The 113,196-nt window shown below is 66.9% G+C and carries 103 protein-coding genes and 1 tRNA gene (2 of these 104 only partly in view); 53 read left to right on the top strand and 51 right to left on the bottom strand.

The window, feature by feature from the left end:
- Together pseC and pseB are read right to left on the bottom strand one after the other, a co-directional pair.
- On the bottom strand, positions 1–340 hold the 5' portion of the coding sequence (gene pseC / locus BLU08_RS10345; RefSeq protein WP_090199246.1) for a UDP-4-amino-4,6-dideoxy-N-acetyl-beta-L-altrosamine transaminase. 848 nt of this gene lie to the left of the window's left edge; the window shows 340 of its 1,188 coding nt (coding positions 1–340); its start codon is at positions 338–340; its stop codon lies off the left edge, out of view.
- A 53-nt stretch (positions 341–393) separates the two neighbouring features.
- Positions 394–1,404 carry a UDP-N-acetylglucosamine 4,6-dehydratase (inverting) gene (pseB, locus tag BLU08_RS10340; RefSeq protein WP_090199244.1) on the bottom strand — a complete coding sequence of 337 codons (1,011 nt, stop codon included), beginning with the start codon at positions 1,402–1,404 and terminating at the stop codon, positions 394–396.
- 122 nt (positions 1,405–1,526) lie between these two features.
- Between pseB and BLU08_RS15240 the strand changes: the two genes are divergently transcribed.
- Both BLU08_RS15240 and BLU08_RS10335 read left to right on the top strand, forming a co-directional pair.
- Complete coding sequence (locus BLU08_RS15240) at positions 1,527–1,742, top strand: hypothetical protein (protein ID WP_157674525.1); 216 nt, start codon at positions 1,527–1,529, stop codon at positions 1,740–1,742.
- An 89-nt stretch (positions 1,743–1,831) separates the two neighbouring features.
- Positions 1,832–3,127, top strand: a complete 1,296-nt coding sequence (locus BLU08_RS10335; protein ID WP_157674524.1) for a sugar transferase — start codon at positions 1,832–1,834, stop codon at positions 3,125–3,127.
- Positions 3,128–3,373: 246 nt separating this feature from the next.
- On the opposite strand, the gene fabI is transcribed toward BLU08_RS10335, so the two are convergent.
- The 4 genes from fabI to BLU08_RS10315 form a co-directional block, all read right to left on the bottom strand.
- Complete coding sequence (gene fabI, locus BLU08_RS10330) at positions 3,374–4,198, bottom strand: enoyl-ACP reductase FabI (protein WP_090199239.1); 825 nt, start codon at positions 4,196–4,198, stop codon at positions 3,374–3,376.
- 37 nt (positions 4,199–4,235) lie between these two features.
- Positions 4,236–5,291, bottom strand: a complete 1,056-nt coding sequence (locus BLU08_RS10325) for a YihY/virulence factor BrkB family protein (RefSeq protein WP_090199237.1) — start codon at positions 5,289–5,291, stop codon at positions 4,236–4,238.
- Positions 5,292–5,295: 4 nt separating this feature from the next.
- Positions 5,296–6,291 carry a DnaJ C-terminal domain-containing protein gene (locus BLU08_RS10320; protein ID WP_090199235.1) on the bottom strand — a complete coding sequence of 332 codons (996 nt, stop codon included), beginning with the start codon at positions 6,289–6,291 and terminating at the stop codon, positions 5,296–5,298.
- 71 nt (positions 6,292–6,362) lie between these two features.
- Positions 6,363–6,806, bottom strand: a complete 444-nt coding sequence (locus BLU08_RS10315; RefSeq protein ID WP_157674523.1) for a hypothetical protein — start codon at positions 6,804–6,806, stop codon at positions 6,363–6,365.
- Positions 6,807–6,824: 18 nt separating this feature from the next.
- Here BLU08_RS10315 and pdxH point away from each other — a divergent pair, with 18 nt between their 5' ends.
- Positions 6,825–7,517, top strand: coding sequence for a pyridoxamine 5'-phosphate oxidase (pdxH, locus tag BLU08_RS10310; protein WP_090199231.1), 693 nt, complete (start codon positions 6,825–6,827; stop codon positions 7,515–7,517).
- Between the two features lie 9 nt (positions 7,518–7,526).
- Positions 7,527–8,357 (top strand): PhzF family phenazine biosynthesis protein, encoded by an 831-nt coding sequence (locus BLU08_RS10305; protein ID WP_090199229.1) that lies wholly within the window; start codon positions 7,527–7,529, stop codon positions 8,355–8,357.
- Positions 8,358–8,464: 107 nt separating this feature from the next.
- Here the strand turns inward: BLU08_RS10305 and BLU08_RS10300 are convergent, their stop codons facing one another.
- On the bottom strand, positions 8,465–9,625 hold the full coding sequence (locus BLU08_RS10300; RefSeq protein ID WP_090201257.1) for a serine hydrolase: 1,161 nt from the start codon (positions 9,623–9,625) through the stop codon (positions 8,465–8,467).
- A 35-nt stretch (positions 9,626–9,660) separates the two neighbouring features.
- Between BLU08_RS10300 and BLU08_RS10295 the strand changes: the two genes are divergently transcribed.
- Positions 9,661–10,032 carry a hypothetical protein gene (locus BLU08_RS10295; RefSeq protein WP_369816779.1) on the top strand — a complete coding sequence of 124 codons (372 nt, stop codon included), beginning with the start codon at positions 9,661–9,663 and terminating at the stop codon, positions 10,030–10,032.
- A 3-nt stretch (positions 10,033–10,035) separates the two neighbouring features.
- On the opposite strand, the gene mnmA is transcribed toward BLU08_RS10295, so the two are convergent.
- A complete protein-coding gene (gene mnmA / locus BLU08_RS10290) occupies positions 10,036–11,205 on the bottom strand; it encodes a tRNA 2-thiouridine(34) synthase MnmA (protein ID WP_090199227.1) in 1,170 nt (389 codons plus the stop codon).
- A gap of 157 nt (positions 11,206–11,362) precedes the next feature.
- On the opposite strand from mnmA, the gene BLU08_RS10285 reads away from it, so the two are divergent.
- The 6 genes from BLU08_RS10285 (at position 11,363) to BLU08_RS10260 (ending at position 18,905) form a co-directional block, all read left to right on the top strand.
- Positions 11,363–11,794: a hypothetical protein gene (locus BLU08_RS10285; protein WP_090199225.1), complete on the top strand. Its 432-nt coding sequence runs from the start codon at positions 11,363–11,365 to the stop codon at positions 11,792–11,794.
- Positions 11,794–12,093, top strand: a complete 300-nt coding sequence (locus BLU08_RS10280; protein WP_090199223.1) for a DUF1153 domain-containing protein — start codon at positions 11,794–11,796, stop codon at positions 12,091–12,093. The genes BLU08_RS10285 and BLU08_RS10280 overlap by 1 nt, the downstream gene beginning before the upstream one ends.
- Before the next feature lie 133 nt (positions 12,094–12,226).
- Positions 12,227–12,490 (top strand): GlsB/YeaQ/YmgE family stress response membrane protein, encoded by a 264-nt coding sequence (locus tag BLU08_RS10275; RefSeq protein WP_090199221.1) that lies wholly within the window; start codon positions 12,227–12,229, stop codon positions 12,488–12,490.
- 251 nt (positions 12,491–12,741) lie between these two features.
- Complete coding sequence (locus BLU08_RS10270) at positions 12,742–13,968, top strand: efflux RND transporter periplasmic adaptor subunit (RefSeq protein ID WP_090199218.1); 1,227 nt, start codon at positions 12,742–12,744, stop codon at positions 13,966–13,968.
- Positions 13,969–14,024: 56 nt separating this feature from the next.
- Positions 14,025–17,567: an efflux RND transporter permease subunit gene (locus BLU08_RS10265; protein ID WP_090199216.1), complete on the top strand. Its 3,543-nt coding sequence runs from the start codon at positions 14,025–14,027 to the stop codon at positions 17,565–17,567.
- A gap of 117 nt (positions 17,568–17,684) precedes the next feature.
- Positions 17,685–18,905: a DUF445 domain-containing protein gene (locus BLU08_RS10260; protein ID WP_090199213.1), complete on the top strand. Its 1,221-nt coding sequence runs from the start codon at positions 17,685–17,687 to the stop codon at positions 18,903–18,905.
- 17 nt (positions 18,906–18,922) lie between these two features.
- On the opposite strand, the gene BLU08_RS15235 is transcribed toward BLU08_RS10260, so the two are convergent.
- From BLU08_RS15235 to sucC, 5 genes are all read right to left on the bottom strand, one after another.
- A complete protein-coding gene (locus BLU08_RS15235) occupies positions 18,923–19,663 on the bottom strand; it encodes a hypothetical protein (protein WP_157674522.1) in 741 nt (246 codons plus the stop codon).
- Positions 19,660–20,163 carry a hypothetical protein gene (locus tag BLU08_RS10250; RefSeq protein ID WP_090199207.1) on the bottom strand — a complete coding sequence of 168 codons (504 nt, stop codon included), beginning with the start codon at positions 20,161–20,163 and terminating at the stop codon, positions 19,660–19,662. The genes BLU08_RS15235 and BLU08_RS10250 overlap by 4 nt, the downstream gene beginning before the upstream one ends.
- A gap of 122 nt (positions 20,164–20,285) precedes the next feature.
- Complete coding sequence (locus BLU08_RS10245; protein WP_090199205.1) at positions 20,286–21,215, bottom strand: electron transfer flavoprotein subunit alpha/FixB family protein; 930 nt, start codon at positions 21,213–21,215, stop codon at positions 20,286–20,288.
- A gap of 33 nt (positions 21,216–21,248) precedes the next feature.
- Entirely contained in the window at positions 21,249–21,995 is a 747-nt protein-coding gene (locus BLU08_RS10240) for an electron transfer flavoprotein subunit beta/FixA family protein (RefSeq protein WP_090199202.1), read from the bottom strand.
- Positions 21,996–22,355: 360 nt separating this feature from the next.
- Positions 22,356–23,555, bottom strand: coding sequence for an ADP-forming succinate--CoA ligase subunit beta (gene sucC, locus BLU08_RS10235; protein WP_090199200.1), 1,200 nt, complete (start codon positions 23,553–23,555; stop codon positions 22,356–22,358).
- Positions 23,556–23,699: 144 nt separating this feature from the next.
- Here sucC and BLU08_RS10230 point away from each other — a divergent pair, with 144 nt between their 5' ends.
- Positions 23,700–24,476, top strand: coding sequence for a 3'(2'),5'-bisphosphate nucleotidase CysQ (locus tag BLU08_RS10230; protein ID WP_090199198.1), 777 nt, complete (start codon positions 23,700–23,702; stop codon positions 24,474–24,476).
- A 73-nt stretch (positions 24,477–24,549) separates the two neighbouring features.
- On the opposite strand, the gene BLU08_RS10225 is transcribed toward BLU08_RS10230, so the two are convergent.
- Complete coding sequence (locus tag BLU08_RS10225; protein ID WP_090199194.1) at positions 24,550–25,245, bottom strand: OmpA family protein; 696 nt, start codon at positions 25,243–25,245, stop codon at positions 24,550–24,552.
- 238 nt (positions 25,246–25,483) lie between these two features.
- On the opposite strand from BLU08_RS10225, the gene BLU08_RS10220 reads away from it, so the two are divergent.
- Positions 25,484–26,800: a hemolysin family protein gene (locus BLU08_RS10220; protein ID WP_090199190.1), complete on the top strand. Its 1,317-nt coding sequence runs from the start codon at positions 25,484–25,486 to the stop codon at positions 26,798–26,800.
- Between the two features lie 127 nt (positions 26,801–26,927).
- Here the strand turns inward: BLU08_RS10220 and BLU08_RS10215 are convergent, their stop codons facing one another.
- The 9 genes from BLU08_RS10215 to BLU08_RS15230 all read right to left on the bottom strand — a co-directional run bounded on the left by BLU08_RS10215 (position 26,928) and on the right by BLU08_RS15230 (position 35,137).
- Positions 26,928–27,338 carry a DUF3035 domain-containing protein gene (locus tag BLU08_RS10215; protein WP_090201253.1) on the bottom strand — a complete coding sequence of 137 codons (411 nt, stop codon included), beginning with the start codon at positions 27,336–27,338 and terminating at the stop codon, positions 26,928–26,930.
- A 2-nt stretch (positions 27,339–27,340) separates the two neighbouring features.
- Positions 27,341–27,880, bottom strand: coding sequence for a signal peptidase II (gene lspA, locus BLU08_RS10210; protein WP_090199186.1), 540 nt, complete (start codon positions 27,878–27,880; stop codon positions 27,341–27,343).
- Positions 27,877–30,897: an isoleucine--tRNA ligase gene (gene ileS, locus BLU08_RS10205; RefSeq protein ID WP_090199182.1), complete on the bottom strand. Its 3,021-nt coding sequence runs from the start codon at positions 30,895–30,897 to the stop codon at positions 27,877–27,879. The genes lspA and ileS overlap by 4 nt, the downstream gene beginning before the upstream one ends.
- Positions 30,898–31,100: 203 nt before the next feature.
- Entirely contained in the window at positions 31,101–32,024 is a 924-nt protein-coding gene (locus BLU08_RS10200; RefSeq protein WP_090199178.1) for a bifunctional riboflavin kinase/FAD synthetase, read from the bottom strand.
- The gene (locus tag BLU08_RS10195) at positions 32,024–32,545 is read right to left on the bottom strand and encodes a dihydrofolate reductase (protein ID WP_090199174.1); all 522 of its coding nucleotides are present in this window, start codon (positions 32,543–32,545) and stop codon (positions 32,024–32,026) included. The genes BLU08_RS10200 and BLU08_RS10195 overlap by 1 nt, the downstream gene beginning before the upstream one ends.
- Entirely contained in the window at positions 32,542–33,618 is a 1,077-nt protein-coding gene (locus BLU08_RS10190) for a 5-(carboxyamino)imidazole ribonucleotide synthase (RefSeq protein ID WP_255361261.1), read from the bottom strand. The genes BLU08_RS10195 and BLU08_RS10190 overlap by 4 nt, the downstream gene beginning before the upstream one ends.
- Positions 33,619–33,623: 5 nt before the next feature.
- Positions 33,624–34,118 carry a 5-(carboxyamino)imidazole ribonucleotide mutase gene (purE, locus tag BLU08_RS10185; RefSeq protein ID WP_090199165.1) on the bottom strand — a complete coding sequence of 165 codons (495 nt, stop codon included), beginning with the start codon at positions 34,116–34,118 and terminating at the stop codon, positions 33,624–33,626.
- Positions 34,118–34,804: a 2,3-diphosphoglycerate-dependent phosphoglycerate mutase gene (gene gpmA / locus BLU08_RS10180; RefSeq protein WP_090199159.1), complete on the bottom strand. Its 687-nt coding sequence runs from the start codon at positions 34,802–34,804 to the stop codon at positions 34,118–34,120. The genes purE and gpmA overlap by 1 nt, the downstream gene beginning before the upstream one ends.
- A gap of 39 nt (positions 34,805–34,843) precedes the next feature.
- Entirely contained in the window at positions 34,844–35,137 is a 294-nt protein-coding gene (locus tag BLU08_RS15230; RefSeq protein WP_157674520.1) for a hypothetical protein, read from the bottom strand.
- Between BLU08_RS15230 and BLU08_RS10175 the strand changes: the two genes are divergently transcribed.
- The 5 genes from BLU08_RS10175 to BLU08_RS10155 all read left to right on the top strand — a co-directional run bounded on the left by BLU08_RS10175 (position 35,138) and on the right by BLU08_RS10155 (position 38,468).
- A tRNA-Thr gene (locus BLU08_RS10175) sits at positions 35,138–35,212 on the top strand.
- Positions 35,213–35,438: 226 nt separating this feature from the next.
- Entirely contained in the window at positions 35,439–36,203 is a 765-nt protein-coding gene (locus tag BLU08_RS10170; protein WP_090199155.1) for an SDR family NAD(P)-dependent oxidoreductase, read from the top strand.
- A 49-nt stretch (positions 36,204–36,252) separates the two neighbouring features.
- Positions 36,253–37,221: a thiamine pyrophosphate-dependent dehydrogenase E1 component subunit alpha gene (locus BLU08_RS10165; RefSeq protein ID WP_090199152.1), complete on the top strand. Its 969-nt coding sequence runs from the start codon at positions 36,253–36,255 to the stop codon at positions 37,219–37,221.
- Between the two features lies 1 nt (position 37,222).
- Positions 37,223–38,221, top strand: coding sequence for an alpha-ketoacid dehydrogenase subunit beta (locus BLU08_RS10160; protein WP_090199147.1), 999 nt, complete (start codon positions 37,223–37,225; stop codon positions 38,219–38,221).
- A gap of 16 nt (positions 38,222–38,237) precedes the next feature.
- Entirely contained in the window at positions 38,238–38,468 is a 231-nt protein-coding gene (locus tag BLU08_RS10155; protein WP_090199143.1) for a biotin/lipoyl-containing protein, read from the top strand.
- Between the two features lie 197 nt (positions 38,469–38,665).
- Here the strand turns inward: BLU08_RS10155 and BLU08_RS10150 are convergent, their stop codons facing one another.
- Together BLU08_RS10150 and BLU08_RS10145 are read right to left on the bottom strand one after the other, a co-directional pair.
- A complete protein-coding gene (locus tag BLU08_RS10150) occupies positions 38,666–39,418 on the bottom strand; it encodes an SDR family NAD(P)-dependent oxidoreductase (protein ID WP_090199138.1) in 753 nt (250 codons plus the stop codon).
- An 8-nt stretch (positions 39,419–39,426) separates the two neighbouring features.
- Positions 39,427–40,851, bottom strand: a complete 1,425-nt coding sequence (locus tag BLU08_RS10145; RefSeq protein WP_090199134.1) for an SRPBCC family protein — start codon at positions 40,849–40,851, stop codon at positions 39,427–39,429.
- Positions 40,852–40,989: 138 nt separating this feature from the next.
- Here BLU08_RS10145 and BLU08_RS10140 point away from each other — a divergent pair, with 138 nt between their 5' ends.
- Positions 40,990–41,541, top strand: a complete 552-nt coding sequence (locus tag BLU08_RS10140) for a VOC family protein (RefSeq protein ID WP_172801025.1) — start codon at positions 40,990–40,992, stop codon at positions 41,539–41,541.
- A gap of 67 nt (positions 41,542–41,608) precedes the next feature.
- Here BLU08_RS10140 and BLU08_RS10135 read toward each other — a convergent pair whose 3' ends face one another.
- Complete coding sequence (locus BLU08_RS10135) at positions 41,609–42,418, bottom strand: LuxR C-terminal-related transcriptional regulator (protein WP_172801024.1); 810 nt, start codon at positions 42,416–42,418, stop codon at positions 41,609–41,611.
- Between the two features lie 154 nt (positions 42,419–42,572).
- On the opposite strand from BLU08_RS10135, the gene BLU08_RS10130 reads away from it, so the two are divergent.
- From BLU08_RS10130 to BLU08_RS10110, 5 genes are all read left to right on the top strand, one after another.
- On the top strand, positions 42,573–44,189 hold the full coding sequence (locus BLU08_RS10130; protein WP_172801023.1) for an AMP-binding protein: 1,617 nt from the start codon (positions 42,573–42,575) through the stop codon (positions 44,187–44,189).
- 92 nt (positions 44,190–44,281) lie between these two features.
- Positions 44,282–44,755, top strand: coding sequence for a hypothetical protein (locus BLU08_RS10125; RefSeq protein WP_090199124.1), 474 nt, complete (start codon positions 44,282–44,284; stop codon positions 44,753–44,755).
- 133 nt (positions 44,756–44,888) lie between these two features.
- Positions 44,889–47,018, top strand: coding sequence for a TonB-dependent receptor domain-containing protein (locus BLU08_RS10120; RefSeq protein WP_090199120.1), 2,130 nt, complete (start codon positions 44,889–44,891; stop codon positions 47,016–47,018).
- 14 nt (positions 47,019–47,032) lie between these two features.
- Entirely contained in the window at positions 47,033–48,706 is a 1,674-nt protein-coding gene (locus BLU08_RS10115) for a PepSY-associated TM helix domain-containing protein (protein ID WP_090199117.1), read from the top strand.
- 207 nt (positions 48,707–48,913) lie between these two features.
- Entirely contained in the window at positions 48,914–51,553 is a 2,640-nt protein-coding gene (locus BLU08_RS10110) for a M14 family metallopeptidase (RefSeq protein WP_090199112.1), read from the top strand.
- A 27-nt stretch (positions 51,554–51,580) separates the two neighbouring features.
- Here BLU08_RS10110 and BLU08_RS10105 read toward each other — a convergent pair whose 3' ends face one another.
- The 10 genes from BLU08_RS10105 to BLU08_RS10060 form a co-directional block, all read right to left on the bottom strand.
- Positions 51,581–52,483 carry an SDR family oxidoreductase gene (locus BLU08_RS10105; protein WP_090199108.1) on the bottom strand — a complete coding sequence of 301 codons (903 nt, stop codon included), beginning with the start codon at positions 52,481–52,483 and terminating at the stop codon, positions 51,581–51,583.
- 40 nt (positions 52,484–52,523) lie between these two features.
- Positions 52,524–53,744 (bottom strand): acyl-CoA dehydrogenase family protein, encoded by a 1,221-nt coding sequence (locus BLU08_RS10100; protein WP_090199105.1) that lies wholly within the window; start codon positions 53,742–53,744, stop codon positions 52,524–52,526.
- Between the two features lie 40 nt (positions 53,745–53,784).
- Positions 53,785–54,537 carry a ThuA domain-containing protein gene (locus BLU08_RS10095; RefSeq protein ID WP_172801022.1) on the bottom strand — a complete coding sequence of 251 codons (753 nt, stop codon included), beginning with the start codon at positions 54,535–54,537 and terminating at the stop codon, positions 53,785–53,787.
- Position 54,538: 1 nt separating this feature from the next.
- Complete coding sequence (locus BLU08_RS10090; RefSeq protein ID WP_090199101.1) at positions 54,539–55,300, bottom strand: SDR family NAD(P)-dependent oxidoreductase; 762 nt, start codon at positions 55,298–55,300, stop codon at positions 54,539–54,541.
- A gap of 12 nt (positions 55,301–55,312) precedes the next feature.
- Complete coding sequence (locus tag BLU08_RS10085; RefSeq protein ID WP_090199099.1) at positions 55,313–56,461, bottom strand: thiolase family protein; 1,149 nt, start codon at positions 56,459–56,461, stop codon at positions 55,313–55,315.
- Between the two features lie 10 nt (positions 56,462–56,471).
- The gene (locus BLU08_RS10080; protein ID WP_090199096.1) at positions 56,472–56,897 is read right to left on the bottom strand and encodes a Zn-ribbon domain-containing OB-fold protein; all 426 of its coding nucleotides are present in this window, start codon (positions 56,895–56,897) and stop codon (positions 56,472–56,474) included.
- A gap of 16 nt (positions 56,898–56,913) precedes the next feature.
- Positions 56,914–57,999, bottom strand: a complete 1,086-nt coding sequence (locus BLU08_RS10075) for an acyl-CoA dehydrogenase family protein (protein ID WP_090199093.1) — start codon at positions 57,997–57,999, stop codon at positions 56,914–56,916.
- A 4-nt stretch (positions 58,000–58,003) separates the two neighbouring features.
- Complete coding sequence (locus tag BLU08_RS10070) at positions 58,004–59,245, bottom strand: cytochrome P450 (protein ID WP_090199090.1); 1,242 nt, start codon at positions 59,243–59,245, stop codon at positions 58,004–58,006.
- Between the two features lie 93 nt (positions 59,246–59,338).
- Positions 59,339–59,716, bottom strand: coding sequence for a limonene-1,2-epoxide hydrolase family protein (locus tag BLU08_RS10065; protein WP_090199087.1), 378 nt, complete (start codon positions 59,714–59,716; stop codon positions 59,339–59,341).
- 11 nt (positions 59,717–59,727) lie between these two features.
- The gene (locus BLU08_RS10060; RefSeq protein ID WP_090199082.1) at positions 59,728–60,738 is read right to left on the bottom strand and encodes an NADP-dependent oxidoreductase; all 1,011 of its coding nucleotides are present in this window, start codon (positions 60,736–60,738) and stop codon (positions 59,728–59,730) included.
- 126 nt (positions 60,739–60,864) lie between these two features.
- On the opposite strand from BLU08_RS10060, the gene BLU08_RS10055 reads away from it, so the two are divergent.
- On the top strand, positions 60,865–61,866 hold the full coding sequence (locus tag BLU08_RS10055) for an NADP-dependent oxidoreductase (protein ID WP_090199079.1): 1,002 nt from the start codon (positions 60,865–60,867) through the stop codon (positions 61,864–61,866).
- An 83-nt stretch (positions 61,867–61,949) separates the two neighbouring features.
- Here the strand turns inward: BLU08_RS10055 and BLU08_RS10050 are convergent, their stop codons facing one another.
- Both BLU08_RS10050 and BLU08_RS10045 read right to left on the bottom strand, forming a co-directional pair.
- Positions 61,950–62,738, bottom strand: coding sequence for an SDR family NAD(P)-dependent oxidoreductase (locus tag BLU08_RS10050; RefSeq protein ID WP_090199071.1), 789 nt, complete (start codon positions 62,736–62,738; stop codon positions 61,950–61,952).
- 42 nt (positions 62,739–62,780) lie between these two features.
- Positions 62,781–64,397: a fatty acid--CoA ligase gene (locus tag BLU08_RS10045; protein ID WP_090199066.1), complete on the bottom strand. Its 1,617-nt coding sequence runs from the start codon at positions 64,395–64,397 to the stop codon at positions 62,781–62,783.
- 110 nt (positions 64,398–64,507) lie between these two features.
- Between BLU08_RS10045 and BLU08_RS10040 the strand changes: the two genes are divergently transcribed.
- Positions 64,508–64,948, top strand: coding sequence for a PaaI family thioesterase (locus BLU08_RS10040; RefSeq protein ID WP_157674519.1), 441 nt, complete (start codon positions 64,508–64,510; stop codon positions 64,946–64,948).
- Between the two features lie 73 nt (positions 64,949–65,021).
- On the opposite strand, the gene BLU08_RS10035 is transcribed toward BLU08_RS10040, so the two are convergent.
- The 3 genes from BLU08_RS10035 to BLU08_RS10025 form a co-directional block, all read right to left on the bottom strand.
- Positions 65,022–67,538 carry a TonB-dependent receptor gene (locus BLU08_RS10035; protein ID WP_090199057.1) on the bottom strand — a complete coding sequence of 839 codons (2,517 nt, stop codon included), beginning with the start codon at positions 67,536–67,538 and terminating at the stop codon, positions 65,022–65,024.
- A gap of 243 nt (positions 67,539–67,781) precedes the next feature.
- A complete protein-coding gene (locus BLU08_RS10030; protein WP_157674518.1) occupies positions 67,782–68,549 on the bottom strand; it encodes an SDR family NAD(P)-dependent oxidoreductase in 768 nt (255 codons plus the stop codon).
- Positions 68,549–69,193, bottom strand: coding sequence for a glutathione S-transferase family protein (locus BLU08_RS10025; RefSeq protein WP_090199049.1), 645 nt, complete (start codon positions 69,191–69,193; stop codon positions 68,549–68,551). The genes BLU08_RS10030 and BLU08_RS10025 overlap by 1 nt, the downstream gene beginning before the upstream one ends.
- A 114-nt stretch (positions 69,194–69,307) precedes the next feature.
- On the opposite strand from BLU08_RS10025, the gene BLU08_RS10020 reads away from it, so the two are divergent.
- From BLU08_RS10020 to BLU08_RS10010, 3 genes are all read left to right on the top strand, one after another.
- Positions 69,308–70,477 (top strand): acyl-CoA dehydrogenase family protein, encoded by a 1,170-nt coding sequence (locus BLU08_RS10020; RefSeq protein WP_090199043.1) that lies wholly within the window; start codon positions 69,308–69,310, stop codon positions 70,475–70,477.
- Positions 70,478–70,546: 69 nt separating this feature from the next.
- Positions 70,547–71,107, top strand: a complete 561-nt coding sequence (locus BLU08_RS10015) for a PH domain-containing protein (protein WP_090199038.1) — start codon at positions 70,547–70,549, stop codon at positions 71,105–71,107.
- Positions 71,104–72,750, top strand: a complete 1,647-nt coding sequence (locus BLU08_RS10010) for a PH domain-containing protein (protein WP_233995934.1) — start codon at positions 71,104–71,106, stop codon at positions 72,748–72,750. Before BLU08_RS10015 ends, BLU08_RS10010 begins: the two co-directional genes overlap by 4 nt.
- Here BLU08_RS10010 and BLU08_RS10005 read toward each other — a convergent pair.
- A complete protein-coding gene (locus tag BLU08_RS10005; protein ID WP_090199032.1) occupies positions 72,747–73,061 on the bottom strand; it encodes a GNAT family N-acetyltransferase in 315 nt (104 codons plus the stop codon). The two genes, BLU08_RS10010 and BLU08_RS10005, sit on opposite strands and share 4 nt — an antisense overlap.
- 52 nt (positions 73,062–73,113) lie before the next feature.
- Between BLU08_RS10005 and BLU08_RS10000 the strand changes: the two genes are divergently transcribed.
- Positions 73,114–74,133, top strand: a complete 1,020-nt coding sequence (locus BLU08_RS10000) for a low specificity L-threonine aldolase (RefSeq protein WP_090199027.1) — start codon at positions 73,114–73,116, stop codon at positions 74,131–74,133.
- A gap of 17 nt (positions 74,134–74,150) precedes the next feature.
- Positions 74,151–75,086, top strand: a complete 936-nt coding sequence (locus BLU08_RS09995) for a DMT family transporter (protein WP_090201244.1) — start codon at positions 74,151–74,153, stop codon at positions 75,084–75,086.
- Positions 75,087–75,112: 26 nt separating this feature from the next.
- Here the strand turns inward: BLU08_RS09995 and BLU08_RS09990 are convergent, their stop codons facing one another.
- A complete protein-coding gene (locus BLU08_RS09990) occupies positions 75,113–75,907 on the bottom strand; it encodes an SDR family oxidoreductase (RefSeq protein ID WP_090201241.1) in 795 nt (264 codons plus the stop codon).
- A 52-nt stretch (positions 75,908–75,959) separates the two neighbouring features.
- On the opposite strand from BLU08_RS09990, the gene pepN reads away from it, so the two are divergent.
- The 8 genes from pepN (at position 75,960) to BLU08_RS09950 (ending at position 86,074) form a co-directional block, all read left to right on the top strand.
- Complete coding sequence (pepN, locus tag BLU08_RS09985; RefSeq protein WP_090199024.1) at positions 75,960–78,653, top strand: aminopeptidase N; 2,694 nt, start codon at positions 75,960–75,962, stop codon at positions 78,651–78,653.
- Positions 78,654–78,655: 2 nt separating this feature from the next.
- Positions 78,656–79,408, top strand: coding sequence for a peptidoglycan editing factor PgeF (gene pgeF, locus BLU08_RS09980; protein WP_233995932.1), 753 nt, complete (start codon positions 78,656–78,658; stop codon positions 79,406–79,408).
- Between the two features lie 316 nt (positions 79,409–79,724).
- A complete protein-coding gene (petA, locus tag BLU08_RS09975) occupies positions 79,725–80,273 on the top strand; it encodes a ubiquinol-cytochrome c reductase iron-sulfur subunit (protein ID WP_090199021.1) in 549 nt (182 codons plus the stop codon).
- A 101-nt stretch (positions 80,274–80,374) separates the two neighbouring features.
- Positions 80,375–81,742 (top strand): cytochrome b/b6, encoded by a 1,368-nt coding sequence (locus tag BLU08_RS09970; RefSeq protein WP_090199016.1) that lies wholly within the window; start codon positions 80,375–80,377, stop codon positions 81,740–81,742.
- A 67-nt stretch (positions 81,743–81,809) separates the two neighbouring features.
- Positions 81,810–82,655: a cytochrome c1 gene (locus BLU08_RS09965; RefSeq protein ID WP_090199013.1), complete on the top strand. Its 846-nt coding sequence runs from the start codon at positions 81,810–81,812 to the stop codon at positions 82,653–82,655.
- A gap of 177 nt (positions 82,656–82,832) precedes the next feature.
- Positions 82,833–83,384, top strand: coding sequence for an adenine phosphoribosyltransferase (locus BLU08_RS09960; protein ID WP_090201236.1), 552 nt, complete (start codon positions 82,833–82,835; stop codon positions 83,382–83,384).
- An 89-nt stretch (positions 83,385–83,473) separates the two neighbouring features.
- Positions 83,474–85,408 (top strand): sodium:proton antiporter, encoded by a 1,935-nt coding sequence (locus tag BLU08_RS09955; protein WP_090199009.1) that lies wholly within the window; start codon positions 83,474–83,476, stop codon positions 85,406–85,408.
- A gap of 42 nt (positions 85,409–85,450) precedes the next feature.
- Positions 85,451–86,074 carry an OmpA family protein gene (locus BLU08_RS09950; protein WP_172801021.1) on the top strand — a complete coding sequence of 208 codons (624 nt, stop codon included), beginning with the start codon at positions 85,451–85,453 and terminating at the stop codon, positions 86,072–86,074.
- 4 nt (positions 86,075–86,078) lie between these two features.
- Here the strand turns inward: BLU08_RS09950 and BLU08_RS09945 are convergent, their stop codons facing one another.
- Genes BLU08_RS09945 through cysD form a run of 3 tightly spaced genes read right to left on the bottom strand, consistent with a single transcriptional unit; the run spans position 86,079 to position 89,697 of the window.
- On the bottom strand, positions 86,079–86,828 hold the full coding sequence (locus BLU08_RS09945; RefSeq protein WP_090199003.1) for a 3'(2'),5'-bisphosphate nucleotidase CysQ: 750 nt from the start codon (positions 86,826–86,828) through the stop codon (positions 86,079–86,081).
- Positions 86,829–86,860: 32 nt separating this feature from the next.
- Positions 86,861–88,792 carry a sulfate adenylyltransferase subunit CysN gene (cysN, locus tag BLU08_RS09940; RefSeq protein WP_090199000.1) on the bottom strand — a complete coding sequence of 644 codons (1,932 nt, stop codon included), beginning with the start codon at positions 88,790–88,792 and terminating at the stop codon, positions 86,861–86,863.
- Positions 88,792–89,697, bottom strand: coding sequence for a sulfate adenylyltransferase subunit CysD (gene cysD, locus BLU08_RS09935; protein ID WP_090198997.1), 906 nt, complete (start codon positions 89,695–89,697; stop codon positions 88,792–88,794). The genes cysN and cysD overlap by 1 nt, the downstream gene beginning before the upstream one ends.
- Positions 89,698–89,993: 296 nt before the next feature.
- On the opposite strand from cysD, the gene gmd reads away from it, so the two are divergent.
- Both gmd and BLU08_RS09925 read left to right on the top strand, forming a co-directional pair.
- Positions 89,994–91,115, top strand: a complete 1,122-nt coding sequence (gene gmd / locus BLU08_RS09930; RefSeq protein ID WP_090198994.1) for a GDP-mannose 4,6-dehydratase — start codon at positions 89,994–89,996, stop codon at positions 91,113–91,115.
- A gap of 12 nt (positions 91,116–91,127) precedes the next feature.
- Entirely contained in the window at positions 91,128–92,096 is a 969-nt protein-coding gene (locus BLU08_RS09925; protein WP_090198991.1) for a GDP-L-fucose synthase, read from the top strand.
- A 28-nt stretch (positions 92,097–92,124) separates the two neighbouring features.
- Here the strand turns inward: BLU08_RS09925 and BLU08_RS09920 are convergent, their stop codons facing one another.
- Positions 92,125–94,479, bottom strand: coding sequence for a S8 family serine peptidase (locus tag BLU08_RS09920; protein ID WP_090198988.1), 2,355 nt, complete (start codon positions 94,477–94,479; stop codon positions 92,125–92,127).
- A gap of 540 nt (positions 94,480–95,019) precedes the next feature.
- On the opposite strand from BLU08_RS09920, the gene BLU08_RS09915 reads away from it, so the two are divergent.
- The 5 genes from BLU08_RS09915 to BLU08_RS09900 all read left to right on the top strand — a co-directional run bounded on the left by BLU08_RS09915 (position 95,020) and on the right by BLU08_RS09900 (position 101,043).
- Positions 95,020–95,376, top strand: a complete 357-nt coding sequence (locus BLU08_RS09915; RefSeq protein WP_090198985.1) for a hypothetical protein — start codon at positions 95,020–95,022, stop codon at positions 95,374–95,376.
- Positions 95,377–95,551: 175 nt separating this feature from the next.
- The gene (locus BLU08_RS09910) at positions 95,552–96,235 is read left to right on the top strand and encodes a polysaccharide biosynthesis/export family protein (RefSeq protein ID WP_090198982.1); all 684 of its coding nucleotides are present in this window, start codon (positions 95,552–95,554) and stop codon (positions 96,233–96,235) included.
- A gap of 11 nt (positions 96,236–96,246) precedes the next feature.
- On the top strand, positions 96,247–98,481 hold the full coding sequence (locus BLU08_RS09905; protein WP_090198979.1) for a polysaccharide biosynthesis tyrosine autokinase: 2,235 nt from the start codon (positions 96,247–96,249) through the stop codon (positions 98,479–98,481).
- Positions 98,482–98,497: 16 nt separating this feature from the next.
- The gene (locus BLU08_RS15220; protein ID WP_157674516.1) at positions 98,498–99,655 is read left to right on the top strand and encodes a hypothetical protein; all 1,158 of its coding nucleotides are present in this window, start codon (positions 98,498–98,500) and stop codon (positions 99,653–99,655) included.
- Positions 99,652–101,043 (top strand): O-antigen ligase, encoded by a 1,392-nt coding sequence (locus BLU08_RS09900; protein ID WP_157674515.1) that lies wholly within the window; start codon positions 99,652–99,654, stop codon positions 101,041–101,043. Before BLU08_RS15220 ends, BLU08_RS09900 begins: the two co-directional genes overlap by 4 nt.
- A gap of 50 nt (positions 101,044–101,093) precedes the next feature.
- On the opposite strand, the gene BLU08_RS09895 is transcribed toward BLU08_RS09900, so the two are convergent.
- From BLU08_RS09895 to BLU08_RS09885, 3 genes are all read right to left on the bottom strand, one after another.
- Positions 101,094–102,425, bottom strand: a complete 1,332-nt coding sequence (locus BLU08_RS09895; protein ID WP_090198976.1) for a glycosyltransferase family 4 protein — start codon at positions 102,423–102,425, stop codon at positions 101,094–101,096.
- A gap of 151 nt (positions 102,426–102,576) precedes the next feature.
- On the bottom strand, positions 102,577–104,064 hold the full coding sequence (locus BLU08_RS09890; protein WP_233995931.1) for an exopolysaccharide biosynthesis polyprenyl glycosylphosphotransferase: 1,488 nt from the start codon (positions 104,062–104,064) through the stop codon (positions 102,577–102,579).
- Positions 104,061–104,588, bottom strand: coding sequence for a transcription termination/antitermination protein NusG (locus tag BLU08_RS09885; protein WP_157674514.1), 528 nt, complete (start codon positions 104,586–104,588; stop codon positions 104,061–104,063). The genes BLU08_RS09890 and BLU08_RS09885 overlap by 4 nt, the downstream gene beginning before the upstream one ends.
- 709 nt (positions 104,589–105,297) lie before the next feature.
- Here BLU08_RS09885 and BLU08_RS09880 point away from each other — a divergent pair.
- Positions 105,298–105,648, top strand: coding sequence for a MarR family EPS-associated transcriptional regulator (locus BLU08_RS09880; RefSeq protein ID WP_090198971.1), 351 nt, complete (start codon positions 105,298–105,300; stop codon positions 105,646–105,648).
- Between the two features lie 223 nt (positions 105,649–105,871).
- Here BLU08_RS09880 and BLU08_RS15635 read toward each other — a convergent pair whose 3' ends face one another.
- Positions 105,872–106,045 carry a transposase gene (locus BLU08_RS15635; protein ID WP_090198967.1) on the bottom strand — a complete coding sequence of 58 codons (174 nt, stop codon included), beginning with the start codon at positions 106,043–106,045 and terminating at the stop codon, positions 105,872–105,874.
- 1,064 nt (positions 106,046–107,109) lie between these two features.
- Between BLU08_RS15635 and BLU08_RS09870 the strand changes: the two genes are divergently transcribed.
- The 6 genes from BLU08_RS09870 to BLU08_RS15210 all read left to right on the top strand — a co-directional run.
- Positions 107,110–109,005: an ABC transporter ATP-binding protein gene (locus BLU08_RS09870; RefSeq protein WP_197676860.1), complete on the top strand. Its 1,896-nt coding sequence runs from the start codon at positions 107,110–107,112 to the stop codon at positions 109,003–109,005.
- 192 nt (positions 109,006–109,197) lie between these two features.
- Positions 109,198–109,968: an FkbM family methyltransferase gene (locus BLU08_RS09865; protein ID WP_172801020.1), complete on the top strand. Its 771-nt coding sequence runs from the start codon at positions 109,198–109,200 to the stop codon at positions 109,966–109,968.
- A 138-nt stretch (positions 109,969–110,106) separates the two neighbouring features.
- Positions 110,107–110,799, top strand: a complete 693-nt coding sequence (locus BLU08_RS09860; protein ID WP_090198955.1) for an FkbM family methyltransferase — start codon at positions 110,107–110,109, stop codon at positions 110,797–110,799.
- Positions 110,800–110,802: 3 nt separating this feature from the next.
- Positions 110,803–111,963 carry a glycosyltransferase family 1 protein gene (locus tag BLU08_RS09855; protein WP_157674511.1) on the top strand — a complete coding sequence of 387 codons (1,161 nt, stop codon included), beginning with the start codon at positions 110,803–110,805 and terminating at the stop codon, positions 111,961–111,963.
- 132 nt (positions 111,964–112,095) lie between these two features.
- Complete coding sequence (locus BLU08_RS15215; protein ID WP_157674510.1) at positions 112,096–112,902, top strand: hypothetical protein; 807 nt, start codon at positions 112,096–112,098, stop codon at positions 112,900–112,902.
- Positions 112,903–112,911: 9 nt separating this feature from the next.
- Positions 112,912–113,196: the 5' portion of a glycosyltransferase family 1 protein gene (locus BLU08_RS15210; protein ID WP_157674509.1), read on the top strand. Its footprint extends 744 nt past the window's final position; 285 of the gene's 1,029 nt are visible here — the first part of the coding sequence; it begins with the start codon at positions 112,912–112,914; its stop codon lies off the right edge, out of view.

Genomic DNA, 113,196 nt, shown 5'->3' with positions numbered 1-113,196 from the left:
CCATGTTGCGGGTGATCGGATCGATGTCGACGAAATCGACCGTGGCGCCGCAGAAAACCGCGCAGTTCGCGCTCGAGACGAAGCTGTTGGGGCTGGTCCAGACGCGGCTTCCCGGCCCGATGCCGAGCGCGAGGCACCCGATGTGGAGCGCCGCGGTCGCGTTCGAGACGGCGATCGCATGACCGACCCCGTGGCGCTCGGCGAAGGCCGCCTCGAACGCCGGGCCGGCCGGGCCCTGGGTCAGGAAATCGGAGCGCAGCAGCGCGCCGACGGCGGCGATGTCCTCTTCGGATATCTCCTGCCGGCTGTAGGGAATGAACCCGTCCGCAGCGCTCGCCATCGCTCGTCCCTTTCGTTGCGCCCCAACCGACACCGCGCCCGCTCCCGCGCCGCTCAGTCGATCACCTGGCCGGCGACGTGTTCATCGATCAGTTCGCGCAACCGTTCGACCGAGAGGAAATCGGGATTGGTGCCCGAGGAATAGGCAAAGCCCGGCTCGACCGGCGTTCCGCCGTGCTTCGCGCAGTAATCCTCGATCGTGTATTCCGCGCTGACCGGCAGGATGGCGAAATAATCGCCCATGTCGACCGTGTTGAAGCTGTCGGATGCGGTGATCATCTCCTCGTGGATCTTCTCGCCCGGGCGAATGCCGACGATCCGGTGTTCGCATTCGGGCGCGATCGCCATCGCGACGTCGCCGATCCGGTAGGACGGGATCTTGGGCACCAGCACCTCGCCCCCGCTCGCGTGTTCGATCGACCACAGCACCATCTCGACCCCTTCGCGCAGCGAGATGTTGAAGCGTGTCATGCGCGGATCGGTGATCGGCAGCACGCCTTCCGCCTTCTTCGCCAGGAAGAAGGGGATGACCGACCCGCGCGAGCCCATCACGTTGCCGTAGCGCACGACGGAAAAGCGCACGTCGCGCGTGCCCTTGATGTTGTTGGCCGCGACGAACAGCTTGTCCGAACACAGCTTGGTCGCGCCGTAGAGGTTGATCGGTGCCGCCGCCTTGTCGGTCGAGAGCGCGACCACCCGGGCGACCCCCGCATCGAGGCAGCCCTCGATCAGGTTCTGCGCGCCGAGCACGTTGGTCTTGATGCATTCGAACGGGTTGTATTCGGCCGCCGGCACCTGTTTCAGCGCGGCGGCGTGGACCACGACGTCGATCCCTTCGAGCGCGCGCCGCAGCCGCGCCTCGTCCCGCACGTCGCCGAGGAAATAGCGCAGCGCGGGATGTTCCGAACGAGGGAAGACCTGCGCCATCTCGAACTGCTTCAGTTCGTCGCGCGAATAGATCACGAGCCGGCGGATGTCCGGATAGCGTTCGAGCACGGTGCGGACGAACGCCTTGCCGAAGGAGCCTGTGCCCCCGGTGACCAGGACGGACTTGTCGTTGAGCATGTCGGGCTAGCTACTCGCGTTGGAGGAACGGGGCGGGCATTCGACGGACCAGGCGCCGGCACCCTTCGCCGATCCGGCGGGAGCGCGCACCGTGCGCCCGTTGCCGCGGAGAAGGGGTGCCCATGTGCCTGAACACCGGCGGATTTCCATGGCCGGTCACTACAGGCGGCCATTCCGGCAAGGCAACCGCAATTTGCCTCCACGTCGCGCCCGATGCCTCCAGTGTGGTGCCATTGCGCGGCCGGGTCCCGATCGCCTCCGATGTGGAGCCGATCCACCCGGCAAGCCGCCAAAGCGGAGGATTCATCGCCTTGCCGCGTTTTCGCAGCATCGCCTAGGTTTCGGCACGTCCCGCCGCACGGGACCCGGTCCTTTTGCCGAAACGCGGCGGCGAAGAAATGCGAGGCGTGCTCCAGGCACTCATGCAATGCTGATCCAACCCGTCTCCCAGGTCGCCCCCGCGCGCAGGACGAACACGCCGCTGGGCGCGGTCATCCGCCATGCCGGCGCCTGGGTGCTGGTCGTGCTCGCCCCGCTCCTCGCGTTCGAGCTTGCCGGTATCACCGAAGCCTTCGCCGACCCGACGACGATCAACACCGCCATCGCGGCGAGTGCGGCGCTGTTTCTCGGCATGCAGCTCGCCGGGCGGGTGCTGGTCCTGCCGGGCACGCGCGGGGCGGTGCACGGCGTCCCGATCATGGTGATGAGCTTCGTGCTGGTCGTGCTCGTGATGTTCGCCCTGCGCGTCGAATACAGCCGCCTGATGCTGTTCTATTCGGCCGCCGCCGCGACCGTGATCGCGACCCGGCTGTGCTGGAGCAGCCGGGCGATGCGGCTGCGACCCTTCTACCTCGTGCCCTGCGGCCAGGTGGCGGCGATGGAGGAGATCGAGGGCATTCCGGTGCGCCGGCTGGTCCGGGCCGAGATTCCGCGCGACCGGGCGGCCTGCATCGTCGCGGACTTCCGGGCCGAACTGCCGCCGAAATGGGAACGCCTCCTGGCGCAGGCCTCGCTCGCGGGGGTTCCGGTCTATCATTACAAGCAGCTCACCGAATCCCTGACCGGGCAGGTCAAGATCGAACACCTGTCGGAAAACTCTCTCGGATCGCTCATGCCCAATCGCTCCTACACGCCGATCAAGCGGCTGATCGATCTCGTCGGGAGCGTGCTCCTGATCACGCTGGCCGTGCCCTTCATGGCCCTGCTGGCGGCCGCGATCTGGTTCGAGGACCGGGAAAGCCCGTTCTACACCCAGACCCGCACCGGGTTCGGCGGGCGGCCGTTCCGGATGTACAAGTTCCGCTCGATGACCAGCCGCCCCGAAACGAACGGGGATGCGACGCGCGAGGACGCGATCACGCGCCGTGACGACCCGCGGATCACCCGCATCGGCCGCTCGATCCGGCGCTACCGGCTCGACGAGCTGCCGCAGCTGTTCAACGTGCTGAAGGGCGAGATGAGCCTGATCGGCCCGCGGCCCGAAGCGAACGCGCTGGCCGAATGGTACGAGGCGCACCTGCCCTTCTATTCCTATCGCAACATCGTGAGGCCGGGGCTGATGGGCTGGGCGCAGGTCAACAAGGGCCATGTCGCCACGCTCGAGGATATCGACATCAAGCTCCAGTACGATTTCTACTACATCAAGTATTTCTCGTTCTGGCTCGACGTGCTGATCGTGATGCGGACGTTCCACACGATCCTGACGGGGTACGGCTCGAAATGAACGGGGCGCCGGCGCCATCGCGGCGTCGGCCATGCGGCGGAGCATGAGGGTGGCCCCGCCGGGGAAGGACGCGCGGCGACGCCTCGTGTCATGCGGGTGCGGACGCGCTCTTGCCGAATGTCGCCCCGCCTCCCGTCCCGAGGAACGGCCAGGCCTCCTGCCGCCCCGCGCCTCGGCGAGGGGCGCTGTCCTGGAACCATGCCTCCGGCGCGGCGCGCGAAATCCGGCGAGCGCCGGGCCAAAGCCTCAGCTCAGCGCGATGTCGGGCGCGTCTTCCTGTTTCATGCCGACCACGTGGTAGCCGCCATCGACATGGTGCACCTCGCCAGTCACGCCCGAGGCGAGATCGGACAGGAGATAGAGCCCGGCCCCGCCGACATCCTCGATCGTGACATTGCGGCGCAGCGGCGCGTTCAGCTCGTTCCACTTGAGGATGTAGCGGAAATCGCCGATCCCGCTCGCCGCCAGCGTCTTGATCGGCCCCGCGCTGATCGCGTTCACGCGGATGCCCGCCGGGCCGAGATCATTGGCGAGATACTTGACGCTCGTCTCCAGCGCGGCCTTGGCGACGCCCATCACGTTGTAGTGCGGCACGACCTTTTCCGCGCCGTAATAGGTGAGCGTCAGGATGCTGCCGCCGCCGCTGCCGTCCTCGGCGAGGGGCGGCATCATCGCGATCGCGCGCTTCGTCACCGCGACCAGCGAGTAGGCCGATATGTTCATCGTCATCAGGAAGTTTTCGAGGCTGGTGTCGACATACTTGCCGCGCAGCTCGTTCTTGTCCGAGAACCCGATCGCGTGGACCACGAAATCGAGCGTGTCCCACCGTTCCTTGAGTCTGGCGAACGCGGCATCGAGCGAATCCATGTCGGCGACGTCGCATTCGAAGGTGAAATCGCTCCCCAGCTTTGCGGCCAGCGGATTGACCCGCTTCGCCAGCGCCTCGCCCTGGTACGAGAAGGCGAGCTCGGCGCCGTGTTCGGCCAGCTTGCTCGCAATGCCCCACGCCAGCGACTTGTCATTGGCGAGCCCCATGATCAGCCCGCGTTTCCCCCGCATCAGATCGCCCATGTCGGTCTTGCTCCTTCGTCTCGCTCCGCCGCGCGCCTCAGGCCCCGTCGCCCTTCCCTGCGCCTGCGCCTGCGCCTTCGCCGCCGCCCTGTTCCTCGCCATCATGGGCCGCCTCGGGCTCGGCCAGCGCCGCGTTCAGTTCCGCCCCGATAACCAGCCCCAGCCCGACGAGCCAGAAAAAGAACAGCGCGATGATGATCCCGGCAAGGCTGCCATAGGTGAGATCGTAGGCGAAGAAGCTCGACAGGATCGGCGGCAGCGCCGTCGTCACCCCCAGCCACCACGCCGCGGTGAACAGCGCGCCCGGCCACTTGGGATAGGCCTTCGCGCGGTACTGGTGCGGGGTGAGGCTGTAGAACAGCATGTAGAGCGACAGGGCCAGCCCGAGCGCGGGCGCGATCCGCGACAGGCGCAGCGTTCCGATCGCTTCCGAAAGCTGCGGCAGGCTCGCATCGATCACCGCCTGCGCCGCCCCGATCACGACCTGCGCGAACAGGGAGATCAGGAGCAGCACCACCGCGCCAAGAATGATCCCGGCGGAAAACAGGCGGTATTTCCAGAATGCGTGAGCGGCTTTCGTGCCATAGGCACGCCGCAGGATGTCGCGGATCGTCTCGACCAGGCTGGAGACCGTCCACAGCGCGACCGCAGCGCCCAGCCACAGCAGCCAGCCCGAACGCGCCTCGACGATATTGGCCGCGACCGGCTCGATCACCTCGGTCACGTCCGGCGGCAGCGTCACCAGGACGGAGGCGATCATCTGCGAGGTGCGCTCCTCCCCGCCGACCAGCTGGAACACCGCCGCGCCGAAAATGAAGAAGGGAAAGATCGCCAGCATCGACAGATAGGCGAGGTTGCCGGCATGGATGAAGCCGTCCTGGTAGGTGCCCACCAGCGTCCGCTTCATCACCTCGAAGGCGCGCGTGCCCGGCCCGACCTTCTGCACCAGCGCGCTGCGCAGGCCGCTGGCGTGCTCGGCCTCGCTTTGCTCGCGCGCGGCATGGCGCCGCGCCTCGGGCGAAAGCGAGCGGACCTCGCGGTCCTCGATTGCCGGGGGCTGCGAGGAGCGCAGGGGGGAAGCCCGCTCCGCCATCCGTTCAGAGGCCGAACTTCTTGCGCGGCTGCGAAGTGTCGACCCAGTCTCCAAGCCTTTCCTCGAGCGACGAAAGGTCCGCCGGCAGGTGGATCTCGAGGGTCACGAACTGGTCGCCGCGGGCCGGCTTGTCGCCGACCTTCTCGCCCTTCCTGGTCCAGCCCTTGCCCTTGAGCCGCATCACGGTCCCGCCCTGCGTGCCCGGCCTGACCGTCAGCATCACCGGGCCGTCGACGGTCGGGCACTTGATCTTGCCGCCGCGCACCGCCTCGTCGAGCGTGATCGGCAGGTCCATGCGGATATCGTCCCCGTCGCGGCGGAAGAAGGGGTGCGGGCCGACCTCGACCGTGACGATCCCGTCGCCATTGCCGCCCGGCCCGGCATGGCCCTTGTCCTTGAGGCGCATCTGCGTGCCGGTCTCGACCCCGGCGGGGAGTTTCAGGTTGATCGCCTTGCCGTCGGCCAGCGTGATGCGCTGGTCGCGGCCCGATGCGGCATCGGTGAAGGGCACGGCAAGGCGGTAGTGGATGTCCGCCCCGCGCCGCGGCGGGGGTGGCGGCGGGCGTTGGCCGAATCCGCGCGGCCCCGCGCTTCCGGCGCGCGCGCGGCCGCCGCCGAACAGGCCTTCGAAAAGGTCGCTGAGATCGAGGTCCTCCGGCCCCATGCCGCCCATTCCCGCGCCGTCCTGCTCGCGATAGCCGCTGCGCGGGCCGCCCGCGCCGTATCCGCCGCGAAACCCGCGACCGCCGCCGCCCATGCCGGCGAAGGGGTTGAGCGGGTTGCCCTCGGCATCGATCTCGCCCCGGTCGAACCGCGCGCGCTTGTCCTTGTCGGAGAGGAGATCATAGGCCTTGGTCACGTCCGAAAACTTCTCCGCAGCTTGCGGATTGTCCTTGTTGCGGTCGGGATGAAGCTCCTTGGCGAGCTTGCGATAGGCGCTCTTGATCTCCTTTTCGGAGGCGGTGCGCGCCACGCCAAGGGTGCGGTAAGGGTCGGACATGGCGTGTTAGCTAGGTGCAACAGCGCAGCCGCGCAAGCTTGGGGCGACCTCGGCGAACAGCTTGTTTCGGCTCAGGACGCGCGCCCCTCGCCCCGCACGCGCCCCCACATGCCGCAAAGGCGGCCGCAGCCATAGGCGAGATAGGGCCCGCAAAGAAGCACAAGGCAAAAGGGAAGGGCGAAGGCGAGGGCCGTGGCAAAATCCTCGCGGATCGCCCATGCGTGCACCTGGAGGACCGCGAGGACCAGCAGGAAGAACCCCGCCCGGTTGGCATCCCGCCAGATCCACACGCGGTCCTTCCATCCTCGCAGGAAGAGCTTCGCGACCCGCCACGCGCAATAGGCCAGGGCCGCCAGCAGGAGCGCGAAGAGAAGGACAATCATCGTCGGCGTCACGCGTCCGGGGCTAGCCCCGGGCCGCATGCAACGCAATAGCGCGCGCTCGCTGGAACCCGCGCACCCGGCGCGGATTTCCTTTTGCGGACCGTGTGATATGCGCTCGGCCCAGATCACCATGCCCTCCGGAGCCGCTCCATGACCTCCCCCGACAGCCTCGCATCAACCGGCCTCGATTCCGCCCAGCTCGCCGACAGCGAGATTCCGGCAGGCGCCGATCCCTTCGTGCTCTTCGCGCAATGGCTCGCCGAGGCGCAGCAAAGCGAGATCAACGATCCCAACGCCATGGCGCTGGCGACCGCAACGCCCGACGGCGCACCCTCGGTGCGGATGGTCCTGCTCAAGGGCCACGGGGCCGAAGAAGGCGCGGATTACGGCGTGATCGGCGGCGGCTTCACCTTCTTCACCAATGCCGGCAGCCGCAAGGGCGGGGAAATCCGCGCGAACATGCAGGCCAGCCTCCTGTTCCACTGGAAGAGCCTGCGCCGCCAGGTCCGCATCGAAGGGCCGCTGACCGAAGTCTCGCCCGCGCGCGCCGATGCCTATTTCCACTCGCGCCCTTACAAGAGCCAGGTCGGCTCCGCTGCGAGCGACCAGTCGCGCCCGCTCGACACGCGGCAGACCTATATCGACCGGGTCAAGGCGATCTGGGCAAAGCACCAGGAGGAGGGCAGGGTCCCGCGCCCGAGCGAATGGACCGGCTTCACCCTGTCGCCGCAGCGGATCGAGTTCTGGCGCGACCGCGACAACCGCCTCCACGACCGCCGCCTGTTCACGCTCACCGGCGCGGGCGACGCGCTCGGCTGGAGCGACACGCTGCTTTATCCCTGAGGTTCTTCGATGACCGGGACGATACCCTATTGGCACGTCGATGCCTTCGCCGCCGCCCCCTTCCGCGGCAACCAGGCGGCCGTGATGGTGCTCGGGGAATGGCTGCCCGACGAAGTGCTCCAGCGAATCGGCGAGGAGAACAATTTCGCCGAGACCGCCTTCCTCGTGCGCGATGAAACGGGCGAGGCGGACTGGGAACTGCGCTGGTTCACGCCGACCTCCGAGGTCGCGCTGTGCGGCCATGCGACGCTTGCGAGCGGGCACGTGGTCCTGTCCGATGCGGAGCGTTTCGGCGAGGGAACCCGAGTCACCTTCCGCACCCGCAAGGCGGGCGTGCTCGAAGTCGTGAAAGCGGGCGAGGGCTACGAACTCGCGCTTCCCGTCACGCTGGTCGAGCGCGATTCGCATCCCGATCTCCTCGCCGCGATCGGCTTTCGCGGGGAGGTCTTCGTGTCGTGGTACGGGGCCGAGCAGACCGCGATCGTCGCGCTCCAGTCCGAAGCCGAGGTTAGCGGCCTCGCCCCCGACATGGCGGCGCTGCGGAACATCGACCTCATGGCGATCTGCACCGCCCCGGCGGACGAGGAGAGCGATTACGACGTGGTCAGCCGCGTGTTCGTCCCCGCCTGGGGGGTGGACGAGGACAGCGTGACCGGCAGCGCCCACGCCGCGCTCGCCCCGTTCTGGGCGGAGCGGCTCGGCCGGCGGGAACTGCGCGCGCACCAGGCATCGCAGCGCGGCGGGGAGCTCACCATGCGGCTGGAGGGCGAGGGCAAGGACCAGCGCGCCTGGCTCGGCGGTCCCTGCGTGACGGTGGTCGAGGGGACTTTCCGGCTTTAGCCCCTCCTGCGAGTCCCCGCGGAGGCGGGGACCTCCAGCCTATCCGCCGCCAAGCTCAACGAGGCCCCCGCCTGCGCGGGGGCTCCGCGCCGAGTGCCTGGAGGCACTCAGCGCTCCGGATAGAGCTCGATCACGTCGGCCGCCTGCTGGAGCATGGCGCGCCGCTCCTCCCCGTTGGAATGGCCGAGCCGCACCATGGTCAGCCGCCGGTCGGGTGCGACGAGGACATATTGCCCCATGTGGCCGATCAGCGCGAACAGGTCCTGCGACGCGCGGTCGGGGAACAGCGGGTGCGGGAATTCGAGCCCCTCGACCGGCCGGTTGAGCCAGGTCTGGAGGCCGTAATGCGGCGATGCCGGGCTCGGCGTCACCATTTCCTCGACCCAGCGGCTGGGGACGAGCTGTTCGCCCCCCGGCGCGCGGCCCTTGCGGCGCAGGAATTCGCCGAAACGCGCCCAGTCGCGCGCGGTCGCGTGCATCAGGCTGCCGCCGATCAGCGTGCCCGAGGCGTCGAATTCGGGGACCATCGAAGCCATTTCCAGCGGTGCGAACAGGCGCGCTTCAAGGAAATCGGCGACGGCCTTGCGCCGCGTTTCCGGATCGTCGCTCCCGGTCAGCGCATCGGCCGCGATGTCGGCGAGGATGACGGTGGTGTTCGAGGAGTATTCGAAATACTCGCCCGGCTCCGCCTCGAGCGGTTGTTCCTCGGCCCATTTCGCCATGTCGTCGCGCCCGTCGAGGAACAGCATCCGCACCTCGCTGCTTTCGTAGGGCGGATCGCCGCTTTCGGTATGGCGCAGGCCCGAACGCATCTGGAGAAGGTGGCGCAGCGTGATCGCGGAGCGCGGATCGCCGGGGCGCTGCCACAGCTCGACCGGGGCGGGCGCGTCGAGGCCGAGCAACCCGTCGGCGACCAGCATCCCGATCATGACCGCGGTCACGGTCTTGGCCATCGACCAGCTGACGAAACGCGTGTCGGCATCGTAACCTTCGCCATACCGTTCCGCGGCGAGTTCGCCGTTCGCCATCACCACGACGGCGCGCGTCTCGCCGAGACCTTCCAGCGCGAACAGGTCGTCGACTTCGCGGGCGAGCTGTTCCCTGGGGGCGCCGGCCTTGTCGGTAACGGCGGCGCGCGCCTCTTCGGTCAGGGGCGCGGGTTCGGCCGGGCCGGACGCGCCGCAGGCGGCGAGCAGGGCAAGGGCGGGCAGAAGAGGGGCTGGCGCGAGCGGGTGGGCGCGCCTAATAGACAGGGAGCGATGCGTCATCGCGCTCCCAATCCCCGAACCCTTCAGGCTTGGCAATGGCAATTTCGAACAGGACAAGCTCGAACAGGGCAAACCCGAAACGCTCCCCCGGATCGCGCCTTGGCGTGTGGTTCCTGCTGCTGGTGGTCGGCACCATCGCGGCCGCCGCGATCGCCTGGCGCGAACCGATCGGGGGCTATGCCGATGTCGGCACCTCCTACGCCGCGCGAGTCGCCTGTTCGTGCCGCTTCGTCGCCGGACGCAGCCTCGAGGATTGCGCGAAGGACAGGCTTGCCGGGATGGAACTGGTCACCCTGGCCGACGACGAGCAGGCGAAGAGCGTCACCGCGCGGTTTCCCTTCGTCACCGATACGACCGCGACCTACCGCGAAGGCTATGGCTGCGTGCTCGAACCCTGGAAGGGCTAGGCCTCAGGCGCGGACGGCCTCGGTCGAATCGATCCAGCCGCCGCCGACCACGCGTTCCCCGGCATAGATCACCGCCGCCTGCCCGGGTGCGACGCCGTATTCCGGTTCGACGAAGCGGATGCGCGTGCTCGCCCCGCCGCCGAGCGGGCCGTCCAGCGTCACCGGCACCGGCTTCGCCATCGAGCGGACCTTGGCGGTGAGCCCTTCGCCGGGAACATCGCCGATCGCGTTGGTCTCGATCACCATGGCGCTCGTCACGGCGAGCAGGCGCCGCGGCCCGGCCCGGACCTCGCGGGTTTCGGCATCGACGCCGATCACGTAAAGCGGTTCGGGCTGCCCGCCGATCGCGAGGCCCTTGCGCTGGCCGACGGTGAAATGGACGATACCCGGGTGCTCGCCCAGCTTTTCGCCCGTGACGGCGTGCACGATGTCACCCGGCGCGGCGCCTTCGGGGCGAAGCCTGGTGACGATCTTCGCGTAATCGCCGTCGGGCACGAAGCAGATGTCCTGGCTGTCGGGCTTCGCCGCGTTCCGCAGGCCCGCCGATTCGGCAAGGGCGCGCACCTCGCGCTTGGGCAGGCCGCCCAGCGGAAAGCGGATGAAATCGAGCTGCGCCTGAGTCGTCGCGTAGAGGAAATAGGACTGGTCGCGCGCGGGATCGACCGCACGGTAGAGGTGCGGGCCGCCTTTCGCTGGGACGCGCCGGACATAATGCCCGGTCGCGAGGCAATCCGCGCCCAGTTCGCGCGCCATGCGGAACAGGTCGGTGAATTTCGGCCCCATGTTGCAGCGGATGCAGGGCACCGGCGTGCGCCCGGCGAGATATTCGTCGGCGAAGCGGTCGACCACGTCCTCGCGAAAGGCGCTTTCGTGGTCGAAGACGTAATGCGCGATGCCGAGTCGGTCCGCCACCGCGCGCGCGTCGGAAATGTCGTCGCCCGCGCAGCACGCACCCTTGCGCCCGGTCGCCGCGCCATAGTCGTAGAGCTGGAGGGTGATGCCGATCACTTCCGCCCCGCTCGCCGCGGCGAGCGCGGCGACCACCGACGAATCGACCCCGCCGCTCATGGCGACGACGATCCGGCATTCGGCCGCCGGGCGCGGGAGGTCGAACAGCGAAGCGGCTTCGTGACCCGGGATCGGGCCGGCCTCGAGGCGGGTGGCGGTGTGCATGGGACGTGCGCGCATATAGGGAAGGACGCGCGCGGGTTCCAGCCTGCCGCGAACCGGCGCTTTCCGGCGTGGTTCACGGTTTGCCAAGCGGTATTCCTAAGCGCTGGTAAATTCGGGTTTTACCACATCTTGAGAACCGCGCCCTAGAACGCCCCACATGTTCGAAAAGGTCAATTCCATCCTTCCGCAGGCGCCCGACCTCGGCGCCGGTGGCGAAGCGCGCTCCGGCCCGGTGCGCGAAGTCGCGATCGCCCGCGCTCGTCCCGAGCGCGCCGGGCACGAAGACGTGCAAGGCGCCGGCCTTGGCTCGGGCCGCGGCGGCAACGCCCTGCGCGCGATCGACTGGGGCGAGCTCAACGCCCGGCTCGGCGCGGCGCGCGACCTGCGCGTGCTGCTGCGCCGCGACGCCAAGCTCAACATCGAAGCCACCGCAGCGAGCTTCGGGGATGCGGCTGCGCGTTACTTTGCCGCTCTCGAACATGGGGAACGGCCTGTTAACCCCGATGATTTAGAGGCTCGCAAAGCCTCGCACGGCATCCTTCGGTCAAAGGAAAGGGATGCGGCAACAGGCGATGCGAGAGAAGATTAATGATTGAGAACCAGGACATCCGCCCCGCCCAGGTGATCGGCCCGCTAGGCGAGCCGCTCACGCTCGACGATCTGCCCTCGCCCCAGACGAAGCGGTGGGTCGTGCGCCGCAAGGCCGAGGTGGTCGCGGCGGTCAATGGCGGACTGCTGACGCTGGACGAGGCGCTCGAGCGCTATGGCCTGACGCTGGAGGAGTTCGCTTCGTGGCAGCGCGCGGTCGACCGGGTCGGCATGCACGGGCTGCGCGTCACCAAGATCCAGTATTACCGCGACAAGTACGAGCGCCAGCTCAATTTCTGATTGCGCCGTTCCCGGCGTCCCATCGCAAATGACCGCGCGCCGGGTTCAGGCCCGGCGCGCGATGCGCTATAGGCGTCGGGCGGGGCGGAATCGCGCGGCAGGGCGGCGCGAACCCCGGCTGGAGGGTGAGCGCATGGGATTCATCGTCTTCATCGTCATGGGCGGCGTGATCGGCTGGCTTGCCAGCCTCGTCATGAACCGCGATGCACAGATGGGCATTTTCTGGAACATCGTGGTCGGGATCGTCGGTTCCTTCATCGGGAATGGCGTGTTCTCCTTCTTCGGCGGCGGCAGCATCGGCGACGTCACCGACGTGGGCGCGCTTCTCGCCGCCTTCGTGGGGGCGGTCATCCTGCTCGGGGTGCTCAACTTCATCCAGCGCGGCCGGCTGCGCTGACGCCCGGCAGCGGTGCGGGCCGGCGCGGGCGGAACCGATGCGCTCGACCTTCGTCTAGGACCCAAGTCATCAGTCGAACCGCGCATTGCCGCCGCGCGGCCCGGTGCCTATGTATGTTGCCCAAAGTGCCTTAGGCATATAATACACTATGTCATGAAGCGGGCGCCCGATCCGGGCGGCCGGGACCGGTGCCGACCCGCGATCGCCGAACGCGATCGACGAAGAGGTCGGCCGGTCATGAGGGAACGGCGATGAATTACGAGACCACCATCACGGCAGAGGCGGCCGACCGCGTCCCGGCGGATGTCGCCGCGGGCGAGGGCACGCGCCCGTCCCCGGTGCTGCGCTGGCTGCTGATCGGTGGCGCGGGCCTGCTCGCCCTGCTGCTGGCGATCGCCGCCTATTTCGCGCTTGCCGGCGGAGAGCCCGCGCCGACCGCCGACGACACGTCGCAGGCCCCGGTGGTGAGCGTGGTGGTCCCCGGCCGCACCACGATCGACGGCACGCTCGAAGTGCCCGGCACGGTCGCCGCGCGCCGGCCGATGCCGGTCGGGATCGCGGGTGAGGGCGGGCAGGTGATGGACGTGCGCGTCGATGCCGGCGACTGGGTCCGCGCGGGCGAGGTGCTCGCGGTGATCGACCGTTCGGTCCAGAGCCGCCAGGCCGACGCGCTGGCCGCGCAGGTCGAGGTGGCGCGCGCCGATGCGGACCTTGCCGAAGCCAATCTCGATCGCGCGCTGCAACTGGTGGAGCGCGGGTTCGTCTCCAAGGCCGATGTCGACCGCCTGCGCGCGACCCGCGATTCGGCGGTTGCCCGGGTGCGCGTCGCCGAGGCCCAGCTCGAGGAATTGCAGGCCCGCAACGCCCGGCTCAACGTCATCGCGCCCGCTTCGGGCTACGTGCTCGAACGCAATGTCGAGCCCGGCCAGACGGTCGGCGCGGGCAGTTCCGCCCTGTTCCGGATCGCGCGCGGCGGCGAGATGGAAGTGCTGGCCCAGGTCAGCGAGGACCAGTTGGCGAGTCTTTCGGTCGGCGTCCCGGCCACGGTCGTGCCGAGCGGTTCGGACAAGCAGTTCGCCGGGCAGGTGTGGCAGCTGTCTCCGGTGATCGACTCCCAGACGCGTCAGGGCACGGCGCGCATCGCCCTTCCCTTCGCGCCCGAACTGCGTCCCGGCGGCTTTGCCACGGCCCGGATCAGCTCGGGCACGGTGATCGCCACCGTCCTTCCCGAAAGCGCGGTGCTGGCCGATGACGACGGCGCCTTCGTCTTCGTCGTCGACGAGGAGAACAAGGCCCGGCGGGTCGGCGTTCGCACCGGGATGGTGACCGCGGACGGCATCGCGATCCTAGAGGGCCTGAGCGGGGAGGAGGAAATCGTCCTCAAGGCGGGCGGCTTCCTCAACCCGGGCGAGACGGTCAATCCGCGCCGCGCCGGGCCGCAGGAACGCCGCGCGTCGCTCGACACCGTGCGGCAATGACGATCCGGCCCACCTCCCCCTGGTGCAGGCCGCGACAGACATAGAGTGAGCTTCGAATGAGCCTTCGCAACATCTCCGCCTGGTCGATCCGCAACCCGGTCATTCCGCTGGTGCTGTTCACCGCGCTGCTGTTCGCGGGGGTCGTCAGCTTCCTGCGGATGGACGTGACCAACAACCCCGACGTCGATTTCCCCGCGGTCACGGTCAACATCGCCCAGCCCGGCGCCTCCCCGGTGGAGATCGAGAACCAGATCACGCAGCGGGTCGAAGCCGCCGTTCGTTCGATCAACGGGGTCAACTCGATCCAGTCGACCGCGGCCGAGGGATCGTCCGTCACCTTCGTCGAATTCGAGATCGGCACCGACCTGATCGAGGCCGTGAGCGAGGTCACGACCGCGATCGATTCGATCCGCGGCCAGCTGCCCGACGGGATCCTCGAACCGCGCGTCCAGAAGGTCCAGGTGGTCGGCGAGCCGATCGGCTATTTCGCGGTCGAGGCCGACGACATGACGATCGAGGAACTGAGCTGGTTCATCGACGACACGGTTTCCAAGCGCCTGCTCAAGATCGACGGCATGGCCGAGGTCGAACGGTTCGGCGGGGTCGACCGCGAGATCGAGGTGATCCTCGATCCGCAGCGGATGCAGGCATTGGGCGTCACCGCCTCGCAGGTCAACAACGTGCTGCGCCAGACCAATCTCGACGCGGCGGGCGGCCTCACCGAACTGGGCGGGACGCGCCAGTCGCTGCGCGTGCTCGGCAATGCCGCTACCGCCTACGACCTGTCGCAGCGCCAGATCCAGCTCGGCGGCGGGCGCACGATCCGGCTCTCCGACGTCGCCCGCGTGCGCGACGGCTATTCCGAGCGCACCTCGCTGAGCGAGGTCGAGGGCAAGGAAGTCGTCAATTTCCTGATGAACCGCGCGCGCGGCTCATCCGACCTTGCGGTCTATGACGCGGCGCTCGCCGAAATGGACGCGATGGAACAGGAGTTCGACGGGATCGAGTTCATCCGGCTGGGCACCAGCACCAATTACACGCGCGACCAGTACACCTCCTCGATGTGGGCGCTGGTCGAAGGCGCCCTGCTCGCGGTGGTGATCGTGTTCCTGTTCCTGCGCGACTGGCGCGCGACCTTCATCTCGGCAGTCGCCATTCCGCTTTCGGCGATCCCGACCTTCTGGTTCATGGACCTCCTGGGCTTCAACCTCAATTTCCTCTCGCTGCTCGCGCTCGCGCTGGTGGCGGGCGTGCTGGTCGACGACGCGATCGTGGAGATCGAGAACATCGTGCGCCACATGCGCATGGGCAAATCGGCCTACCAGGCGTCGATCGACGCCGCGGACGAGATCGGCCTGCCGGTGGTCGCGACTTCCTTCTGCATCGTCGCGGTGTTCCTTCCCGTCGGCCTGATGCCGGGCGTGTCGGGCCAGTTCTTCCAGAACTTCGGCCTGACCGTGGTGGTCGCGGTGCTCATGTCGCTCGCCGTCGCGCGCATGGTGACGCCGCTGATGGCGGCCTATTTCCTCAAGGCGCAGGGCCAGGGCGCGCATGGCGAAGGCGTGTGGATGGACCGTTACATGGCGGTGCTCGGCTGGACGCTCGACACCGGCAAGATGGCCGCGCGCCGCGCGGGGATCGAGGGGCCGCGCTCGCGCTGGCTCTACATGATCGCGCTGCTGCTGACGGTCGTGCTGCTGCTCTTGGCGACCGGCCTTGCGATGTTCACCGTGTTCGATCTGCTCACGGGGCTGGGAGTGCCCGAAAAGGTCGCGGGCGCGGTGTCGAGCGACCCCTACGGCACGCTCCACCACATCGTCGCCAAGACTTTCGAGATCGTGATCGTCCTGCTGACTTCGGCGATCGCCTTCCTCGCCGGGTGGGGCGTGTTCAAACTGGTCGAGCTTGCCGGCGGGGCCGGCGGCAGGTTCGGGCAGGGAATGCGTTACCTCACGGCCCGCTTCTACGACCACCGCGTGTGGATGCTGGGCGTGGGCTGGTTCTCGCTGCTGGTGACGATCCTGCTGTTCGGCCAGATCCCGGCCCAGTTCCAGCCGACCATCGACGAAGAGAATTCGCGCGTCGAGATCGAGACCGTGCCCGGCACCACGCTCGCGGAGACCAAGCGGATCGTCAATTCAGTCGCCGAAAGGCTCGAACAGGAACCCGAGGTCGAACGCCAGCTCCAGCGCATCAGGCTGGGCGCGAGTTCGTCGATCTTCGTCAAGCTCACCGACGACCGCGAACGCAGCTCGATCGAGTTCGAGCGCGAGCTGGCCCCGGCCCTCGCGCAGATCCCCGATGCAAGGGTGCGCTTCCAGTCGCAGAGCGCGGGCTTCGGTTCGGGCCGCGACATCACGGTGATGCTGGCCGGGTCCGATCCCGAACTGCTGGAGGAAACCGCGCTCGAACTGGTCGAACAGATGAAGGGGCTCGACACGCTCGTCGCGCCGCGCATCGCCGCCGACCTCAACCGGCCCGAGATCATCATCACCCCGCGCGAGAAGATCGCGGCCGAACTCGGCGTGACCACCGCGGCCCTGTCGCAGACGATCCGCATCGCCACGCTCGGCGAGATCGAGCAGAACGCGGCGCGTTTCTCGCTGGCCGACCGCCAGATCCCGATCACCGTCCGCCTGAGCGACGAGGCGCGCGGGGACCTCACCAACATCCGCAACCTCCCCGTGCAGACCGCGGGCGGCGGTTCGGTGCCGCTTGGCCGCGTCGCGGAGATCGAGTTCGGCTCCGGGCCAACGACGATCCAGCGCTACAACCAGAGCCGCCGCGTCCTCGTCGGCGCGGACCTCGCGAGCGGGGTGCTCAAGGGCGAGGCGCAGGCGCAGGTCGATGCCCTGCCGGTCCTGCAGGACCTGCCCACCGGCGTGATCCGCGACGTCGTGGGCGAGGAGGAATGGCAGGCCGAACTGGTGCAGAACCTGATCATCGCCATCATCTCGGGCCTGCTGCTGGTCTTCGCGGTGCTGGTGCTGCTCTACAAGCGGCTGATGAGCCCGCTGGTCAACATGACCTCGCTCGCGCTCGCGCCGCTGGGCGGGGTGCTGATGATCTGGCTGGTCGGGATGCCCCAGTCGATGCCGGTCTATATCGGCATCCTGCTGCTGCTCGGCATCGTGTCCAAGAACTCGATCCTGCTGATCGATTTCGCGATCGAGGAGATGGACCGCGGCACCTCCAAGCTCGAGGCGATCATGGAGGCCGGGCACAAGCGCGCCCAGCCGATCGTGATGACGACCGTGGCGATGACGGCGGGCATGGTCCCGGTCGCGATCTCGCTCAGCGGCGACGGGGCATGGCGCCAGCCGATGGGGATCGTGGTGATCGGCGGCCTGCTGCTGTCGACCCTGCTCACGCTGCTGATCGTGCCGGCGGGCTTCAGCCTCGCCGACGGCTTCGAGAAGCGGGTCGGCCCGTGGCTGCGCGAACGGATGCTGACCTATCGCCCCGGCGACGACGGCAGGCCCGCGCCGCCCCAGGGCGGCGTGCCGCAGCCGGCGGGGCCGCGGCCCGATGCCCCGGCGCCGGGCGGCGCAGCCGCACCGGCACGGCGCCTTCCGCCCGGGGTCGAACCGGCGGAGTGACCTCTGCGGGCGTGACGCGGACGCTATCCTCCCGCTATCAGGGCCGTCATGGCGAGCATTAGCCCCGGATCCCGTGCCTATGGCGGCCATCCCCTGACCCCGGACCGCGCCCGGCGGATGCGCTGGACCGCGACCGGCATGCTGGCCGCGATGGCGGTGATCTTCTTCACCACCCACGGCCTCGTCGGCGACCACCCGGCCTGGGGCTATGTCAACGCCTTCGCCGAGGCGGCGATGGTGGGCGGGCTGGCCGACTGGTTCGCGGTCACCGCCCTGTTCCGCCACCCGCTCGGCCTGCCGATCCCGCACACCGCGATCATCCCGCAGAACAAGGACCGCATCGCCGACACGATGGCCTCCTTCCTGCGCGAGAACTTCCTCACCCCCGCGGTCGTCGCCCGGCGCATGGCGGGGATGAACGTGGCCCGCGCGATCGGCGACTTCCTCGTCGCCAGTCCGGAGCGCGGCGGAGAGGATGCCCGGTCGCGCATCACGGCAGGCGCGGCGGAGCTCGTCGCCGAACTGCTCGAATCACTGGATCCCGACCGGCTCGGCAACCAGGTGCGCAGGGGGCTTGCCGGCCAGCTCGCCAAGATCGAGGTCTCGCCGCTCGCCGGGCGCATGATCGAGAGCATGATGGCCGGCCGGCGCCACCAGCCGGTGATCGACGGGCTGATCCGCTGGGCGGGCCTGACGCTGGAGGACAACGAGGACACGATCCGCGCGATCATCCACGAACGCGTTTCCGCCGTCCTGCGGTGGGCCGGGCTGGACAAGACGATCTCCGCCAACGTGCTCGACGGGCTCTACAAGCTGTTGGCCGAAGTGCTGGTCGATCCCGACCACCCGCTGCGGCACAAGGTCGAGGAGGGGCTGACGAAGCTCGCGCAGGATCTCCAGCACGACCCCGAAACGCGCGGGCGGGTGGAGGAGCTGAAGCGCGAACTGCTCGCCAATCCGGCGGTGGCGGTGTGGTGGATGGGGGTGTGGGAACGCCTGCGCCGGTCGCTGATCCGCCGCGCGCGCGATGCGGAAAGCGGCATGGGCGAGGAGATGCGCAGCGCGCTTGCCGAACTGGGCGCGGCGCTGAAGCAGGACGAGCGGCTGCAGCTCCAGATCAACCGCTTCGCCCGTCGCACCGCCGTGGGCGTTGCGACCCGCTACGGCGACCAGATCGTGACGCTGGTGTCGGACACGGTGAAGCGCTGGGACGCGACCACGATCACCGGCCGGGTCGAAGGCGCGGTCGGCCGCGACCTCCAGTTCATCCGCATCAACGGCACGCTGGTCGGCGGGCTCGTCGGCATGACGCTGCACTTCATCACGACGGTGATGTGAGGGGGCTAAATGCTCGGCTAGGCTGCCAGCCGCTCAATCTCAGCTTCCGCACGCGAGAATCCGATCAGCGGGCCCCCAAGCGAAAGCAATTGAAGATCTGAAGCCGACCACTCCAAACGATCATCGAATACAATCAATTGCTGGATATTTGGATCGTTCAGCATTTTGACGTCCATGTTGGCGACCAGCCGCGAATTGATCGACGACGAGTCATTAACCACTGGATCAACAAGCAATTTTTTCTCGTTTTGGAGGTAGATCACATGCCCAAATTTATGGGCCTTGTTGCTCTTACCCAAAATCTGCTGATCCTCTTTCAGGTTATCGCGAAAATGTCGCTGCAAGAGATCCGCAAGGTCTCTGCGGAAATTCCGAGGTGCCGTAAAGCGCATGTGCTCCAGCCCCCAGTCTGCAACTGTCTTTGCTGCGTTTGCGACCAGCATCACGGCAAACGGAATCTCCGCTTCGGCAACGGGAGGCGAAAAAATCACTCCCTGTTCAACCTTCAAACCCTGCTTCCCGATTGCTAAGCGAATCTGCCGGTCGGTGGGGCGCTCACTCGCACCAGAACTTGCAATCTCAGAAAGTGCCGCTCCATCATCCGAAACTACGAAGGCGTTCCCGCCGCCACGCACGGAAACAGCAACACTTGAATTTGAGGGGAAAAGACACTGAGTGACTGCGCGTAAGCCGTCCTCGGCCGGAACGGCATACACTGTTTCCCGGATGGCCTGAGCTAGGCTAAGGGCGTCAATCATAGCAGCTTAGTCCTCTGCGGAAGGATTAGCATACGCGAAGGTGGTTGAGCAATTTTTACCTCGCCGCAGAACCACCTAAAGGCCGCTTGGAACTGCCGGATTCTCTCGGGCAACGGGCGGGCGATCAGAAGCTTCTTGGGTAACGCACTGGACGTGCTATACCGCTCATTATCGCTCCATGAATGGTAGTGCGGCTCGCGGAAACTCTTTGGGGTGATCTCGCTCCAGGTATCCAGCGGATTGATGTGTTGCTCGTACTCATTGAAGTCGATCCGCCAAATGCACTTTTCGAGGTTGAGCATTATGCGAAAGCGCTCGACCGGCGCGTTAGGGTACGCGTCAATCTCGACCGTTGCTTGCGTGCTTTGCCCGCCGATGAAAACTGGAAAAAGTAGGCGCATCTCATCGCCATTCCCGACAGCACGCCAGTCGGGCGTGCCCTCAAGTGTCTTATCAGCGGCGAGCAAATTGCTCACCAAGGCCCTGATATTCCCCGCCATGGCTAACAAGTGCCACAAGTCTAGCAGCTGCGCTACGATTTTGGATGTGCGAGCCAAAGAGCGGAAAGGGAAAGGGCCCCGCCACAGCGGAGCCCTAATGGTGTAGTCAGGGCTGACTTCCCTTACAGCGCGTTCGTCAGCTCCGGCACCGCGCTGTACAGGTCCGCGACCAGCCCGATATCCGCGACCTGGAAGATCGGTGCGTCCTCGTCCTTGTTGATCGCGATGATGACCTTGGAGTCCTTCATCCCCGCAAGGTGCTGGATCGCGCCGGAAATGCCAATCGCGATGTAGACTTCCGGGGCGACGATCTTGCCGGTCTGTCCGACCTGGTAATCGTTCGGGACATAGCCAGCATCGACCGCCGCGCGGCTCGCGCCGATCGCCGCGCCGAGCTTGTCGGCAAGCGGGGTGATGAGCTGTTCGAAGGTTTCGCTGTCTTTCAGCGCGCGGCCACCCGAAACGATGACCTTGGCGCTGGTCAGTTCGGGCCGGTCGCTCTTGGCGATCTCGCGGCTGACGAAGCTCGAGAGGCCCGCATCGCCCGGACCCGACACGTCCTCGATCCCCGCCGAGCCGCCTTCGTTCGCCGCCTTTTCGAACGCGGTTCCGCGCACGGTGATGACAAGCTTGGGGTCGCTCGACTGGACCGTCGCGATCGCGTTGCCGGCATAGATCGGCCGGGTGAAGGTCTTGTCGCCTTCGACCGACAGGATGTCGGAAATCTGCATCACGTCGAGCAGCGCCGCGACACGCGGGGCGATGTTCTTGCCCGAAGTCGTGGCGGGCGCGAGGAAGGCGTCGTAGCCTTCCATCACCGCAGCGGCGAGCGGGGCGACGTTTTCGGCGAGGCCATGCTCGTAGGCGGCATCGTCGGCCTTCAGCACCTTGGTGACGCCCGCGATCTTGGCCGCGGCTTCGGCCACCGCGCCGCAATCCTTGCCCGCGACGAGCGCGTGCACTTCGCCCAGCTTCGATGCGGCGGTGACGACCGGCAGGGTCGCGTCGTTCAGCTTGGCATTGTCGTGTTCGACCAGAACCAGAGTGTTCATCCGTCTCTTCCTTTCTAGCGCGTGGCTGCCCGCTTACGCGATGCCGAGCGCCTTGATCTTCTCGACCAGCGCGGCGACGTCCTCGACCTTCTCGCCCGCCTGCCGCACGGGCGGTTCGGCGACGTTGGTGGTCGTGAGGCGCGGCGCGATGTCGACACCGAAATCGCCCGGGGTCTTGGTGTCGAGCGGCTTCTTCTTCGCCTTCATGATGTTGGGCAGGGAGGCATAGCGCGGCTCGTTCAGGCGCAGGTCGGTGGTGACGATCGCCGGGGCCGTCAGCTTCACCGTCTCGAGCCCGCCGTCGATCTCGCGCTTCACCGTGATCGTGTCGCCGTCGACCTCGACCGTGTTGGCGAAGGTGCCCTGCGGACGGCCCATCAGCGCGGCGAGCATCTGGCCGGTCTGGTTCGAATCGTCGCTGATCGACTGCTTGCCGAGCAGGACGAGGCCGGGCTGCTCTTCCTCGGCGATCGCCTTGAGGATCTTGGCCACGGCGAGCGGTTCGACCTCTTCGTCGGTTTCGACGAGGATCGCGCGGTCGGCGCCCATGGCGAGCGCGGTGCGGAGCGTTTCCTGGGCCTTGGCCGGGCCGATCGAGACGGCGACGACTTCCTCGGCCTTGCCCGCTTCCTTGAGGCGGATCGCTTCCTCGACCGCGATCTCGTCGAAGGGGTTCATGCTCATCTTGACGTTGGCGAGGTCGACACCCGAACCGTCGGGCTTGACGCGCGGCTTCACGTTGTAATCGATCACCCGTTTCACGGGGACGAGGATCTTCATGTGCGTTTCCTTTCCCTTTGGCCCGGCCGCGCGGGATAGGGGCCCCAAGCGGTCCAAGGCGAAACTCTCGCGCCGCGCCCTAGCTGGCGTTTACGTAAACGTCAACCGAGGCAAGCGGTTCCGGGCCGGGCGCAAACCCGCGCCAGCGCGCCTGTCCTTGCGCTCGCCCATGCCGAGGTCAAGTGCCGATTTTGCGCGGCGCGGGGCGAATGCTGCAGCCACCGCGCCGCAGCAAAGCGGGGCGAGGGCGGGGAGCGGCGGACAGTGGGACAAGCTCCATGGCCGGCCCGCGCGCGAGCCCGTCCTTCGTTGCGGGAGGCTGCGGGCGGACGGGGACCGGCCCCGCCCGCCCGGCACAGCTCACGCGGCCTGCTTCACCTCGGCCACGATCTTGCGCGCGGCATCGCCCAGGTCGTCGGCGCTGACGATGGCGAGGCCGGAATTGTCGAGGATTTCCTTGCCCTGCTCGACGTTCGTCCCTTCGAGCCGGACCACCAGCGGGACCTGCAGGTTCACGTCCTTCGCCGCCTGCACGATGCCGTTGGCGATCACGTCGCATTTCATGATGCCGCCGAAGATGTTGACGAGGATGCCCTCCACCGCCGGGTCCTTGAGGATGATCTTGAACGCCGCGGTGACCTTTTCGGTCGTCGCGCCGCCGCCCACGTCGAGGAAGTTCGCCGGGAAGGCGCCGTTCAACTTGATGATGTCCATCGTCGCCATGGCCAGCCCTGCGCCGTTGACCATGCAGCCGATGTTCCCGTCGAGCTTGATGTAGGCGAGATCATGTTCGCTCGCCTCGACCTCGGCGGGGTCCTCCTCCGTCTCGTCGCGCATTTCGGCGATGTCGGGATGGCGGAACAGCGCGTTCGAATCGAAGCTCATCTTCGCATCGAGCACGGTCAGGCTGCCGTCCTCGGTTTCGACCAGCGGGTTGATTTCGAGCATCGAGGCGTCGGTCGCCATGAAGGCTTCGTAGAGCTGCTTCGCCAGTTTCTGCGCCTGCTTGTTGAGATCGCCCGAGAGCCTGAGGCCGAAGGCGAGCGCGCGGGCATGGTGCGGCATGAAGCCCTGCGCGGGATCGATCGTGATCGTCGTGATCTTCTCGGGCGTCTCGTGCGCGACCGTCTCGATGTCCATGCCCCCTTCGGTCGAGGCGACCATGGCGACCCGGCCGGTGGCGCGATCGACCAGCAGCGAGAAGTAGTATTCCTTCGCGATGTCGACCCCGTCGGTCACGTAGAGGCGGTTGACCTGCTTGCCCTCCGCGCCGGTCTGGACGGTGACGAGGGTGTTGCCGAGCATTTCCTTCGCATGGGCCTCGACCTCCTCGATCGACTTGGCGAGTCGCACGCCGCCCTTGGCATCCTCGGCCAGCTCCTTGAACTTGCCCTTGCCGCGTCCGCCCGCGTGGATCTGCGCCTTCACGACATAGAGCGGCCCGGGCAGTTTCTTCGCCGCTTCGACCGCTTCCCCGACGCTGAGCGCGGCATGGCCGTCCGGCACGGCGATCCCGTGGGCTTTCAGGAGTTCCTTGGCCTGGTATTCGTGGACGTTCATCAGCTTTCGATCCCTTGTTCGTGTCGCTCGCGGAGTTTGGCGGGGCCTAAGCATGGATCGGGGCGCTTGAAAAGTGTCTCTCGCACGGCCAAGCGTCGGGACCGTCATGCCCCCCGCAGCACACCCCGACCGAAGAACACCGACGTGATCGACAAGGCCCGTTTCACAGAGATCGTCCGCGAGGCGGGCCGCATCGCCCATGCCCGCTGGCCGGGGGCGGGCCATGCCCTGTCGAGCTGGGACAAGACGCCCGGCAACCCGGTGAGCGAGGCCGATCTCGAGGTCGACCGCTTCCTCAGGCGCGAGCTGATGCGGCTGCTTCCCGCGGCTGCCTGGCTGTCGGAGGAAACCGCCGACGACAAGCAGCGCACCGGGAGCGGCCTCATCTGGGAAGTCGATCCGATCGACGGGACCCGCGATTTCGTACGAGGGCGGACCGGCTGGGCGATCTCGGTCGCGCTGGTGAGCGCGGGCCGGCCGCTGATCGGGATGCTGGTCGCGCCCGCGCGAGGCGAGGAATGGTGCGCGGTGGCGGGCCAGGGCGCGACGCTGAACGATGCGCCGCTCAGGGCCAGCGCGCGCGCCGAGTTCGCGGGCGCGCGGGTGCCCGTCGACCGGCTTGCGGAAGAGGATTCGATGCTGGTCGCGGTGGAGAAGCCCAATTCGATCGCGCTCAGGATCGCGATGGTCGCCGACGACCGCGCCGATCTCGTCGCGACGCTGCGCTGGGGCTTCGAATGGGATGTGGCCGCTGCAACCCTGATCGCGCGCGAGGCGGGCGCGCGGGTGAGCGACGCCTTCGGCCGGCCGCTCGACTACAACAAGCACGACCCGCGCGATTTCGGGGTGCTGGTCTGCGCGCCCGGGATCCACGAGGCGACCGTGCGGCACCTTGCCGAAAGGGCGAAGGCGCTGCGCTGACCCGGGTTCAATCGGGCCGGCCTTCGGGGTGCGGGGCGACGATGTTGGGGGCGCCGCGGCGCCCCCACGCACGTCAGTTGCTGCGGGCGGCCTCCACGTCGTCCTGCGAGATCGGGATGATCTTGATCTCGACCCGGCGGTTGAGCGGTTCGTCCACCCCGTCCTCGGTCTTGACCCGCAGGTAGTCGTATTGCTCGCCATAGCCCTGCGTGGCGAGGCGGCTGCGCGCCACGCCGCGCGCCGAAAGGTAATCGGCCACCGCCTGCGCGCGCTGTTCGGACAGGCGCTGGTTGAGCGAATCCGATCCGGTCGTGTCGGTGAAGCCGTAGACGTCGATCAGGCTGTTGGGATAGTTGACGAGATTGTCCGCCACGGAATTGAGCGTGTCGTAGAAGCCGGGATTGATCTGGGCCGAGCCGCTCGCGAAGGTCACGCCGTCGGGCATACGCAGCAGGATCGCCTCCTGGTCGCCGACTTCCTCGACCTCGACCCCGGTGCCTTCGGTGAGTTCGTCGAGTTCGCGGATCTGGTCGTCATACTGCTTGCCGATCACCGCGCCGGCCGAACCGCCAATGCCCGCGCCGATGATGCGCGCCGCATCGCCGCCGATCGCGCCGCCGAGCAGGTAGCCGAGCGTGCCGCCGATCCCGGCGCCGAGCGCGGTGCGCGAAGCCTTGCGATCGCCGGTGTTGGGATCGGTGACGCAGCCGCTCGTCCCGATTAGCGCGAGGGCGGCCGTGCCGCCCAGAAGCATCCGAGAAATCTTCATGTTCTGTCCTCCACTCTCTGTCGTGCCGCGCGGCCAAGCGCGGCGAGTCTTGCCTTACAAGCCGCGGAACCGACCCCTTGTTCCGCCTCGTCGTCCCCGGGATGCACACCCGGTGGTCATGGGCGATCGGTCGCGCGCCACACGTTAGCCCCGCAAATCCGCCGGTGACAGCGCTTTCGCGCGGCCGCCGGTTTTTGCCCGCTGGCATGGCGGCGTAATTGTGCTAGCTCTCCGCGTCGTGACACCCTTTCCCTGGCAAGACCTCCTCGTCATCGCCGCGCTCATCGTGCTGAACGGCGTCTTCGCCATGTCGGAGCTCGCGATCGTTTCGGCCCGGACCTCGACGCTCAAGGCGCGCAAGGACGAGGGATCGGCCAGCGCCGAAGTCGCGATGGCGCTGGCGGCCGAACCGGGCAAGTTCCTGTCGACCGTGCAGATCGGGATCACGCTGATCGGGATCATCGCGGGCGCCTATTCGGGCGCGAGCTTGGGCCTGCCGGTTGCCGAGCGGCTCGTCTTTCTAGGCGTGCCGGGCGACATCGCGGCGGAACTGGGCTTCACCCTGGTGATTGCGCTGACGACCTATTTCACCATCGTCGTGGGCGAGCTCGTGCCCAAACAGCTCGCCCTGCGGGCGGCGGTGCCGATCTCGCTGATCATGGCGCGGCCGATGGACTGGCTCGCCCGCATCGCGGCGCCGCTGGTGTGGGTGCTCGACAAGTCCTCGGCGGCGGTGATGGCGCTGTTCGGGATCACGCCGAAGGGACAGTCGCCCGTCACCTCGGACGAATTGCGCATGATCCTCGCCGAGGCGACCCGCTCGGGCGTGATCGAGGCGGAGCAGCACCAGATCCTCACCGGCGTCGTGCGTCTCGCCGAACGGCCCGTGCGCGAGATGATGACGCCGCGCACCGAAGTCGACTGGATCGACGCCGATGCCGACCGCCGGCATATCCAGGAGACGATCGCGGCGAGCCCCCATTCGGTCCTGCCGGTCGCCGAAGGCTCGCCCGACGCGATCCTCGGCCTCGTCAAGGTGCGCGAGGTGCTGGCCCGGATCGTCGAGGGGGAGGCGGTCTCGATCCGCGACATGATCCGCCGGGCCGAAGTCGTGCCGGACCAGCTCGATGCGATGGATGCCCTGCGCGTGCTGCAATCGGCCGACATCGCGCTCGCGCTGGTCCACGACGAATACGGCCATTTCGAAGGCGTGGTGACGCCGGTCGACCTCCTCACCGCGATCGCGGGCGATTTCGCGAGCGAGCGGGACGAGGGCGAGAGCCCGCAGGTGGTCGAACGGGCGGACGGCTCGCTGCTCGTCTCGGGCGCGCTTTCGGCGGACGCACTCGCCGACCGGCTCGGCCTCGAATATGGCGACCACCGCGAATTCGGCACTGCGGCGGGCTATGTCCTGTCGGTGCTGAAGAAGCTCCCGGTCGAGGGCGAGGCCTTCACCGACCAGGGCTGGCGTTTCGAAGTGGTGGACATGGACCGCCGCCGCATCGACAAGCTCCTGGTGAGCCGCGTGCCCGAGCACGAGCCCGAGGACGCCTGAGAGGCCGCAAACCCGCCGAAGGCGAGGCGCGCGACGCACACCTGCCGGGCTGCGAGCGAGGGCGCGCACGAGCGGGGAGAGGGCGCGCCGGGCGGCGTGCCTCATCCGAAGCAATCGTTCAGGCCGTTCAGCCCGGAATGAGCGTCTGCGCGTTCTGGCCGTCGCCTTCGGGCGCGGCGATGATGTCGCGGGTGACGCGGCCCTTGGCGACCGTGTTGGTCCGCTCGTCCCCGACCAGCGAACGGATGCTGGGCGCCGCGCTGCCCGCGCGATCGAGCGCGCTGCTTTCGATCTGACTGCGCTGCGCGGGGCCGCCGAACAGGGCTTCCAGGGCCTGCTCGCTCGCCGTGCCTTCGGCCGGGCGGGGCGCGCCGGGTTCGGGCGGGGTGAGGCTGAAATCGGGCGGCACCACGAGCGGCGCCTGCCGCTGCACGGCGAATTCGTCCGGCCGGTCGCGATTGAACAGCCCGCCGCCGCCGCACGCGGCGAGCATGGCGCTGGCCGAACCGAGCAGGATGGCGGTTTTCAGGGTGTGCATGATCATTGCTCCGTCTCGCCCGCTTTGAGCGGGCGCGCGTTGTCGCTGTCATCGTCCTTTTCGCGCACCAGCAGGCTGCGGGCAAGGATTATGACGACGCCGATCGTGATCGCGGCGTCGGCGATGTTGAAGATGAGGAAGGGGCGGAAGGTGCCGATGTGGAAATCGGCATAGTCGATGACGTAGCCAAGACTCCAGCGGTCGCGGATGTTGCCGATCGCCCCGCCGAGGATCAGCGCCAGCGCGGCGATGTCGGCGAGCTTCCTCTCGCGCATCATCCACACGAACACCACCGCCGCGATTGCCCCCGTCAGCAGGACCAGAAGAAACCGCATCTCCATGTTGGTCGCCTGCAGCATCCCGAGCGAGACGCCGCGGTTCTCGGTATAGGTGAGGTCGAAGAAGGGCAGGAGCTCGATATGGCGCACCTGCCGCAAGGCGAGCGGTTCGATCACGAGCCACTTCACCGCCTGGTCGACAGCCGCGATGAAGGCGGCGATGCCGAGCCCGATCAGCCGGTTGCGGGTGAACAGTCCGCTCACGCGGCCGCCTCGTCAAGCTGCGCCACCACGTCCGCGCACCGCCCGCACAGCGCACCGTCCTCGGGCACGTCGGGGAGCAGGCGCCAGCAGCGGCCGCACTTGTTGTCGCTGGAACGGGTCACGGTCACCGCCTCGCCCTGCCCGCGGGTCACTGTCGCGCTGATGAACAGTTCGGCGAGCTGTTCCTCCGTCACCCCGGCGGGCACGGCGGAGGCAGGCACGGTCACGGCGGCCTCGTTCGAGGAACGGATCACCTTGTCGCGGCGCAGCGGCTCGATCGCCTCGGTCACGCGTTCGCGCAGGGCGCGCAGGGCATCCCATTTCGCGCGGTCCGCCGTGACGCCGGGCACGCTCGGCCATTCGAGCAGGTGGACGCTGCCGCCCTGTTCGCCGTCCTGCGGGTAGCGGGTCAGCCACACTTCCTCCGCCGTGTGGACCAGCACCGGCGCGGCGTAGCGCACCAGCGAATGGAAAAGGAGGTCGAGCACCGCGCGATAGGCGTTGCGCGTGTCGCTGTCCGGCCCGTCGCAATAGAGCGTGTCCTTGCGGATATCGAAGAAGAAGGCCGAAAGATCCTCGTTGCAGAAATCGACCAGCAGGCGGGTGTAGGCGTTGAAATCGTATTCCTCCGCCGCCTTCCTGAGCTTGCCGTCGAGTTCGGACAGCAGCGAAAGGACGTAGACTTCCAGTTCGGGCAATTCGGCCACGTCGCCGAAATCGCCGACCCACCCGTCGAGTGCGCCCAGCAGGTAACGGAACGTGTTGCGAAGCCGGCGATACTGATCGCCGACGCCTTTGAGGATCTCGTCCCCGATCCGGTGGTCGGCGGTGAAATCGACCGAGAGCGCCCACAGCCGGATGATGTCCGCGCCGTATTCCTCCATCAGCTTCAGCGGGTTGACCGTGTTGCCGAGGCTCTTCGACATCTTCATGCCCTTGGCGTCCATGGTGAAGCCGTGGGTCAGGATCTGGTCATAAGGCGCGCGGCCGCGGGTGGCGCAGCTTTCGAGGAGCGAGGACTGGAACCAGCCGCGATGCTGGTCACTGCCTTCGAGGTAGAGGTCGGCGGGCCATTGGAGGTCCGGCCACTTGCCGCTTTCGAGGACGAAGGCGTGGGTGCAGCCCGAATCGAACCAGACGTCGAGGATGTCGGTGACCATCTCGAAATCGGCCGGGTCGTGGTCGGGTCCGAGGAATTCGGCCTTCCGGCCTTCCTCCCACGCATCGACGCCGTCGGCGCGGACCGCGGCGATGACGCGGGCGTTGACCTCCGGGTCCTGCAGGTAGGTCCCGTCCGGGCGGACGAAGAGCGTGATCGGCACGCCCCAGGCGCGCTGGCGCGAGAGCACCCAGTCGGGCCGCCCTTCGACCATCGAGCCGATCCGGCGGCTGCCGCGTGCGGGGGTGAACTCGACCCGCTCGATTTCGGCGAGGGCGATCTCGCGGAGCGTCGAGGGCTGCACGTGGCCTTCGACAGGCTCAGGCTGAGCGGATGCTGGGTGAGAGGCCATGTCCCCACCCCGCTCATCCTGAGCTTGTCGAAGGATAGCCACCGACGATTCCCCAAGGTCCTTGTCCATCGGCACGAACCATTGCGGCGTGCAGCGGTAGATCACCTTGGCCTTGGAGCGCCAGGAATGGGGGTAGGAGTGCCGGTAGTCGGCGGAGGCGGACAGAAGCGCGCCCGCTTCGCGCAGGTCCGAGCAGATCGGGCCGTCGGGCGCGTTGAAATTGGCGTTGATGACCGCGCGGCGGCGTTCCTTGCCCTCGGCATCGCAATCGCCAGCGCCGAGCCACGGCCAGTCGTCGCGGTAGCGCCCGTCGTCCATCACCGCGAAGACGGGGTGCAGGTCGGCGGTCTTGCACAGCTCGAAATCGTCCTCGCCATGATCGGGCGCCATGTGGACGAGGCCGGTGCCGCTATCAGTGGTGACGAAGTCGCCGGGGAGCAGCGGGCGCGGAGTTGCGTAGAACCCGCCGAGGCGGTGCATCGGGTGGCGGACCTTGGTTCCGGCTAGGTCGGAGCCTTTGAAGCGCTTCACATGGTTCGGCGAAGACTCGCCATACCATTCGAGGCCGGCGTTTTTCGGGCGCGTCCCCTGACCAACCATGCGATCTAGGACATCGAGAATAAGCGGTTCCGCGACCAGAATGCTTTTGATCGAGGCGGAAGGTGATTTCGCGCTCTGGTCGCCGGGATCGTCGCTGAAAGTCCACAGCCGATATGCAACCTCCGGCCCATAAGCCAATGCCTGGTTCACTGGAATCGTCCACGGCGTCGTCGTCCAGATCACCGCGTGCGCGCCGACCAGCTCCTCGATCGGCGACTCCACGATCTCGAACGCAACGTCGATCTGCGTGCTGGTGATGTCCTCGTATTCGACCTCCGCCTCGGCCAGCGCGGTCTTTTCGACCGGGGACCACATCACCGGCTTCGCGCCGCGATAGAGGTTGCCGGCTTCGGCGAACTTCATCAGTTCGGCGACGATGGTCCCTTCGGCCTCGTAATCCATCGTGAGGTAGGGATTGTCCCAGTCGCCCATGAGGCCGAGCCGTTTCAGCTGCCCGCGCTGCACGTCGACCCAGTGCTGCGCATAGGCGCGGCATTCGGCGCGGAATTCGCTGCGCGGGACGTCGTCCTTGTTGAGCTTCTTCTTGCGGTACTGCTCCTCGACCTTCCATTCGATCGGCAGGCCGTGGCAGTCCCAGCCGGGAACATAGGGCGCGTCCTTGCCCATCAGGCTCTGCGAGCGCACCACCATGTCCTTCAGGATATGGTTCAGCGCGTGGCCGATATGCATTTCGCCATTGGCGTAGGGCGGGCCGTCGTGGAGGATGAACTTCTCGCGCCCCCGGCGCGCCTCGCGCAGCCTGGCGTAGAGGTCGATTGCCTCCCAGCGCGCCTGGATGCCCGGTTCCTTCTGCGGAAGGCCGGCTTTCATCGGGAAATCGGTCTTCGGCAGGAAGACCGTGTCCCTGTAATCCCTGGTGGCTTGGTCGCGCTTCTGGTCAGACATAAGGCCGCCCCGTTAGTGCATCGCGCGCCCGCGGGGAACCCTCATTGAAAAGCACGGCGGCCACGATCCGACCGCCCGCGGCCCCCATTCGCGCGACCTGCCTGGGCGTGCCGGCCTGGTAGGGCGCGAGCCAGCTTGCGTTGAGGATGGTCAGGAGCAGGAAGGCGGCGCGAGCGCGAAGCCGGCCCGCAGCATCGGCCGGTTCATCCGAGCAGCCTTCGCGCTTCGGCGCAGTCGCGTTCCATCTGGGCGATCAGCGCATCGAGGCTGTCGAACTTCGCCTCGCCGCGCAGGAAGTGGTGGAAGGCGACCTCGATCTCCTGTCCGTAGAGATCGCCCGAAAAGTCGAAGAAATGGGGCTCGAGCAGTTCCCTGGGCGGTTCGAACTGCGGGCGGATGCCGATATTGGCCGCGCCCTTCAGCACCTCGCCGGTCTGGAGGATGCGCCCGGTCACGGCGTAGATCCCGTATTTCGGGCGCAGGTAGCCCTCGATCGCGAGGTTCGCGGTGGGATAGCCGATCGTGCGCCCGCGCTTGTCGCCGTGTTCGACGATCCCGCGGATCGCGAAGGGGCGGGTGAGGAGATCGGCGGCGAGTTGCGGATCGCCGTTGCGCAGCGCCTCGCGGATGCGGCTCGACGAGACCACCCCGTCCTGCTCGACCGCCTCGACCACGCGCGCCCGCAGGCCGAGTTCGCCGCCGAGCCCGTGCAGCAGCGCGACATTGCCCTTTGCGCCCCTGCCGAAGGTGAAATCGCCTCCGGTGACCACCCCGTGCGCGCCGAGCCGGTCGATCAGGATGGTGCGGATGAAATCCTCCGCGCTGGTCCCGGCGAGATCGGCGTCGAAATGGAACACCAGCATCGCGCTCGCCCCCGCGGCGAGGTAGAGTTCCTGCCGCTGTTCGAGCGTGGTCAGGCGAAACGGCGGCGCGTCGGGCTTGAAGAACCGCACCGGGTGCGGGTCGAAGGTCGCGATGATCGAAGGGCGGCCCTCCGCGTGGGCCCAGCGGATCGCCTCGCCCGCAACGGCCTGGTGGCCGCGGTGGAAACCGTCGAAATTGCCGAGCGCGATCACCGCACCGCGCAGGGGCGCGGGGATGGGATCGCGATGATCGAGCCAGCGCATCAGGAAGTGCCCCTTTCGGCGCGCTCATAGGTGAGGAAGGCATAGCCGGGAAGGCCCCCTTGCGCCGGATGCTCCTCGCGGCGGATCACCTTCCAGCCGGCGCCGGGGGCGGACATGAAGGTGTCGCCGGCATAATCCGCGTGAATCTGGGTGAGTTCGATCCGGTCGGCCACGTCCATGAACAGGTCGTAGATCGCGGCCCCGCCGATCACCGCGATCTCGTCCGGATCGTCCTGCCCGGCGAGCGCCAGCGCGGCCTCGACCGAAGGCGCGACCTCGGCGCCCCGGAGGTCCCGGCGCTCGCTGCGGGTGAGGACGATATGGCGGCGGCCCGGCAGGAGGCCCGGCAGGCTCTCGAAGGTCCGGCGGCCCATGATCATCGGGCGGCCCCTGCCATGCGGCCCCATGGTGAGCGCCTTGAACCGCCTGAGGTCGGCCGGAAGGTGCCAGGGCAGGCCGCCATCCCGGCCGATCGCGCCATTCGCGGCGCGCGCATAGATCAGGACCACCGGAACGCTCACCCGAGACGCGCGCCCACCCGCGTGACATGGCCCATCTTGCGCCCCTCGCGCGCCTCGCGCTTGCCGTAGAGGTGAAGGTGCGGCTCGCCTTCCTCGGCGAGGATGCGGTGCGCGCCCAATGCCTGTTCGCCGACGATGTTTCTCATGTCGATGGTCGCAAAGCGCGTCGCGGTCTCGCCCAGCGGCAGGCCGCAGATCGCGCGGATGTGGTTCTCGAACTGGCTGGTGGCCGCGCCCTCGATCGTCCAGTGGCCCGAATTGTGGACCCGCGGGGCCATTTCGTTGAACACCGGGCCGTCCCCGGTGGCAAAGAATTCGAGCGTCAGCACGCCGACATAGGACAGAGCGTCCGCGACCTTCCCCGCAAGCGCGCGGGCTTCGTCGACCTGCGCCTCGACCCACTCGCCCGCCGGGAGCACCGATTGCACCAGCATCCCGCCCTCGTGCGTGTTGGCGGTCGAATCCCAGAAGCGGATTTCCCCGTCGGCTGCGCGGACGAGGATGACCGAGAATTCCGATTCGAACCCGACCAGCCGTTCGTAGATGCAGCGCCGCCCGGGAAAGCGGATCCCCTGCGCCTCGTGCCGGTCGCGCACGCGCCATTGGCCCTTGCCGTCATAGCCCTCGCGCGCGGTCTTGAGGATGCCCGGCGTGCCGATGCTTTCAAGGGCCCTTGCGAAATCCTCCTCGCTGTCGATCCGCAGGTGCGGTGCGGCGCGGCCGCCGAGGTCCTCGACGAAGCGCTTCTCGCTCAGCCGGTCCTGCGCGACTTCGAGTGCGCGCGCCGAGGTCGGCAGGCGGTCGGCCGGGATCGCCTCCACCGCGGCGACCGGGACGTTCTCGAATTCCCAGGTCACGACGTCGCAGCGCGCGGCGAAGGCCGAAACGGCCTCGCGGTCGTTCCAGTGGTGCTCGAAGAAGCCGGCGCAGGCCTCGGCCGCGACATTGTCGCCCGCGGGCGCGTAGCCGATGCAGCGATAGCCCAGTTGCAGGGCCGACATGGCAAGCATCCGGCCGAGCTGCCCGCCGCCGAATATGCCGATGGTCGAGCCGGGGGGGAGGGGCGCGCGCACGGCCATCAGTCCTGCGGCACCTCGCCGACCGCGGCGCTGCGGGCTGCGCGCCAGTCCTGCAGGCGTTCGGACAGGTCCTCGTCCCCGAGCGCGAGGATCGCGGCCGCCATCAGCCCGGCATTGGTCGCCCCCGCCTCGCCGATGGCGAGCGTGCCGACCGGCACGCCGGCGGGCATCTGCGCGATGGAGAGCAGGCTGTCCATGCCATTGAGCGCGCGCGATTGCACCGGCACGCCGAGCACCGGCAGGTGCGTCATGGCCGCGATCATGCCCGGCAGGTGCGCCGCGCCGCCCGCGCCCGCGATGATGACGTCGAAGCCCTCGCCCTCGGCGCCCTTGGCGAAGGCGGCCATCCGGTCGGGCGTGCGATGCGCCGAGACGATCCGCGCATCATGCGCGACCTCGAGCTCCTCGAGCACCTCGGCGGCGCATTTCATGGTCGGCCAGTCGGACTGGCTGCCCATGACGATCGCGACCTTCCCTGCGGCTTTCGCGCTCATCAGCTGTCCTTCAGGTAATACCGCTCGCCCGGCGCCATGTCCTCGCCGAAATCGTAGACGATCGGCTGGCCGGTCGGAATCTCGAGCCCCGTGATGTCGTCGTCCGAGATGTCCGACAGGTGCTTGACCAATGCGCGCAAGCTGTTGCCGTGCGCCGAGATGATCACCGTCTCCCCGCTCGCCAGGACCGGCAGGATGTCGCTTTCCCAGTAGGGCAGCACCCGCTCGATGGTGAGCTTGAGGCTTTCGGTATAGGGCACGTCGATCCCGGCATAGCGTTCGTCCGCGCCGGGATCGAATTCGCTGCCCGGCTCCATTTCGGGCGGGGGCACGTCGAAGCTGCGGCGCCAGATATGGACCTGCTCGTCCCCGTGCCTGTCGCGCATGGCCTGCTTGTCGAGCCCGGTGAGGCCGCCGTAGTGCCGTTCGTTGAGGCGCCAGTCCTTCACTTCCGGGATCCACAGCCGCCCGGCCTGTTCGAGAGCGAGATGCAGGGTCTTGATCGCGCGTGTCTGGAGGCTGGTGAAGGCGCGGGTCGGGAGCACGCCCTTTTCCTTCATCAGCGCGCCCGCCGCCTTCGCCTCGGCCACGCCCTTGTCGGTGAGGTCGACATCCCACCAGCCGGTGAAGCGGTTTTCGAGGTTCCACTGGCTCTGGCCGTGGCGCACTAGGATCAGCTTGGGCACGGAAACGGGGGCTCCTCTATCGTCGCGGAGCGCGTGTGGTTAGCCCTCGGCGCAGGGCTTGGAAAGCCCATTGTCGCGCGATTCGCCCGCCTCGGCGCCGGACTGCGCGCGGGACAGTTCCCTCCCCTGCGCCTTGCGGCGGCGCAGGTTCTCGCGCAGCTTGGCCGCGAGGCGTTCCTCGCGCGACATATTCTTGCGGGAATTTTCGCTCATGCCTAACGCCTTGGCGCCGGAGCGGCGCCGGTTCAAGCCTTCGCTTGACATTGCGGGCCTGCGCGACAATAGCGCGCGCCTGCCCGCAATCACGGCACCCGCCATCACGGCAAAGGTCACGCTGCTGTAGCTCAGTGGTAGAGCGCACCCTTGGTAAGGGTGAGGCCGGGAGTTCAATCCTCCCCAGCAGCACCATTCCCCGCCCACGACGGGAAATGGACGCCATCCGCGCGGCCCCCGTCAGTCGGGGCGCGCATCCTCAGGGTCATGTTCCTCCCCTTCGTTCCGGGTGCGTGCGCGACCGGTCTTCGGCGCGCGGGCGGTGCCCTTTCGCGTCGTCCCCACACTTTTGACGATACGCGCACGCCGCGCGCTTCGCTATCCCTTTGCCAGTCATTCACCGCATTGGGAGAGGTGCGCGATGGATCTGGGACTTGCAGGCAAGAAGGTCATCATGAACGGCGGCGCGCACGGTCTCGGGCTCGCCTCGCTGAAGCTGTTCGCCGGCGAGGGCGCGGACGTCGCCTTCTTCAGCCGCAAGCAGGACAAGATCGAGGCCGCGAAGTCCGCGATCGACGCCGCCGGGCCGGGCAAGGTCTTTGGCGAGGTGTTCGACATGAATTCGGGCGCGGAAGCCTACAAGGCCTGGCTCGACAAGGCCGCGGGCGAGCTCGGCGGCTGCGACATCTTCGTGCACACCGCCTCGTCCTCGGGCACGGGCGGGACCGGCGACTGGCAGGCCACGCTCGACATGGACATCATGGGCGCGGTCCACGCGGTCGAGACGCTCACGCCGATGCTCGCCGGGAGCGATGCCGGCTCGATCGTCTTCATGAGCTCGACCGCCGCGCTCGAGACCTTCATCGCCCCGCAGGCCTTCAACGCGATGAAGGCCGCGCTCATCACATACGGCTCGCAATTGTCGCAGGCGCTCGCGCCGCAGGGCATCCGGGTCAACACCGTCTCGCCCGGCGCGATCTATTACGAAGGCGGCAACTGGGAAGCGATCAAGGGCATGATGCCCGAGCTTTACGACGCCACCCTGGCAAAGATGCCGATGGGCCGCTTCGGCAATGACGAGGAGGTCGCACGGGCGATCGTCTTCGTCGCCAGCCCTGCCGTCCCCTACATGACCGGCGCGAACGTGGTGGTCGACGGCGGCTTCACCCAGAGAGTCCAGTTCTAGGGCGCGTCCCGTTCGAATTCCCCCGCAATCACAGGAAGGCTCGTCCCCCATGGCCGAAATAGACCGCGAAAAGCTGCTCGACATCTACACCCGCACGATGAAGGTGAACCGCACGGACGAGAAATTCCGCGAACTGCTGATGCAGGGCACGGTCGCGGTGATGTATTACTGCGTGCGCGGGCAGGAGCTCGTCTCCGCCGCCGCCATGGCCGCGCTCGAGGACGACGACTATGTCGTGTGCACCTATCGCGGGCAGGGCGAACAGACCGCCAAGGGCATCCCGATGGAGAAATGGTGGGGCGAATGCCTCGGCAAGGCGACCGGCACCTGCAAGGGCAAGGGCGGCACCATGCACATCACCGATCCCGCAACCGGGATCATGGTGACGACCGGCGTCGTCGGCAGCGGCATCCCCATCGCCAACGGCCTCGCCATGGCCAGCCAGAACAAGGGCGACGGCCGCGTGACGGTCGCGAGCTTCGGCGACGGGGCGGCCAATATCGGCGGCTTCCACGAAGCGATGAACATGGCCCAGCTCTACAGCCTGCCGGTCGTCTTCCTGTGCCAGAACAACCGCTATGGCGAACACACCGCCTACGAGGACCACACCAGGAGCGCCTCCATCGCCGAGCGCGCGCAGGGCTACGGGATGCGCGGCGTGCGGGTCGACGGGAACGACGTCAACCAGATCTACCCGGCGATGAAGGAAGCGGTCGACCGGGCGCGCGCCGGCGAAGGCCCGACGCTGATCGAGGCGATGTGCTACCGCATGATGGGCCACTTCTTCGGGGCGGATTTCAGCTACATGCCGCCCGAACATATCGAGGAGATGAAGCAGGAGGACCCGCTGCCCAAGCTGCGCAAGGTGATGCTCGACCGCCAGTTCACCGAGGAGGAGCTGGACGCGATCGTCGCCGACATCGACGCGCAGATCGAGGCGGCGGTGCGGCACGCGCTCGACGCGCCGCTCCCCGATACCGACGAAATCCACAGGGACGTGTTCGAGGAGGTGAACTGACATGCCGGAATCGTCCAGCACGATCACCATGACCCAGGCCCTGAACCTCGCGATCGACGAGGCGATGGCGGAGGACGAAGGCGTGTTCTGCCTCGGCGAGGATGTCAGCGCCAAGCAGGGCGGCGGGGTGTTCAAGGTCACCCAGGGCCTGACCGAGAAATACGGCGAGCACCGCGTGCGCGCGACCCCGATCTCGGAAACCGCCATCGTCGGCGCGGCGGTGGGCGCGGCGCTCGCCGGGCAGCGGCCGATTGCCGAGATCATGCTGATGAACTTCGTCGGCGTGTGCATGGACCAGATCGTCAACCACGCCGCGAAACTGCGCTTCATGTCGGGCGGGCAGACCCCCTGCCCGATCGTGATCCGCACCACCACGGGCGTCGGCGTCGGCTTCGGCGGGCAGCATTCCGACATGCTCGAAGCCTGGTTCGCGCACGTCGCGGGCATTCATGTCGTCACCCCCTCCAACCCCGCCGACGCGCGGGGTCTGATGCGGGCGAGCATCGACGCCAACGACCCCGTCATCTTCATCGAGAACATCCTTTGCTACGGCCTCAAGGCAGAGGATCCGGGCAAGGGCTACCGCGTCCCGCTCGGCAAGGCGGCGGTGGCGCGCGAGGGCAGTGACATCTCGCTCATCACCTATGGCCGCACCGTCCTCGACGCGCTCGAGGTCGCGGGCGAGCTCGACAAGGAGGGCATCAGCGTCGAGGTGATCGACCTTCGCACCATCGCGCCCTACGACGAGGAGACGGTGCTGGCCTCGGTCAACAAGACCGGCCGCGCGCTCACCCTGCACGAGGCGGTGCGCCCCTTCGGCACCGGCGCGGAGATCGCCGCCAACATCCAGGAAAAATGCTGGGACGCCCTGAAAGGCCCGGTGCGCCGGATCGGAGGGACCTTCTCGGCGGTGCCTTTCGCGAGCCACCTCGAACAGGCATGGATTCCGACCAGGGAAGAGATCGTCGGCCAGATCAAGGCCAGCGTCGGCAAGGCGTGAAGGGGAAGACCGATCAATGGCGACCGAGATTCGCATTCCCAAGCTCGGCATGAGCGCGACCGAGATGACCCTCGTCGAATGGATGTTCGGCGACGGCGAGGAAGTCCAGAAGGGCGAGGTGATCTACACCGTCGAAACCGACAAGAGCACGACCGAGATCGAGGCGCAGGCCTCCGGCACGATCCGCCCGACGGGCGAGGAGGGCAAGGTCTACAAGGTCGGCGATCTTATCGGCACGATCGAATAGGCGCGCCGCCTGCGGGACGCGAAAGCGGACAAAGGTGACACCCCGTCACCTTTGCAGGCCATGTGAAAAGGCTTGTGGTTCAACGCCTTGAGGCGCGATTCGGCAATGATCACACACGGGGCGACGAAGGGGTTTGACGGCGCAGGGGTCGTTAGCGGAAATTTCGCTTTCGGCGCCGCGGCCCGGCGGGCAGCCGTTTACAGCGTCTGCCCGTCGTCCAGCACGAAGTCCGCGCCGGTCACGAACTCCGCCGCGTCCGAGCACAGGAACAGCACCGGCCCGTCGAGGCCGCTTTCCTCCATCAGCCGCTTCCTCGGGAAGCGCGCGATCTGCTTCCTGCCGCCCTCGGTGTCGAACCATTCGTCGTTGATCGCGGTGCGGATGTAGCCGGGCGAGATCGTGTTGACGCAGATGCCGGCTCTCGCCCATTCGCGGGCCATGCTGCGCGCGGCCTGGACCACGCCCGCCTTGCTCGCGGCATAGGCGACAAGGCCGGGGGAGGGCTCGAAGGCGGTGATCGAGGCGACGAGGACGATGCGCCCGTTGGTCACGCCCGCCGCCATCATCCGCCGCGCCCCTTCGCGCGCGGTCAGGATCGCGCCCTTGAGGTTGATCGCCAGCGTGCGCTCGATCTCCGCCTCGCTGATCTCGGTCATGAGGCCCGCCCCGTCGATCCCCGCATTGGCGATCACGGTGTCGACCGTGCCGAAGGCGGCTTCGGCGGCGTCGTAGCCCGCGATCACGTCGGCCTCGTGCGCGACATCCATCGCGATCGCGGCGGCATTCGGTCCGATCTCGGCGGCAAGCGCCTCCAGCCGGTCCCTGCGCCGCGCGCCCAGCGCGACGCGCGCGCCGTTCGCGGCGAGAATGCGTCCGAAACGCGCGCCCAGCCCGGAGGACGCGCCGGTGACGAGGGCGGTGCGCCCCGACAGGTCGACGGTGATGCTCATGGGGCGGCTTACTTAACCGCCGGAAGTTCGCCGTCGATATATTTCTGCAGGGTCATCTGGAAATGGCGCACCCGGCTGTCCTGGTAGTGGCCGAGTTCCATCCTGCCGTCGCGCATCGCCTTCATCCCTTCCTGCACGTAGGGCAGGTTCGCCATGTCCTGGTCGAACACGTTGGCGAGCGCGGGGCCCATCTTGTCCGCCGCCCAGGAAAAGGGCTCGTCGTCGGGGATGTAGGTCATCTCGACCGCGCGCGGGCGCTCCTCGCCCTTCTTCGTGGGGAACAGCAGGCGGATTTCCATGATGCACCAGTCGGGCGTGTCGCCCGGCAGCCAGCGATAGACCAGCGTCGGCAGGAAGCCGATCCACGGGGCGAAATTGGGGAATATGTTGTAGGTGTGGTTGTCGAGGATCTCGGTGTCGGCGGCGTCCGAATAGTCGTAGCCGTATTGCTCGGCGAAACCCTGCCGCCCGGCCTCGGCCAGCACCCGGCGCGCGGCGAGCGGATCGTCCGGGTCGTAGCCCTCTCCGCCCTCGCCCGCGGTGAAGCGGCGATTGGTCTGGGCATCGTCGCCGCCCGAAAACTCGTTCATCTTTTCGAGGACATAGTCCGAATTCTTGCCCTTCACGTGCGGGCTGAGCACGCCCGAAGGGGTGATGGCGCGGTTGAAATGGTCGCCGATCAGATCGTAGCGCGTGTTCGCATCGCCGAGGAAGCCGAGCAGCTGCGGGTGCGTGGTGATCGAATGCCACGCTTCCATGAAGGCCTCTGCGGTCGCCTTCCAGTTCGCCGGGATCTTCTTCTGCACCCACATCCCGGTGTAGCGATTGCCGAAATCGTAGCGTTCGTAATGGGACGCGGCCGGGCCGAGCCAGGTCTTGAAATCGGGCAGGTCGTGGTTCTCGGTCAGCATCACGAAGCCCTCCCACAGCTCCACGCGCGCCTCGGGCAGGGCCATGTCCTTGCCTTCGAGATGCTTGAAATCCCACGCGCAGGGAATCTCCTTCAGCGACCCGTCATTGCGCCAGGTGAAGCCGTGGAAGGGGCAGCGCAGCTGGCTCGAATTGCCGCCGGTGGTGCGAAGCTTGCGGCCGCGGTGGAGGCAGGCGTTGTAGAACGCCTTGACGCTGCCGTCCTTCTGGCGGACGAGCAGGAAGCTCTTGCCCGCGATGTCGAAGACGACGCTGTCGCCGGGTTCCGGCATCTCGTCCTCGCGCGCCGCGAAAAGCCAGACATTGGGCCACATGCGCTCGCGCTCCAGGCGGGCGAAGTCCTCGCAGATGTAGGGTTCGACCGGGATCGGGTCGTCCGGCATCGCGATCGTGGATTCCTCGAACAGGTAATCGGGCGGCGTGCGGGTGTCGCCCTCCAGCATCTCGGTGTAGCTGATGCCCGGGCACCGGTCCTCGCGCGCGACATGCTTGATCTCGTTCATCGGTCCTCTCGATCCGCCGCGAGGCTCCGGGCCGCTCCCCCGCGCCATGGGGAGCCTCGCACTTTGTGGAGTGTCTCTCGCCCGTGATATCTCACAGCTTCGCCCCCCGGTCACACTAGCGGATTGGAGAGGACGGGCATGGTCGTGGCGGGAAAGCCGGACGCGAAGGGGTTGTCGCAGCTCGGCGAGGTGATGCAGATCGCCTTCGTGCCGGAGGATTTCGACGCGGCGGTGCGGCACTGGACCGCAGTCATGGGGGTGGGGCCGTTCCACCTGCTGGAGGACGTCCGCCTCGAAGCGATGCGCTATCGCGGCGCGCCGAGTGCAGCGGCCTTCGACCTCGCTCTCGCCTATTGGGGCGACATGCAGGTCGAGCTGATCCGCCCGCGCGACGGGCATCCGTCGATCTACACGGGCGAATATGCCGACGTGGGCGGGGGGCTGCACCATGTCTGCATCCTCGTCGACGACATCGCGGACGCCCGCCGCGTCTGCGCCGCGCGCGGGGCCGAGGTGGTGCTCGAAGGCGCGCTGGGCGACAGCCGGGTGATCTATGTCGATCCCGGACAGGGGCCGGGCAGCCTCGTCGAGATCCTCCAGCAGGGCGGGGAGGGGCCGCGCCTGTTCGCAGCGATCAAGGCCGCGTGCGCGGAGTGGGACGGGTCGGAGCCCTTGCGAAGGTTGGGATGAGCGGAAGCCCTTTTCGCGGGCCTGAGGACAACCACCCGCCCGCAGGTGACCCGCGCCCGCGTTCGCTTCAATCGGATGCCCCGAGATATCCCAGTTGCCCCGCCTTGAAGATCGTCTGCGCCCGGTTGACGCTATCGAGCTTCTCGCCCGCGCGGTGGATATGGTAGCGGATCGTCGCGTGGCTGCGGTTGAGGATCATGCTGATCTCCTTGTCGGTCTTGCCGATCGCCGCCCAGCGCAGGCATTCCACCTCGCGCTTCGACAGCACGCAGTCCGACGGGATCCGCCGCTTGGTCCGCATCGCCTGGACATAGCCCGCGACGAAGCGCCGCACGACCTGCGCGAAAAGCGTGCCGTGCGCCGCGAATTCCTCCGAAAGGTCTTCCTTGGAACGGTCCATCGAAACGAAGCTCGACGCGGAGATCTGGCCGAAGGGGAGGTGCACCGGGACCACGATCGCCGCCTTGCACAAGGCGCGTTTCTCGAAATCGGTGAGGTCGATTTCCTCAAGGTAGCAATTGCGCCAGCCGGTGTGGAAGCCCCGGGCGTTCACCCAGAACACTTCCGATTCGTAGCGGCACGCGCGCGGCAGCGGGGAATGGAGCGCGAGCCGGTGATCCTCCCACCAGCGCGCCCCGTCGTCGAGCCAGCGGAAGATGTCGGCGTTGAGGACCGTGCCTTCGGCGTCGACCATCGGCTCCTTCGAGGAGATGTCGTCGCACACCGCGACCTGCATTCCGCGCTCCTGCGCGATGCGGGCGAGCGCGACGGCGGCACCGTGAATGTCCTCGGGACAGGTGATGGTGACTTCCTCGAGCAGGTGCTCGAGCGGCTCGCGGCCATGCGGCACGCGCAACTCAGCGAGATTTGTGATCACGGTTTCCTCTCCTCCGGTTGCTCCCGTGCCCCCGCCGGTCCCAACAGCCGCAGGCGGGCGAATTCGTCTCGATTCGCCTCACACTTTACGCAGGGGAATTGCAGCAGGAGGCACTCTAGGCGAACTGTTCGAAAAGGGAAGGAGGCTCGTTCGCATGAATATGTCGGGATCGAACTTCGGTGTTGCGCTTGCTGCAATCGCCGCCGCCGTCGAACCGGAACGGCCGGCGCTCATCCATGGCAAGCGGGTGGTGACCTGGGGCGAGCTGGAGGCCGAGACCGACCGCATCGCCGCCGGGCTTCTCGCGCAGGGCTTCGCGCCGGGCGACATCGCGGGGCAGATGCTTCGCAACACGCCCGATTACCTGCTCGCCTGGTTCGGCTGCGTGAAGGCGGGGGTGGTCCCGGTCAACGTGAACTACCACTACAAGGCGCGCGAACTGGCCGACATCGCCGCGCGGTTCGGGCTGAAGGCACTCTTCACCGAGGGCGATTTCGCCGACCTCGCGCGCGAGGCCGCACCGGGCGGGACGCGGGTGATCGACGTTTCGGCCGGGGAATGGGCGGCCCTGCGGCGCAGCGACCTGCCGGAAGGCTTTGCCATCCATGACGACCCCGAGGCGCTGTTCCTCACCGCGACCGGCGGGACGACCGGAATGCCCAAGGCGGTGATGTGGCCGATGCACGAGGCATGGCAGGCGTTCAGCATCCCGGTGTGGCAGCGCGGCCCCGGCGAGCCGCCCTTCGTTGCCAGCACGCTCGCCGAACAGGCCGCCGAGGCCGCCCGGATCGGCCCCGACCACCCCGCGAGCACCTCGCCGCTCCTCCTGCTCTCGCCGCTGATGCACGGGGCGGGGCAGTTCAGCGCGGTCATCCACCTGCTGAAGGGCGGCACGCTCGCCCTGCTGCCGCATCCGAAATTCGACGCCGACATGGCGCTGGACGAGATCGCCCGGATCGGCGCCAAGGGCGTGTTCATCGTCGGCGACGCCTTCGCGCTGCCGCTGGCCGACCGGCTCGACGCGCGCGGGGACGGAGGCGAGGTTTTGAAGAGCCTGCGCTCGATCACCTCCTCGGGCGCGGTGTTCTCGCCCTCGCTCAAGGCGCGTCTGATCGGACATCACCCTCCGTTGATGATCGTCGATGCGCTGGGTTCGTCCGAAAGTTCGGGCACCGGCATCGTCATCACCACCGCCGCCGGCAGCACCGGCGAGGGCAGGTTCCAGCCGCTGCCGGGGCGAGAGACGAAGCTGTTCGACGAGAACCTCGAGGAAATCCCGCCCGGCTCCGACGGGGTCGGCATCGTCGCGCGCACCGGCCCGCTGCCGCTGGGCTATCTCGGCGAGGACGAGAAGAACCGCCGGACCTTTCCCGAGATCGACGGGCGGCGCTGGCTGATGACCGGCGACCGCGCACGCTGGGCGGCGGACGGCACCCTCGAATTCATCGGCCGCGACAACATGTGCATCAATACCGGCGGCGAGAAGGTCTTTCCCGAGGAGGTCGAGGCGGTGCTGATGGAGCATCCGCGCGTCCACGACTGCCGCGTCGTCTCGGTCCCCGACGAACGCTTCGGCCGCAAGGTCGTCGCCGTGGTCGCACCGCAGGGCGATGCCGAGGGGCTGGAGCACGCGCTCGATGCCCACGCCCGCGAAGGGCTGGCGGGCTACAAGATCCCGCGGCTCTACGTGTTCACCGACGGCTCGCTGCGCCTCAACAACGGCAAGCCGGACTACAAGACCGCGCAGAGGCTGGCGGACGAGGCGGCCTGATCGCGCGGAACCGGGGGCCGAATGTGATGTTGTAACACCGGCCCGCGCGCGCTATCCCGCAAGCCGGCCAACGGAGAAAGACCCGCTTTACCATGCGTCTTGCCGTCCCCCGTCCTGCGCGTGTCCTGCTGCTGCTCGCCGCATTCGCGGCGTGCGTGCAGTGGATGATCCCGCATGGCTGGATGGTCGCTTCGGCGCATGAAGGGGCGGGCGAACCCGCGCTGCTCGTTCCCTGCCCGGCGACCTCGCCCGAACTCGCCGCGCTGGCCGGGCACGCCGCGGGAGCGCATGATGCCCATCGCGCGCACCACGGCGGCATGGACCATTCGGCGACAGGTCACGGCGACGGTGGCGCCGAGGACGGGGATGCGACGCATGGCGCTGCGCAGGCGCAGTGCGATTTCGCCGCGGTGGGCGCACCCGTCCTGCCGCCCGATGCGCCGGCCCTTGTCGCATCCGCGCCGCAGGTCGCAGCGCCGGTCCCCGCCTTTCGCGCGGTCCAGCCCGGTCGCGGCCTCGCCGCGCCGCCGCCTCCCTCCACCGGACCCCCTTCCCCCACGGCATGAGACTGCGAGCCGCCCGCACGCCTGACGACAGGGCGTAGCGGGCTCCGTCCTGCTCCGCCCTGCGCGGCGGAGTTTGCGCCGCCCGTCCTGCCTTCCGGCAGGCCGAAGGCGCTGCCTCCGGGATATCCTGCACATGCACCTTTCCGATTTCGCGCGGCCGCTGTTCGCGATCACGCTCCTGTCCTCGCCCGCCTGCCTCCTCCACGCGCAGGGCATCGGCCAGCGCCAGGACGAGATCATCGTCACCGCCGCCGCCGCCGGTTCGCCCACCTCGCCTTCGGTCGAGGAGGCGCGCGAGGAACTCGAACGCATCCCCGGCGCGATCGGCGTCGTCGAGGACGAGGGCTTCGCCGACATCTTCGCCCAGTCGATCGGCGACACGCTCGAGCTCACGCCCGGCGTCTTCTCCGACACCAGCGCCCAGCGCGAAAGCCGCATCTCGATCCGCGGGTCGGGCCTCAATTCCTCCTTCGAGCGGCGCGGGCTGATGGTGCTGCGCGACGGCGTCCCGATCAGCCGGTCGGCGGGCAACACCGAGTTCCAGGAGATCGACCCGCTCACGATCCGCTACATCGAGGTGTTCAAGGGCGCGAACGGGCTGCGTTACGGCGCGACCCAGCTGGGCGGCGCCGTCAACGTGGTGAGCCCGACGGGCCGCACCGCGCGCTCCCCCGTCGCCCTGCGCGCCGAGGGCGGCAGTTTCGAGACGTTCCGCGCCAACGCGTCCCTTGCCGGCGCGGGCGAGAACACCGATCACTGGATCGGCGTCACCGGGCTTACCAGCGAGGGATACCGCGAGCAGAGCGAGGTCCGGAGCCTCTACGGCCACGGCAATTTCGGCTGGCGGGTCGCCGACAACATCGAGACGCGGTTCTACGTCACCGCCCTGACGGACAATTTCGAGCTGGCGGGAACGCTCACGCTGGAGGATGCGCTCGCCAATCCGCGCGCGGCGGGGCGGACGGTGACGATCGGCCCGTTCTTTCCGGGCGGGCCGGTCACGGTGCTCGATCCCGGTCCGGTTGCGGACGACTGGGACCGCAATCTGGGCGTGATCCGCGTCTCGAACCTGACCGCGATCGACATGGGCGGGGCGGAGCTCGAAATCGGCGCGTGGTATTCGCGCCGCAGTCTCGACCATGCGATCACCCGCTTTGCCGGGATCATCGTGCAGGGCGAGGACGAGGTCGGCGGTTCGGTGCGCCTCTCGGGCGACCTCCCCTTCCTCGCCCCGCAGAGCCGCTGGCAGGTCGGCGCGATCTACGCCTTCGGGAGCAATGATGCGCAGGTGTTCGAGAACCTGTCGGGCGAGCGCGGGGCGCTGACCTCTCGTTCGGACCAGGATTCCTCGATGCTGATGACCTACGGCCAGCTCGACCTCGGCCTGACGGACCGGGTCACCGTCATCGCGGGGGGCCAGTATGCGCGCGCGGTGCGGGACGTGGAGGTTATCCTCGATGCCGTTGCCGGGCGCGGCGAATACGACCAGTTCAACCCGTGCGTCGGCGTGCTGTTCGACGTGGCGCAGGACATCCAGGTCTTCGGCAACGTCAATCGCAGCTTCGAGCCGCCGAGCCTTGCCGACCTCACCTCGGGCGGCGCCTTCCCCTTCGCCCCGCTGGACGAACAGCGCGCCACCGTGTTCGAGATCGGGACGCGCGGGGCGAAGGGCGTGTTCTCGTGGGACATCGCGGCCTACCGGGCGGAGCTCGAGAACGAGTTCCTCGACTTCGCCGTGCCCGGCGCGCGCGGGCTCGTCACCGTCACCGGCAACGGCGACCGGACGATCCACCAGGGGATCGAGGCGGGCGTCGACCTGCGCCCGGCGAAGGACGTGCTCGCGGCCCGCGGGCAGTCGCTGCGCCTCTCGGCTGCCTACACCTTCAACGATTTCGCCTTCGACGATGACGCGATCTACGGCGACAACCGGCTGGCGGGCGTGCCGCGCCATGTGCTGATCGCCGAGACGCGCTTCGACCAGGTCGACGACTGGTATCTCTCGGCCACCTTGCGCTTCATCCCCGAAGGGCCGTGGGCGGACTATGCCAACACCGAAAGGGCGCCGGGATACGAGACGGTGCAGCTGACCGCCGGCGTCACCGTGCTGGACGACTTCATCCTGTTCGGCTCGGTCGAGAACCTGTTCGATCGCGTGTTCATCTCGAACCTCGCCACCGTGGCCGACCAGTCCGCCACCCCTTCCGCCATCTACACTCCAGGCCAGGGCCGCGCCTTCTTCGGCGGCATCCGGGCGCGATTCTGAAAGGAGCCTGCATCATGTCGCTGAAGAACAGGTCCGCCCGCTGGTCCAATTCGAAGCACCGCTGGCTTGCGCTGGCGGGCGGCATCAGTCTCTTGGTGTGGGGCCTGTCGGGCCTCGCCCATGTCGCCATGGTGCTGTTCGGTCCGCAGCAGGCGCAGTTCATGCCGCCCGCCGCCGAAGTCGCGCTGGCCGGGGCGCGTCCGATTTCGCAGACGCTCGCGGCGAACGGCATCGCGCAGGCGGTCGCGGTCAAGACCGTTCCGTCGCCCGATGGCTCTGCGCTGTGGCAGGTGACCGGGGACCCGCTCGCCGAGCGACGCTATTTCGCGCCTGCGGACGGGCGCGAAATCGCGGACGGCGACCGGCGGCAGGCGGAGTTCATCGCCCGCCACTTCCTTGCGACCGAAAGGGAGATCGTCTCCGCCAGCCTCCAGACCGAATTCGACGCGGACTATCCGTGGGTCAACCGGCTGCTGCCGGTGTGGAAGATCGAATTCGCGGGCGAGGATCGCCTCACCGCCTATGTCCACACCGAAACCTCCAGCCTTGCCGCGGTCAATGATCGCACCAAGGAGGCGCTCCAGACCGCCTTCCGGATGCTGCACACGTGGGAATGGGTGCCACCGGGCATGGACTGGCTGCGGGTCCTCGTCATCGGCCTGATGGTCGCGAGCCTGCTGGCGCTGGCGCTCACCGGGATCGTCATGCTGGTGACGGTGCGGCGCAGGAAGCGCGCGCCCGGCGCGAAGGGCTGGCACCGGATGGCGGGCCATGTCCTCGCGCTGCCGCTCGTCATGTTCTCCGCCAGCGGCATCTACCACCTCGTCCAGTCGGCGCTGGTCCCGCCGGGCACGCAGCTGCGCATGGGCGAGCCGCTCGATGTCGCGAGCGGCGCCTGGCCGGTCGAACGCGACTGGGCCGCGCTTTCGCAGGGCCGCGCCATCGCCTCGGTCGCGCTGGTCGAGGGCGGGTCGGGCGCGCCGCTCTACCGCATCGGGCTGAAGCCCGCTCCCGGCTCGATCGGCGGCGGCGGACACGATCATGGCGGCGAGAAAGCGGGCGGCATGACAGGCCACGACCACGCGGGCATGATGGCGAGCGAGCCCGAGACCGCCCCGCAGACCGCCACGCAGTCCTCAATGCCCGCCACAAAGGCCGAAATCCGGGAGGCGCGCTTCACCGGGATCAAGCCCGACGGCCCGGCGCTCTATCTCGACGCGGCGAGCGGCGAGGTGGTCGATCAGGGCGACCGCGACATCGCGCTGGCCGTCGCGCGGCGCTTTTCCGGCGCACCGGACGAGGCCGTGAAGGGCATGGAGCTCGTGACCCGGTTCAGCCACGAATACGATTTCCGCAACAAGCGCCTGCCGGTCTGGCGGGTCGACTATGGCGAGCCGTTGAACGCGACGCTGTTCGTCGATACCGGAGCGGGCGTGCTGGTCGACCGCGTCGCCGACCGGGAGAAGCCCGAACGCCTCGTCTTCAGCATGATCCACAAGTGGAACTTCCTGTTCCCGATCGGGCGGCTCGGCCTGAACGCGGCGGTCGCCGCCTGCGTCATCGCGCTGATCGTGCTGATGGCGCTGCTCGGCCTCAGGATGGACTTCGCCAATCGCAGGCGGGCCGGGCGCCGGCCGAAGGCGGGGCGGGGACAGCCGCATCCGGGGGCCGGGCAGCCGGCGGAATGAGGCGTTGCCGCGCCTCCCGTGCAAGCCCCCGTGCCAGCCCCCGTGCAAGCCCCCGTGCCAGCCACCCGCGCCCGGTTTCTTGTCATCTTGGCCGAGGATAAGCGGCGAGGGGGATTGGCAGATGCGCGCGAAGCCGCCATTCATCCCGCCTGCCGTGCCCCGGCTTCCCGCCGGCGCACGGGTTGCGACAGGACACGGGGGACGAACATGACCGGGACAAGAACCGCATTGGGCGCATTGGCTCTGGCCCTGCTGGCGCTGGGCCAGCCGATGGCCGAACCGGCGCGGGCGCAATCCTTTCTCGAGGGCGAATTCGACCCCGCGGTCCCGACCCTGAACGACACCGTCGGCCATGCGCCGGGCGAACGGATCACCTCTCCCGACGAGGCGATGGCCTATCTCGAGGCGCTGGCCGAGGCCGCGCCCGACCGGATCCGGCTTGTCGAATACGCGCGCAGCTGGGAAGGCCGCCCGCTGGTCTACGCGGTGCTCACCGCGCCTTCGAACATGGCGCGCCTCGACGCGATCCGCGCCGACCTCGCCACCATCGCCGCTGGCCGGCCCGGCAACGGGGCGGCGATTCCGGTGACCTGGCTCGCCTACAGCGTCCACGGCAACGAGGTTTCCTCGACCGATGCCGCGCTGATGACGGCCTATCACCTGCTCGCCGCCGAGGACGACCCGCGCGCGCAGGCGATCCTTTCCGAAACCGTGCTCGTGATCGATCCGCTGCAGAACCCGGACGGGCGGGCGCGCTTCGTCAATCGCTTCCGTGCCTCGCGCGGGATCGAACCGGCGGCCGACCGCCAGGCGGCCGAGCATGACGAACCCTGGCCGAGCGGGCGGGTCAACCACTACATGTTCGACCTCAACCGCGACTGGTTCACGCTGTCCCAGCCCGAAACGCGCGGCAAGGTCGCGGCGATCCGCGAATGGAACCCGGTCGTGGTGGTGGATCTGCACGAGATGGGCGGGGACGAAACCTATTTCTTCAGCCCGGCGGCGGAGCCGGTGAACCCCAACATCACCGCCGCCCAGCAGCGCGCCTACGACATCATCGGACGCAACAACGCGCGCCATTTCGATGCCATGGGCGAACCTTTCTTCACGCGCGAGGTCTATGACCTGTTCTATCCCGGCTACGGCGACACCTGGAACACGCACCAGGGCGCGATCGGTTCGACCTACGAACAGGGATCGGCGCGCGGGCTCGTGTTCGAGCGGCGCGACGGGACCGAACTCACCTATGCCGACGGGGTCCGCAACCATTTCGTCGCCAGCCTTTCGACCGCCGAGGCGGTGGCGGAGAACGCGGACCGCTTCCTCGCCGATTTCGCGCGCTATCGTGCCGCCAATGCCGAAGGCGCGGCGGGGCGGGGCGCCTATGTGATCGATCTCGGAGAGCGGCGCTGGAACGCCGAGGCGCTCGGCCGCAGGCTCGCCGCGCAGGGCATCACGGTGCTGCGGCGCGAAGGTCCGGCGAGCGCCTGCGGCCGGACCTATCGCGCGGGCTATCTCGCGGTCCCGCAGGCCCAGCCCGCCGCGCGGCTGGCGAAGAGCCTGCTCGACCGCGACACCCCGCTGCCCGAAAGCTTCCTCGCCCAGCAGGAACGCCGCCGCGCGCAGGACCTGCCGCACGAACTCTACGATGTCACCGCCTGGTCGGTCGGCCTGATGTCGGGCGTCGATGTCGCGCTGTGCGGCGCGGCCGCGGGCGATCCGCTCGCCCCCGACGCGCCGATCGCGCCGCTCGCGGAAGGGTCGGGCCGCTTCGCCGTGGCCGTGCCGTGGACCGACAGCGGGCAGGCCCGGCTCGTCACGCTCGCCCTGCGCGCCGGGCTGGAGGCGCGCGTCACCGACGAGGCCTTCACCAAGGACGGGCGCGAATACCCGCGCGGCACGGTGGTGTTCCCGGCCCTGGCGAACGATCCGGCGAAGATGGAGCGCCTCTCCGAACTCGCCCGCGAAGTCGGCGCGCACACGGTCGCGCTCGAATCGAGCTGGGTCGAGGAGGGGCCGAATCTGGGGTCCGAAAGCTTCGCCCGGCTGACCCTGCCCCGGGTCGCGATGGCCTGGGACGAGGGCATCTCGCAGCTGAGCGCGGGGGCGATGCGCTATGTCCTCGAACGCCGCCTCGGCCTGCCGGTCGTGCCCATCCGCACCGATCGCTTCGCGGGCGCCGACCTTGCCGATTACGACGTGCTGATCGTGCCCGACGGCGATCCCGCCGGCCGGCTCGGCCGGCGCGGACTGGCGACGATCCGCTCCTTCGTGACGCGCGGCGGAGTGCTGGTCGCGGTGGGCGACAGCCTCGCCGCGTTCAGCGAGGGCGACCGGCCCCTGCTCGCGCTCGAGCGCGAGGCGGCGCTCGGGCGCGATCCCGATGCCGCGCAAGCGGACGGGGAGGACGAGGGCGGCCTCGTCGAAGGGCGCGAAATCGCCAGCGAGGAGGACTACCGCGAGGCGATCCGCGACCAGCTGGCGCTGCCCGACACGCTGCCCGGCGCGCTCGTCAACACCGTTCCCGACCCCGAGCATTTCCTGTCCGCCGGCCATGACGAGGGCGCCGTCGTGCTGGCGAGCGGGTCGCTCATCTACACCCCGCTCGATCGCGGCACGGGGACCAACGTGCTGCACTACGCGCCTGCCGACAGCCTCGTCGCGAGCGGTTACGTGTGGGAGGAGAACCGCCGGCAGCTGGCGTTCAAGCCCTATCTCGTCGCGCAGGAAACGGGCGATGGCCTGGCGATCGGTTTCGCGCAGGATCCCTCGACGCGGGCCTATCTCGACGGGCTCGACCTGCTGATCGCCAACGCGGTGCTGGTCGCGCCCTCGCGCGTGCGGTGAGTTGCGCCCGGACCGGCCGGGCGCGCGTCACCCGGTCGTGCGCTCGGCCCTGTCCTTTTCGTTCGTGCCCTTGATCAGGTTGCGCATCTGTTCCCATTCGGCGTCGCCCAGCGCGTGGAGCGCCGGGTAGAAGGTGCCGCCATTGGCCTGGTAGCCCGCCCCGTCGATCGCGATGGTCTGGCCGTTCACGTATTCGGCGCCCGGCCCCATCAGGAACACGGCGAGGTTGGCCAGTTCGTGCATCTCGCCCGCGCGGCCCATCGGGTTCATGTCGTTCTTGGAATTGCCGCCCTGCCCGCCGGGGGAAAGCCGCGCGCTCATGCCCTTGGTCGGGAAGAGGCCGGGGGCGATGGCGTTGAAGCGCAGGCCGTAGCGCCCCCATTCGGTCGCGAGGCTCTGCGTCATGGCGTGGATCGCGGTCTTGGACATGGCGGAAGGCACCACGAAGGCGCTGCCCGACCACACCCAGGTGGTGAGGATCGAAAGGAAGCTCGCCTTCTTCTTCTCCGCGATCAGGCGCTTGCCCACGTCGAGCGTGACGTAGAAGGTGCCGCGAAAGACGATGTCGGCGATCGCGTTGAAGCCGTTCACCGAAAGATCCTCGGTGCGGCTGATGAAATTGCCCGCCGCGTTGTTGACCACGCCCGTCAGCGCGCCGCCATCCTCCCAGATCGCGTCGATCATGGCATGGATCGCGTCGGCGTCGCGGATGTCGCAGGCGTGGGCCACCACTTTCCCGCCGTGCCTTTCCATCAGCTCGGCGGCGCATTCGTCGAGCCTGCCCTGCCGCCGCCCGCAGATGTAGACCGTCGCGCCCAGTTTCAGGAAACCTTCCGCCATTTCCTTGCCGAGACCCGTCCCGCCGCCGGTGACGAGGATCCGCTCGCCGTCGAGCAGCCCGTCGCGGAACATCAGCTTCGATACGTCCATCCTGTCTTCCCCTGTCGTGATAGGCGCCGTCCGGCCGGGTTCAGAGCCCGAGCACGGTCTTGGCGATGATGTTCTTCTGCACCTCGTCCGACCCGCCGAAAATCGTCGCGGCGCGGTTGTTGAGATAGCGCGCAAACGCGGTCTGGGCGAATTCGCTGCCGATCGGCTCGGGCGCCTCGTTGCCGTAAAGCGGCCGTTCGAGCGGCAATTGCAGCGCGTCGGGGCCGAGCAGTTCGAGCCGGAGCGCGTCGATCTGCTGGCCGATATTGGCGCTCAGCAGCTTGACCAGCGAGGTCTGCGGCCCGGGCGCGCGCCCCTTGGCGAGTTCGGCGAGGATGCGCAGCTCGGTCACCTCGAGCGCTTCGGCGTCGAGCCGGGCGCGCGCCAGCCGGTCGCGGAAGCGCGGATCGTGCGCGAGCGCGCCGTTGACGCCGGAGGGTTGCTCCTTGGCGAGCTGCTCGAGCGTCTCGATCGACTGGAGCAGGCGGGGGGCGAAGCACGATCCGCCACGCTCGTTCTCGAGCAGGAACTTGGCGATGGTCCAGCCCTGTCCCTCCTCGCCGATGCGGTTGGCGGCGGAGGTGCGGGCATCGGTGAAGAACACCGCGTTGACCTCGTGATCGCCCGACATCGAATGGATCGGGGTCACCTCGACGCCGTCCTGGTCCATCGGGATCAGCAGGAAGGTGATGCCCGCCTGCTTCTTGACCGCCGGATCGGTCCGCACCAGCGCGAAGATCCAGTTGGCGTGATGGGCGTGGGTGGTCCAGATCTTCGAACCGTTGACGACATATTCGTCGCCCCCCGGTCCTTCGACCAGCCTCGCCGTGGTCTTGAGGCTGGCGAGATCCGACCCGCTGCCCGGCTCGGAATAGCCCTGGCACCAGTAATCCTCGCCCGACAGGATGCGCGGCAGGAACCGCTCCTTCTGCTCCGCGGTGCCGAATTCGCAGATCACCGGCCCGACGAGCCTGAGGCCGAGGATCGCGAGAGCGGGGGCGCCTGCAAGCGCGCATTCCTTTTCGAAGATGAATTTCTGCGTCGGGGTCCAGCCCGTCCCGCCATTCTCCCTGGGCCAGTGGGGCGCGACCCAGCCCTTCTCGTTGAGGATGCGGTGCCATTCCATGCCGATATCCGGCTCGACGAAGACGCCGGGCGTGCGCCGCGCCCCGTTGCGCAGGCGATCGGGCAGCCGGTGGGCGAGGAACTCGCGCACCTCCTCGCGGAAGGCGATGTCCTCGGGCGAAAAATCCATGTCCATAGGTCGTGCCCTGTGAGTCTTCCGGGTCAGTCTTCTGGCGTCAGTCCGCTTTCATGGCCCATGCGATCGAGCGGCGCAGCAGGTCGTAATAGACGTCGTAGTTCCACGCGCACATCTCCTTGTGCGGGTAGAAATCGACCATCCCGGGAAGGTCGTAATGCCCCCGGCAATGGCCGAGCGTGTTGTAAACGATCCGGCCCCTGCCGATATCCCTCGTATAAAGGATAGGGACGGTCGTCCTCTCCCACCGCGCTTCGACGAAGCCGGTCGCCTCGCCTTCGAAGGTGGTCTGCATCAGCGTGTCGATCTCGGCCGTGGTGTGCGACAGGTAAAGCTCGTCCACCACCTCGAAATCCTCGATGCCGCGGGTGAGTTCGTGGTCCCTGTTCACCACCTCGACCGGGAAGGGACCGATCGGCGGGTGGGCCTTGAACTGGGTGCCGAGCATTTCCATCACGTCGGGGCGTTCGTCGGGCGTATCGACGAGACCTTCCTCGGTGAAGACGAGGATCGAATTGGTGCCGTGCAGCGCGAGCCACTTGCCGCCTCTTTCAAGCCAGGCTCGCAAGCTCGCGGCCTGCTCTGGCGTCGGCATCAGGTCGCAGGTATAGGTGATGAGGAAGCGGCAGGCATCGAGCCGTTCCAGCCCCGAATAGTCGCAGGCGACCGTGGTGCGGACCTGCGGATGTTCGGCCAGCAGCTTCAGCACCTCGAGCCGGGCATGGTCGATGTCGTGATACTTGCCCGCCGCGATGAAATGCGCGTCGATGCGGGTGGTCGGCCGTTCGCCCATGTCAGCTCCTGATCGCCCCGCCGCCGTCGACGGTGAAATCGCAGCCGGTGGTGAAGCTCGCCTCGTCACTGGCGAGGAAGATGACGGCGCGCGCCACTTCCTCGGGCTCGCCGATGCGGTTCATCGGGTGCGTGGCGGCGAAGTTCGTCTCGATGTTCTCCGGCGTGTCGGCGCCCGAATACTTGTAACGGTCGTACATCGGCGTGCGGATCGCGCCCGGGTGGACCATGTTGACCCTGATCGGCAGACCGCGTTCGGCGAGATCGAGCGCGACGCTGCGGGTGAGCCCGAGCAGGCCCGCCTTCGACGCGCTGTAGGCGGCGACGAAGGCGGCGGCGCGCAGGGCGATCATCGAACCGATATTGACGATCGCCCCGGGCTCGCCGCTCGCCTCGATCGCCGGGATCGCCGCGCGCATTCCGTAATAAGGGCCGTTCAGGTTGATGTCGATCGTGCGTTCCCACACGTCGGGCGAGCCGTCCGGCACGTTGCCCGGTTCGGAAATGCCGGCGACGTTGCACAGCACGGTAAGCTTGCCGAAGCGCTCCACGGTCGCCTTGACCGCTTCGTCCCAGCGCGCCGCATCGCGCACGTCGAGTTCGAAGGCCGCGGCGCAATCGCCCAGTTCGCCCGCCAGCGCGCGGGCCTTGTCGATCTGCACGTCGCACAGCATGACCTTGCCGCCCTCGGCGACGATCATGCGGCCGACCGCGGCCCCGATCCCCTCGGCGCCGCCGGTGACGAGCGCGACCTTCCCCTCCATCCTGCCCATTTCCTATCGCTCCAGGATCGCGACCGCCGAAAGGCCCGGCGCGCCGTAGACGTGGGAATAGGCGGTCCTGGGACTGTCCGGCACCTGCCGCGACCCCGCCCGCCCGCGCAATTGCTCGACATTCTCGTAGACCTGCCTGAGGCCCGATGCGCCGATCGGCTCGCCGCAGGCAAGGCAGCCGCCATCCGTGTTGATCGGCATCCTCCCGCCGATCTCGGACCAGCCATTGGCGAGCCATTCCTCCTGCTCGCCGTCCCTGCAGAAGCCGTTTTCGGCCATGTGCATGATTTCCGCGCCGCTTTCGGTGTCCTGCAACTGCGCGACGTCGATGTCTTCCGGCCCGATCCCCGCGCCCTCGAAGGCGGCCTTTGCAGCGAGCACGGTGGGCTTGCCGCCCTCGCGCAGGCTGACGCCGGGCTGGAACACCTCGAAACTGTCGGGCGGGCGGGTCTTCACCGCGATCCCGGCGATCCTGACCCCGTCGGCGCCCAGCTCCCTCGCCTTCCTTTCGGAGGCGAGGATCAGCGCGACCCCGCCTTCGGACGGCGAGCAGAACATGAACTTGGTCAGGGGATCGTTCACCATCGGCGCGTTCATGATCGTATCGAGGTCGATTTCGGAGCGCCGCCAGGCGTGCGGCGTCCTCGCCCCGTTGCGGAAGGCCTTTTCCGCGACCCGGCCGAGCGTGGTGCGGCTGATGCCGTGAAGCTGCATGTAACGCTGGATCTTGAGCGCGAAGAACTGCGTCGTCAGCATCATGCCGGTCTGCCCGTACCACTCGGGCAGGCCATAGTCGGCGGGCCTCGCGTTGAAGGCGCCGCGCGGATGCTTGTCGAACCCGACCGCGAGCGCGAGGTCGTACATCCCGCTCGCGATCGCCTGCTGCGCGGCGGCGAGCGCGCTGCCCCCGGTCGCGCAGCCGTTCGCGACATTGGTGAAGGGCAGGCTGGTCAGGCCGAGCTCGTTGACCATGATGTCCGCGCTGCCGGCCGCGGCGGAGCCGCCATAGGCGCATTCGATGTCGGCCCATTCGAGGCCCGCGTCCTTCAACGCCTCGCGCACGGCAAAGACACCCTGTTCGCGGCCCGAGCGTTCCTCGGTCCGGCCGAAGGGGTGGATCCCCGCCCCGATGATGTGGACGGCGTTGCTCATGTCTCCGGCCTCATGCGGCTTCCTTTCGCGCAGCCGCCGCCGGGCGGAAGGCATAGGTGTCGTAGCGGTGGTTGAACGGCACGATGCAGAATTCCATCTCCATGCCGAGTTCGAGATCGTCGAGCGTTGCATCGACGATCCGGCTCTCGACGATCACCTCGCCCGGCAGTTCGACATAGCCGAGCAGGAACGGCTCGAAGTCCTGCGGCCCTTCCCCCGGGCCTGATCCGGGGCCTTCATAGGGTTCCTTGGGCAGGAAGCCCTGCGAGGTCCACGACCACAGCTTCCCCCGGCGCGAGAGCTTGTAGGGCTCCACGCCCCTCGCCGCGTCGCCCTTGGGCATCGGAAAGACGATTTCGCCCGACGGCAGCTTTCCGCCCATCAGGCGCGGTTCGGGATCCTCGCTCCACAGGTCCGGATCGATCTTCTCGCCCATCACGTCCCCTCCCGCGTCACGCGGCCATCGCGTATTCGGCGAGCGCGGTGTCGGTATCCCCGAACAGCCGGGCGAGCACCATGACGCGCTTCATCGCGTGGCCGATGGCGAGTTCGTCGGTGATCCCCATGCCGCCGTGCATCTGCACCGCCTCGCGCGCGATGGCGTCGGCGTTTTCGCCGATATAGGCCTTGGCCCCGGCGATGGCGCGTTGCCAGCCGTGCCCGTCGCGCGCGCCCATCGCCGCGCGGTAGAGCATCGAGCGCGACTGTTCGAGCTTCGCATAGGCTTCGACCAGCCGGTGCTGGAGCGCCTGGAAACTGCCGATGGGAACGCCGAACTGCTCGCGCTCCTTGACGTATCGCAGCGTCTCGTCGAGCAGGCGCTGGGCGAGGCCCACTATTTCGGCCGAGGCGTGCAGCCGCACCTCGCTCGCGATCCCGGCGAGAGCGGCGGCATCGAGATCGAGCAGCGCGGCCTCCCCCACGGCCACGCGCGCAAGCCGGATTTCGCCCGCGACGCTGCCGTCGGCGAGGCGGTAGGGCCGCATCTCCAGCCCCTCCGCGTCGGACGGGACGAGGAAGGCGCGGGTCGCGCCGTCCAGATCCGCGGTCACGATGAACAGGTCGGCGAGGCCCGCGCCGAGCACCATCGTCTTCTCCCCGCCGATCCGGAACCCCTCGCCCTCGCGCTCGGCCTTCGTCGCCCGCGCCGCGAGGTTGTAGCGCTGCGCCCGCTCGGTCCAGGCGAAACTCGCGATGCTCTCTCCCGACAGCACCTTTTCGAGCGCCCCGTGCGCCCGGCCCCGCTCCAGCAGCAGGGCGGGCAACACGCCGAGTTCGAGCCACGGATCGGGCGCGTTCGCTTTGCCGATCGCCTCGGCCACCAGGGCGAGGTCGAGCGGCGATCCGCCCATGCCGCCCGCTCCTTCCGAAGCGGCGAGCGCGATCAGGCCCAGTTCCGCGAGGCTGTGCCAGCGCGCGCGGTCATAGCCGGCCTCGTTGCGGCGGAGTTTCCTGCGCGCCTCCACATCGACGGGCGCGGCGAAGCGTTCGACGCTCGCGCGGAACATTTCCTGTTCTTCGGACAGGTCGAAATTCATGCGGTCAGGCTTTCCGGGTGAAGGTGATCGGCAGGCGGGTGACTCCGCGCAGCAGGATGTTGGGCAGGATCGTGATCGCGCCCTCGTCGGCCACCGCGAAATGGTCGAGCCGTTCGAGCAGCTCGTCGAAGGCGACCAGCATCTCCTTGCGCGAGAGCATGTTGCCGACGCACATGTGCGGCCCCTTGCCGAAGGCGAGATGGGCGCGGGCGTTCCTGCGTCCGATGTCGAAGCGGTCCGGGTCCTCGAACCTTTTCGGATCGCGATTGGCCGCGGCATAGCGCAACTGCGCGATCGATCCGGCGGGCATCTTCACGCCGCCGAGCTCGGTATCCTGCTTGACGATGCGCCACATCCCCGCGGTCGGGGTTTCGTAGCGCAGCGCTTCCTCGACGAGGTTGGTGATGACCTTGGGATCGCGCCCGCCCGCGGCGGCTTTCGCCCTTTCCATCTGGTCGGGATTGCGGATCAGCTGCAGCAGGCCCCCGGCGAGCGTCGAGGTCGTCGTCTCGTTCCCGGCGACCATGAACTGCTGCATGATCGACATGATCTCCGCATCGGTGAGCGGTGTCTCCCCCTCCACCCGCGCCTCGACGAGGTCGGTGAGCAGGTCGTCGCCCCCCCTTGCGCGGCGATCGTCGATCTTGCCCTTCATGTAGTGCTGGAATTCGACGAGGCTCTTCGCGCATTCCTTCTTGCGTTCGTGATCGACCATCTGGCTGAACCGGTCGACCGCGGCGTCGGACCATTCCTTGACCTTCCCGGGATTGTCGTCGAGCCCGATCTGCCCGGCGATCATGGCGACCGGCAGCGGCACCGCGAATTCCTCGACGAACTCGCATTCGCCCCGGTCGGCAAAGGCTTCGATCAGCTCGATCGACTTCGCGCGCATCTCCTCCTCGATCGCGTTCACGCGCGGGGCGGAGAAGGCGAGGTTGACGAGCTTGCGGTTGCGGGTGTGGACCGGGGCGTCGGCGGTCAGCAGTGTGGGGACGTCGGGCCATCCCCGATCGAGGATCGCCTTGATCTCCTCGTCCGCCTCGCGTCCCATCAGGCCGCTGAAATCGTTCGAGAAGATGTCGGGCTTGCCCGTGGCCTCGCTGCACAGGTCATAGGCGTAGACGACGAAGGTGTTCATCTCCGGCAGGTGTTCGATCGCGACGCCCGCATCGTGCACCGCGCGGTAGTAATCGAACGGGTCGACCAGGGTCTGCGGGGCGAAGACGTTGCCCTCGGGCTTGTTCATGGCTGCGGCTCCCAGACGGAGAGATGTCCGGCCCGATTCCTAACGCCGAGCGCTGGGCCGGGGCGATGCGCGAATGTGTTAGGGTCGCCGCGCTCACCCGCCGGCGAATTCGCGGGTGAACTGGGCCATGTCGAAATAGTCGCGCCACTCGGCGATCAGGCCCGCGCTGTCGAATGTGAAGGTTCCCATGACGCGGATCGCCGCGCGGCGACCGTCCTCGAGAACGAAGACATCGGTCCGCTCGGTCAGGACCGCGTCGCCGGTTCCGGCGATCTCGTGGATTTCCCATTCGCAGGCCGCGACATTCGCCATGAACCCTTCGACCGCCTCGCGCATCGCGGCCTTGCCCGCGAACGGCTCCATCGGGATGTTGTGCCAGACCACGTCCTCGGCACACATCGCGTAGATCGCCTCCATGTCGCCGCCGTTCCAGTGGGCGACGAATGCGCGGACCTTTTCGATATTGCTCATGCCAGTACCCTTCAGGCGATCTTGAGGATCATCTTGCCCTGGTTCGACCCGGCGAACAGGCGCATGAAGGAATCGAAGGCGTTTTCGAGCCCCTCGTCCACCTGTTCGTCGATGGCGATCTTTCCGGCGGCTGCCCATTCGCCCATCTGCGCCGCGCCCTCGCCGAAGCGTTCGACATAGTCCGCGACGAGCAGGCCGCGGATCTCGGCGCGCTTGACGATCAGCTGCCACAGGTTGCGGATGCCGCGCGGGGGCGTGTTGTATTCGCTGATCAGCCCGCACAGCCCGACCCGCGCCTTGAGATTGAGATTCATCAGCCCCGCGTCGAGGATGATCCCGCCGACATTCTCGAAGATGATGTCGACCCCGTCCGGGCAGGCCTCGGCGATGGCCCTGGTCAGGTCTTCCTCGTCCTTGCCCTTGTAGTCGATGCTGGCGTCGAAGCCGTAGCGTGTCGTCAGCCTGGCGCACTTCTCCGGCCCGCCCGCGATCCCGACCGCGCGGCAGCCCCTGATCTTGGCGAGCTGCCCGACGAGGCTGCCGACCGCACCGGCGGCACCGCTCACCAGGACGGTTTCGCCCTCCTTCGGCTCGCACACTTCGAGGAAGCCGAAATAGGCCGTCATCCCGACCGCGCCGAACAGCGAGAGGTAATTGGTGACGCTCGGCACCCTGTCCGGATCGATCGGCTGGGTGAACCCGCCCGCGACGCCGACCGAATAGTCCTCCAGCGCGTTGAGCCCCATCACCCACATGCCCTTGTCGAAGCCTTCCGCGCGGCTGTCCTCGACCACGCCGATGGTGGTCGCGCGCACGGGCGCGCCGAGCGGGATCGGCGGCATGTAGTTCCCGCCCGCGTCCATCCAGCCGCGCATCGCCGGGTCGAGCGAGGCGTAATGGTTGCGGATCAGGAACTGCCCCTCGGCAAGTTCCGGGCTTGGTTCGGTGACGAGATCGAAATCCTCGCGCACGGGTTCGCCATCGGGGCGCCGCTTCAGCAGGAAGCGCCGGTTTTCGGGCATTGTCTCTCCTCTCCCTGTCTCGGCGGGCGAGGATAGCATGGGCGAAGAGGCCGGCGACTGACACTTTTGTCCGTGGAGAGCGCGGCGCTCCTGCCGCCATAGGGAAGGCGCGCAAAGGAGGACGCGATGCCCACCACCACCCGCCAATGGCTGCTCAACGACCGCCCGCTCGGACGCGGGATCGAGGACGGGGACTTCAGGCTGGCCGAGACCGAAATCGCCGACCCGGGCGAAGGCGAGGTGCTGCTCGCGACGCGCTATCTCTCCTTCGACCCGGCGCAGAAGGGCTGGATGGAGAACATCGCCGACTACGTCGCCCCGATGGAGATCGGCGACGTGATGCGCGGCGGCGCGATCAGCGAGGTGATGGCGAGCAACAACCCGAAATTCGCCGTCGGCGACCTCGTCTTCGGCACGACCGGTTGGACCGAGCATCTCGTCCATGACGGCAGCGGACTGGTCAAGGTCGACACGCAATTGCCGCCGACCGCGCTGCTTTCGGTGCTCGGCACGACCGGGCTCACCGCCTATTGCGGCCTGTTCAAGGTCGGCAAGCCGGTCGCCGGCGACACCGTGCTCGTCTCGGGCGCGGCGGGCGCCACGGGCAGCGTCGTCGGGCAGCTCGCGAAGATCGCCGGGTGCCGTGCGGTGGGCATCGCCGGCGGGCCGGAGAAATGCGCCTGGCTGGTCGAGGAAGCGGGCTACGACGCCGCGATCGACTACAAGGCGGGCGGGGTGAAGGAACAGATCCGGCAGCACTGCCCGCGCGGCGTCGACGTGGTGTTCGACAATGTCGGGGGCGGCATCCTCGACGACATGCTCGCCAATATCGCCACCGGCGCCCGGGTCGTCGTGTGCGGCGGGATCAGCCGCTACGAAACCGGCGGCAGGCCGAGCGGTCCGGGCAACTACTTCAATCTGATCTTCCGCCGGGCGAGCATGGCGGGGTTCATCGTGCTCGACTGGGCGAACGAGTTTCCCGACATCCGCAGGCGGCTCGAAAGCTTCGTGCTCGACGGGCGGCTGACCTACCAGGAGGACATCCAGGAAGGTTTCGAGAACGCGCCCGCGACGCTCAAGCGGCTGTTCACCGGGCAGAACCGCGGCAAGCAGATGCTGAAGGTATGATGCGGCCATGAAGCCGTAGAGCCCCCGCGCTGGCGGCGCCTCTATCGTCAAGGGCCGCGGACCCGCGAGCCGCGCAGGGAGCGCTAATACTGCGCCGTTCCCCCGTCGACGCTGATCTGCGCCCCGGTGATGCCCGCACCTTCGGGCGAGGCAAGGAGGAGGGCGACGGCGGCGACCTCCTCGACCGTGTTGGGCCGCTTGATCGCGCTTTCGCCGGCGAACATCGCGATCATCTCCTCGAATTCCATCCCCATCGCCTGCGCCGTCGCCGGGCCGTTCCGGCGGATTATGTCGGTGATGACGAGGCCGGGACAGATCGCGTTGACGGTGATCCCCTGCTCGCCCACTTCCCGCGCGAGGCTCTTGGTCAGGCCGTTCACCGCGTGCTTGGCCGCGGTATAGGCTGTCAGCACCGGCTTGCCGTGCTTGCCCTCCATCGAGGAGATGTTGATGATCCGCCCGCTTTTCCTCGCGAGCATCGTCGCGAGCGCGCGGCGGGTCGCCCAGAAGGTCGAATAGACGTTCCACTTCATCGCCTCGTCGAAGGCCTCGTCCGACAGGTGCGCGAGCGGCTGGAGATCGCCCGCGCCGCCCGCATTGTTGACGAGGATGTCGATCGTCCCGAAGGTTTCGACCACCCGGTCGACGAAGCCCTCGACATCGGCCTGTTCCATCACGTCGCCCGGCACGAAGATCACCCGGTCGCGGCTCCCCCGGCCCACGCGCAGTTCCTCGACGACCCGCGCGCCCTTCTCGGCGTTGCGGGCGAACAGCGCGACCTTGGCTCCTTCGTGAAGGAACGCCTCGGCGATCCCGCGTCCCAGCCCCGCCGTGCCGCCGGTGACGGCGGCGACCTTCCCTTCGAGTTTCATGCCCTTCCTCCCTCGCCCGGCATGGCCCGCTTTCCCCCGTGTCTAGTTGACCGCGCGGTCCCTGCCTTCCCAATAGGGTGCGCGCAAGGTCCGGCGCAGGATCTTGCCCGAGGGGTTGCGCGGCAGGGCCTCGATGAAATCGACCGTTTTCGGGCACTTGTAACCGGCGATGTGTTCGCGGGCGTGGGCGATCAGCTCGGCCTCGGTCAGGGTCTCGCCCGGCTTGACGACGACGCAGGCCTTGACCTCCTCGCCCCATTTGTCGCTGGGCACGCCGATCACCGCCACGTCCGCGACCTTGGGATGGGCGTAGAGCGCGTTCTCGACCTCGGCCGGATAGACGTTCTCCCCGCCGGAGATGATCATGTCCTTCACCCGGTCGTGGATGTAGAGATAGCCGTCCTCGTCGAGATAGCCCGCGTCCCCGGTCCGCAGCCAGCCCTCGGCATCGATCGTCTCGGCGGTCGCCTCGGGATTGTTCCAGTAGCGGCTCATGTTCTTCGACGAGCGCGTCGCGATCTCGCCCACCGTGTTCGGCGGCAGGTCGTTGCCCTCCGCGTCGATGACGCGGATCTCGACCCCGGGCAGCGGCGTGCCGACGCTCCGCATCCGGGGGCTTCCCTCGGGCACGTGGTCCTCGGGATCGAGCGCGACGATCGTGCCGCTCGTCTCCGTCATCCCGTACATCTGGACGAAGCCGCAGCCCAGCACCTCCATCGCCTCGCGCATCAGTTGGAGCGGGATCGGCGAGGCGCCGTAGGTGACGTATTTGAGGCGGCTGAAATCGACCTCCCGCACGCGCGGGTGATCGAGCAGGATCCGGATCGCCGCGGGGACGAGGAAGATCTTGGAAATGTTGTAATTCTCGATCAGGTCGAGCGCCTTCGCCGGATCGTATTCGGGCAGGACGATCGCGTTGGTGCCCGCGACCATGGTGGCGATGCCCGTGCCCGTCCCGCTGATGTGGAAGCACGGCATGGCGAGCAGGGTCACGTCGCCTTCGACCGGCTCCTGCCATTTGCGCATCCGGCCGTCGCTCGCCGGATCGCGGCTGGACAGGATCGAGCCGTGGGTCATCACCGCGCCCTTGGGCCGGCCGGTCGTGCCGGAGGTGTAGAGCTGGAGCGCGTCGTCCCCCGTCCCGACCTTGGCCGCCGGGGGCCGTGCCGGAAAACCGTCGCGCCAGATGCGGTAATCGGTCCCGGGATGGTCCGGCGCGTCGATCCCGATCACCTGTTCGACATCGGGCAATGCCCCGCGCACCCGGGCCAGCAGCTCGGCGAAGCCTTCGCCCACGAAGACCACGCGCGAACACGAATTGTCGAGGATGTAGGCGACCTCGGGCGCGGCGAGCCGCCAGTTCACCGGGGTCATCACCGCGCCGATCTTGGCCGCGCCCAGCAGCGCCTCGAAATAGAGCGGGTGGTTCTTGCCGAGAAAGGCGACCCGTTCGCCCTTCTTCACCCCGAAGGCGGCGAGCGCGTTGGCGACCCGGTTCGAATTGCGTTCGAGCTGCGCGAAGGTGAGCGTTTCGTCGCCATAGGTGAAGGCGGGCCTGTCGCCGAGGGCCTGTGCGTGTTCGCGCACGATGTCGCAGAACGAGCCCGCGGTCGCAGGCGCGGCGGCGGGCGTCACGGGGCTTGCCAGAGGGCTTGCCATGATCGGTGTCTCCTGTCCCATGGGCGCGAGCCTACGCTCACCCCGCCGGGCCACCATTGGCACATTTCATAGCATTTGGCCCGCGCCAATCACCCGCTATGCTGCCTGCCATGTGCGACAAGACGCCCGATCCGACGCCCGATCCCGCGCCGCCCGGGGGCTTCGAGCCCGCCCGCTTCTCACCCGGTTTCCTCGACCATGGCGGGCCCTATTTCCTGCAGCGGGCGGCGGCACGCCCGCGCGCGGTGGGCCTGCGGATCATGGCGCATCACCTCAATTACAAGGACGGCGCCCATGGCGGGGTGATCTCCACTCTCGCCGATGTCGCGCTGTCGCACGCGGTCCACGATGCCGAGCGGCCGCGCCTCGCGCCCTCGACGATCGCGCTGCAGGTAAGCTACCTCGCCGCGGCAAGGCTGGGCGACTGGCTCGAGACGCGGGTGACGATCGACCGGCTGGGCGGGCGCACCGCCTATGCGAGCGGCCGGGTCCTGCGGGCCGGCGAACCCGTCGCCACCATGACCGGCGTGTTCGCGATCAGGCGAGGCTAGCGGGTTCGCGCCGCGTGCGGCCCGCCGGACCCGGATCGGCCCGGCGGGGTGGCGCTTCGAGCGAAAGGCTCCCTCAGAAGCGGAAGAGCGTTTCGATGAAGACCTGCCGCCCGCGGTTCTGCGTCACCACCTTGTCGTCGCCGCGCGGCAGGCCGAACCCGCCCGGCCCGCCGGGCGAAAGGAAGGGGCGGGGACCCGAGGTGTTGACGAAGATCTCGTTCGTCAGGTTCGTCCCGATCAGCGAGACCCGCCAGCTGCCGTCGGAGGAGCCGATCGAGACATTGGCGTCGAAAGTCACGAATTCGTCCTGCACGAAATCGTCGAATTCGTCCTGGTTGGTGAAGTAGCTGCCCGAATAGACCGCGTTCCCGCTCAGCCCCAGGTCGAGCTCGTCCGCGATCGGCGTCAGGAAGTCGAAGGCGATGTTGCCCGACCAGTTCGGCGCGCGCGGCGCGTCGCGCCCGTCGAGGTCGACGCCCGAATTGGTGACGAAGGTGTCGCTGAATTCCGCATCGAGCCAGGCGACGTTGGCCGACAGGTTGAGCCCGTCGACCGGCGTGATCCAGCTCGCTTCGAAATCGATCCCCTGCTGCGTCACCTCGCCCGCGTTGAGCGTCACGAACTGGACGTTGACCGCGTCGAAGTTCTGCACCTGCAGGTTCTCGAACACGTAGTAGAAGGCGGTGGCGTTCAAGGTCAGGGTGCGCCCGGCCCATTGCGACTTGACCCCGATCTCGCCGCCCTCGGCGGTTTCGGACTGGAAGATGAGCGAGCTGAAATCGCCCGTCTGCACCGCCTGCGCGAGGCTCGCCGAAGGCAGCGCGGAATTGTCGATCCCGCCCGACTTGAAGCCGGTCTTGTAGCTCGCGAAGACGTTGATGTCGTCGCCTGCGCGGTAGCGCAGCGTCACTTCGGGCGAGAAGTTGTCGTCGGAAAACTCGATCGGGCCGGAATTGAACCCGCTCTGCACGAAACCGGGCCCGGCGGCGAGGAGGCCGTGAACATAGGGGATCGAGATCACCTGCGTCTTGCTTTCGTCGGTGTAGCGCACGCCGCCCGACAGTTCGAGGTCCTCGGTAAGGTCGAAGATGACCGAGCCGAACACCGACAACGCCTCGGTCGAGGTTTCGTGGCGCTTGTCCCAGTCGAAGGTGAAGCCGGTCACCGGGTCGGGCGCGATGATGCCGATGTTGACGCCGTTCTGCGCGGTCTCGAAGAGGAATTCGCGGTCCTCGTAGAACAGGCCGAGCATGAAGTTGAACGCGCCGTCGAAATCCGATTGCAGGCGCAGTTCCTGGCTGAACTGTTCGAGCCCGTTGGTCGGGTCCGAACAGCCCGCCCCCTGCGCCGTGCCCGGCCCGTTGGTCGCGGCGAGCGCGGGCGCGTTCGCGGCGAGGAAGGTCGGATCGCCGCTCGCATCGCCGATCGGCGAGAAGGCGGGGCCGACCCCGCCATAGGCGTAGCAGTCGAAATCCTCCGAAAGCAGGTCGAGATAGCCGGTGGTCGAGGTCAGCGTCAGGCTTTCGGTGACCTGCCAGTTCATCAGCAGGCGGCTGAACCAGACGTCGGTCTGCGAATAGGGCACGCCATTGCGTCCGACCGCTTCGGACGGGGGCGGCACGCTGCCGGTCAGCGACGGCGCCCCGTCGGGCAGAGAATAGAATTCATCGTCGATATCGCAATCATATCCCCCGGGGATCGCGGCGACGCCCTGCAGCAGGAAGATCGGGTCGGCGACTCCGTTGGTGCCGCAGAACACATCGGTGTGCTGGTTCGCGCCGTCGCCCTCGTTGCGGACATACTGGACCTTCAGGTTCGCATCGAAGGTCGGCGAGGGATCCCATTGCAGCGTCGCGCGGGTGACGAGGTTCTGCTGCCCGCGGAACGGACCATTGGCCGCGGGCGTGTCGGGTTCGAGCGCGACGAATTCCTCGATATCGTTCCATTGCGCGGCAAGCCGGATGCCGAGCGTGTCGGTCACCGGACCGGAAATGTAGCCCTGGAGGGTGTAGCCCTCCTCCTCGAATTCGTATTGCGCGGTGGCGCCGACCTCCCAGTCCGGGGTCGGATTGGCCGAGCGGATCGCGAACACGCCGGCCGAGGCCGATTTCCCGAAGAACAGCGATTGCGGGCCCTTGAGCACGTCGATCTGTTCGACGTCGAAGAAGCCCGACTGCACCAGCCGCATGGTCGAGATCTGGACCCCGTCGAAATCGAACGCGACCGCGCTGTCGAAGGCCGCCGAGATGTTGGACGAGCCGACGCCGCGCAGGCTGAGCTGCCCGCCCGAACCCGAACCGCCGACCTGCACGTTGAGCGTGGGAACCCGGCTCACCACGTCGGCGACCTGGTCGACGTTGAAGCGCTGGAGCGTTTCGCCGCCGATCGCGGTCACGGTGACGGGCACGTCCTGAAGCGTCTCGTTCTGGCGCCGGGCCTGGACGATGATGACATTGGCATCGCTCGGCTGCGCTTCGCTGGTTCCCATGGTCTGCGCGAACGCGGCCTCGGGCAGGGCGAGGCAGGAAAGGGCCGCCCCGGCAAACAGCGCGCGGCGTCCGGATGCAATTCGGGTGTGACGGTTCCTCATCAGATCTCTCTCCTTGCGCGCGGCGGGATCCTGGCTCGCCGCAGTTCCCCAAACCGGACGCTTGCGCTGCGTCTCTCGGTATCGCCGTTTGTGTATGGTGGGGGGGAAGCGGGGTTCATCTAGCAAAACCGCTAGGCAAGCTGCCCAACTGCGGCATATTGACCACAGACGCGCGAAAACCGTCCTTTCCGTAGCGTCGAGAGGCCCCCTTCCGGACCCTTCGCGGGCGGGAATCGGGGGCGGCTAGAAACCGGGATGGAGCGAGAGCGCGCCGCCGTCGACGAGCATTTCCGCGCCGGTCATGAAGGGGCATTCGTCGCTTGCGAGGAAGGCGATCGCCGCCGCCGTTTCGGCCGGGTCCGCGAGCCGGTTCAGCGGGGAGGTTGCCGCCGCCGCCGCCTTGAGCCCCGGCATCCCGACTTCCGCCGCATCGAGGATGCCGGTGTCGGTCGCGCCGGGGAGCACGGTGTTGCAGCGGATGTCATGGCCCTGCCGCGCCACCCAGGTCGCGACCGATTTCGACAGCACCCGCACCGCCCCCTTGCTCGCCGAATAGCCGACATCGCCCGGCAGCGGAGCCATGGCCGTGGTCGAGGCGATGTTGATGATCGATCCTCTCGCGCCCCCGGGGTTGTCCACCATCGCCGCGATCGCCGCGCGGCAGCCCGCCATCGTCCCGGTGAGGTTCACGGCGAGCACGCGGTCCCAGCTTGCGTCGTCGACCTCGGCGATGCTCTTTCCCGTCACCATGCCGGCATTGTTGACGAGGATGTCGAGCCGCCCGAACGCCTCCACCGCCTGCGCGACGATGACCGGCCACGTCGCCCGGTCGGCCACGTCCTGCACCGCGAAGCGCGCGCCGACCTCCTCGCAGCGCGCCCTGCCCCTGTCCTCGTCGATGTCGGTCCCGATCACCTGCGCCCCGTCGCCCGCGAGGCGGCGCACGGTCGCAGCGCCGATCCCGCTCGCGCAGCCGGTGACGAGCGCGACCTTGCCCGAAAGGTCGGGCACTATTCCGCCTCTTTCCAGACGCCCGCGCTTTCGCGGTGGCCATGCGTTTCGAGGAAGCGGGCGAGGTTGCCGGTGCCTTCCGGCAGTTTCCAGCCCACGGAAAAGCCGAACTGGGCGAAGCAGAACACGATCAGGTCGGCGAAGGTGAACCGGCCCAGCGCGAAATTCTCGCGGCCGCCCAGCGCTCCGTCGAACCAGCGCCATTTCGCGTCCGCCATCGCGAATACCTCCGCCCCGGCTTCCTCGGACAGGACCGCCATGCGCGGCTCGAACATCGCCCGGCCGGTGGTGGCGCGAAAGCCCATCGTCATCGGCACGACGACCTCCTGGTCGAACAGGCGCACCCACTTGCGCACCTCTGCCCGCTCCTTCGCGTCGGCGCCGAACAGGTCGGGCGAGGGACGGACTTCCTCGATGTATTCGCAGATCGGCCAGCTTTCGGCGAGGCAGGTCCCGTCGTCGAGCTCCAGCGTCGGGATCGTGCCGAGCGGGTTCTTCGCGAGATAGCTTTCGTCCTGCCGATTCTGCCCTGCGATGATGTCGTAATGCACCCGCTCGAAATCCCGGCCTTCGACGAGGCCCTTTTCGGCCAGGAACATGCGCACGATGCGCGGATTCGGCCCGAGGCTGGAATGGAGTTTCATCGCGCGGTCTCTCCCTGTCTGCGTGTCCGGCAGGCTTACGCGAAAAGCGTCTTGCGCGTCGCCCTCACAAATGCGCTAGGGGACGGGTAAGACCATAAGGGGGATCGAGGGATCATGGATTTCACACTCACCGACGAACAGCGCGAACTCCGGGAAACCGCGCGCAAATTCGCCCGCGCCGAACTGCCCGCGCTCGCCCGCGACATGGAGGAGAAGGATTACCCCGTCCCCCGCGACATGCTGCGCACCTATGGCGAGATGGGCTTTCTCGGGGTCAACCTGCCCACGGAATACGGCGGGCTCGGCCTCGGCCATCTCGAGGCGCTGCTGGTGCTCGAGGAGTTCGCACAGGTCTCCAACGCGGTCGCCTTCCCGGTGTTCGAGGCGCTGGTCGGCCCGGTCCGCACGATCGAACGCTTCGGTTCCGACCGGATGAAGGCCCGCGTGCTGCCGGAAGTCATCAGGGGTGAGAAGGTCGTCGCGGTCTCCATGTCCGAACCCGACGCGGGCACGGCGCTGACCGACCTCAAGACCCGCGCGGTCGCGGACGGCAACGGCTATGTCGTCAACGGCTACAAGCGCTGGACGAGCGGCGGGGGCCATTCCGACTACTACGTCACCTATTGCCGCTTCACCGACGATCCGGGCGCGAAGGGGATCGGTGCGATCCTGCTCGAAAAGGACATGGAAGGGATGCAGTTCGGCAAGCGCGAGGAACTGCTCGGCTTTCGCGGCATCCCGACCGCGGACTACGCGATCGAGGACGTGAAGGTGCCGGGCGAGAACGTCATCATCGGCGCGGGCGGTTTTGCGAAGCTGATGAGCGCCTTCGGGCTCGAACGCTGCGGCAACGCGACCCAGAGCCTCGGCGTGGCAGCCGCCGCGCTGGAGGCCGCGACCCAGTATGTCCAGGAACGCGAGGCCTTCGGCAAGCCGATCATCGAGTTCCAGGCGGTGCAGCTCAAGCTCGCGGAAATGGCGATGAAGGTCGAGGCCGCGCGCCTGCTCATCCACCGCGCCGCCGCGAATGCCGCGCATCAGCCGGACGGATTGCCGACCGTCTACGAAAGCAGCCTCGCGAAATGCTACGCCAACGAGATCGTGCGCGAGGTCACCGCGATGGGCGTGCAGGTCATGGGCGGATACGGCTATCACAAGGAATACGGCATGGAGCAACGCCTGCGCGACGGGTTCGGCTGGGGCATCGCGGGCGGCACGACCGACGTGCAGAAAACCAACATCGCCGCCGCCCTGATCGGACGCCGCTTCAACCAGCGCGCCTGAGCCGGGCGAGGGCGCGCCCGCCCGACAAGAGGCTTGCGCGCCCGCGCTCGCGCCCACATCTTGGCGGCGATGGACCAGACCGCCTCCCCGCCTGCCGAAAGCCTCCCGCCCGCAGGCGCCGCGCCGGCCTCCGCTGCCGTCCGCCCGGTCGCCGAGGGCGAGGAGCTGACCAAGCTGCATCCGAATTACCGGACGGTGCTGCGGCTCCAGACCACGTTCTTCTTCATCCCCGTCCTGATCGGGGCGCTGATCGCCGAGGCCGCGCTGGCGAGTGAAGGCGCGCCGGTCCCCGCGGGGCTGATCGCCGGGCCGCTGCTGCTGCTCGCGATCGTGCTGGTGATCCGCCTGCCCCAACGCCGCTTCGCCGCGCGCGGCTACCAGATGAGCGCGGACCGGCTGCGGGTGGTGCGCGGCGTCCTGTGGCACTCCGATACCGTCGTCCCCTTCGGCCGGGTCCAGCATATCGACGTCGACCAGGGCCCGCTCGAACGCGCCTTCGGCATCGCCACGATGACGCTGCACACGGCGGGCACGCACAACGCCTCGGTCGACCTGCCGGGGCTGGGCGAGGAACACGCGCGCGCGATGCGCGAGGAAATCCGCGCCCACATCAAGCGCGAGAGCCTGTGAGCGCGGGGACAGGCGAAACCTCGGTGGCGCGGCCCTCGGTCCCCGTCACCGCCGCCGCCGCCAGCGCCGCCGCCGCCGGCAAGAGGCCGAAGGAGGGCGGCGTCGCGGAGGCCGCGCGCACCGGCGAACCCAGGCGCACCGCGCCGTTGAGCGTCATCATCGGCAGCCTGTCGAGCGTCCAGAACGCGATCCTGCCCGCGCTGTTCGCCGCGTTCTCTTCGGGCGGGGCGGGGGTTCTCATCGGCATCGGCGTGGGCGCGGCGATCGCGGTGCTCGGCTCGGTCTTCAGCTATATCGGCTGGCTCCGGCTGACCTACACCGTGGGCGAACAGGACATCCGCGTCGAAAGCGGCGTCTTGTCGCGTTCGGCCCGTTCGGTCCCCTATGAGCGCATCCAGGACGTGAGCCTCGAACAGCCCCTGCTCGCGCGGCTGTTCGATCTCGTCGCGGTGAAGATCGAGACCGGGGCGGGCGGGGCGGACGACCTCGCGCTCGCCTACCTGTCCAGCGCCGAGGGCGAGCGGTTGCGGCAACTGGTGCGCGAGCGGCGCGACGAGGCGCAGGAGGAAAGCGCGCGCCCGACCACCGGGCAAGCCGAGCCCGCCGCGCGCGAGGAGGGCGAAAGGCTCTTCGCGATGGACACGCGGCGCATCCTGACCTTCGGCCTGTTCGAATTCTCGCTCGCGGTCTTCGCGGTCCTGGGCGGCCTGTTCCAGTATGCCAACAGTTTCATCGACTTCGACGACATCGACGAACAGGTCGTGGAACAGGTGGTCGAACGGCAGGGCAGCTGGGTTCTCGAACTGGGCGCCTACGGGCAGGCGCTGACCGCGCTGGCGGGGCTGGTCGCGGTGCTGTTCATCGGCTCGGCCACGGGCATCATGCGGACCGTCGCGCGCGAATGGGGCTTCGTGCTCGAGCGCACGGCGCGGGGCTTTCGCCGCCGCCGCGGCCTGTTCACCCGGACCGACGTGGTCATGCCGGTCCACCGGGTGCAGGGGATCATGCTCACGACCGGCTGGCTGCGCTACCGTTTCGGCTGGCACGGGCTGAGCTTCGTCAGCCTCGCGCAGGACGCAGGCCAGTCGAGCCATGTCGTCGCGCCCTTCGCCCGGCTGTCCGAGATCGAGCCGATCGCCAGGGCCGCGGGCTTCCGCCTGCCGGGTGCGGACGAGGACTGGCATCGCGCGACCCTAGCCTACCGCACCGATGCGATGATCCTCAATTCGCTCGTCTTCTTCATCGTCGCGATCATCGCCGGGATCGCGACCTCGATCCGGGCGCCCGAATGGACCTCGCTCGCGGTGGGCGGGCCGTTGCTGCTGGGCGTGGTCAACGCTGGCCTGCAGGCGCTCGCCTGGCGGTTCAAGCGGCACGCCCTCGACGACGCGCAGATCATGGGGGTGAGCGGGATCCTGTCGCCACGGATGCAGGTCGCGACCCGTCTGAAGCTGCACTCGGTCGAGATCGCACAGGGTCCGATCGCACGGCACCGCGGCTATGCGACCGTGCACCTGGGGCTGGCAGGCGGCGAATTCTCTATCCCCGGCGTGCCGCTCGAACGCGCGCGCGAGTTGCGCGCAAAGGTGATCGAGACGATCGCCGCGACCGATTTCTCGCGGCTGGACGATGGCCGCGCCTAGGCCCTGAGGTCGCTCCAGTCGGGGTTCTCGTCGAATTTCCTTGCGACATAGGAGCAGGCGGGATCGATCCGGAAGCCTTCGCGCCGGGCGTCCTCGACCATGCGTTCGGTCAGCCGCGCGGCGACGCCGCGCCCGCCGATCGCGCGGGGGACGACCGTGGTGCGCGCGACGCGCACGTCGTCGGCATCGCCCGGCTGCCATTCGAGGAAGCCCTGGTCGACCTCGCCCGGCAATTCGGCGACATAGCGCCCGCCCTGGCCCTGGACATGATGGGTGATGGTCGGCTCGCCTTCGGTGTGCGGTTCGGTCATGGGTGATGCTCCTCCTTGCCATCAACGCCATGGCGGCTAGAGGCGTTCCTCGATGTCCAGCGCGAAACCCTTTCTCTCCGACAACGCCGCCGCCGTCCACCCGAAGGTGTGGGAGGCGATGCGCGCGGCCGACAGCCCCGACAATCCGTATGATGGCGACGCGCTCTCGGCCGAACTCGACGCACGCTTCACCGACCTGTTCGGGCGTGAGTGTGCGGGGCTCTGGGTGGCGACGGGCACGGCGGCGAACTGCCTCGCGCTCGGGACCATGTGCGCGCCCCACGGTGCGGTGGTGTGCCACGAGGAGGCGCACATCGAGGTCGACGAGGGCGGCGCGCCCGGCTTCTTCCTGCATGGGGCGAAGCTGATCCTGGTCCCGGGCGAAGGCGCGCTGCTGACGCCGGAGGGGATCGCGGCCGCGATCGACCCGATCCGCGACGATGTCCACCAGGTCCAGCCGCACGCCATTTCGATCACGCAGGCGAGCGAATATGGCCGCGCCTATGCCCTGCCCGAGCTCGAGGCGCTGGGCAAGTTCGCCGCGACGCGCGGGCTCGGGCTCCACATGGACGGGGCGCGCTTCGCCAATGCCGCCGCGGGCCTGTCGGAGGATGCGGGCGAGGCGGCGCGTGCGGCCAGCGGCCCGGTCGACAGCCTCGCCTTCGGCTTCATCAAGAACGGCGGCATGGGCGCCGAGGCGGTGGTCCTGTTCGATCCCGACAAGGCGGCCGAGGTCCGCTATCGCCGCAAGCGCGCCGGGCACCTCCAGTGCAAGGGCCGCTATCTCGCCGCGCAAGTGCTGGCGATGCTGGAGGACGACCTGTGGCTCGCCAATGCCGCCCACGCCAATGCGGCGGCGCAGGAAGTGGCGAGCGGCTGCGGCGACCGGCTGATGCACGCGGTCGAGGCGAACGAGCTGTTCGTGCGGCTTTCCCCCAAGGAGCGCGCGGCGCTGCGGGAGCAGGGGTTCGCCTTCTACGACTGGGGCGCCGGGGCCGCGCGCTTCGTCACCGCCTGGAACACGGCGCAGGAGGATGCAATCGAGCTCGGCCGGGCGATCGCCTCGCTGTGAGCGCCGGCACGACCGACATGCTGAGGTGGAGGGTCATCCTCCCCTTCGTCCTGACCGGCACGATCTGGGGTTCGACCTGGTTCGTCATCACCGGGCAGATCGACGGCGTGCCCGCGGCGTGGAGCGTGTTCTACCGCTTCGCGCTCGCCACGCCGGCGCTGTTCTGCGTCGCGCTGGTGATGAAGCGGCGGCTGCGCCTGACGGGGCCGGAACAGCGGCTGGCGGTGCTGGTCGGGCTGTTCCAGTTCTCGGGCAATTTCCTGTTCGTCTATCACGCCGAGCTTTACGTCACCTCCGGGATCGTGGCGATGATGTTCGCGCTGCTGATGGTGCCCAATGCCCTGTTCGCAAGGGCATTTCTGGGCGAGCGGGTGCAGGGCGGGTTCATCGTCGGCAGCGCGGTGGCGATCGTCGGCGTTTCCTTCCTGCTGGTCCACGAATGGCGGGCGAACCCCGATGCGGGCGTCGTCGGCGGCAACGTGCTGCTCGGCATCGCGCTTGCCCTGCTCGGCATCCTCGCTGCCTCGGTCGCGAACGTGATCCAGGCCAATCCGACCGGGCGTGCAGTGCCGATGGTGAGCCTGCTCGCCTGGGCGATGCTGTATGGCACCGTGTTCGACCTCGGTTATGCCCTCGCCACCGCCGGCCCGCCGCCTTTCCCGGCAAAGCCGACCTACTGGGCGGGCATCGCCTATCTCGCGCTGATCGGATCGGTCGTGACCTTTCCGCTGCATTACAACCTCGTGCGGGAGATCGGGGCAGGGCGCACGGCCTATAACTCGATCCTGACGATCGCGGTGGCGATGGCGCTCTCGACCCTGTTCGAGGATTATCGCTGGACCCTGCTCACCGCGGTGGGGATGGCGCTGGCGGTGCTCGGCATGGTGATCGCGCTGAAGGCGCGGCGGCAGAAGGCGATCCAGGTCGAGGAAACGGCCCGCTTGAGGACATAGGAGGCTCGGTAAGCGCTGGCCCGGGGCTAGGACAGGCTTTCCAGCCCTTCGACATAGGTGGGAAAGCGCGGAGTCCAGCCCAGCACCCGCTTCGCCTTGCCGTTCGCGACCCGGCGGTTCTCCATGTAGAAACCGCGGGCCATCTGGGAAAGGGCGGCTTCCTCGAGACTTTCGAGCGGCGGGGGCTGCACGCCGAGCAGGCGGCAGGCGTGCTCGGTCACTTCATTGCCGCTCGCGGGAAGGTCGTCGCCGATATTGTAGGCCCCGGGCGGCGCGTCCCGCAGCAGCGCCGCGACCACCGCGCCGGCGATGTCGTCGACATGGATGCGGCTGAAGACCTGCCCGGGCAGGTCGATGCGCCGCGCCTTCCCCTCGCGCACCCGGTCCAATGCGCTGCGCCCCGGGCCATATATGCCGGGCAGGCGGAACACCCGCGCGCCGAGGTCGAGCCACGCGAGGTCCGCCTCGGCCCGGGCGTTGCGGCGGCCCTCGCCGCCTTCGGCGATGGTCGGAGTCGCCTCGTCCACCCATGCGCCCTGCCGGTCGCCATAGACGCCGGTCGAGGAAAGGTAGAACAGCGGCCTGCCCGCCAGCGCCGCGCCATAGGCCTCGAGCACCGGGTCGGTTCCGGCAGTGCGATCCGGCGGGACCGAGGAGAGGACGTGGCTCGCCCCGTCCAGCGCCGAGAGCACCGCTTCGCGATCGCCGAAATCGAGGTCGCCGGCGCTGCCCGTCGCGCGCACCTGCCAGCCGTTTTCGCGCAGCCGCGCCGCGATCCGCTGCGCCGTGTATCCGAGTCCGAAGATCAACAAATGCGACATGGCCTGCTCCATGCGGTTGGACGCGGGCGCGAATCAATCTAAATCGCAGGGCATGGATGCAGCCAGGACCCCGACGAACCCCGAAGGCAACACCTCGACCGCCGATGCGGCGCCGCCCCCGAAGGAGCCGCCGATCATCCGGCGCGAGGATTACCGGCCCTTCCCCTGGGCGGTCCCCGAGACCCGGCTCGCGTTCCGGCTCGGCCTCGACAGGACCCGCGTGACGGCGACCCTCAGGGTGGAGCGCAACCCGGCCTCGGACGAGCAGACGCAGGACCTGCGCCTCGACGGCGACGGACTGACCCCGCTGCGGGTCGCGATCGACGGGGTGCAGGTCGCCGATTACCGCATGGACGGCCCCGACCTGGTCCTGACGCTTCCGGGCGAGGGGCACGAGGTCGAGATCGTCACCGAGATCGACCCTTCCGCCAACACGCAGCTGATGGGCCTCTACGCCTCGGGCGGGATGCTGTGCACCCAGTGCGAGGCCGAAGGTTTCCGCCGCATCACCTTCTTCCCCGACCGGCCCGACGTGCTGTCCACCTACACCGTGCGGATGGAAGGGCCGAAGGACGCCTTCCCGATCCTGCTCGCCAACGGCAACCGCACCGGCGAGGGCGAGAACGGCGACGGTACGCACTGGGCCGAATGGCACGATCCCTGGCCCAAGCCCTCCTATCTCTTCGCGCTCGTGGCGGGCGATCTCGTCGCCAATTCGAAGCCCTTCGTCACCCGCTCTGGCCGCAGGGTCGAATGCAACATCTGGGTCCGGCCCGAAGACCTCGCGCTGACCGATCACGCGCTCGAATCGCTGCATCGCTCGATGAAATGGGACGAGGAAACCTTCGGGCGCGAATACGACCTCGATCTCTACAACATCGTCGCCGTGAGCGACTTCAACATGGGGGCGATGGAGAACAAGGGCCTCAACGTCTTCAACACGAAATACGTGCTGGCCGACCCCGACACCGCGACCGATGCCGATTTCGACGCGGTCGAAGGCGTGATCGCGCACGAATATTTCCACAACTGGTCGGGCAACCGCGTGACCTGCCGCGACTGGTTCCAGCTTTCGCTCAAGGAAGGCTTCACCGTGCTGCGCGACCAGCTCTTCTCGCAGGACATGCGGGGCGAGGCGGTCAAGCGGATCGAGGATGTCCGCATCCTGCGCGCGGCGCAATTCCCCGAAGATGCGGGTCCGCTCGCCCATCCGATCCGGCCCGATTCCTACCGCGAGATCAGCAACTTTTACACCGCGACCGTCTACAACAAGGGGGCCGAGGTGATCCGCATGATGCGGACCATGGCAGGCGCGGGGCGGTTCCGCGCCGGGACCGACCTCTATTTCGACCGCCATGACGGCGAGGCGGCTACCTGCGAGGATTTCGTCCGCGCGATCGAGGAAGGCGCCGGGCTCGACCTGGAACGGTTCCGCCTGTGGTATTCGCAGGCCGGCACGCCGCGGGTGAAGGTCCGCTCCCGGGTGAGCGGCGACACGCTCACGCTGACCCTCTCGCAGACGGTCCCCGCGACCCCGGGCCAGCCGGACAAGCAGCCCATGCCGATCCCGCTGCGCGTCGCGGTCCATTCGCGCGGCAATGCCCCCGATGGCGGCGCGCTGGGCGAGGAACGGCTGGTCGTGCTCGACGAGGCGGAGCGGAGCTTCGACCTGCCGCTCGCCGGACCCGGTCCGGTCGTCTCGATCAATCGCGGCTTTTCCGCCCCGGTCATCATCGAGCGGGAACTCGCGCACGAAGACCTCGTCTTCCTCGCCGCGCGCGACGATGATCCCTTCGCCCGGACCGAGGCGATGCAGGAGCTGGCGCTCTCGCATCTCGTCGGCGCGGCGAGCGGGGAATTGTCCGCCGCCGCCGCCGCCGAGGGGCGCGCGGCGATCGTGGCGGCGATGCGCGCGGTGCTGACCGACGGCGAGCTCGACGACGCGATGCGCGGGGAGCTGATGCTGCTGCCGAGCGAGGCCTACCTGTTCGAGGCCATGGCCGATTCGGGGGCGAAGTCCGGGCGCAAGGCCGATCCCGGCGCGATCCACCGCGAGCGCGAGGCGCTGAAGGCGGCGCTCGGCAGCGAACTCGCGGGCGAGCTTTCGGCCTGTTACGAACGCGCGAGCGCCATCGCGTTCGACGATCCGGCGGGGCGCGGGGCGCGCAAGGTCAAGACGCAGGCGCTCGTTCTCCTCGCCGCCGCAGACCCGGCGAGCGCGGCCGACCTCGCCGCCGCGCAATACGATGCCGCCGACAACATGACCGACCGGCAGGGCGCGCTGATGGTGCTCGCCGGGCTCGACCACCCGGCGCGCGAGCAGCGGCTCGCCGCCTTCTACGAACGCTATCGCGGCAACGCGCTGGTGATCGACAAGTGGTTCACCCTGCAGGCGCTGTCGCTCCATCCCGACGTGATCGCGCAGGTCCAGGCACTGGCGAGGCATCCCGACTTCACGCTGAGGAATCCCAATCGCCTGCGCTCGCTCTACATGGCCTTCGCGGGCAATCCCAAGGGCTTCCACGATGCCGGCGGGGAAGGCTACCGCATGATCGCCGACGTCATCCTCGAAGTCGACAGGGCGAACCCCCAGACCGCGGCTCGCTTCGTCTCGCCGCTGGGCCGCTGGCGCCGGATCGAGCCGGGGCGCGCCGCGCTGATGAAGGGCGAACTCGAACGCATCCTTGCCGCCGGCAATCTCTCGCGCGACACCTACGAACAGGTCACGCGCAGCCTCGGGGATTAGGGGTGGAGCCCTTCGCGATCGAACGGGCCGAGGCGCTGGAAGGAATACCGCACGGCTTCTTCGGCAGCACTGGGGGCGCGCACCAGTTCGGGTATGGCGGGCCGGGCGGGGCGGGTGCGATCGCCGCGCTCAGGGCGGCGGCGGCCGAAGCGATCCTGCCGGCCGCAAGGCTCGTCGCGCCGCACCAGGTCCATTCGCCCGATGTCGTGACGGTTGGCGAGGCGTGGGAGGATGCCCCCGAGGGCCGCCCGGTCGCGGACGCGGTGGTGACCGACCGGCCCTGCCTTGCGCTCGGCATCGTCACTGCCGACTGCGCCCCGGTCCTGCTGGCCGACGCCGAGGCGCGCGTGATCGGCGCGGCCCATGCCGGCTGGCGCGGTGCGCAGGGCGGGGTGATCGAGAACACGCTTGCGGCGATGGAGGCTCTCGGCGGCGACCGGGCGAGAGTGGCCGCCGCGATCGGTCCGACCATCGCGCAGGAAAGCTATGAGGTCGACGCGGCCTTCCGCACCCATTTCTCCCCCGCCGACGAGCGCCATTTCGTCCCCGCGCCGCCACGAGAGGGCAGGGCGCGCTGGCAGTTCGACCTGCGCGGCCATGTCGCCGCACAACTCACGCAAGCGGGCGTGCAAAAAATAAATTATGTTGGCGGGGATACATTCTCACATAGGCAGCGTTACTACTCCTACAGAAGGGCCTCCTTGCACGGCTCGCCGGCCTACGGGCGCCAGATCAGTCTGATCGCGCTGCCCTGACGGGCGCCAGCCCGGGCTTGCAGCAGTCCGAACGAAGAGTGCTCAAAACAGTGTTGGATTCCTCGCCCTTTGTGGGTAAGGGCGCGGCTCCGTCTACTTTGAGGCACGGTGTGTCGTGCTTGCCGGGCGGGACCGGGAAACATCTTGAGAGCAGATCGGCAGCCCGCCCGCGGGCCGAGTCGGCGAGACGCAAGTTTCATGACCGACGTGGGCCAGGCGGCATCCCGCCGCCAGGTCCGGTCAGATTGACGAGACAGAGCTTAAGGCAAGGTAGGAAGAGATGGCCAATTCTGGTGCTGACACTGGTGGAACCGCGATGGCGGATCCCAACCTGCTTGACGAGGAAGGCGTTCGCCGCCGCGACTGGATCCACATCGCCGCGCTGAGCGCGGGGGGCGTGGCCGCTGTCGGCGCGATCTATCCGCTGGTGAGCCAGATGGCGCCTTCGGCCGATGTCCTTGCCGCGTCGACCACCGATGTCGATCTCGCCGCGCTCGAGCCGGGCATGGCGATCAAGGACACCTTCCGTTCGCAGCCGCTGTTCGTGCGCCGCCTGACGCAGGAAGAAATCGCCGAGGCCGAGGCCGTCGACGTTTCGACCCTGCGCGATCCGGAAACGCTCGCCGACCGGACCAAGGAAGGCAAGAAGGAATATCTCGTCACCCTGGGCGTGTGCACCCATCTCGGCTGCGTGCCGCTGGGCGCCGCCTCGGGCGAGGAGAAGGGCGAATACGGGGGCTATTTCTGCCCCTGCCACGGTTCGCATTACGACACCGCCGGAAGAACGCGCAAAGGCCCCGCCCCGACCAATCTGGTCGTGCCGGAATACCAATTCACCTCCGACACGACCATCCGTGTCGGCTGATCTTCCGTATCTGGACTGCGGCCTGCCTTCGTCGTTAGGGCAGCGTCGCCAAGAACGACAATCGACCAGACTAGCAACGCAGTAACATCGAGAAGAGCGCCATGAGCTTCGCCTGGGCAAAACAATACGAACCGAAATCCGCTTTCACCAAGTGGATCGACGAGAAATTGCCGGTGCCGCGGCTGGTCTACAATGCGATCGGCGGCGGGTACCCTGTTCCGCGCAATCTCAACTACATGTGGAACTTCGGCGTGCTGGCGGGCTTCTGTCTCATGCTGCAGATCGTGACCGGGGTCGTGCTCGCGATGCAGTACGAATCCGATGTCGGCGTGGCCTTCGCCTCGGTCGAACACATCATGCGCAACGTGAACTGGGGCTGGGCGCTGCGCTATGCCCACGCCAACGGGGCGAGCTTCTTCTTCATCGTCATCTACCTGCACATCTTCCGCGGCCTCTATTATTCCTCCTACAAGGCCCCGCGCGAGATGATCTGGCTGCTCGGCGTGGTCATCTTCCTCCTCATGATGGCGACCGCCTTCATGGGCTACGTGCTGCCCTGGGGCCAGATGAGCTTCTGGGGCGCCAAGGTCATCACCGGCCTGTTCGGCGCGATCCCGCTGATCGGCGAGCCGCTGCAGGTCTGGCTGGTGGGCGGCTATGCCCCGAACGACGCGACGCTGAGCCGCTTCTTCTCGCTGCACTTCCTGCTGCCCTTCGTGATCGCGGGCGTCGTGATCCTGCACATCTGGGCGCTGCACATCCCGGGTTCGTCGAACCCGACCGGCGTAGAGGTGAAGCAGGAAAGCGACACCGTGCCGTTCCACCCGTACTACACGGCGAAGGACGGCTTCGGGCTCGGCGTCTTCCTGATCCTCTTCGCGCTGTTCGTGTTCTTCCTGCCGAACGTGCTGGGCCACCCGGACAACTACATCGAGGCGAACCCGCTCTCGACTCCGGCGCACATCGTTCCCGAATGGTACTTCCTGCCGTTCTACGCGATCCTGCGCGCCTTCACCGGCGACCTCGCGATCTTCGGCTTCACGCTGGTCCCGGCCAAGCTCCTCGGCGTGATCGCGATGTTCGGCTCGATCCTGGTGTGGTTCTTCCTGCCCTGGCTCGACAAGAGCCCGATCCGTTCGGGGAGCTATCGCCCGCTGTTCAAGAAGTTCTTCTGGTTCGGCCTCATCCCCTGCATGATCCTGCTGACGATCTGCGGCGGGTCGCCGGCGGAGGAACCGTGGGTCATCCTGAGCCAGATCGCCACTGCCTATTACTTCCTGCACTTCCTCGTGATCCTGCCGATCGTGAGCCAGATCGAAGTGCCCAAGCCGCTGCCCTTCTCGATCACCGAGGCGGTGCTCGGCTCGGACAAGCCGGGAAGCACCGAAGGCGGCGGGGACAATCCCGGCAAGGTGGTCAAGCCCCTGCCCGGCAGCGAAGCCGACGGCTCGCTCGCACCCGCAGAATGAGGCGAGGGGCCGCCCGGCCCCTCGCTCCCTTCCTCAACTCGACCCGATTACGAGAAAGAGTTCGGTCATGACCATCCGCCTCGCAGGCATCATCGTCGGCCTGGTGATCACGGGCATCCTCGTCCTGTGGTCGCTGCTGCCCGGTGTCATCAACTACTCCGCGCCGGAAAAGCCGGACTATTACGCCTTCAAGGAAGACAACATCGCCCCCGCGGGCGGGTTCTCCTTCGAAGGGCCGCTCGGCCAATGGGACTATGCTCAGCTGCAGCGCGGCTATTCGGTCTACAAGCAGGTCTGTTCGAGCTGCCATTCGCTGCGCTACGTCGCCTTCCGCAACCTCGAGGACATCGGCTTTTCCGAAGAGGAAGTGCGCGCCGAGGCGGCGAGCTGGCAGGTTCCCGGGATCGATCCGCAGACGGGCGAGGAAATCATGCGCCCGGCCGAGCCGACCGACCATTTCCCGCTGCCCTATCCCAACGAGACCGCGGCGCGCCTGGCGAACAACAACGCCTATCCCCCCGACCTTTCGCTGATCACGAAGGCGCGTCCGGACGGGGTGCACTACATCTATTCGCTCAATCTCGGCTACGTCGAGCCCGATCCCGAACTCGTCGAGAAGACCGGTTTCGAAACGCCCTCGGGCCTCTATTTCAACGTCTATTTCCCGAGCATCAACCTCGCCATGCCGCAGCAGATCTACGACGGGCTGGTGACCTATCCCGACGGGACCGAGGCGAGCGCCGAACAGATCTCGGCCGACGTGACCGCGTTCCTCGCCTGGACGGCGGAGCCCAAGATGATCCAGCGCAAGCAGACCGGCTGGGTCGTGATCGGGTTCCTCCTGTTCATGACGGCGCTGGCCTTCCTGTCCTACAAGCAGGTCTGGGCCGGGATGAAGCCGAAGAAGAAGTAGGCCTTACGCGCTCTTGCGCGCGGGCGACACGCGCCCGACACGCGGACGACACGATGGCGCCCCATCCTCCCTTGCGGATGATGGGGCGCCGTGCTTTCTAGGCCCGCACCGGGGGCCGACGCCAGTTTGCGCTGGCACGGCCGCAAGACCAGGGGACGCGAGGCGATGGCGCAAACGATGACCGACGATCGGCTTTCACCGGACGCGATCAAGGCGCTGGTCCGCACCGTGCCCGACTTTCCCGTCCCCGGCATCCAGTTCCGCGACATCACCACGGTGATCGGCCATCCGCGCGCGCTCGCCTCCAGCGTCCACCATCTCGCGGACATGGCGAAGGACGGCGGGGCAGAGGACATCGCGGGCATGGAGGCGCGCGGCTTCATCTTCGGCGCGGCGGTTTCGGTCGCGCTCGGCACCGGCTTCATCCCGGTGCGGAAGCCCGGCAAGCTCCCGGTCGAGACGATCGGGGTCGAATATGATCTCGAATACGGCAAGGACCGGCTGGAGATCGACCCGGGCGCGGTCCGGCCGGGACAGAAGGTGTCGATCGTCGACGATCTCATCGCGACGGGCGGCACCGCGCTTGCCGCGGTCGAACTGCTCCGGCGCGCGGGCGCGGTGGTCGAACAGGCGCTGTTCGTGATCGACCTGCCCGACCTCGGCGGGGCACGGCGGCTGCGCGAGGCGGGGGTCGATGTCCGCACGCTGATGGAATTCGAGGGCGAATAGGCTCCCGCGCACGGACCACGACCGCCCGGACCTGCGGAACGCGCATGTGCCGGGGGCATTGATCAGGCGGGAGGAGCCCGGCAGCCGGCATGGAATCGCAAGCACTCGTCATCGCCACGATCGGCATTCTCGGCATCGGGGCGCAATGGCTCGCGTGGCGCACGGGCCTGCCGGCGATCGTGCTGATGCTCGCCGCAGGCTTTCTCGCGGGGCCGGTCGCGGGCGAACTGGGCTATCGGCTGATCGATCCCGAAGCGGCCTTCGGCGACCTGCTCGACCCGGCGATCGGCATCGGCGTCGCGCTCATCCTGTTCGAGGGCGGGCTCAGCCTCGACCTCAGGGAATTGCGCGACATGGGCAGCGCGGTCTGGCGGCTCGCCACCATCGGCGTCGCGGTCGGCTGGGCGCTCAGCGCCTTCGTGGCGAGCGAGATCGCAGGGCTGGCCTGGCCGGTCGCGGTGCTGTTCGGCGGCATCCTCATCGTCACGGGGCCGACCGTCGTCATCCCGCTGCTGCGGCAGGCGACCGTGAGCACGCGGCCGAGCAACATCCTCAAGTGGGAAGGCATCGTCAACGACCCCATCGGGGCGCTGTGCGCGCTGATCGCCTATGAATATTTCCGCCGCCTCGTCGATGCCCCCGACGCGACCCTCGTGGACGTGGTCCCCCCGCTCATCATCGCCGCGATCCTTTCGGGCCTCCTCGGCTACGCCGCGGCGCGTGCGGTCGCCTTCGTGTTCCCGCGCGGGGGCATTCCCGAATATCTCAAGGTCCCCGTCCTGTTCTCGACCGTGATCGGGGTCTTCGTCCTCACCAACCAGATCGAACACGAATCGGGGCTCGTCGCGGTGACGGTGATGGGCGTGACCCTCGCCAACACGAATTTCACGAGCCTGCGTTCGATCCACCCGTTCAAGGAAAACGTCGCGGTCCTGCTCGTCTCGGGCATCTTCGTCATCCTTTCGGCGAGCCTGACCGTGGAGGACCTCGCCTATCTCGACCCGCGCGAGCCGGTCGGCCTGCGCTTCCTGCTGTTCGTGCTGGCGCTGCTGTTCGTGGTCCGCCCGATCACCGTGCTGGTGAGCCTGCTAGGTTCGCGCGTGCCCTGGAACGAACGCCTGTTCGTCGCCTGGATCGCCCCGCGCGGGATCGTGCTGGTCGCGATTTCAGGCCTGTTCGCGCTGCGCCTCGAAGATCTGGGCTATTCCGACGGGCAGGTGCTGACCGCGCTCAGCTTCGCGGTCGTCTTCGCAACCGTCGTGGCGCACGGTTTCACGATCGACATCGTCGCGCGCTGGCTCGGCCTCAAGGGCACGTCGCGCCCCGGCCTGTTGATCGTCGGCTCGACCCCGTGGACGATCGCGCTCGCCAAGGAGATGCAGGCGCTCAAGACCCCGATCATGATCGTCGATTCGAGCTGGCAGCGCCTGGGCGCGGCGCGGCGCGAGGGGATGCCCTTCTACCACGGCGAGATCCTGAACGAGGCGACCGAGCACAATCTCGACCTCTCTCCCTACCAGGTGCTCGTCGCCGCGACCGAGAACGAGGCCTACAACGCGCTCGTCTGCAACGAATTCGCGCACCAGATCGGGCGCGACAGCGTCTACCAGCTCGGCGATTCGCGCGAGACGGACGGCGATCGCCATTCGCTCCCGCCCTCGATCCGCGGACGCGCGCTGTTCGAAAGCGGCTTCGGCGTCGATGACGTGCACGAACGCCAGCAGCAGGGCTGGGTGTTCCGCAAGACCAAGCTGTCGGACGCCTTCGCCTTCGAGGACGCGCAGCAGAAACTCCCCGATAGCGCGCATATGCTGCTGCTCGTGCGCGCCGCGGGCAACCTGCGCTTCTTCACCCACGCCGCCCGCCCCGAACCGCGGGCGGGCGACACGATCATTTCCTTCTCGCCGCCGCAGATCAAGACGCCCGAGGAACGCGCCGCCAAGCGCGCGGGCAAGGAGGCCGGGCGCAAGAATGCCGAGCGCAACGCCGCGCGGAACCCGAAGGGAAAACCGCAGCCGGGCTGACCGGCATGGGAACCATGGACACCGAATGAGGACCCGATGACGATGATGAAATACCTGGCCCCGCTGGCACTGGCCGTGAGCCTCGCCGCGTGCCAGGACCGGGCGGACGAAAGCGAAGCCCCCGAGCCCGCCGCGAGGGAAGACCCGGCGAGCGACACGGAGGCCGAGACGGAGGCCGAGACCGAGGAGGAGCCCGGCTCCGTCTCGATCCTGCGGCCCGGCATCGCGCCCCCCGAACTGCCGGAAGTGTCGCTCGAACCGCTCGAGGTGGTGATCGGCTTTCCCGAAGCCTCGACCGAGCTTGACGCCGATGCCGTCGCCGCGCTCGAGCGGGTGCTCGAATCCGAACAGGTCGCGACCGGCGCGCCGATCGTGCTGCGCGCGCACACCGATTCGCAGGGCAGCGACGAAGGGAACATGCGCGCATCGGAAAAGCGCGGCGCGCTGGTGAAGGACTGGCTGGTCGAGGAGGGCATCGCCGCGGAGCGGATCAGGGTGATCGCGTTCGGAGAACAGAACCCGGTCGCGCCCAACGCCCTGCCCGACGGCTCGCCCAATCCCGCAGGCCGCGCGCGCAACCGGCGGGTCGAGATCGCCGTGACCCTCGTCCCCGACGAACCCGTGCCCGGCTCCTCCGCCGATACGGGCGCCGAGGGCGACGGCTAGCCGGCTAGCCGAGCGCGGCGACGCGGCGCAGCACCTCTTCGGCGTATTCGGGCCGGCAGATCAGGAGGTCGGGGAGGTAGGTGTCCCGGTTGTTGTAGCGGATCGGCGAACCGTCGATGCGCGAACAGTGCAGGCCATGCGCCGCCGCAACCGCCACGGGTGCGCAGCTGTCCCATTCGTACTGCCCGCCCGAATGGAGGTAGATCTCCGCCTCGCCGCGCACCACCGCCATCGCCTTTGCCCCGGCGCTGCCCATCGGCACGAGCTCGCCGCCCATGTCGGTGCAGACGTCCTCGGCCTCGCGTGCGGGGCGGGTGCGGCTGACGAGGAAGCGCGGGCGCGCGGCGGCGTCGCCAAGCGGTGCGGGCCGGTCGGAACGCAGGACGAGCCCTCCATCGAAGCCCGGCAAAGCCACCGCGCCGACCTTCGCCTCGCCGCCGATGGCAAGCCCGACATGGACCGCCCAGTCGGCGCGCTGCTCGCCGTATTCGCGCGTCCCGTCGACCGGATCGATGATCCAGACGCGCTCCCTGGCAAGCCTTTCGGTGCCGTCCTTTTCCTCTTCGGACAACAGCCCGTCGTCAGGCCGCGCGGCGCGGATCGCGTGGCACAGGAACTCGTTCGCGGTGGCATCGCCCGCCCTGCCGAGCGCCTTGCCGTTCGCGGGGCCTTCGAAGATCCCGCTCGCGCGGACCTCGATCAGGATGCGCCCCGCCAGCTCGGCGAGATGCGCGGCGAATTCGGCGTCGGTCATTCTGCCCCCCAATGGTACCCGCTCGCCCGCGCTCACTTGAGCGGCAGGATCGCCTCGATGATGTGCTGAGCCGCTTCCTCGGGCGTCATTTCGACCGTGTTGACGGTGATTTCCGGGTTTTCCGGCGGTTCATAGGGGCTGTCGATCCCGGTGAAGTTCTTGAGCTTGCCGCTGCGCGCCTTGGCATAGAGGCCCTTCACGTCGCGCTGTTCGGCAACTTCGAGCGGGGTGTCGACGAAGATCTCGATGAATTCGCCTTGCGCGAGCATCTCGCGAACCATGCGCCGTTCGGCCCGGAAGGGGCTGATGAAGGCGGTGAGGACGATCAGCCCCGCATCCGCCATCAGCTTCGCCACCTCGCCCACGCGGCGGATATTCTCGATCCGGTCATTGTCGGTAAAGCCGAGATCGCGGTTGAGACCGTGGCGCACATTGTCCCCGTCGAGCAGGAAGGTGTGACGGTTCATCACCGCGAGCCGTTTTTCGACCTCGTTGGCGATCGTGCTCTTGCCCGAACCCGAAAGCCCGGTGAACCACAGCACGCGCGGAACCTGGTTCTTCAGCGCCGCGTGGTCTTCGCGGGTGATCGTGGTCGGCTGCCAATGCACGTTCTGCGCGCGGCGCAGGGCATAGCGGATCATCCCCGCGCCCACGGTCGCATTGGTGAACTTGTCGATCAGGATGAAGCCGCCCAATTGTCGGCTCGTCTCGTAGGGCTCGAAGGTGATCGGCCGGTCGGTCGAGAAATCGGCGACGCCGATGGAATTCAGCTCCAGCGTCTTGGCCGCGAGGTGATCGAGCGTGTTCACGTCGATCTCGTATTCAGGGGCCTGGACGGTTGCGGTCACCGTCTGCGTGCCGAGCTTGAGCCAGTAGCCGCGCCCGGGTTTCAGCTCTTCTTCCGACAGCCACACCAGGGTCGCGCGGAACTGGTCGGAGGCCTGCGGGGGATCGCCCGCGGCCGCGATCACGTCGCCGCGGCTGCAATCGACCTCGTCCTCCAATGCAAGCGTGACCGACTGGCCCGCCACGCCCACGTCGAGGTCGCCGTCGAAGGTCGTGATCGACTTCACCTTGCTGGTCCTGCCCGCAGGCACGATCCGCACCGGGTCGCCGGGGCGCACCGTGCCGCTTGCGATCAGGCCGGAAAAGCCGCGGAAGTCGAGATCGGGGCGGTTGACCCATTGCACCGGCATCCGGAACGCCCGTTCCTGCGCGGCGGTGGCGGCGACCTCGACGCTTTCGAGATGTTCGATCAGCGAGGGGCCTTCGTACCACGGCGTGTTGCCGGACGGCGCCGTGGTGATGTTGTCGCCCCTGAAGCCCGAGATCGGGATCGCGGTGAAACCTTCGATCCCCACGTCCTTCGCGAAGGTGCGGTAGTCGGCGACGATGTGCTCGAAGGTCGACTGGTCGTGATCGACGAGGTCCATCTTGTTCACCGCCAGCACGATGTGACGGATGCCGAGCAGGTGGACGAGGTAGGAATGGCGCCGCGTCTGCTGCAGCACGCCCTTCCTCGCGTCCACCAGGATCACCGCGCAGTCGGCGGTCGAGGCGCCGGTCACCATGTTGCGGGTGTATTGTTCGTGCCCCGGCGTGTCGGCGACGATGAACTTGCGTTTCTCCGTCGCGAAGAATCGATAGGCGACATCGATCGTGATGCCCTGTTCGCGCTCGGCCGAAAGCCCGTCGACCAGCAGCGCGAAGTCGATCTCCTGCCCCTGTGTCCCGTGCCGCTTGCTGTCGCTTTCGAGCGCGGCGAGCTGGTCCTCGAAGATCATCTTCGAATCGTAGAGCAGGCGCCCGATCAGCGTGGACTTGCCATCGTCGACGCTGCCGCAGGTGATGAAGCGCAGCAGTTCCTTGTGCTGGTGCCGGTGGAGATAGGCGTCGATGTCCTCGGCGATCAGCGCGTCGGCGACGAAGCCGGATGCCGGGGCGGCGGGCTTTGACCCTTCCATCAGAAATAGCCCTCCTGCTTCTTGTCTTCCATCGAGGCCGACTGCCCCTTGTCGATCGCGCGGCCCTGCCTTTCCGAACCGGTGGCGAGCAGCATTTCCTGGATGATCGCGTTCATGGTCGTGGCCTCGCTGATCGTCGCGCCGGTGAGCGGGTAGCAGCCGAGCGTGCGGAAACGGACCGAGCGTTCGACCACCTCCTCGCCCTCCTCGAAGCGGAAGCGGTCGTCGTCGACCACGAGGATCAGCCCGTCGCGCGTGACCGTCGGGCGCTTCTTCGAGAGGTAGAGCGGGACGATGTCGATCTTCTCGAGCGCGATGTATTGCCAGATGTCGAGCTCGGTCCAGTTCGAGATCGGGAAGACGCGGATGCTTTCGCCCTTGTTCTTCCTGGCATTGTAGAGGTTCCACAGCTCGGGCCGCTGGTTCTTGGGGTCCCAGCGATGCGCCGCGTTGCGGAACGAGAACACGCGCTCCTTCGCCCGCGCCTTCTCCTCGTCGCGCCGCCCGCCGCCGAAGGCCGCGTCGAAGCCGTGCTGCGTCAGCGCGCGCTTGAGCGGTTCGGTCAGCTGCGCCTGCGAATAGAGCGCGCTGCCGGTGTCGAAGGGATTGATGCCCTGCGCCTCGGCGTCTTCATTCTGCGCGACGATGAGTTCGAGCCCGTATTCGCGCACGGTCCGGTCGCGGTGATCGAGAAGGTCGCGGAAATCCCACCCGCTCGCGACGTGCAGCATCGGGAAGGGCGGCGGCGAGGGATGGAAGGCCTTGCGCGCCAGGTGCAGCATGACCGAGGAGTCCTTGCCGACCGAATAGAGCATGACCGGGTTCTCCGCCTCGGCCACGACCTCGCGGAAGATATGGATGCTCTCGGCCTCGAGTCGCTGGAGATGCGTGAGTGTCATCGTCATGGCCTGTTTCCCTAGGCATCGCGGCAGGCGAGACAAACAAGTTTTTGCACCTGCACAACCAAGCGCAGCTATGCGGCGCGGCGTGCCGGCAAGGCTGGCCCGGTCGCGGCGCAGGGGGCGGGGCAGCGCCCGAAAAGCCGCCGCGACCGAGCCAAATCTCCTGTTCAAATGGTCCCGGTGCTGGCAAACCCGTGGCGACGCCTGCCGACCCGGGCCGGGCATGACGCCCGGCCGGGCCGCGGCGACGGCGTCGCCGATCACCAGACGACGAAAAATCGCAGCAGGAATCCTCTCTCATGACCAAGCGCGCTTTGATTTCGGGGATCACCGGGCAGGACGGGTCCTATCTCGCCGAATTCCTGCTGGCCAAGGGATACGAGGTCCACGGGATCAAGCGGCGCGCCTCGCTGTTCAACACGCAGCGCATCGATCACATCTACCAGGACCCGCACCAGCCCAATCCCAAGCTCACGCTCCACTACGGCGACCTCACCGACAGCTCGAACCTCACGCGCATCATCCACGAGGTGCAGCCGGACGAGATCTACAACCTCGCCGCGCAGTCTCACGTCGCGGTCAGCTTCGAATCGCCCGAATACACCGCGGATGTCGACGCGCTCGGGGCGCTGCGCCTGCTCGAGGCGATCCGATTCCTCGATCTCGAGAAGAAGGCCCGCTACTATCAGGCCTCGACCTCCGAACTCTACGGCCTGGTGCAGGAAGTGCCGCAGAAGGAAACGACGCCCTTCCATCCGCGCTCGCCCTACGCGGTGGCGAAGCTCTATGCCTACTGGATCACCGTGAACTACCGCGAAGCCTACGGGATCTATGCCTGCAACGGCATCCTGTTCAACCACGAAAGCCCGCGCCGGGGGGAGACCTTCGTCACGCGCAAGATCACGCGCGGCCTCGCCAACATCGCGCAGGGGCTCGAACCGTGCCTCTACATGGGCAATATCGACGCCCTGCGCGACTGGGGCCATGCCCATGACTACGTGCGGATGCAGTGGATGATGCTGCAGCAGGACAAGCCCGAGGATTTCGTCATCGCGACCGGACAGCAATATTCGGTGCGCGAATTCATCCGCTGGTCGGCGGAGGAGCTCGGCCTGGAGCTCGAATTCTCGGGCGAGGGCACGGACGAGATCGCGACGGTCGCCGGGATCACGGGGGACAAGGCGCCCGCGCTCAAGGTGGGCGATGTCGTCATGCGGATCGACCCGCGCTATTTCCGCCCGGCCGAAGTCGAAACCCTGCTCGGCGATCCCGCCAAGGCGCGCGAGCTGCTGGGCTGGGAGCCGGAGATCACCGCTCGCGAAATGTGCGCGGAGATGGTCGCGGCCGACCTCGTGGAAGCGCGGCGCCATGCCTTCCTCAAGGATAACGGCTTCACGCTTCCGGTCAGCATCGAAAACTGAGGGCGGGCAGCGATGAAAGTCCATATCGCGGGCCATCGCGGCATGGTGGGCGGCGCGATTTTGCGCCAGCTAGAGGCCTGGCGCGCGCGCGGCGATGAACTCGACCTCGTCACGCGGACCCGCGCGGAGCTCGACCTCACCGACCAGGCCGCGGTGCGCGCCTTCATGCAGGCCGAACGGCCCGACGCCGTGATCCTGGCTGCGGCGAGGGTCGGCGGGATCCACGCCAACGACACCTATCCGGCGGACTTCATCTACGACAACCTGATGATGGAGGCGAACGTCATCCACCAGGCGTTCGAGGCCGGCGTGACGCGCCTCCTCTTTCTCGGGTCGTCCTGCATCTATCCCAAGGCGGTGCCGCAGCCGATGGCCGAGGAGGCCCTGCTGACCGGGCCGCTCGAACCCACGAACGAGCCCTATGCCATCGCCAAGATCGCCGGGATCAAGCTGTGCGAAAGCTACAACCGCCAGCACGGGACCGATTACCGCTCGGTCATGCCGACCAATCTCTATGGTCCGGGCGACAATTTCCACCCGCAGAACAGCCACGTCCTTCCCGCGCTGATCCGCCGGTTCCACGAGGCCGCCCGGGACGGCCGGGGCGAGGTGACGATCTGGGGCACCGGCACGCCGCGGCGCGAATTCCTGCACGTCGACGACATGGCGGCGGCCTCGCTCTTCGTGCTCGACCTGCCGCGCGATCGGTACGAGGCGAGCACCGATCCGATGCTGAGCCACATAAATGTCGGCTGCGGCGAGGATATCTCGATCCTCGAGCTGGCCGAACTGGTCGCGCGCGTGACCGGCTTCGGCGGCCGGATCGCGACCGATCCCTCGAAACCCGACGGCACCATGCGAAAGCTCATGGACGTGAGCAAGCTGAAAGGCCTCGGCTGGACGCCGACGATCCCGCTCGAACGGGGCGTCGAAGAAACCTACCGCTGGTTCCTCGAGAACGAGGAGCGGGTGCGCCTCTGACGCGTGCCCTGCGCGCCCGGGGCCGCGCTCACCTTCCGAAACGGACCCGCCAGCTCGCGATCCCCCGGATGTCGCGGCCCGCGCCATCGCGCGCCAGGGCGAATCGCAGGTCCGAGCGATCGCCGCGGCGTTCGTATCCGAGCGTGAACTGCGGGGCGATCCCGCCCGCAAGGCTCACCTTGCGCTCCTGCAGCAGGAGCGCGCGCGCGGCGAGGTCATAACCGCGTCCCACGCTGACCGTCGCATCGCCGGCGAGCACGACCAGCGGCTGGGCAAGGCCGAAGCTGACGCGGCCGCGCAGCGCGGGGTAGCTCGCGATCAGGCCGAAGCGCCCCGTGGTGATCGAATCGGCATCGGTCAGCAGCGTGTCCCCGCCGAGCAGCAGGCGGGTTCGCCCGAGGCTCGCGAATCCCTCGAAACTCCACTGCCCGAGGTCGAACCCGCTCGCACCCTCGACGAACCAGGTGCGCGCGCCGTCGCCGAAGCGCATCATCCCCGTGCCGACGGGGGTCCCGAACACCGCACCGTCCTCGTGCAAAAGGCCGAGCTTGAGCGAACGCGCGCCCTGCGTGAACTGCAGCACGGCGCCGCGCGCCCCGATCCCGCCTTCCCCGCCGCGATATCCGGCGAGCGCAAGGCGCCCGCGGCCGAGCCTGTGCGCGATGCCGAGGCTCGTCCGCGCGAGCGGCGAATAGGCCGGCATCGCATCCGAGGTCGGCGCGAGCCCCATGATGTTCGCGGTCACGTCGCCTGCCCTGTTGTATCCGCCGGTCAGGGTGACGGCGTCGTTCAGGCGATAGGCGATCTCGGCATTGGTCAGCCGGTTTTCGAGCACCGGAACCCCGGCCGCATCGCGCAGGCCGGTGTCGAACGCCGTCACCCCGACTATGGCCGAACCCGCCGGGCTGGCGAAGGCCGCGGAGCGCGCGTTGAACTGCGCTTCGACCTGCCGGTCCATCGCGCCCTCCGAACCCGCCGCCGGCTGCAGGACGAGCGACGAGAGGTTTCCGGTGTAATCGCGGCCATACTGGTCGAGCACGGTGACTGCGCTGAAGGCGTCCGCGAAAGAGGCACCCGTCAGCCCGCCGAAGGCGTTGCCGAGCACCATGGCATTGGCTTCCAGCGGAACGCTCATCGCGTTGTTCGACAGCACCGGGTTGACCGGGCGCAGGGCGGCTTCGGCATCGACGAGCCCGTGGCCATAGACCCGATCGACGCCGGGCGCGCCGAGATCGCGGGCGGAATTGAGGATGATGTTGCCTGCATCGACGCCGGTGAGCTGCGGCCATTTCGACAGGATCATCGCCGCGACCGAGGTGACGACCGGCGCCGCCGAGCTCGTGCCGCCGAAGGTCTGGGGATTGCCGCTGGCGCCGACCGTGCGGCTGAGCGTCGGGGCGACGACGCAGCGGTTCATCATCGAGCCGCAGCGGTTCGAGTAATCGGCGAGCTCGAAATCGCGGCCATCGGACTTGAGCCCGGCGACGAAGAGCCAGCTTTCGGCATGGCGGGGATCGACTTCGACTGCGGTCGCGCTGGTGTCGAGCCCGTTATTGCCCGCCGCAGCGACCACGAGGCCCTGCGCGCGGCGGTTGTAATAGGCGAGGGCGTCCATGAACTTGCGCGAGGGCGAGGTCCCGGGGCGCAGCGCGAGCGACTTGTTGACGAGCGGGATGCGGTTGTCGGCGGCGTGGCGCAGGGCAAGGTCGCGCCCGGTACCCCAGACCTTTTCGCCGTCGACCATGCTGTCGACGCGGAGCGAGACGATCATCGCGCCCGGGGCGAGCCCCTGCACGCCCTCGCCGTCATCGCGCGCGGCGATGATGCCGGCGACCGGCGTCCCGTGGCTCGACGAGGCATCGCCGAACCGGTCGTTGCCGCTTCGCAGGGTCCGGATGTCGTTCTTCTCGACATAGCCGAAATCGCGGCTCAGCCCGGCATGGACCTTCCCCTCGAGATCGCCGACCGCATGGACGCCATCGTCCAGCACCCCGACGAGCACGCCCTGGCCGACCCAATCGTTATCGAGCGCGAAGAGGGCGTTTATGTATTCGCCGACGGTGTAGTTGCGCCGGTATTCGTCATCGTCCTGCGCCGATCGCCGGGGCTGGAGATCGGAAGGCGTGATGACGTAGCCGGTCGGCGGTGGGACGCTCGTGCAGGACGAGGCGCATGGATCCGGCGTGGGTGTCGGGGTCGGGGTCGGAGCGGAGGGCGGCGAAGGCGTGGGCGACGGTGGGGGCGAAGGTGCGGGAGCGGGCGGAAGCGCCACCGGCGTGGAAGCGACCGACCCGCCGACATGACCTCCGCATGCCGCCAGGGTGCTCGCCGCCGCTCCGGCGAGCAGGGAAACGACGATCGGACGCAGACCGGACTTGACCACCTACACCTCCTGTTCGCGACGGGAGGCGCTTTTCGGTGGAGCAGGGTTGAAATCGGCAAGTCATGACCATCCGGAATCGCGCATAGAAGCGGGTGGTAAGCCGACCCCCAAGACGAGAGGGGTCAAAACTTGATCCGGTAACTGATTTGAAATCCGAAAATTAAGTAATATGCGAATTACGTTTTTACCGTAATTGGGCGTCAGTGCGGCGCAGGTGGTTTTCGCGATATTCCCTTAAATTATCTCGGGGGTTTTCCGCCGCGCCTGCGCGCAACGCTTGCCGGGCCGCGCCCGCAGTCCACCTCGCGCCGTGGACAGCCCTGTCCGATCCTGCCCCTGCCGGTGCTTTTCCGTGAAATGGGTCCCGAGCGATCCGGTCCCGGTGCGGCCGCGGCGAATTGTTTTTCGGCCGACCCTGCCGGAAGTCCTTGGTTTCCTTCATTCCCGCGGCGCAGGCGGTCGAACCGAGCTTTGCGCGCGGCATTTAGGGGTGGAATTGGACCCGATTCTTTGATACCGCACTTGCGAAGGAGAATCGTAATGCGCCTTTCGCTGATCCCTCTGGTGAGCCTCGTCGTCGCGACGACTCCTCTGCCCCTGTCTGCACAGGCGGCTCCCTCGCCGCTCGCCGGCCAGCCGACCTGCGCGGCCAGCCTCGAGAAGGTGAAGGGCGCATCCGGTTACAAGATGGTCCGCAAGTGCGGCAAGAGCGCTTCGAATTCGGCCTCGCTCGACGTGACTCGCGAGCCGGTCGTCGACGGTTCCGAGCTTGCCGGCGGTATCAGCGCGATCGTCGTGTCGCTGTTCGCGCTCGGGGCGCTTGCCGGCGCGATCATCATCGCGACCGATGACGATGACGGCGATGGTGGCGGCGGTCTGGATCCCGCTTCCCCCTGATCGGGGCGCGATCGGTCCGTTCATGCGGTTGTCGACCGTCGCGTTAAGATAACCCTATGCTTTTTCGGGCCTTTCGGTTATTCGATGCCGGAAGGCCGAACCTAAATCGGGTTCGGATACACGGCGTCTAGAAGGATCGGCTGGTCCAGATGAATCTCCCTTGGAATTGCCTGTGATGGTCAGGGCTTTGGTTCTGCTTGGCGGGCTTGTCCTGGCTTCCGGCTGCTCGACGAGTCGCTCCGACGATGTAGCCTACAGCCCCGAGGGTTTCGTCGCGCCCGACCCGGTCAGCGTCGAAATGGTCGCCGCCGACTACCGGATCGCCCCGCTCGACAAGGTGCTGGTCAACGTCTTCCAGGTCGAACAGTTTTCGGGCGAATACCAGGTCGATCTCACGGGTCGGATCAATCTGCCGCTCATCGGGGCGGTCGAGGCGGTCAACCAAACGACCGACGAACTGCAGGCGCGTCTCAAGGAACGGCTCTCCGCGGAATACCTCAAGAATCCCGACGTGACCGTCGGGATCGTGTCCGCGACGGGCAGCAACATCACCATCGACGGGGCGGTTCGGCGTCCGGGTGTCTATCCGAACTTCGGGAGCATGACGCTCGTCCAGGCCGTGGCCGTGGGCGGTGGTCTCGACAACACGGCGAACCCCAAGCGTGTCTTCGTCTTCCGTCAGATCGATGGCGAGCGGATGATCGCGGGGTTCGATCTAACGACGATCCGCAAGGGGCAGGAACCCGATCCGGAAATCTTTCGCGGCGACATCATCGTGGTCGAGGGTTCGCGGAGGAAGGAGACCATGGATAACCTCTTCCGGAGCGTTCAGACCTTCGGCATCTTCCGGCCGTTCTGACGGGAAAATTCGTGAACAGCCAAGAACAGCTTCCCCCGCGCGCGCCGCGCGATGCACTCGTGGAACGGCAGCAAGGCGCTCTCTCGCCCTACCTCGCCGACGAGATGATCGACGACGAGGACGAATTCGATTTCTCGATCGGCGACATCCTTACCGTCCTGTGGGAACGCAAGTGGTGGATCCTGCTGGCGGCGCTCCTCGGCCTGGTCGCGGCCCTGGGCTACTCGCTTTCGAAAAGCCCGCTCTATCGCGCGACCGCGACGATCGAGCTCAACCCGCCCAGCGTTCCGGTCCTTTCCAACGGCGGTGACGCGAGCGAGGGTCTTGTCGTTCCCACCACCGACAGCCAGTTCCAGGAAACGCAGATCGGCATCCTGCGCAGCAGGGCTCTCGCCGAACGCGTGGTGCAGGATCTGGGCCTCGTCGGCGAGTCCAATCGCTTCGACGCGGCCGAAACATCGGGAGCCGAGGCCGCCGCCGCCCGCGATCCTCAACGCGTGGCGGGCCTCGCCGCGTCGATCGCCGAGGGCCTCACCGTGAGCCCGTCGCCCAACAGCCGGTTGATCGAATTGAGCTACGTGTCCGATGATCCGGCCGAAGCGGCAAGGCTCGCCAACGGGTTCGCGACGTCCTTCATCGATCTCACGCTCGACCGGAAATACGAAGCCACGACATCGGCGCGCAGGTTCCTCGAGGAGCGGATCAGGACCGTCCGCGAGGAGATCAACGATGCCGAACGCCGGCTCGTCGCCTATGCCAAGGAAAACGGAATCGTGCTCGTCGGCAGCGGCGAAGGCGAAGGCGGCGCGGGGAGCAGCACGCTCACCGGGGAATCGCTCGGCACGCTCAATTCCGCGCTCGCCGCGGCCCAGCAGAAGCGCATCACGGCCGAGCAGCGCTACCGCCAGGCGGCAGCTCTGGCAGCGGGCGGCGGGAATTCCGCAACGCTCCGGCAGGAGAAGGCCGTGCTCGAGGCGGAATATCGCGAAAAATCGACCTATCTCCAGGATTCCTTCCCCGAGATGGCACGGCTCAAGACCCGTATCGAGGAGCTCGACCGGCAGATCCTGACCGAGAATTCGCGCGCGACCGGCACGCTCGAAGCCGAATATCGCGCCGCGCTCGCCGAAGAACAGGCGCTGAGCGAACGGGTCTCGCAGCTCACCGGCAGCGCGCTCACCGAGCGCGAGGACGCGATCCAGTACAACATTCTCCAGCGCGAACTCGATACGAACCGCTCGCTCTATGATGCGCTGCTCGAACGCTACAACGAAGTCGGCGTGGTCGAAGGCATCGGGACCGCCCAGGCGGCGACGGTCGACCAGGCGCAGGCTCCGAGCACCCCGTTCGAACCGAACATCCTGCGCAACACCATCCTCGGCACCCTCCTTGGCCTATTCCTGGGGGCCGGTCTCGCCGTGCTCTACGACCGCCTGACCGATACTGTTAAGACAAAGGACGACCTGCGCGAAAAGCTCGGTCTTCCCGCGCTCGGCGCGATTCCCCTCGCCACCAAGAACGCGAATTTCCTCGAAGAGGTGCGCGATCAGTATTCGGTCATCTACGATGCCTATGCCAGCCTGCGGACAGGGTTGCAGCTGTCGGGCGAGGGCGGATTTCCGCAGGTCCTCCTCGTCACCAGCTCGCGCCCCGAGGAAGGCAAGTCGAGCACGAGCTATTCGCTCGGCGTGCAGCTGTCGGATACCGGCAGACGCGTCCTCCTGATCGACGCGGACATGCGCAAACCCTCCTTCGTCGTCAGCGAGGACGACCGCATCGGCCTTTCGACCCTGCTCACCAGCGACACGTCCCTGACCGAGCACGTGGTCAAGACGACCAGTCCCAACCTCTTCCTGCTGCCGAGCGGGCCGATCCCGCCCAACCCGGCGAACATCATCCTTCCCGCCCGGCTCGATGCCATCCTTGCGAACGCGCGGAGCCTGTTCGATCACGTGATCATCGATGCCCCGCCGGTCGCGCGCTTTGCCGATGCGGTCCTGCTGTCCTCTTGCAGCGACGGCGTGCTCTTCACGCTCGAAAGCGGCAAGACGCGGACCGCCCTGGCGCGCGCCGCCCTGTCGCAGCTGCGAATGGCGGGGGCCAATCTGCTCGGCGGGTCGCTCACCAAGGCTTCCGCGCGGGTCATCGATTACGGCTATGGCCGCTATCAAAGCTACTACGGCGGTGCTTCGCGCGGCGACGACACGACGATCGCGATCGCGGCCGCTCCCGACCGCGCGACGTAACGCCGGGCATTTCTGAATGACGAGGCTTCTCAGGCTCGCCTTGCTCCTTCCCGTGCTTGGTGTCCTGCTCGTCCTTGCGGGGGTTGCCTATGCCTTCTCGGCCAGCGGACCGGCCGGATTTCAGGCAGAAGATGGCCGTTTGATCCATCCTTCGCGCGAGTTGAGGCTCCTCATGACGCGCCTGCGCGAGGTCGGAACCGGCCGGGCCTCCGAACTGCTCGAACCGGCGAATGGCCTTCTCGCCAAGGCCCCGCTCGAGGAAGAGCCGTTCATCGTCGCGGCGCTCACGCGCTATGACGAGGGTCGCTACGAGGAGGCGACCCGGCTCCTCGACATCGCCCGCAGGCGCAGCGCGCGGTCCTTCGAAGCGCGTTTCCTCGCGGTCGACGCCAACATGGCGGCCGGCAATATCGATAGGGCGGTGAAGGACCTCGAGGCGCTTCTCCGCCTCGCGCCCGAACAGGCGGCCCTGACCCGGGAAACGCTCGTGCTCCTCTCCGGCCACCCCGAAACGGGCCCGGTCGCGCTCGAGGCGATCGAGGAAGATCGGACCAAGCTGATGGTCCTGACCGCGCTCGCCCGGGCGGAGCCGGATCCCGGCGCCCTCATCGAAGCGATCAGGACGACGCGGGCCGCCGAGGCCGTGCGCGGCGATCCGCGCGCGGTGGACCCGATCACCCGGCCCCTGATCGATGCGGGCGACTATCCCGGCGCCTATCGCGTCTGGTCCGAACTGGTCGGCAGACGGCCGGGCGAGGAGGGGCTGATCACCGACCCCGAATTCGGCGGCGACCTCCCCCCACCCTTCGGCTGGAGCCTGCGCTCCGGGCCTGAGGGCTATGCCGCGCTCGGGCCGAGCGGCCTTTCCGGCGAGGCCTATGGCCGCCGCACCACCGAACTCGCGCGCCAGGTCCTCCTCCTTCCCGCAGGCAGTTATCGTCTCCGGGCCGAGGTTCTCGATCCGAGCGAGGCGATCGAGTTGAGGGTGCAATGCCTCGGCGGCGAGGAGATCGTCCGCACGCGGTTGAGGGAGGCGGGCGCGATGGCGGCGCGGTTCTCCGTCTCGCCCGATTGCCGGGCGCAGTCGCTCGAGCTGCGGGCCCGCGCGAGCGACCCGCCGCGCGCCGCTGCATTCTCGATCGAATCGATCACCATCGAGGGGGACGGCGCGTGACCGATGCAGTGCGCGGCGCAGTTTTCGCGGCCTTCCTCCTTGCCTGCCTGATGCTGGGCGGGGCGAGCCGCGAAGGGGCGGAAGTCAATCTCGCGCTGCAGGTCGGTGGCATCGGCTTTCTTGGCTGGGGGCTCTACGCCCTCGATTGGGCGAGGCTCTGCCTCGCATCGCGCCTGCTCCTCGGCCTCGGAGCCTTGGGAATCCTGGTCATCGCCGCCCAGTTCATCGTGCTGCCGGTCGGAACTTGGGCCGATCTTCCCGGTCGCGCGGCCATCGCGGCCGAGCTCGCGCTGCTGGACGTCGAGCCCGATCCGGCGTTTGTCACCCTGTCCTTCCCCGAAAGCCTGCGCTCGGCCGCCGCGCTGCTGCCCGCCATCGGAATGGCGATCGGATTGCTCGCGGTGCGAAGCGTTCCGGCGACGGCGCTCGCGGCGACGCTCGTGGCCACCGCGCTGCTGGCGCTGGTCGTGGGCATCATGCAGGTGCTGGGCGGGCGGGAAGCGCCCTGGTATTTCTACGGCTTCACCAACCGCGGATACATGGTCGGCTTCTTCGCCAACGCCAATCACATGGCGACGCTCCTGCTCGTCTCGCTTCCCTTCATCGCCGCGCTCGTGCGCGAGGCGCGCTCGCGGTTTCCCGCGCAACGCATGGAACTCACCATCTTCGGAGGGGCGCTGTTCGCGCTGGTCGTGATCGGCATCGGCCTCGTCGGCTCGCTGACGGGCTATGCCCTCGTCGCACCGGTCGCGCTCGCAAGCGCCCTGATCGTCTATCCCGTCCGCCAGCGGCTCGCCTGGCTGCTCGCCCTGCCGCTTCTCGGGGCTAGCGCTGCGGCGCTCGTGCTCACCGGCGATACCGAGAATGTCTTCGGCTCGGAGGCGGACACGTCGATGGCCGGCCGGGGCGTGATGAACGCGAACACGCTCGATGCGGCGCAGGATTTCTTTCCGGTCGGATCGGGGCTCGGCACGTTCGAGGACGTCTATCGCCGCTACGAGGACGAGGAGCGCGTGACCCGCGTGTTCATCAACCATGCACATAACGACTATCTCGAACTCCTGCTCGAACTCGGCGCGGCGGGCGTCGTCCTCGTCGCGCTGTTTCTTGGATGGTGGGTCTATTGCCTCACCCGGCTGCTGCGCGGGCAGGCGTCGCCCTTCGCCTGGGCGGGGTGGATCGCGACCGGCGTCATCCTGACGCATTCGGGCTGGGACTATCCGCTGCGCACCGCGGCTCTCGGCACCGTCTTCGCGCTCGGCTGCGTCTTCCTCAGCCGGATGTCGCTCGGCGATCGGCATGGGACCCGTCCGCCGCGAACCCGTCCGGCGAAAGGGCAAGGGCGCGCGGCGGGAAGCGCAAGATCGCCCGCAGATGAACCGGGATAGCGTTGGTTGTCGAGGCCGGCGCGCCCGGGGGCTTCGCCGATCGACCGGCCTCAGAGCGTCTCGGAAGCGCGGCCCCGGACTTCCCCGTCATTGTCGTTGTATCCGATGATGCGCCCGCCCTGCGCGGTGGCAGCGCGATCGGGCCCTGCCGCGGCGCCGAGGAGCGCGACCTCGCGGACGAGGGAGCGCCATTCCCTCAGCCGCGCGGACCGGGGCAGCTTCTCGAGCGAATAGCTCCGCGCGTTCGCGCCGAGCCGCTGCCGGAGTGCCGGGCTCGCGGCGAGCGAGGCGAGATAGTCGGCCACGCCCTGCGCATCGCCCTTGGCGAAGCTCGCACCGCACTCGGCGTCCTCGAGCAGGCGCGCGACCTCGCCATCCGTGTCGCCGATGAAGATGATCGGCTTGCCCACGGCCGCCGCGCCATAGAACTTGCTCGGCACGATCAGCCCTTCCAGATCGGGTTCGAGCGACAGCCAGTGGACGTCCGGCACGTTGAGGCTGAGGGCGAGCTCGCGCCGGGGTCGATAGGAACGCCGTTCGATCAGGCCGGCAAGGTCTGAGCATTCCGCGCTGTCGAGCACCGCGTGCTTCACCCCGCCGCCGATGAAGAGGAGGCGGAACGGCGAATCGCTCTCGCGCGCGAGGAGCTTGCCCGCATCGAGCATGGTATCGGCATCATGCGCCCGGCCGAGATTGCCCGAATAGCCGATCACCATCGTCTCCGCGTCGAACCCCCATTCGCCGCGCAGCGGGTTCGCGTTCGCTTCGAGCGGTTCGAGCTCGTCTTCGCCGGCCCAGTTCTGGATGACCTGCACCTGCTCCGCCTCGACCCCGCGCGACACCAGCATGTCCTGCATCCGCTCCCCGATGACGACGTTGACGGCGGCCCGCTTCCACGCCCAGTCCCGCAGCCGCGAGGCCAGCACCAGCAGCGGATTGCCCGAGGAACCGAAGCCGAGCCGGACCGCGGTTTCGGGATAGATGTCCTGCACCCAGTGGATCACCTGCGCGCCCTTCAGCCGGGCGACCGAAACGGCGAAGATCCCGACGAGCGGCGGATCGGTCAGGCACACGACGACGTCGCCGCGCCGGATCTCGCGCAGCCCGACGAGGATCAGAGCGTAGTAGAACACCATGAAACTGATCAGCCGCCCGACCAGCGAACCGTTGGAAATCGGGAGCGTGGGCAGGCGGGTCACGGTCAGCCGCTCGGGCAGGCCCTCGGGCGCCTCGCCCTCGAACTGCGGCGTGTAGGAACCGCCCGCCGTGATCACGTGCATGTCGGGGTTCTGCAGCGCCAGCCCGTTGATCAGGTCGGTCAGCATCAGCGAGGTCGCCGACTCGTCCGGATGAAAGAAGCGGTTGATGAAGACGAGGCGCATGCGCTTTCTCCTTGCCGGGAGGATCAGCAGACGGGAGCGGGAAAGACGGCGGTGCGGCCCGGGCGGAATTCCGGCTGGGCGAGCGGATGCTTTTGCGGTGCCGCCGGAGAGCGTTGCGCGCCGGACAGCGCGGCGAGGCGACGAAGCGGCATCACTTCGCGCCCATTCCGGTGACGATCACCCGCAGCGTCTTGAGCGCGACGAGCACGTCCAGCCACAGCGAGATGTTGCGGATGTAGTAGAAATCGTAGCGCAGCTTCGAAAGAATGTCGGACACGTCGGTCACGTGGCCCTGGTTGACCTGCGCCCAGCCGGTGATCCCGGGCCGCACGATGTGGCGATAGGAATAGAAGGGCAGTTCCTCCTCGTACCATTCGGCCAGCGCCTTGGCCTCGGGCCGGGGGCCGACGAAGCTCATGTCGCCTTTGAGGATGTTGAAGATCTGCGGCAGCTCGTCGATCCGGGTCTTGCGCAGGAACCTTCCGACGCGGGTGATCCGGTCGTCGTCGCTGCGGGTCATGGCGTCCTCGCGCCGGGCCTGCGATTCGGCCTTCACGTCGCGCTCGCGCATGGTGCGGAACTTGAACAGGCGGAAGGTCTGGCCGCGAAAGCCGACCCGGTCCTGGATGAAGAAGGCCTTGCCGGGCGAATCGAGCCTGATGACGATCGCCAGCAGCGCGAACCCGACGAGGCAGAACGGCAGCAGCACCAGCGCGGCGACGATGTCGATCAGCCGCTTCATCGACATGTAGGAGACGTTCGGGATCAGCGAGCCGAGGTCGTTCTCGCTGAGGTGGGTGATCTTGACCTGCCCGGTCTGCATCTCGGCGATCTGGCGGAAGTGGTAGACCGGAATGCCCGCCAGCGCGGCCTCGGCGAACAAGCGTTCCCAGCCGGGCGAGTGAGAATAGTGCAGGTCGGCGACGATCGCCCAGTTCCGGCGGCCCGAGCGCACCAGCCCGGTGAGGTCGGCGGCCGAGGGCGCGGGGAGGTAATTGCCGGTGAGGTTGATTTCCGCCGCCCGGCCCCCGGGAACGATCAGGTGGGGCCGCAGCAGCCCGCGGCTTCGCACCGCGAGCAGGAAACTCGCAAGGATGGTGCAGCCCGCTCCGGTCGCGAAGACCGAGGCGGAATAGGGCAGCCGCAGCAGCGCGAGCACGCCGAGCGCCCCGCTGAACACCAGGAAATTGACCGGCAGGATGTAGGACAGGTGGCGCGCCTTGGCGTGCTCGCGCAGTTTCGACAGCACGTACCAGCTCAGGACCGATGCGGCGGCGAGCGCGACCAGCGTCTCGTTGTAGAAGGCCGTGAACAGGACCCGGTCCTGCACCGCCCAGACCGCCATGGTCGGAAGAAGCCCGCCGATGAGTTGCAGCGGAAGCTCGAGCTGCCGGATCAGGAGGGTGGCCTCGCCGATCGCGGCCCCGCCCCAGCGCCCGTCCCGGTCCTGCCCCTGCGTCTGCCGCACGCCGGGCGCGGAACCGGGGCGATCAGGGTTGGAGCTTTCCGTCTCCTCGACCGGATAGGGCTTGGGCCGGCGATCCCCGGCCTCCGCCGGCGAACCGGCCGGTTCGGCGCGTTCGGCCTGCGGCGTACCGCGCGCATCCACCGCGAGGATGCCGGAGCGCGGCTTGGTCATCGACCCGCTCCCTTCGCCGTTCGGGAACCCGGAGCCCGCCGCACCGCGCCCGCCGGGAGGTTCACCCGCGTCTGCCGGCCGAGGAAATCGAGCAGCACGAGCACGCGGTTGTTCGGGCTGAGCGAGAGGACCTCGCCGACGAGGCCCGCGAAGGACCCGCTCGCGATCTCGACCTCGGTGCCTTCGGCGAGATCCTGGCCGAAGGCGATCACCTCGTCCTCGTCGCAGGCTTCGCGCAGGTCCCGGATCACCGATTTCGGGACGATCGCGGGCTTGCCGGCGAACGACACGAGCCGCACGACCCCGTAGGTCGAATTGATCACCGACCAGGGCGCGGCGGCTTCGGGGTAGGTCGCGAAGAGGTAGCCCGGAAAGAACGGCCGGCGTTCGGCGACGAATCGCCCTTTCTGGACGCGCGTGCGACGCTCCAATGGCTGGAACGTGACGAACCGCTGACGCTCGAGATTGCGGCGAGCGATCGCATCGGCATTCGGCCTTGTCTGGATGAGAAACCAGATCGACATATGCCCCCAGGTTTTCGATGCGACGTAGGGATAGTCCCTTATTGCTTCGCAAAGATCAACGTAAGAGTCCTGAGGGGGGCCGGGTTTTTTTTGCGGCGCAGCGAGTGGATGGGGCGGAACCTGGCCGCTCGAAAGGCAGGAATCACAATGATTTGCGTGGCGAACGGCGCGTCCCGAACGCCGCGATTCTCGCGAATGCAAAACGCCTTGGCGCATGATCGGAACGGGTGGTCGCAGGGCAGGCAGCGGATGCCGATCGGGGCCGCCGCGCAGGCGCTTTTCCGCCTCCGCGCCGCCGAGATTGGGGTGGGAAACCGGAAAGGGTTCTGCAAATTCAACGGGATCGGAGACGCGAATCGGGTCAGGGCGATTCGCGAATCCGCAAATACGCAGGTCATGGTCGCGGTGTTGCGATTTCCGGCCCGAGCTCGCGAGGGGTCGGCCTCTCGAGCGCCTCGAGCCTTTTGGCGATCGCGCGGGATTGAGCCTGCCGCCGCTGGACTTCGCACGGGGCGGCACGGGGGCAGTCTTAAAAATGACGCCGGAACGCGCCAGAGATGCAAAATGCGTGTTGCAATGCAACGCGGCCTCTGTATCGTTCAATCCTGAACGTGATGGCGCCCTTGGCCGTCAGTAAAGTGTTTCATTCATCTTCCCGGTGGGCCTGCAGGCTGGCACCGTGCGGTAGCCGTATCGCGGAAGCCCTGCGGTGAGCGTCCAGCGCGAGCGGGCGCGCGAAGAAGCCCAGTTCAAGGTGATGCGCCTGATCGAGCGCGACCCGCACCTCTCGCAGCGCGACCTGGCGAACGAACTCGGCATCAGCCTCGGCGCGACGCACTACGTGCTGCGGGGGCTGGTCGAACGCGGCTTCATCAAGCTCGACCGTTTCCGCCAGTCCCCCGACAAGCGCCGCTACGCCTACGTCCTCACCCCCGGCGGAATGGCCGCCAAGAGCGCGATCGCCCGGCGGTTCCTGGCGAGGAAGCGCGCGGAATACGACGCGCTGAAGCGCGAGATCGAGGAACTGGGCGCCGAGCTGGAGCGGGGTGCGGGGGAGTGAGCCCCGGTTGCCCTCTGACCGCTCGAGCCCCACTGGCGATAAGGCGGTGTCCCGGCCCGCGCAGCGAGCCGCAAGGGCGACCGCCCGCCCGCAGCGCAGGCCGGCCTTGCCGGCCGGGAGCGAGGATATCGCACGCCGGAGGGCGTGCGGAAAACAAACACTCCAATCCGGGTTAACAGGCTTGCTGCCGTCCGGTGCGCCTTTAGCTTGGCGGCGTCAATCATCAGCGTATCCGCCTTCCACCTTTGGCCGCCAGCGCGGGGGAGACTCGGTTGAACAAGCCCAGGCGGATCCAGCGGATAAAGCGATTATGGATTGTCTTGCGAGGACCATACGCGGGAGGCCCATCACGCCAGCGCAGTCCGTTCCTGATCACAAAGATGATGCCGCTTACGATCCGCGCAGGTCATCGACCCGCGGCATGCCATGCGACAGTGGAAAAAGGGATCAATCCGGCGCATCTGCGCATCGCTCAACAACCACAACTCGAACACCAGCAGCACCTCTTGATGCTGCCATTGAATTAACCGATTGCGTCCAGCGCAAGCAATTTAATAGATCCTCAGCCTAATATGCTCAACATCGTGAGTCCGATCAGATTGTCAAACGGAAGTGAGCTAGCAGGTTTATCAGAAAAATCTTACAAGAAGTTACCGCAGTGAACGAAATCGATTTCGAAAAATGGGCTACATTTGGAGCCATCTCGCAGCCTTATACGCATGAACCTCAGTTGCATCCGGAACTACTACAGCCGAAGCCGGTGTCGATGGGTCGGAGGATCTTTAATGCGGTGAGAGGGCGGCCCGATAAGTTATTTGACCCCGGACAACCCCATATTTATTTTGAAGTAAAGGGGCGGAAGTTCGTATACGTTTATATCCGCAAGAACGCCTGCTCTTCTATGATCCGATTCATCGATCAAATCCGAGGCGGTAGAGGCGGGGATCATCAAGAATTAATTGACCGTTTAAGAATTTATAGTCCCGTACATTCTTTCCAACAATTGAGAGTTACGTTTTACCTTCGTTGGCAATTAAGCAGAATTCTAGAGATCTCGATCCACACTGCTGTCCTCAAGTCGATAGCCTTTGGCCAATTACTTACGATCTCGTCCTTAGCGCCTCCCATCTCCATAAAGAGACCCAAGCTCTGTTCGGAGCTGACTTGGCGGATGAATTTTTCGCAGCGAAGACGAACTCGACTAGCGATCTAGAGTGGCATGAATCACCAAATTGCGTCGATTTGAGGTGTTACATTCTTCGTGAAGAGTTTAAAAAGACTCGAGTAATGCGCAGTGGTGCATCATTTTTTGATGAGGAGTTGTATTCGTTCGTCGTCAAAGCTTATTCATTTGATTACAACTTACTAGATAGGAGCCGTGTGCTGTGCCGTTGATGCCGTCCCTCCCTCCGCAAGGCTTGGGAGATTCTTGATCGTCGCGAGCGACGCAATTACCGCTAAATGAATAAATTAGAACCCTCCCAGCCGGCTTCCTCCGCTTCTCAGCCAACGCATTCCGCTTCGCAGGAGGGCTATGATGCGGTCGCTAACCTGCCGGTCTGGCGGATGGCGTGGGACCTGCTTGATCGGCGTGAGCGTCGCAACGCACTCATAGTGCTCGCCATGACGATTATTGCTGGTTTCGCGGCGGCGGCGATGGTGGCCTCGGTGCTCCCCTTCCTGACCGTGTTGGCGCAGCCTGAGCGCATTGGCGAGATTGCGGCGCTCGATTGGTTTTACACACGCTTCGGGTTTACTTCGACCTATGCGTTTCTCGTGGCGCTCGGCGCGGCCTCGTTTGGCGTCATCGTTGTTTCCAACCTGATCCAGATTGCCCGCATTTTTATTGTCTCGCGCTTCACCAATATGCGCGTGCACTCAATCAGCCAGAAGCTCCTCGCGGCCTATTTGCGCCAGCCTTATGAATTCTTCCTCGACCGGCACTCGGGAGAGATGAGCACGCAGATCCTGGCCGAAAGCCAACTCGTGGTCGATAGATTCTTCATCCCGGCGGCGCAGGTCTTCGCCTCGGGTTTCACCGTGCTTTCGGTGGTGATCTTGCTGGTCTGGGTTGACCCGATCGTCGCGATTTTGTGCTTCGTGGTGTTTGGCGGCACCTATGGGTTGATCTTCTCGCAAACGCGCGCGCGCCTCGCGATGATGGGCAAAGTCCGCGCCGAGGCGAACAAGGCGCGCTACAAGCTCGCGGGCGAGGCGCTGGGCGGGATCAAGGATATCAAGCTCCTGGGTAGAGAGGCTGCATATCTTGACCGCTACGCGGGGCCCTCTCGCCGGATGGCCAAAATGCGTGTCACGGCGACATTGCTGGGCACTGTTCCGCAGTTTGGCATGCAGATGATTGCCTTTGGCGGAGTTATCCTGCTCTGCCTTGTGCTTCTCTCTCCCGAAAGCCTTGAAGGAGGGGATGCACTGGGCGCGATTGTTCCGATCCTCGGGGTGTTTGCCTTTGCAGGCCAGCGCCTTATGCCGGAGCTTTCGAAGCTTTATGGCTCGATCACCGAGCTGCGTTTCGCTGGCTCTGCTCTTGCCTCTATTCACGCCGATTTTGCGCTCCGCAACGCGTCTGCCAAACCAACTCGCATCCCGCCCGCGCCGCTCGGACTTAAACGCACGCTTGAACTAGACGATGTAAGCTACCGCTATCCGCGCGACAGCAATGCTGGCCTGACGGACGTATCGCTCAAGATTCGCGCGGGCGAACGGATCGGGATCGTCGGCCCCACTGGGGCGGGCAAGACCACGCTGGTCGACATCGTGCTTGGCTTGCTTCGTCCAGCCTCAGGGGTTCTGAGGATAGACGGGGCCGATCTGACGGAGACAAACCTGCGAGCCTGGCAGCAGAGCCTCGCCTATGTACCGCAGGATATCTTCTTGCTCGATGCAAGCGTTGCTGAAAACATTGCCCTCGGCGTTGCAGCCCACGAGATAGACGAAGTTCGTGTCGCTCGGGCGGCGCGCATAGCTCAACTTGATGAGTTTATCCGGAACGACCTTTCCCACGGATATCAGACAATGGTGGGCGAGCGCGGTGTTCGTCTCTCTGGCGGCCAGCGTCAGCGTATCGGGATTGCACGCGCGCTTTACCGTGATGCAGATGTCATAATCTTCGACGAAGCGACCAGCGCCCTTGATAACCTAACTGAACGCGAAGTGATGTCGTCTATCGAGGCGTTGCCTGGTGACAAGACCGTCATGATTATCGCTCACCGTTTAAGTACGGTCAGACGCAGTGATCGGATCATCATGCTTGAGCGGGGGAAGGTCTTGGGCATGGGATCATGGGACGAACTCCACTCAACAAGCGAAGCCTTCCGAGCCCTTGCCCGCGTCGATTAGACTACCGGATGCACCGTCATTATGAACGCAGCTGACCTCGTCTTGCCTCCTTTGATCCGGCTATTGCGGCCAGTATCGACACTACGAGGTCGCTACCGAGTATGCGGCGCGGCCAACCGTGCCCTTCTCCTCGCCGGATGCTCGCCAAACCAGCGGGCGAGGATGCGCCACGGCTCGGTCATATGGGTTGATATGCGTTCGCACACCGAGTGGTATGCGCTCTGGTCAGGCCAGTATGACGAGGAATTCATAGGCCTATTGGCGAAGCTTCTGGCGGCTTTTCCGGGCAGCTTCCTCGATGTTGGCGGGAACATTGGCATGTATGCTGTGCGCGTGAGCCGATTGTCCGGATGCAAGACCATCTGTTTCGAGCCGATGCCACGAAACACCACACGTATTCGTCAGAACGCTCAATTAAATGGTGTTGAGGGTGAGCTCGAGGTGCTCGAGATTGCCTTGTCGGATCACGAGGGGAGTGCCGATCTCGTTCTGCGCGAGGACTTTGTGGCGGGCTCGCAAACGGGCAACGCGTCAATCGCCATATCGAACGAAGCCGATGGGCTTTTCGAACGGATCAAGGTCCCGGTTCTGCGTTTCGATGATTTTCTTGCCGGACGGGCGGAGAAGAATATCTTCGTCGCGAAGGTCGACATTGAGGGCCATGAAGATTTTTTCTTGCGCGGCGCAGAGAAATGGCTTGGCCAGAACCGGCCCGTAATACTGACTGAGATAAACAACTGGTTTTATCTGAAGCGGGGTACGACGTCAGCCGCAGCTTTCAGTCAATCTTTGCCTAGAGACTATTCCGTGGCGCTCGTCAGTAATCAGTTTGGCAAGTATCTGCTCGAGGAAATTCCCGTGGAGCAACTCGCCGATTTGAAAGGTCTTCATAATTGCTTGCTTTACCCTCCTGAAAAAAGCGAACTGATAAATTCAGTGATTTCATATGGTGCCTCGGAATAAGATTATGGCAAATTGATAATCTATTTCATTCAAAAATATTCGTTCCGTCACCCCTGCTTTTATAAGTATGATAAGATTTGGATTGTCTATTTGTATACGATATGGCGATTTCAAGAGACTTGAGGGCAGGGCATATAGATGCGTCTTAAGCGCTACGCCAATCCGCACTGGGCGGCTTTAAGGGCCCGCTCCGCCTTCGAGGGCTGGGTGCCTGATCGCTTACTGATGGACGCGATTGGGCGAACCAGTCGGTATTCGGCTGAGCCAGAAGTGACATCCCTTCGCCACCTTATCGATGCAGAAAGAACTGCGATTGATATTGGCGCGGCATACGGTCTCTATAGTTGGAACCTTGTGCGCCACTGTCGCCGTTGTGTGGCATTTGAGGCAAACCCTGCCAGCGCTGCTCGCCTGGCCCGTGGTCTACCGGGCGTTGAGGTGCATGCTTGTGCCTTGTCGAATCGCGAAGGGACTGCTCGTTTGCGCATACCTCGGCGTCACGGGATATCTGTGACTGGATATGGAACGTTAGAAAGCACATTCAGGTCGGATTTTCAGATGTGGGATGAGGTTGCGGTTCCGACACGCACTCTGGACTCATTCGGTATCGAGAGTGTTGGCTTCATAAAGATCGACGTGGAGGGACACGAGCTCGCAGTCTTGCAAGGTGGAGAGCAAACGATCCGTCGTAATCGCCCAATGCTCCTTCTCGAATTTAATTCCCATTGTGTGAACGAAGAAGCCCGAGAGATCATCGAGTGGCTGGGTTATTTGAATTATCACGCACAACCGTTCTCATCCAAATCAAATACTTTATTTGTTTCGCGCTAGAGCGTGTTCAAGATAGCCATCATCACCAATGCCCGCGCAGCCGATCAGCGATCGATGATCGGTTATGGCGACCTCCTGCTTGAAGCCGCGCGGCAGACAGAAGCACGCGTCGTTGAATGGCGTGGAGTTTCGTTTTTCGGCAAGCTCCCCGTCTCAGGGATCTGGCGCAAGCTCGCGCTCAATCTCGACAGGTTCATCGTGACCCCACTGAAACTGGCAGGCAAACGCGCTGACATCGTGCATGTCGTTGATCCCGGCAATTCGGTCTATCTCCAATTGGTTCGCTCCAAACATTCGATCCTGACGGTCCACGACATGATTCCGTATCTGGCGAGGGACGGGAAGCTTCCAGGATGGCAGCCGACACGCACGGGTCGTTGGCTCATGAACTGGATTACGGGCTGTTTGCGAAAGGCCGATCACATCATATGCGTATCACACGCGACCAAGCGTGACCTGTTGGCCTATGTAGATATTCCCGAGGAACGTGTGAGCGTTATCCATAACGCGGTGTTCCAGCCCATGGCGCCGGCGTCGATCGAAGACTGCCGCGATTTCCGTGCGCGCCACGGAATTCCACAAGATGCGCCGTTGATTTTGCATATCGGACGGAATTGGTACAAAAACCGCGAAGCTGTATTGGAGGTCTTTGCACGAGTTCGGGCAGTGGAGGCAGGTGCCCGACTGGCATTTGTGGGCGCGCTAACGCCAGCATTGCAAAGTCAAGCAGACGCCTTGGGGGTTTGTGAAGCAATGCATCTTATCGAAAAGGTGTCCGAAACCGACCTTCCCTCACTCTACACTACCGCGTCCGCTCTACTTTTTCCTTCGCACTACGAGGGCTTTGGCCTGCCTGTCCTAGAAGCACAGATGTGCGGTACATCTGTGGTATGCTCAGCCAATGGATCCCTCAAGGAAGTTGCGAGCAAGGTAAGTGTCTATGGCACGATTTCGGAAATGGCAGACGCCTGCATCTCCGCAATCAGGCGGACCAGAGAGAATTCAAACGCATTGAAAGAACACACCCACCTTCTAGAAACATTCTCTGAAAGCAAGTGGTTTGGCGCTCATTATGCTCTTTACCAAGCGCAATATCCTGGCGCAGAACATAAGCTGCATACGATTAGATCTTCAGGCCCGAAAGTCTCCGATTTTCTACGGTGATATCAAAGAGCCAGTCTATGAATCGAAAGTTATATGAGACTGTCATCTGTACAGTGTTTGAAGGAGATTATGACTCCGGCGTTCTGGCATTAACTAATTCACTAGTTTGCGCTGGCTATAAAGGGCAGATTTATGTTTGTTATAGAGGAGCGCCTTCGCAAAAAAACCGATACAGTTCTAAAAAAATACTCTGAATTCGGAATAGAATTAGTTATCAAAGAAATAAAAATAGACGGTCATTTGACAAATTATAAACCTCGACTTATCCTAGAGGCTGCAGGGATGAATCCTAATGCAGACTTTATTTTTTATATAGACCCAGATATTGTTGTGCAAGCGGATTGGGAGTTTTTTGAGCAGTGGAGCTCTAATTGCATTAGCCTCTTCTGCGATCCCTTGTGGCACCCAATGCTGGCAAGCCACCCCAAGAAGCTAACGTGGAAAAAAATTGCTGCCGATTACGGGCTCGGCTCTCGCGATTTTGAAGGATATGCGTGTGCTGGATTCATAGGATTGCCAAGGCCATATTTGGGTTTTACGGAATTGTGGGGGCGCCTTCTCGAAAGGCTGGAGGTGTCTGGCTTTCTTTCCTCTGATACCTTTCATTCTGGGCGGTCAACCGATCCATTCATGGCAATGGATCAGGATGTCTTGAACTTGGCCCTTATGGCTTCTGATGTCCCATTTTCGTTGGCCAGTCCTGAAAACCAAGGGATTGTGGCTAACGGAGCTTACATTGCCCACGCTCAGGGCACACCAAAGCCTTGGCGTGGCGGTTTGATCCGCAATGCAATTAGGTTGGGAAAAAGGCCAAGCTATGCTGTGCGACAATACTGGGAGTACGTTACTCATCCAGTCGCAGTGCATTCTTTTTTGGACCTCGGAATTGCGAAATTAAATATACGTTTTGCTACGCTTATATCCCGGTTATTTGGCTAGTTTCTGAGAATGGGTTCATATAGCCAAATCACGCCTTACTACCCCCCTTCAATTAGTGGCGTTGGCGATTATTCGAAGCTTCTCGCGGATGCCGCTGAGCAGGCTGGACAAGAACTCTCCACGCTCGTTGCATCCGGTACGCCAAGCGGAGCCACCGCGCTGCGCGCACACAGCGCGAGGGAGTTGAACCAGGCTTTGGAAGCATCCGAGGCGGTGCTGCTGCATTTCTCAGGCTATGGCTATGCAAAGTGGGGCCTATGTCACTGGTTGGTCGAGGGCTTGACAGCTTGGAAG

This window comes from Erythrobacter sp. HL-111 (assembly GCF_900105095.1).
Taxonomy (GTDB): Bacteria; Pseudomonadota; Alphaproteobacteria; order Sphingomonadales; family Sphingomonadaceae; genus Erythrobacter.
This window is presented reverse-complemented; position numbering and strand designations above follow the sequence as displayed.

Excerpts from the sequence above, each read along its gene's own strand:
- BLU08_RS10325 (WP_090199237.1), bottom strand. The coding sequence starts at position 5,291 with ATGGCGGAGCGGGCTTCCCCCCTGCGCTCCTCGCAGCCCCCGGCAATC.
- BLU08_RS10250 (WP_090199207.1), bottom strand. The coding sequence starts at position 20,163 with ATGGCGGGGAATATCAGGGCCTTGGTGAGCAATTTGCTCGCCGCTGAT.
- BLU08_RS10335 (WP_157674524.1), top strand. The coding sequence starts at position 1,832 with ATGCTGATCCAACCCGTCTCCCAGGTCGCCCCCGCGCGCAGGACGAAC.
- mnmA (WP_090199227.1), bottom strand. The coding sequence starts at position 11,205 with ATGCACACCGCCACCCGCCTCGAGGCCGGCCCGATCCCGGGTCACGAA.
- BLU08_RS10280 (WP_090199223.1), top strand. The coding sequence starts at position 11,794 with ATGATTGAGAACCAGGACATCCGCCCCGCCCAGGTGATCGGCCCGCTA.
- BLU08_RS09945 (WP_090199003.1), bottom strand. The coding sequence starts at position 86,828 with ATGACCGACGCCGAATTCGCCGCGCATCTCGCCGAGCTGGCGGGGCGC.
- BLU08_RS10090 (WP_090199101.1), bottom strand. The coding sequence starts at position 55,300 with ATGGAGGGGAAGGTCGCGCTCGTCACCGGCGGCGCCGAGGGGATCGGG.
- BLU08_RS15215 (WP_157674510.1), top strand. The coding sequence starts at position 112,096 with ATGTTTGTTATAGAGGAGCGCCTTCGCAAAAAAACCGATACAGTTCTA.
- BLU08_RS15240 (WP_157674525.1), top strand. The coding sequence starts at position 1,527 with ATGTGCCTGAACACCGGCGGATTTCCATGGCCGGTCACTACAGGCGGC.
- BLU08_RS09950 (WP_172801021.1), top strand. The coding sequence starts at position 85,451 with ATGATGAAATACCTGGCCCCGCTGGCACTGGCCGTGAGCCTCGCCGCG.
- BLU08_RS15220 (WP_157674516.1), top strand. The coding sequence starts at position 98,498 with ATGACGAGGCTTCTCAGGCTCGCCTTGCTCCTTCCCGTGCTTGGTGTC.
- purE (WP_090199165.1), bottom strand. The coding sequence starts at position 34,118 with ATGAGCGCGAAAGCCGCAGGGAAGGTCGCGATCGTCATGGGCAGCCAG.
- BLU08_RS10225 (WP_090199194.1), bottom strand. The coding sequence starts at position 25,245 with ATGAAGATTTCTCGGATGCTTCTGGGCGGCACGGCCGCCCTCGCGCTA.
- BLU08_RS10270 (WP_090199218.1), top strand. The coding sequence starts at position 12,742 with ATGAATTACGAGACCACCATCACGGCAGAGGCGGCCGACCGCGTCCCG.
- BLU08_RS10295 (WP_369816779.1), top strand. The coding sequence starts at position 9,661 with ATGGCAATTTCGAACAGGACAAGCTCGAACAGGGCAAACCCGAAACGC.
- BLU08_RS10055 (WP_090199079.1), top strand. The coding sequence starts at position 60,865 with ATGCCCACCACCACCCGCCAATGGCTGCTCAACGACCGCCCGCTCGGA.
- BLU08_RS10040 (WP_157674519.1), top strand. The coding sequence starts at position 64,508 with ATGTGCGACAAGACGCCCGATCCGACGCCCGATCCCGCGCCGCCCGGG.
- BLU08_RS15235 (WP_157674522.1), bottom strand. The coding sequence starts at position 19,663 with ATGATTGACGCCCTTAGCCTAGCTCAGGCCATCCGGGAAACAGTGTAT.
- BLU08_RS09885 (WP_157674514.1), bottom strand. The coding sequence starts at position 104,588 with ATGTCGATCTGGTTTCTCATCCAGACAAGGCCGAATGCCGATGCGATC.
- BLU08_RS09910 (WP_090198982.1), top strand. The coding sequence starts at position 95,552 with ATGGTCAGGGCTTTGGTTCTGCTTGGCGGGCTTGTCCTGGCTTCCGGC.
- BLU08_RS10150 (WP_090199138.1), bottom strand. The coding sequence starts at position 39,418 with ATGAGCATCACCGTCGACCTGTCGGGGCGCACCGCCCTCGTCACCGGC.
- BLU08_RS10110 (WP_090199112.1), top strand. The coding sequence starts at position 48,914 with ATGACCGGGACAAGAACCGCATTGGGCGCATTGGCTCTGGCCCTGCTG.
- cysD (WP_090198997.1), bottom strand. The coding sequence starts at position 89,697 with ATGACGATGACACTCACGCATCTCCAGCGACTCGAGGCCGAGAGCATC.
- BLU08_RS10160 (WP_090199147.1), top strand. The coding sequence starts at position 37,223 with ATGCCGGAATCGTCCAGCACGATCACCATGACCCAGGCCCTGAACCTC.
- BLU08_RS10080 (WP_090199096.1), bottom strand. The coding sequence starts at position 56,897 with ATGGGCGAGAAGATCGATCCGGACCTGTGGAGCGAGGATCCCGAACCG.
- pseB (WP_090199244.1), bottom strand. The coding sequence starts at position 1,404 with ATGCTCAACGACAAGTCCGTCCTGGTCACCGGGGGCACAGGCTCCTTC.
- BLU08_RS09925 (WP_090198991.1), top strand. The coding sequence starts at position 91,128 with ATGAAAGTCCATATCGCGGGCCATCGCGGCATGGTGGGCGGCGCGATT.
- BLU08_RS10065 (WP_090199087.1), bottom strand. The coding sequence starts at position 59,716 with ATGAGCAATATCGAAAAGGTCCGCGCATTCGTCGCCCACTGGAACGGC.
- fabI (WP_090199239.1), bottom strand. The coding sequence starts at position 4,198 with ATGGGCGATCTGATGCGGGGGAAACGCGGGCTGATCATGGGGCTCGCC.
- cysN (WP_090199000.1), bottom strand. The coding sequence starts at position 88,792 with ATGGAAGGGTCAAAGCCCGCCGCCCCGGCATCCGGCTTCGTCGCCGAC.
- BLU08_RS10240 (WP_090199202.1), bottom strand. The coding sequence starts at position 21,995 with ATGAAGATCCTCGTCCCCGTGAAACGGGTGATCGATTACAACGTGAAG.
- BLU08_RS10260 (WP_090199213.1), top strand. The coding sequence starts at position 17,685 with ATGCGCTGGACCGCGACCGGCATGCTGGCCGCGATGGCGGTGATCTTC.
- BLU08_RS10060 (WP_090199082.1), bottom strand. The coding sequence starts at position 60,738 with ATGCCCGAAAACCGGCGCTTCCTGCTGAAGCGGCGCCCCGATGGCGAA.
- ileS (WP_090199182.1), bottom strand. The coding sequence starts at position 30,897 with ATGTCTGACCAGAAGCGCGACCAAGCCACCAGGGATTACAGGGACACG.
- BLU08_RS10140 (WP_172801025.1), top strand. The coding sequence starts at position 40,990 with ATGGTCGTGGCGGGAAAGCCGGACGCGAAGGGGTTGTCGCAGCTCGGC.
- BLU08_RS10305 (WP_090199229.1), top strand. The coding sequence starts at position 7,527 with ATGACCGGGACGATACCCTATTGGCACGTCGATGCCTTCGCCGCCGCC.
- BLU08_RS10315 (WP_157674523.1), bottom strand. The coding sequence starts at position 6,806 with ATGGTGATCTGGGCCGAGCGCATATCACACGGTCCGCAAAAGGAAATC.
- BLU08_RS10025 (WP_090199049.1), bottom strand. The coding sequence starts at position 69,193 with ATGAAACTCCATTCCAGCCTCGGGCCGAATCCGCGCATCGTGCGCATG.
- BLU08_RS10300 (WP_090201257.1), bottom strand. The coding sequence starts at position 9,625 with ATGACGCATCGCTCCCTGTCTATTAGGCGCGCCCACCCGCTCGCGCCA.
- BLU08_RS09990 (WP_090201241.1), bottom strand. The coding sequence starts at position 75,907 with ATGTCGCATTTGTTGATCTTCGGACTCGGATACACGGCGCAGCGGATC.
- BLU08_RS10245 (WP_090199205.1), bottom strand. The coding sequence starts at position 21,215 with ATGAACACTCTGGTTCTGGTCGAACACGACAATGCCAAGCTGAACGAC.
- BLU08_RS09860 (WP_090198955.1), top strand. The coding sequence starts at position 110,107 with ATGCGTCTTAAGCGCTACGCCAATCCGCACTGGGCGGCTTTAAGGGCC.
- BLU08_RS10105 (WP_090199108.1), bottom strand. The coding sequence starts at position 52,483 with ATGGACGTATCGAAGCTGATGTTCCGCGACGGGCTGCTCGACGGCGAG.
- BLU08_RS09995 (WP_090201244.1), top strand. The coding sequence starts at position 74,151 with ATGCTGAGGTGGAGGGTCATCCTCCCCTTCGTCCTGACCGGCACGATC.
- BLU08_RS10085 (WP_090199099.1), bottom strand. The coding sequence starts at position 56,461 with ATGAGCAACGCCGTCCACATCATCGGGGCGGGGATCCACCCCTTCGGC.
- BLU08_RS10285 (WP_090199225.1), top strand. The coding sequence starts at position 11,363 with ATGTTCGAAAAGGTCAATTCCATCCTTCCGCAGGCGCCCGACCTCGGC.
- BLU08_RS10075 (WP_090199093.1), bottom strand. The coding sequence starts at position 57,999 with ATGAATTTCGACCTGTCCGAAGAACAGGAAATGTTCCGCGCGAGCGTC.
- BLU08_RS10015 (WP_090199038.1), top strand. The coding sequence starts at position 70,547 with ATGGACCAGACCGCCTCCCCGCCTGCCGAAAGCCTCCCGCCCGCAGGC.
- BLU08_RS10200 (WP_090199178.1), bottom strand. The coding sequence starts at position 32,024 with ATGCGCTGGCTCGATCATCGCGATCCCATCCCCGCGCCCCTGCGCGGT.
- sucC (WP_090199200.1), bottom strand. The coding sequence starts at position 23,555 with ATGAACGTCCACGAATACCAGGCCAAGGAACTCCTGAAAGCCCACGGG.
- BLU08_RS10000 (WP_090199027.1), top strand. The coding sequence starts at position 73,114 with ATGTCCAGCGCGAAACCCTTTCTCTCCGACAACGCCGCCGCCGTCCAC.
- BLU08_RS10125 (WP_090199124.1), top strand. The coding sequence starts at position 44,282 with ATGCGTCTTGCCGTCCCCCGTCCTGCGCGTGTCCTGCTGCTGCTCGCC.
- BLU08_RS09970 (WP_090199016.1), top strand. The coding sequence starts at position 80,375 with ATGAGCTTCGCCTGGGCAAAACAATACGAACCGAAATCCGCTTTCACC.
- pdxH (WP_090199231.1), top strand. The coding sequence starts at position 6,825 with ATGACCTCCCCCGACAGCCTCGCATCAACCGGCCTCGATTCCGCCCAG.
- BLU08_RS10095 (WP_172801022.1), bottom strand. The coding sequence starts at position 54,537 with ATGGGCGAACGGCCGACCACCCGCATCGACGCGCATTTCATCGCGGCG.
- BLU08_RS09870 (WP_197676860.1), top strand. The coding sequence starts at position 107,110 with ATGAATAAATTAGAACCCTCCCAGCCGGCTTCCTCCGCTTCTCAGCCA.
- BLU08_RS09865 (WP_172801020.1), top strand. The coding sequence starts at position 109,198 with ATGCGTTCGCACACCGAGTGGTATGCGCTCTGGTCAGGCCAGTATGAC.
- gmd (WP_090198994.1), top strand. The coding sequence starts at position 89,994 with ATGACCAAGCGCGCTTTGATTTCGGGGATCACCGGGCAGGACGGGTCC.
- BLU08_RS10275 (WP_090199221.1), top strand. The coding sequence starts at position 12,227 with ATGGGATTCATCGTCTTCATCGTCATGGGCGGCGTGATCGGCTGGCTT.
- petA (WP_090199021.1), top strand. The coding sequence starts at position 79,725 with ATGGCGGATCCCAACCTGCTTGACGAGGAAGGCGTTCGCCGCCGCGAC.
- BLU08_RS10155 (WP_090199143.1), top strand. The coding sequence starts at position 38,238 with ATGGCGACCGAGATTCGCATTCCCAAGCTCGGCATGAGCGCGACCGAG.
- BLU08_RS10100 (WP_090199105.1), bottom strand. The coding sequence starts at position 53,744 with ATGGACATGGATTTTTCGCCCGAGGACATCGCCTTCCGCGAGGAGGTG.
- BLU08_RS10120 (WP_090199120.1), top strand. The coding sequence starts at position 44,889 with ATGCACCTTTCCGATTTCGCGCGGCCGCTGTTCGCGATCACGCTCCTG.
- BLU08_RS10050 (WP_090199071.1), bottom strand. The coding sequence starts at position 62,738 with ATGAAACTCGAAGGGAAGGTCGCCGCCGTCACCGGCGGCACGGCGGGG.
- BLU08_RS10130 (WP_172801023.1), top strand. The coding sequence starts at position 42,573 with ATGAATATGTCGGGATCGAACTTCGGTGTTGCGCTTGCTGCAATCGCC.
- BLU08_RS10045 (WP_090199066.1), bottom strand. The coding sequence starts at position 64,397 with ATGGCAAGCCCTCTGGCAAGCCCCGTGACGCCCGCCGCCGCGCCTGCG.
- BLU08_RS10215 (WP_090201253.1), bottom strand. The coding sequence starts at position 27,338 with ATGCACACCCTGAAAACCGCCATCCTGCTCGGTTCGGCCAGCGCCATG.
- BLU08_RS09915 (WP_090198985.1), top strand. The coding sequence starts at position 95,020 with ATGCGCCTTTCGCTGATCCCTCTGGTGAGCCTCGTCGTCGCGACGACT.
- BLU08_RS10070 (WP_090199090.1), bottom strand. The coding sequence starts at position 59,245 with ATGAACAAGCCCGAGGGCAACGTCTTCGCCCCGCAGACCCTGGTCGAC.
- BLU08_RS10035 (WP_090199057.1), bottom strand. The coding sequence starts at position 67,538 with ATGAGGAACCGTCACACCCGAATTGCATCCGGACGCCGCGCGCTGTTT.
- BLU08_RS10020 (WP_090199043.1), top strand. The coding sequence starts at position 69,308 with ATGGATTTCACACTCACCGACGAACAGCGCGAACTCCGGGAAACCGCG.
- BLU08_RS10265 (WP_090199216.1), top strand. The coding sequence starts at position 14,025 with ATGAGCCTTCGCAACATCTCCGCCTGGTCGATCCGCAACCCGGTCATT.
- BLU08_RS10320 (WP_090199235.1), bottom strand. The coding sequence starts at position 6,291 with ATGTCCGACCCTTACCGCACCCTTGGCGTGGCGCGCACCGCCTCCGAA.
- BLU08_RS10115 (WP_090199117.1), top strand. The coding sequence starts at position 47,033 with ATGTCGCTGAAGAACAGGTCCGCCCGCTGGTCCAATTCGAAGCACCGC.
- BLU08_RS09955 (WP_090199009.1), top strand. The coding sequence starts at position 83,474 with ATGGAATCGCAAGCACTCGTCATCGCCACGATCGGCATTCTCGGCATC.
- BLU08_RS10170 (WP_090199155.1), top strand. The coding sequence starts at position 35,439 with ATGGATCTGGGACTTGCAGGCAAGAAGGTCATCATGAACGGCGGCGCG.
- BLU08_RS10145 (WP_090199134.1), bottom strand. The coding sequence starts at position 40,851 with ATGAACGAGATCAAGCATGTCGCGCGCGAGGACCGGTGCCCGGGCATC.
- BLU08_RS09890 (WP_233995931.1), bottom strand. The coding sequence starts at position 104,064 with ATGACCAAGCCGCGCTCCGGCATCCTCGCGGTGGATGCGCGCGGTACG.
- BLU08_RS09895 (WP_090198976.1), bottom strand. The coding sequence starts at position 102,425 with ATGCGCCTCGTCTTCATCAACCGCTTCTTTCATCCGGACGAGTCGGCG.
- pepN (WP_090199024.1), top strand. The coding sequence starts at position 75,960 with ATGGATGCAGCCAGGACCCCGACGAACCCCGAAGGCAACACCTCGACC.
- BLU08_RS09960 (WP_090201236.1), top strand. The coding sequence starts at position 82,833 with ATGACCGACGATCGGCTTTCACCGGACGCGATCAAGGCGCTGGTCCGC.
- BLU08_RS09965 (WP_090199013.1), top strand. The coding sequence starts at position 81,810 with ATGACCATCCGCCTCGCAGGCATCATCGTCGGCCTGGTGATCACGGGC.
- BLU08_RS10165 (WP_090199152.1), top strand. The coding sequence starts at position 36,253 with ATGGCCGAAATAGACCGCGAAAAGCTGCTCGACATCTACACCCGCACG.
- BLU08_RS10005 (WP_090199032.1), bottom strand. The coding sequence starts at position 73,061 with ATGACCGAACCGCACACCGAAGGCGAGCCGACCATCACCCATCATGTC.